The sequence below is a fragment of the Streptomyces sp. NPDC086766 genome (genome assembly GCF_044746005.1).
Classification (GTDB): Bacteria; Actinomycetota; Actinomycetes; order Streptomycetales; family Streptomycetaceae; genus Streptomyces.
This window is the reverse complement of the sequence record NZ_JBIVBI010000004.1, coordinates 38118-150245: the sequence shown is the minus strand read 5'-3', so window position 1 is coordinate 150245 and position 112128 is coordinate 38118. Positions and strand designations below refer to the sequence as shown.

Sequence of the window (112128 nt, the reverse complement as noted above, 5' to 3'; positions counted from 1 at the left end):
CAGATTGTTGATCAGGTTGGCCAGCACGGCGGCCAGCGCGGCGATGCCGAGCAGCGCGGGCAGCCCCGTGCCGTCGGGCAGTACGTGCCCGAGCGCGCCGGCGAGCCCGTTGTCGACCACCGCGCGCACGACGACGCCGAGCGCCAGCACGAACGCCAGGAAGGACGGCGCCGCGGCCCGCACCACCGTCAACGGGGTCGCCTTCCGCCGCAGCAGCGCCCGTACCGCGAGGACGAGCGCCCCTGCCAGCGCCGCCCACGCCGGCTCGACGCCGAACGCGGAGGTCACCACGAACCCCGCGAGCGTGCACGCCACCGTGACGAGCGCGAACAGGGGAAGCTCCGGCCGCCCGGCACTACGGCCCGGGGGCGCCGCGGCCGCCAGGTCGCGGACGAAGAAGCGGCGGAAGACGGCGTACTCGGCACCGATCGCGACCAGCCACGGAAGCGCCATCAGCGCCGCGAACCGGGTGAAGCTCAGTCCGCTCGCGGCGAACGCCAGCAGGTTGGTCAGGTTGGAGACCGGCAGCAGCAGCGATGCCGTGTTCGACAGATGCGTGCAGGCGTACACGTGCGGTTTGGGGCGTACGCCGGTGCGCGCGGCCGTGGCGAACACCACCGGCGTCAGCAGCACGATCGTCGCGTCCAGGCTGAGCACGGCGGTGATCGCCGAGGCCAGTGCGAACGCCGCCGTCAGCAGCCGCACCGGGCGGCCCCCCGCCCAGCGGGCCATCCACGCCCCGCACGCCTGGAACAGCCCCTCCACGTCGCAGAAGTGGGCCAGCACCAGGACGGCGGCCAGGAACCCCACCACGGGCCCCAGCCGCTCGGCCTCCTCGCGGGCGTGGTCCAGGGAGATCGCGCCGGTGGCGACGGCGATGCCGGCGGCCGGGACCGCCATGACCGCCTCGGGCAGGCCGAAGGGGCGGACGACGGCCCAGGCGAGCACGGCGACGAGCAGGACGACGGACAGGCCCTCGGCGAGCGGGGTGTTCAGGACTCGGTCCTCCGGACGCGATCAAGTGGTGCGCGCCCCATCAAAGCAAACGAGCGGGGGAGAGGCGCCCTCAGGCGCCCGTCCCCGGGCCGGGGGATGCGGGGTCAGGCGCCCGTCCCCGGGCCGAGGGGTGCGGGGTCAGGCGCCCGTCCCCGGGCTGAGGACCGTCAGGAACACCGAGGAGGCGTTGCCGCCGACCGGCACCCGGCCTCCCGTCCAGGTGACGGTGAGGTGGTCGCGCTCGTCCGGCGGGGTGACGATCAGCGCGGCGGGCGTCGCCGTCCTCGCCCCGCTGATCTCGGGGTTGGAGAAGCTCAGTCCCGCCCAGGCGCTGCGGCCCGGCTTCAGGGTGACCGTCGTGGGGCTGCCTTCCGAGCGCTTGGGGTCCGGGCCGAGCTGCCCTCCGGCGGCGTCCACGAAGGCGGCCCCGGGGTAGCCGTGCAGGGTGCAGGTCCGGCCGGAGGCGTTGGTGAGGACGATCGGGAAGTTCTCCTGACCGGCGCCCGGGTTGTTGCGGCCCACCGACGCCCGCAGTTCGGAGGTGTGACAGCGGGTGCTCGCGGCGGCGGTGGCCTTGCCGGTGCCGGCGCTCTTCCCCGCGCCCGTCCGGGCGGCGGAAGGGCCGGTGGCCGCGGCGGTGGCCGTCCTGCCCGTGCCGGTGCCGCCGCTGGCCTCGGTGCCGCCGGTGGGTGTCGTGGCGGTCGTCGGGGCGCCGGTCGCGGGCGCGGCGGTGCCCGACACCTTCCGCGGAGAGCCCGTCGCGCCGCCGTCGTTGCCGCAGGCGGTCAACAGGCCCAGCACGGCGGCCGCGCTCGCGAGCAGCACCGCCCGGTGGTGAGTCGGGGACGTGTGCGCCATGTTCCACACTCCTGGAGGTTCGCCGCACGCGTCCGCCGCGTGCGTCCGGCGCCTCGTGCGCCGTCATGAGTGTCCGATGCCGGGACCGCGCGAAAGGTTCGCGGTTCGCCGTGATTTTTCCCGAACATGGCCGGGTTCTCCCGTCCGCGGACGGGTGATCCCGAGGGTGAGTGGGCGCGGTACGGAAAGTGCCGCTGAGACGGATCACGGTCGTGGCACGTCGGCTGGGGCGGCCGCGCGGCAGCCCGCGCAGTTGTGGCGCCGCGCCCATCACCGCCCCCTCCCGCGTCCCGGGCAGCATGCCCCGCCCGGCGAGGTCCGTCGGGGGCTGGACGGTGCGCAGGCCCGCCAGGAGGGCGAGCCCCCCCGGCGGCTGTGGCGGGTCGCCCGGCGTCTGCCCCGCAGCAGCCGGGGGCGGACGGGGCGGCCGGTTCAGCGGGCGCCGGGCCGGTGCTCGGTGATCCAGCGGGCGGCGAGGAGGCCGGAGGCGGCGGTGAGGACGGCGGCGGCGAGGACGGTGGCGTTCAGGCCGAGGGCATCGGCGAGGACGCCGGCGACGAGGGCGCCGGCGGCGTAGCCGATGTCCCGCCAGAACCGGTAGGTCCCGAGCGCGTTGGCGCGCCAGGCGGGGTGAGCGTGGTCGGAGATGGACGCGATGAGCGCCGGGTAGACCATGGCGGTGCCCAGGCCGAGGGCGACAGCGGACAGGACGCCCGCGAGCAGGGGCCGCCCCAGCAGGGCGAGGGCGAGGACGAAGCCGCCGGCTTGGACGAGCATGCCGTAGACGATGAGCGGTTTGCGGCCGATGCGGTCGGCGAGGTGACCGGTGGAGATCTGCCCGAGCCCCCACAGGATGGGGTAGAGGCCCTTGATCAGCCCGACAGCCGCGATCCCGAGCCCGTGGTCGGTGAAGAGCAGGGGGAAGACGCCCCAGGTGAGGCCGTCGTTGAGGTTGTTGATCAGCCCCGCCTGGCTGGCGCCGCGCAGGGAGCGGTTGTGCCAGGAGGTGCGGGTGAACGTGGCCTTCAGACCGGTGTCCTCGTCGGTGGGCAGCGGGGCGGTGTGGTGGGCGAGTTCGAGAGCCACGTGGGCGGCGGTGTCGCGGACGACGAGAGCCAGGGCGAGCCCGGCGGCGACGAAGACGACGCCGATGAGCTCAGGGACCGGGCGCAGGCCGTAGCCGGTGGCGAGATAGCCGGTGAGCAGAGCGGTGACGCCGACCGCGGTGTAGCCGGCGGCTTCGTTCAGGCCGGTGGCCAGCCCGCGGCGCGCCGGACCGACGAGGTCGATCTTCATGTTGACCGTCATCGACCAGGTCAGGCCCTGGTTCAGGCCGAGCAGGACGTTCGCTGCGACGATCCAGCCCCACGAGGGGGCCCAGGCGAGGGCGAAGGGAACGGGGACGCCGATCAGCCAGCCGGCCACCAGCAGCTGCTTGCGACGGAACCGGGCGGTCAGTGCCCCGGCGGCCAGGTTCGTCAGCGCCTTGGTGAGGCCGAAGGCGATGATGAAGGAGAACACCGCCAGATCGCTGGTCAGGCCGAACGTCTCGGAGCCGATGAGCGGCACGGTGGTGCGCTCCAGCCCGACCAGGCCGCCGACGCAGACGTTGACGATGACCAGCAGGGTGAACTGCAGCCAGTTCTCCCGGAGTCCGAGTTGTACAGGACGCTTGGTCGCGTCGGTCGGTGAGGTGGTCGTTCGGGTGGCGTTCACGAGCGGGTGTCCTCCGTGCCCTGGACGAGACGCAGGCCCTCGGCGGCGGCGTAGTCGGCCGGTCCGCCGTCGAGGACGGCGACATCGGTGTGGCCGGCGCGCTCCAGGAGGCTGGCGGCGGTCATGGCGCGTTCGCCGTGACCGCAGGCAACCACGGGGCGGTGCGGGGCGTCGGAGGCGGCGTCGACGAGACCGCCGAGTTCGATGTTGACCGCGCCGGGGACGTGTCCGGCGGTGAACTCCGACTGCTGCCGCACGTCGGCGTAGGGGCGACCGTCCGTCCGGCCGGCGGTGACGAAGGCGGCGGGTGGCCGGCGGGTGGCCGGCGGCGGTCCAGGCGGGCATACCGCCGTCGAGACGGCCGAACAGCCGCTCGTACCCGATTTTGTACGCCTGCCAGACGATCTCGCTCGGGTCCTGGTCCGGGCGCGGCCGTCGCCGAGGTCGAGCAGGTAGGCACTGTTGCCCAGCCCTTCGTCGGCGAGCGGTATGAGGTGATCCTCCGCGAAGCCCACGGCGTCCTCCAAGATCTCGGGAGGAGGGAGTGTGTGGTCACACCCTCCGGGCTCAACTACAATAATCCATGGATTTATGGAGGATGTCATGTCGGAGGACACGAAGAACGGGACGAAGGCGCGGCTGTACGACGCGTTCGCGGCCAGCGGCAAGGCGTTGGCCAGCGGAAAGCGCCTGGAGCTGCTGGACCTGCTGGCCCAGGGCGAGCGCACCGTCGACGCCTTGGCGAAGACGGCCGGGCTGAACCTGACCACCGCGTCGGCGCATCTGCAGTCCCTCAAGCAGGCCGGCTTCGTCGCCACCCGCCGCGAGGGCGTGCGCATCCACTACCGGCTCGCCGGCGACGACGTCGCTCAGCTGTTCGCGCTGCTGCGCAAGGTCGCCGAGAGGCATCAGGCCGCCGTACCCGCGGCCCGTGACGCCTACCTCGGCGAGGACACCGCGGCCGAGGTCAGCCGTGAGGAGCTGCGGGTGAGGATCGCTGCCGGCGACGTCGTCGTACTCGACGTCCGACCGGTCGAGGAGTACCGGGCCGGGCACATCCCCGGGGCGATCTCCATCCCGGTCGAGGAGCTGGCCGGCCGGATCGACGAGCTGCCGGAGGACACCGAGATCGTCGTGTACTGCCGCGGCGAGTACTGCGTCCTGGCCTACGACGCGGTCCGGCTGCTGACCGACCGCGGCCGCCGGGCGATCCGCCTCGACGACGGCATGCTGGAGTGGCGCCTGTCGGCGCTGCCCGTCGACGCCTCGGATCTGACGTGAGGGGCCCGGGCGGCGACCTCCCGCCGCACCCGGGGCCGGCCGGCGGACCGGTCTACCTGGACTACAACGCCACCACCCCCGTCGACCCGCGCGTAGCCGAGGCGATGGCCCCGTACCTGACGGACTTCTTCGGCAACCCCTCCAGCGGCCACCCCTACGGCGAGACGCCTCGACGGGCGCTGGCCGCGGCCCGCACCCGGGTCGCCGGTCTGATCGGCGCGCACGCGGACGAGGTCGTCCTCACGGCCTCCGGCTCCGAGGCGGACCTGCTCGCGCTGCGCGGCGCCGTCCTGGCCTCCGGACGCCCCCGCCCGCATGTGATCACACAGGCCACCGAGCACCCGGCCGTCCTGGAAACCTGCCGCGCGCTGGAGCGCCTGCACGGCGCGCGGGTGACCGTCCTGCCCGTGGACCGCGACGGACTCGTCGACCCCTCCGGCCTGGCCGCGGCCCTCGCCCAGGACACGGTGGTGGTGTCGGTGATGGCCGCGAACAACGAGACCGGCACCCTCCAGCCGGTCGCCGAACTCGCCTCCCTCGCCCACGAGCACGGGGCGCTCTTTCACTGCGACGCCGCCCAGGCGGTGGGGAAGATCCCGCTCGACGTGAAAGCCCTGGGCGTGGACCTGCTCACGGTCGTGGGGCACAAGGTGTACGCGCCGAAGGGCGCCGCCGCCCTCTACGTGCGCGACGGCGTGGAGCTGGAGCCGGTCGTGTACGGCGGCGGCCAGGAGCGCGGGCTGCGGGCCGGCACCGAGAACGTCGCCCTGGCCGTCGCCCTCGGCACCGCGGCCCGGATCGCCGAGGCCGACCTCGCCGACGGCGCCCCGGCCCGCACCGCCGCGCTGCGCGACGACCTCCACCGGCGGCTCACCGACGGGCTGCCCGGCCGCGTCCACCTCAACGGCCCGGAGAACAACCGCCTGCCGAACACGCTGAACATCAGCATCGACGGCGTGCTCGGCCACGACGTCCTCGCCGTCGCCCGCCGGATCGCGGCCTCCACCGGATCGGCCTGCCACAGCGGGACCCACACCCCCTCACCCGTTCTTGCCGCCATGGGCGTCGACCCGGCCCGCGCGCTCGGCGCGCTGCGGCTCTCCCTGGGCCGCTGGACCACGTCGGCGGACATCGAGACGGCGGCGACGGCCCTCATCCAGGCGGCTGCCTCGCGGTGACCGGGCCCAGCCGGTCCGACGCGGAGGAATCCGGCGACGAGCAGGAGGGGCATGACCGACACGACCGGGCCTCCGCCGACGAACGACCCCGGCGCGCACAGGCCCACGGACGCCCTGAGCTGGGCCGGGCCGGTGCGCCACCACGCCCGCGCTCCTGCTCCGGAGGAGAAATGACCAGTACCGCACCCGCCGTCGCCCTCCTGCCCGCCGTCGCCGCCACCCCGTACCGCCGATGAGCACCCCCGTGAACCCCGGAACCCGCGGGACCTTCCAGCTCCCTCCCTGACCCGGGCCACCTCCCGGCAAGACCAATCCCAGCGGAACCTTCGGTACCGCGACTGCTCGCACCCGGATCCCGTGGACGTCAGGTGACTCGGAGGGAGCGGAGTACGCGGTCGGTCGGGTCGGCGCCGTCGTGGCGGCGGATCTGCACGTACACCTGGGGCCGTACCGCCCCGTCGGCCGGGACGAGCGCGCCCTCCGTGATGCCGCCCCCGTCGCCGCAGCGGCTCCACCGGCGGATCCGGCCGTGCCAGTGCCCGCCCGCCCAGGCGCGGTCGCCGTCGTAGTGGCAGCCGCGGTGGGACAGGGCGCCGACCCGGGCCGTGACGTCGCCGCTCCGGCTCAGGCCGACGAACACGCCGTCCACGGGAGACCCGGCGTCCTGCCACCGCGCCAGGTCGTCGGCGACGGCGAGCCCGGGCTCGTGTCCGGCGCGCAGCCCGAGCGCCGCCGGATCCCAGCCGGAGTCCCGCAGTTGGCCCGCCCAGGCGGCCGGCACCTGAACCGTGATCCGGCCGGTGGCGTCCCGCACCCGTACGTCGTGCGGTGCCGCGGGCGGCCGGATCGTCAGGGCGAACATGACCACGGCGGCGGCGACCACGGCAAGCGCGGCGGCCACGGCGGCGAGCGCGATCACCGCCTCCCGGCGCCGGCGGGGACCGGCGGCCGAGGGCGCCGACTCGGCCGTCCCGACCGCCTGACCCGAGTTTTCCGCCTCCTCCGCCCCGGCCGCCTGGTCCGGCTCCTCCGCCTCCTTCACCCCTGCCGGGCGCTCCCTCGGCTCGGGCAGCTCCGCCAGCTCCTCCAGCTTCTGCGCGAACGCCATTGCGGTGGGCCAGCGTCGTTCGCGGTCCGGTTCCAGGGCGCGCAGGACGGCCTGCCCGACAGCGGCGTCCAGGCCCGGCCGCAGCCGCTCCGGTGGCTCGACCCTGCCGGGGGCGCCGGGGACCGCGCCGGTGAGGAGCCGGTAGCCGACCGCGCCCAGGCCGTAGACGTCGGCGCGCGCGTCGATGCCGGCGCCCGGCTCGGCCTGCTCCGGCGGCCGGTACCCGGCCGAACCCGCGGCCTGGGTCAGACCCGACGCCTGCGCCAGGCTCTTGGCCAGCCCGAGGTCGGCGAGCAGCACCCGCCGGCTGCCGTCCGGGGCCGTGCGCAGCAGGATGTTGCTCGGCTTGACGTCCCGGTGCACGATGCCCGCCTCGTGCAGGGCGTGGGCGCAGCGGGCGGCCAGGGCGGTCAGCACCAGCGCCTCGCGGACGGGGAGGGGCCCGGCGGCGGCCCGTTCGGCGAGGGTGCCGGCGTCGGCGTACTCCATGACGAAGTACGGCCTGCCGTCGGGCAGTTCACCGATGTCGTAGACCTGCACCACCCGGTCCGAGCCGGCCCTGCGCAGCAACCGTGCCTCGGCCAGGAACCGTTCGCGGATGTCGAGCCGGTGCGCCCAGTTCTCGGCGAGGACCTTGACGGCCACCGGGGCCTCGAGCGCATCGTCGTGGGCGAGCCACACCGTGCCGAAGGCGCCGGTGCCCAGGCGCCGTTCGAGCCTGTAGCGGCCGATCCGCTCGAGGGACTGCATGGCACTATCATGCCCGCCCGAGATCGACTCCGAGGGAGACCCGTCGTGCTGAACGCGGCGCTGACCGAAGACCTCGCCCGCCGGGCCGCCGCGGGCGACGGGGCCGCGCTGGAGGAGCTGCTGCGGGAGGTGCGCCCCGAAGTGCTGCGGCGCTGCGGGCGCTTCCTGCCCTGCCGCGAGGACGCGGAGGAGGCGGCGCAGGACGTCCTGCTGCAGATCGCGCGGAAGATCACCGGTTTCGAGGGCCGCAGCCGCTTCGGCACCTGGCTCCACACGGTCGTCGCGAACTGCTGCCGGCAGAAGTACCGCGAGCTCAGGCGCCGGGCCGCCGAGCAGCCCGCCGCCGTCGAGCCCGCGCAGCAGGCCGACCCGCGCACCACGAGCGTGATCGCCGGGTCCCGGGTCGACCTGCTGGAGGCGCTGGACCGGCTGGAGCGGGAGCATCCGCATCTGGTGGGGCCGCTGGTGTACCGGGACATCTGCCGGCTGGAGTACGCCGAGGCCGCCGAGCGGATCGGCATTCCGCTCGGCACGTTCAAGTCGCGGCTGCACGAGGCCCGACGCCAGGTCAGGCCCTGGCTGAAGGACGCCTCCTGACCGTGCACGCGCACTCCGCGCGGCTCAGTCCTCGTCGAGGGGGGACAGCTCCGCCCAGATGGTCTTGCCCTCGGCGGTGTGCCTGCTGCCCCAGCGCCGGGTCAGCCGGGCGACCAGGAGCAGACCGCGCCCGCCCTCGTCCCAGGTCTTGGCGCGCCGCAGGTGCGGGGCGGTGTGGCTGGTGTCGGACACCTCGCAGATGATGCGGTCGTCGTCGTGGATCAGCCGCAGCCGGATCGGCGGGGTGCCGTACCGGATGGCGTTGGTGACCAGCTCGCTCACCACCAGCTCGGTGGTGAACACCGCCTCGCTCAGGTCCCATACACCGAGCTGCTCGACGGCCTGCCGGCGGATCGGGGCGACCAGGGCGGGGTCGGCCGGGATCAGCCAGGTCGCCACCTCGGACGGCGCCAGGCCCCTGGTCCGGGCGAGCAGCAGGGCCACGTCGTCCGAGGAGCCGCCCGGCGGCAGCAGCGCGTGCAGCACCCGGTCGCAGGTCTCGTCCAGGGAACCGGACGGCGCGCCCAGCGCCGTGCACAGTGCCCGCCGGCCCGCCTCGGCGTCCCGGCCGCCGCTCTCGACCAGCCCGTCGGTGTAGAAGGAGAGCAGGGTGCCCTCCCGCAGCTCGAACTCCGCCGACTCGAACGGCAGTCCGCCCAGGCCCAGCGCCGGGCCCTCCGGCAGCTCCAGCGGCCGGGGCGGCCCGTCGGGCGGGATCATCACCGGCGACGGGTGTCCCGCGCGGGCGAGCGCACAGCGGCGCGACACCGGGTCGTACACCGCGTACAGGCAGGTGGCGCCGACCTCGCCGGGGCGGTCCTCGTCGCCCGCCTCGGCGGTCGTCCGGCCGACCAGGTCGTCGAGGTGGGTGAGCAGCTCGTCCGGGGCCAGGTCGATGTCGGCGAGCGTGCGTACGGCGGTGCGCAGCCGGCCCATGGTCGCCGACGCCTGCACCCCGTGCCCGATGACGTCCCCGACGACCATGGCGACCCGCATCCCGGACAGCGGGATCACGTCGAACCAGTCGCCGCCGACCCCCGCCCGCGCCGCCGGGAGATAGCGGGACGCCGCGTCGACGGCGGCCGTGCGCGGCAGGGTGCGGGGCAGCAGGCTGCGCTGCAGGGCGAGGGCGGTCTCGCGCTGCCGGCTGTAGCGGCGGGCGTTGTCGACGCAGACGGCCGCGCGGGCCGTCACCTCCTCGGCCAGCAGGACGTCCTCGGGCCGGAACGGGTCCGGACGCCGGAACCGGGTGAACACGGCGACCCCTAGGGTGACACCGCGGGCCTGGATCGGCACCGACATCGTGGAGTGGATGCCGTACTCCTCCACCCGCCGGCTGCGCACCGGGTCCCAGGACAGCCACTTCTCCAGGTCGCCCGCGCCCTTCGACACCACCACCGCGTGGCCGGCCAGCAGGGAGGCGCCCTGGGGCGACATGAGGGGGTAGGTCTCCAGCTGGCCGGGCCGCGCCACGGCCTCCGGGCTGCCCGGAGTCACGGACCGGTGGGCGGCGCGGCGCAGGCCGACCGGCACGGCGAGCGGCCCGGTGGGGATCTCCCCGCCGGACTCCGGAGGGTCCAGCAGGTCGACGCTGACGAAGTCGGCGAGCGCCGGGACGCAGACGTCGGCGAGCTCCTGCGCCGTGCGGGTGACGTCGAGCGTGGTGCCGATACGGACGCTCGCGTGGTTCACCAGTTGCAGCCGTTCCTGCGCCAGGTACTGCTCGGTGAAGTCGTGGACGGCGACGCACACCCCGCGCACCCGCCCGGTCGCGTCGGTGATCGGGGACATCCGGGCGAGCCACGCGTTCGTCGGGCTGTCGCCCCTCATCGGCAGGTACGTCCGTACGTCGTGCCCGCGGCCGGTGGCGAGCACGTGCTGCAGGTTGCGTTCGATGTCCTCGCTCTCCGGCCGGCCCCCGATCTCGGGGGCGCGCAGCCCGCGCAGCCGCTCCCGGGGCAGCCCGATCACCTCGGCCATGGCGGCGTTCATGGAGTGCAGGCGCAGCCGCTCGTCGTAGACGGAGAGGGCGCAGGGGGAGTCCAGGAGTCCGGCCCGGGAGAGCGTGTCGTCCGCGTCCGGCGGTCCGCCGCCCGGCAGAGGTGTGACGAGCAGCCAGTCGCCGCCGTCCTCCGGCGGCCGGTGGTGGGCGAGGACCCAGACGGACACGGGGCGCCCGTCGCCGTGCCGCAGGGTGAGCGTGCCGTTCCAGCGGCGGCCCTCGGGCGGCGCGGCGGGCGGGCCGTCGGCCAGCAGCTTTGCGGCCGGCCTGCCCACGACCTCCTCCGGAGGCCGGCCCAGCAGACGCTGCGCGCCCTCGTTCCACTCGACGACGACGCCGCTCTCGTCGACGACGGCCCGAGCGGTGACGGCCTCGTCGAACGGATGCACCGGGCTCATCGTCGCCACTCCATCGCGCACACTCACGGTAAACAGGCGCGTCCCTTGCGTTCCAGCGTAGTGCTTTCCCGCCCCCGCGCGAGCGGCGATCCACTGCCGTCGCGAGGCTGCCGGGACGCCGGCGTCCGGGCGCGACCGACGTCGGCGTCCTCTGGCGGGAGGCGGCGCGGCCCGGCCCGCGCCGCCTCCCGCCGGGATCGGCCCCGCCCCTCCCGGGCCCGGCCGGAGCAGGTCTCCAGCCAGCCCCCGGTACCATCCCTCCACGGCTGTGACCAGCGGATATTTACGGCCGAACAGCCTCGCGGTACCGTGACGTCATGCCAGCCCTGAATGTGGAGTTCAGCGACCGCGAGCTGGAGGATCTGCGGCAGATCGCCAAGGAACGCGGTACGTCGATGAAGGCGCTCGTACGCGAGGCGGCGGCTGCCGACATAGCCCGGCACCGGGCCCTGCAGGAGGGCGCCGAGGCGTTCCGTAGGTTCTTCGCGGCCCACGCCGAGGAGTTCGCGGCCGCCTTTCCCGAGGACGAGCAGCCCAGCAGCGGCGAGGGGCGGGCCGCCTGACCGATGACTCCCGTCATCCATATCGACGTGCCCTGGCTGCTTCAGCGCCATGAGGAAGTCCTGCCCGACCAGCCCACGGTGAACGACTTCTCGGCACTGGTGGCCGCCGTGGCCCGCCACCGTGTCGACCCGCCCCGCCTCGGCGTGGACTCCGACCCCGCCTGGCGGGCCGCCGCGCTCCTGCACACCCTCGCCCTGCTCAAACCGCTGCCCTCGGCCAACGCCCGCTTCGCCTGCGCGACGGCGGTGGCGTACATGTTCGTCAGCGGAGTGGGCATCGACCCGCCCTACGGCGCCCTCGTCGACCTCGCACGCGACCTGATGTCCGGGAAGTCCGACGTCTATGGCGCCGCCGACCGGTTGCGCTCCTGGCAGATCTGACACGGCGTCCCCCGGGGGCCGCCGACCGAGGGCGGGAGGAACACGGTCGGCGGCCTTCGCGCGCGGGAGAGCCGCCGTTCCGCGCCGGGCCTGATCCGAGGGGCCGGCTCCAGTGGACTCCTCGGACGGGCGGCCCGGGAGCGTGCGTGACGCGCCGGCGCGTGCGCGGGTTTCACACGGGGCGCACTCCCGAGGCGCGAGTCGGCGCCCGGGACAAGGGACGCGCTGTGTCCCGACTTTCCGTCAAAGAGGCGGATGTCGCCCCGGGCGCCTTGTTGGCCGTCGTCCCGGTGTGGAAGGGTGAGCCACCTTGTGGGGGGCAACGGCCTTTTCCGCAGCGACAGTTGGGGCATTCGAGCCGATTCGCCGCCGGGCGGAGCCCTGCCCCTCGCGCCCACACCTCCTGGTTACGCACCAAAGGAATCCGCTCCGTGCCCACCCCCCACCCCCCGCTTCCTCCCTACCCGCCGCCGGGCGGGGTCCCCGAGGAATCCGACGAGTCCCTCGCCGCCCGGCTCAGAGGCAGCACGGACGACGAGGTCGCGCACTGCGTCGCCCTGCTGATCGCCCGCCACTGGCAGCCCGTCCACGACTACGCCGTCATCTGCCTCGCCTCCTCCGCGCCGATCGCCGCCATGGTCACCTCGGCCGCCTTCCACCACGCTCTGGACCGGCTGACGCTGGGCGAACCGGGCACGGCGCTGCGCCCCCGGCTGCTGCTCGGCGTCCGCGACACCGTGCGGCGGTGGGCCGCCGAGGACCGCGTGTCCGAGGTGCTGCCCGCACTGCGCAAACCCGCCGGCGGACGCGGTATGCGCGCGGCCGTGTCCCTGACGCCGGAGAACCGCCGGCTCGCCCAGCGCTCCTTCGAGAACCTCCCCGCGGTCGCCCGCTGCCTGCTGTGGCACACCGAGGTGGAGGCCGAGCCGCTCGCCGCCCCGGCCGCCCTGCTCGGGATGGACGACGACACCGCCTCGTTCGCCCTGGAGCAGGCGCGGGAGCAGTTCCGCGAGGGCTGTGTCCGCGCCCACCGGGAACTCGCGCCGACCGACGACTGCCGCTTCTACAACCGCCTGCTGGACGTGCCGATCCGGCGCGGCGGCGCCCTGCTCCCGGACGTCCAGCGGCACTTGGCCGAGTGCCGCTACTGCCGGGACGGGGCGGAACAGCTCGGCCAGGTGGAGCGCGGGACGGGCGCCCTGCTCGCCGAGGCGGTGCTCGGCTGGGGCGCCCGCCGCTATCTGGACTCCCGCCCCGGCCGGACCCCGCACCGGGCGCGGTCCAGGGGCGCCGCCCGGCACGGCGCCGGCCGGCCGCCCGGCGCCGGCCGCCATCGGGTGCTGTCCCGCTTCCCGGCCGCCGCGCGGTTCCTGCCCCCCGGTCGGCGGTCGTCCCGGGCGCTGCGCACCGGCGTCGGGCTGGCCTCGGCCGGACTGCTGGCCACCGTGCTCGGCGTCAGCCTGTGGTCGCACGACGACGGCGGCACCCCGGCCCCGGGGGTGACCGGCGCACGGCGTACGGCACCCGGCCCCGGCTCCCCGGCGCCGACCGCCGGCTCCCCGGGGCGGCCCGGCACGGCGGGGCTGCCCACCGCCACCCGGCAGACGCGGCTGCGCGACGCCGCCGCCGGCCTGTGCCTCGACATCCGGGGCGAGCCGAAGGCCGGGGCGGACGTCCGACTCGCCCCGTGCTCCCCGGCGTGGACCCAGCTGTGGTCGCTGGAGAACGACGGGCTGCTGCGCAGCTTCGCCGATCCCGGCCTGTGCCTGGACTCGCACGCGGACGCCGGTGTCGTCATCCTCGGCACCTGCGCGGACGCGGACGCGCGGCGCGGCCCCGACGTGCGCTACGACCTCACCGTGCGGGGCGAGTTGCTCGCCCGGTGGGACGAGCGGCTCGCGCTCGCCCCCACCACCCGCACCCCGGGCGCCGACATCGTCGTCAAGGTCCGCGACGGCTCCGACGACCAGCGCTGGCTGACCGACTCGCCGTCGGCGAGCCCCGGTTCGCTGTCGATCGCGGGCACGGGCGCGCCGTCCGCCCACCCGGTGGGACTCTCCCGCACCAACGCGTGAACGGCCGTGGCCGCCTCCCGCATCGGGGGAGGCGGCCACGCGGAACCCGGCCGGCGGTCAGACGGCGTCCTCGACCAGGTCGCCGGGGCCCACCGTGCCCGGTCCCGCGTGCCCCGACAGGGCGAGGGTGAGGTCGAACTCCGCGAGCAGGCAGCGGATCACGTGTTCCACGCCCGCCCGGCCGTCGAGGCCGAGCCCGTACACGTACGGCCGTCCCAGCAGCACGGCGGACGCACCGAGGGCGAGCGCCTTGAAGACGTCGTCCCCGGTGCGGACGCCGCTGTCGAACAGGACGGTCAGCCGGTCGCCGACGGCCCGCGCCACCCGGGGCAGCGCGTCGGCTGCCGCGACCGACCCGGCCACCTGGCGGCCGCCGTGGTTGGAGACGACCACCCCGTCCATCCCGGCGTCGGCGGCGAGCCGGGCGTCGTCCGGGTGCAGAATGCCCTTGAGGACGATCGGGCCGTCCCAGTTCTCCCGCAGGAACGCCAGGTCGGGCCAGGTCTTGCCGGGGTCGGCGAACATGCCGACGAAGTGCATCACCGCCGCGTTCGGGTCCTCGTGCACCGGCTTGGCCAGACCAGCTCGGAAAGCCGGGTCGGAGAAGTAGTTGGCGGTGCCCACGCCGTGCAGGAACGGCAGGTACGCCTGGTCGAGGTCGCGCGGCCGCCATGCCAGCAGCGGCGTGTCCAGTGTGACGACGAGGACCGAGAAGCCCGAGGCCTTCGCCCGGTTCAGGAAACTCCGCGTCACCTCGCGGTCCTTGGCCCAGTAGAGCTGGAACCACCGCTCGGCGTCGCCCATCGCCTCCGCGACCTGTTCCATCGGAGTGCTGGACGCCGAGGACAGGATGTACGGCACGCCCTGCGCGGCGGCGGCCCGCGCGGCCGCCGACTCGGCCTCCGGATGCATGATCGACAGCACTCCGACCGGGGCCAGCGCCAGCGGCGCGGGCAGGTCACGTCCCAGCACCCGCACCGACAGGTCGCGTTCGTGCACGTCCCGCAGCATCCGCGGAACGATCCGGCGCCGGTCCAGGGCCGCCCGGTTGGCGCGCGCCGTGCTGCCGCTGCCCGCGCTGCCCGCGACATAGCCGACCGGGCCGGGGCCGAGCCGCTGCTCGGTCAGCTCCTCCAGCCGGGTGAGATCGGTGGGCAGCCGCGGTACGGCCCCCGTCATCCCGTTGAGATAGATCTCGTACTGGAAGTCCGCCCAGTGCCGCGCCATGCGTCCGTCCCGCCTCTCGTCGCTGAGCCCGCGTGGCCCCCGACGATACTGGCGGGTAGGAGCCGTCCGACGGTCAACCCCCCGCCGCCGCGAGGAGGATCGCGGCCAGCTCGCGCGGCCGGGAGAACATCGGCCAGTGTCCGGTGTCCAGCTTCTCCAGTTCCCACCGCTCGCCGGTGAGCAGCGCGGCCACGGCGGGCGGCGGTTCGGGGCCGTCCAGCAGGCACTTGACGTACGTGGCCGGCAGCTCGGCGAGCGGACGGCTCAGCACGGCGGGCTCGGTGAGGGTGCCGCCCGGGTGGGGCGTGCCCTCGGTGACGATGCGGTCGATCTGCGGGCCGGTCAGTTCCTGTCCCGCGTAGTCCTCCGGGGCGAGGGGCGGCCAGACGCCGTCGTGCTCCGCGAGCGCCTGCCGAATGTGCTCGCTCGGGAAGCTCGCGAGGAACGACGTCCCGTCGACAGGGACGTTGGCGTCGACGAACACCACGCGCCGGAGCCGGTCGCCGATCCGCTCGGCCGCCTGGCCCACCGGGATTCCGGAGTAGCTGTGCCCGACCAGCACGACGTCCCGCAGGTCGAGGCGCTCGACGTGGTCGACGATGTCCCGCACATGCGTCTGCTGTCCGGCCGGCGTGCCCTTTTTCTCGGCCAGGCCGGTGAGGGTGAGGGGATGCGCGCCGTGCCCTGACTTCCGCAAGAGGGGGACGACCTCGTCCCACGCCCACCCGCCGAGCCACGCGCCTGCCACCAGTACGAAGTCCGTCATGGCCCCAACGTAGCGGGCGGGTACGACAACGGGGCCCCGCGGCGGGCCGGTTGTCCGGGGGCGCGTGCTCGGCGGCCGCGCCCCTCGGCCGTGCGGGGCCGGTATACGGCCGACGGCGGTGATCTCCCCGCGCTCCACCGTCACGCCCACATGAACACAAGGGGTCGCGAAGCGGTCCGCCGAGAGCGCAACCGGAATGTTTCAGGACGATTAACGAACGTAAGGAATCAAGCCATCCGACCTGATTCGGCGATCCGCAACCCCACAGATTGGGGGTCGGAACGTTCGGACTCTGTGACTTCACGCCACTGCTTCAACACACAAGGTTACCGAAACCCATGCCTTCGATGTGAGTTTCGGCGGCGGACTCGGCAGACTCCGGGGCGCCGGTCAGGCACCGACCGTGCCGGCTCCGGTATCTCTCATCGAAGAAATCTCGAGCGGAAGGAAGCACACAATGCGGAACACCGCGCGCTGGGCAGCGACTCTCGGCCTGACGGCCACCGCCGTCTGCGGACCCCTCACGGGGGCCGCGCTCGCCACCCCGTCCAGCGCCCCCGCCTCGCTCTACGCCCCCTCGGCCCTGGTGCTCACCGTGGGCCACGGCGAGAACGCGGCGGCCGCGACCCCCGAACGTGCCGTCACCCTGGGCTGCGCCCCCACGTCCTCCGGCACCCATCCGGCGCCGGCGCTGGCGTGCGCGGAACTACGCGCCGCCGGCGGGGACTTCGACGCCCTGACGGTCAAGCGGGACGTGCTGTGCACCAAGGAGTACAACCCGGTGGTCGTCACGGCCGCCGGCGTCTGGCAGGGCAAGCGCGTCTCCTACGAGCGCACCTTCGCCAACACCTGCGTGAAGGACGCCGCCATGTCGAGCGTCTTCGCGTTCTAGGGACCGGGATCGCGCCGTCCCCGTGAAACAACTGAAGGGTCCCGTAGCTGGGGAGTGCGAGCCCCTGTAGCGGGGACCACGGCGATCTCGCACCAGGGGTCGGCCGGGCGGAGTGGGGCCGCCCGCCGACCCCTGGTATCACCTTCGCTCCGTGTTCCGCCGGTCCGCCGGCCGGACGCGGAGCGTTCTCGTTCCCGCGGCCTCAGGCCCGGTCGCGGTGACTGGTGTCGCACCACGGGTAGCGGCGGCTGCGGCGGCAGGTGCACAGGGCCACCCGGAAGCGGTCGGAGGAGACGGTGGTGCCGTCCTCCAGTTCCACCTCCACGGGTCCGTCCACGAGGATCGGCCCGCGCCGCCGCATGGTGACCCGGCGGGGCGGGTCCGGACGGGGGCCTTCAGAGGGTGCGTTCGGCACGGATGACCACCAGCTCTTCCTTCTCGTCGGCCACGGAGAGCAGACCGCGCTCCCGCAGCCAGCTCCGCCGCGCCCGCAGGACGGGCCCGAGTGCGATCCACCGGCGGCGCACCACGGCGGCCTTGAGCCCGGCCGCGCGCAGCCGGTCCACGGTGTGGCCGGGCCCGCTCAGCGCGGAGTGGACGATCAGCAGGACGCCTCCGGGCCGCAGCAGGCCGGGCGCGTCCCGGCAGAGCCGGTCCAGCACGAGCCGCCCGTCGTGCCCCGCGTCCCAGGCGCGCGACCTGCCCCGCGGCTCGCCTCGCGCGCCGGGCGCCGGCACATAGGGCGGGTTGGCGAGGATGAGGTCGAACGATCCACCGCGCACCGGACCGAAGAGGTTGCCGCGCCGGATGTGGACCGGCAGGCGGGCCAGCCACGCGTTGAGCCGCGCCGTCCACACCGCCCGGCGCGAGACGTCGACGGCGGTCACCTGGGCGCCCCGCCGGGCGGCCTCGAGGGCCAGCGCGCCGCTGCCGGTGCCCACGTCGAGCACCCGCGCGCCCGGCGGCAGGGGTTCGGCGGCCAGCGCCTCGGCCAGCAGGGCGGTGTCGTCCTGGGGGGCGTAGACGCCCGGGAGTACCAGTGAATGCACAGGGGCGCGAGTACCCAGACAATCAGGATATATGGGTCATGGGTGCCGGCAGCGGCGTGCGCAGCGAGGACCGGCCCGCCCGCCAGTCGGCGAGCAGACGGGCGGCGAAGCGGCCCTCCAGGTGTTCGGTCGCGTCGATGCCGAAGGCGATGTCGGCCGCCAGATGCGGCTCCTCGGCCAGCAGCCCGCCGATGACGTCGTGGCGCACCACCTGCTCGTGCACCGCGTCCGCCTCGACGTGCTCGTCGTAGAAGAACTCCGCGGCCGGTCCGGCGCCGGTGCGGCGCATCGCCTCGGCCAGCCGCCGCGAGCCGGGGGAGGAGGTGATCTCCACCGCGGCGAAGTGGCCGACCAGGGCGCCCCGCAGCGCCCGGTGCAGGCCGAACAGGGACATCATGTTCACGATGGCCAGCAGTTCCGCCGAGGCCGCGTCCAGGTGGCGGCCGTACGCCGTGTCCAGGTCCAGGTCGGTCATCAGGTCCGCGAACAGGCGGGCGTGCACCCGGTCCGGGCGGCCCCCGCCGAACTCGTCGTACTCCACCGCCGCCATCGCCGCCTTGGCCCGCCCCCACAGCCGCGGCAGCACCCAGGCGTGCGGGTCGGCCTCCTTGAGGTGGTACAGGGAGCGCTGGGCCGCGTACTCGCGCAGCTGCCACAGTTCGCCCTCGTCCCGCAGGTAGTGGGTGACTCCCGTGCCCTCGACCGGTTCGACGAGGAGCGCGGCGAGCGCGTCGTCGAGACCGGCGTGCGCGGGCGTGTCGGCGCGCAGGGCGGACAGGAAGCGCTGTTCCAACGCCGCCCGCACCCGCAGCAGGTCCGGGTCCCATTCGCGCTCCGGGGCGACGCCCGCGAACCCGCGGTAGTGCAGCTCGTAGCAGAGGTACAGGGCGAGCTGCAGGTCGTCACCGTACGGGTCCGCGCCGCCGGACTCCTCGGCGCCGGGCAGCGGCCCGCGACCGAGCAGATACGCGACGACGGCGGCGGAGACCGGGCCCCGCGCGGTAGGCAGCTCGGGTCCTCGGCGATCGTGGTTCATGGGGCTCGGGTACCCGGGAGGGGCGGGCGACACCCGCGGCGGGGTGAGACGGGGTGTGCGGCGGGCCCCGGCACTGGGTCGAGTGCCCCCGGCATGAGGTCGAGTTTTCGGCGTGGGACCGAGTCCGCCCGTGCTCGGCGCCTGGCGCCCGGCATGGGGCCGAGCGCCCGGCAGGGGCGCGTGCCCGGTGGCCGTGCGGGAGGCTGGTGCCGTCGAGGCCGGTGAGGGCCGGTCGAAGCTGGTCGAGGCCCGTCGGATCCGGTCGTGGCCGGTCGAGGCCGCGCGGGGGTTCCCGGCGCGGCCCCTCTCAGTTCGTGGCGGTCGCGACGCGCAGGGGGAGCGGGTCGGGCGGGCCGACCTCCTCGCTGCGGCGGGACATCTCCGCCCACCAGCCCGGCCCGTCCTCGATGTGCCGCAGCAGCACCCCCTCCCGGATGGCCCAGGGGCAGATGGTGACCGCCGAGATGCCGGTCAGCTTCATCGCCGTGTGCGCGACCACCGCTCCGGCCAGGCTCTGCGCGGCGCGCGGCGCGGAGATGCCCGGGAGCGCGGCGCGGGCGGCGGCGGGCAGGGCGGCCAGCCTGTCGATCGCCTCTCTGAGGTCCGCCCGGCGCAACGGCCGCTCCACGAAGGGGCCGTAACGACCGGGTGCGGCACCGCACAGCCGCCCGAGCTGCTGGAAGGTGCGCGAGGTCGCCACCGCGGTGCGCGGCCCCTCCCAGCGGATCCGGGCGGCCGCGTCCCGCAGTTGATGCCGCACCTCGCGCCGCAGAGCCTTCAGCCGCTCCGGGGACGGCGGGTCCTCGGGCGTGAGGAACTGATGGGTCAGCCGCCCCGCGCCCAGCGGCAGCGAGGCCACGAAGTCCGGCAACCGGCCACGCCCGAAGGCGACTTCGAGTGAACCGCCGCCGATGTCCAGCAGGGCGAGCGGCCCCGAGCGCCAGCCCATCCAGCGCCGCGCCCCGAGGAACGTGAGCTCGGCCTCGACCTCTCCGGGCAGCGTGCACAGCGCGACCCCGGTCCGCGTCCGGACCGCCCGCAGCACCTCCAGCCGGTTCGGCGCACCGCGCACCACGGCGGTGGCGAAGGCCAGCGGACCGGACGCGCCCCACCGGGACGCGGTCGCGCTCGCCTCGGCGACCGCCCCGACCAGCCGCTCCACGGCCTCCTCAGGGATGCGGTCCCCGGGCCTGACCTGTTCGGACAGCCGCAGGCGCCACTTCGCGGTGTGGACCGGCAACGGCACCCCGCCCTCCGCGTCCGCCACCATCAGCCGGACGGTGTTCGACCCCACATCCACCACGCTTGTCCGCATGGGCCGGTGGGTACCCAGTCCAGGGGTTTCGTACGCCGATCCGGGGCGGACGAGGCTGTCTTCGCGCCGGCGCCCCGCCCCTGTCGGGCCCCGACGGACGACTCCGGGACGGCTGCGCGCGGGTGCCCGCGGCGCCCTGACGCGCGCCGCGGGTGTCGTAGCTCCGGGTGCCGCCGCCCTACAAACCTGGCGGCAGCGCCGAGTACGGCCTCGGTGGCGCGCTCGTGGGCGGCGGACCCGGCTGGTACGAGGCGAGCGAACGGCCCATCACACCCTCGAGTTCGCGATGTATGTGCAGGGCCGCGTCACGGACTCGGGCCGGCACGTCGCCGCGCTCGGCGACCAGCCGGTGGTAGATGGGGGCGTCTTGGAACACGTTGCCTGGACCTTCCTGTCTGCGTTGTGTCTGCGGTTTCACGCCGTATGGCAGCGGGTGCCCACTGTAAGGGCAGACGCGGACATCGCAGACCGCGAACGGGAGTTGACGGGCCGCCGCCCGCACCCTCCATCACGCTTCCGCCCGGACGGCCGCCGGTGGTGTCCGCCGGGTTCCGTCGCACTGGCGGGACGGGGACGGGCGGAACCGGTTTCCGGCCGTTCGCTCACGCCAGCTGGCGTCGGACCAGTTCGTGGAGGCGTCCGCCGGTGTCGGCGAGCAGTTCGGCCGGCGCCCCCTGCTGGGCCACCTTGCCGTCCTCCATGACGATGACCCGGTCGGCGTCCAGCACCGTCGACAGACGGTGCGCGATGACGATCCGCGTCGCGTTGAGCTTGCGGGTGCTCTCGATCACCGTGCGCTGCGTGTCGTTGTCCAGGGCGCTGGTCGCCTCGTCGAAGAAGAGGATCCGCGGGCGCCGCACCAGGGCCTGGGCGATCATCAGGCGCTGCCGCTGCCCTCCGGAGACCGCCCCGCTGCCCGCGACGATGGTGTGCAGCCCCATCGGCATCCGCTTGATGTCCTCCGCGAGCCCCGCCATCTCGGCCGCCGCCATCGCCTCCTCCGGCGTGCACGGCTCGGTGCCCCGGATGACGTCCAGGATCGAGCCGTTGAACGGCTGGGCGTGCTGGAGGACCACCCCGCACTGCCGCCGCACCGCCGACTGGTCGAGGGCCGCGAGGTCCTGACCGTCGTACAGCACACCTCCGGACAGCGGGCGGTCGAAGCCGATCAGCAGCCGCAGCAGGGTGGACTTGCCGCAGCCGCTCGGGCCGACGATCGCCACGAACTCGCCCGGCCGCACCGCGAACGACACGTCGTCCAGCACCAGCGGCCCGTCGTCGGCGTACCGGAACGACAGCCGGCGCGCCTCGATCGCGCCGGACAGCGGGCCGGGCCGGGTGCTCGCCTCCCGCACCTCCGGCACCGCGTCCAGCACCGGCTTGATCTCCTCGTACAGCGGCAGCGCGGCCACGGCCGAGACGAAGGCTCCGGTCAGCTGGGTGACGGAGGTCAGCAGCATCGTCACCGAGGTGTTGAAGGTGAGGAAGGCCGCCGCCGACATCGACCCGCGCGCCGGGCCCGCGAGCAGCATGAACATCAGCAGGGTGCACACCGGCAGGTAGACCGCGCCCATCACCGTGGTGAGGTTCTTGATGCGGCCCACCTTCTGCTGCAGCTCACGGCTGCGCGCGAACTCCGACGCCCAGGCCGCGTACGCGTAGTTCTCCGCCGCCGCCACCCGGAGCTTCGGCAGCCCGCGCAGCGTCTGGAAGGCCCGGTTGTTCAGCTTGTTTCCGAGCACCACCAGCCGGCGCTGCCAGCGCACCTGCCACAACCCGAGCCCCAGGAACACGGCGGCGATGACGACGAGCATGCCGATGGCCGCCAGCGCCATCGACGCGCTGAACCAGAACAGCAGGGCCAGGTTCATCACGCCCACGGTCACCGACTGGGCGACGACCGGGCCGACGCCCGCCAGCAGACGGCGGATCGCGCTGATGCCCATGGCCGCGCTGGCCAGCTCGCCCGTGGAGCGCTCGGTGAAGAACTTCGTCGGCAGCCGCAGCAGCCGGTCCCAGACGGCCGGTTGCAGGGTGGCCTCGATCCGGCCCTCCAGCCGCAGGATGGTCAGGTTCTCCAGAAGCATGAAGGCCGCCGCCACCACACTGCTGATCATCACCGCCAGGCAGACCTGCACGATGAGCCCCTGCTGGGCCTTCGGCACGTACTGCCCCAGCACCTTCCCGGTGGCGACCGGCACCAGGGCGCCGATGGCGACCGTCACCAGGCCGCTGAGCAGGAGGTTGAGCACGTCGCTTCCGGTGCCGCGCAGGGTGAACCGCAGCAGCCCGGCCGGGGTGAGCCCGCGGTCGGGCAGCGGGCGGTAGAACATCACCGCCCGCGGCTCGAACTCCTCCGCGTTCGCCTTCTCGATCGGGGTCTCCCGGCCGGTGGCCGGATGCACCGCGACGTACCCCCCGCGCCGCCACAGCAGGGCGACCGGCGCGCCCGACAGGGCCCGGTGCCCCACCAGCGGGCCGACGTTCTCCCGCCACCAGCGGCCGTACAGGCGTACGGCACGGGTACGCACCCGGGAGGCCAGGGCGACCCGCTCGACGGGATCGAGACGGTCGCTCTCGGTGCCGCTCTGCGCGGGTTCGGCGAGGGTGATCCCGGCCGCGCGCGCGACCAGCCTGCAGGCGGCGTAGGTGGCGTCGGCGTCGGCGGCCGTGGTCCGCTGCGCCGAGGAGCGGCCGATGGACGCCAGCAGGGTCCGGTCGGCCTGCGCGCGGACCGCCTCACCGGCCTTGATGCCCTCCGCCGTCCGGTTCTCGTGGGTGCGCTCCAGCTGCTCGATCCAGCGGTCCAGAGCGGTCAGCAGCCGGTACTGCTGGTCGACCATGCTCTGCCACAGCGCCGGGTCCATCAGCAGGTCCGCGGCCGCCTCGGCGCCGTACAGCGCCCCGTACTGGACACTGCCCGGCGGCACCTGCATCCAGAAGACGTCGTCGTCGGTGGGCGCGGCCGCCCGCTCCTCGGCCATCGGCGCCTGGAACAGGACGGACAGGCTGCGGCCTACGCCGAGCGCGACGGCGTACTCCAGCGGGCTGGTCTCCGGCGGCACGTACTGCGGATTGCCGTACTCGTCGTACGACCAGGTCTGCGTGTGCGCCGGCTGGTACAGCTCGCGCAGCTCGACGCGGCGCACCACGCAGTCCCGCAGGGGGCGCGCGATCAGCGTGTGCTGCGGGCCGGCGACCGGGCCGAGCAGCAGCGAGCCCGCCTCCAGCCGGCCCAGGTGGTGCCAGTGGCCCTGCTGCACCTCGTCGACCGCGAACAGGTCCACCGCGCCGGCCGCGACCAGCCACAGCACCTGCGGGCCCTCCAGGTCGAGCCGGTTGAACCCGGCGCAGTCGACCGGCGTGCCCAGGGACCCGAGCGCGCCCAGAACCAGGTCGCCCTGGTGGCCCTCGTGAAGGGACGTCATCTCATCGCTCCCTGACCAGCGCGGCGTACGCGCCGCCGCGCGCCACCAGCTCCTCGTGCCGCCCGCGTTCGACCACCGTGCCGTGCTGGAGCACGACGATCTCGTCGCTGTCGCGCACGGTGCTGAGCCGGTGCGCGATCACCACGCAGGCGCAGCCGCGCCGCCGCAGGTTGTCCATCACCAGCTGCTCGGTCTCGGCGTCCAGGGCGCTGGTCACCTCGTCGAGCACGAGGATGCTCGGCCGGCGCACCAGCGCCCGGGCGATCTCCAGGCGCTGGCGCTGCCCGCCGGAGAAGTTGCGGCCGTCCTGCTCGACCCGGCTGTGGATGCCGCCGGGCCGTCGCACGACCACGTCGTACAGTGCCGCGTCCCTGAGCGCCTCCGTCACCGCGTCGTCCGGGATGGAGGGGTCCCACAGGGCGACGTTGTCGCGGACCGTGCCCTCGAACAGGAACACCTCCTGGTCGACGAAGGACACCGACGCCGCGAGCGCGCCGCGCGGGATGTCCTCCAGCCGCTGCCCGTCGATGCGGATCACGCCCTCCCAGGGCGCGTACAGGCCCGAGATGAGGCGGGAGACCGTGGACTTGCCGCTGCCGGAGCCGCCGACCAGGGCCACCTGCTGCCCCGGCCCCACGACCAGGTCGAACCCGGTGAGCAGCGGCTTGTCCAGGGGGCTGTAGCCGAAGGTGATGTTCTCCAGCTCCACATGGCCGTGCAGCCGGCGGGTGGACTCGCCGGTGCCCGCGCGCGCGTACAGCGGGTCCGCCTGGAAGTTCTCCACGTCCTTGAGCCGGGCCACGTCCGCCGCGAAGTCCTGGATGCGCCCGGCGACCCCGTTGAGGCGGGTGAGGGGCGCGGTGAACCGGGTCACCAGCGCCTGGAAGGCGACCAGCAGACCGACCGAGATGTGGCCCTCGACCGCGCGCATCCCGCCGATCCACAGGATCAGCGCGCTGTTGAGCGTCGCCAGGGTCGGCGCGACCACGCCCAGCCAGGCGCTCGGCACGCCGAGGCGCTGCTGCTCCTCCAGGGTGGTGGCGTGCTGCCCCGCCCACTTGCGGAAGTAGCCGTCCTCGCCGCCGGTCGCCTTCATCGTCTCGATCAACTGCAGCCCGGTGTAGGCGGTGTTGGTGAGCCGTGCGGTGTCCGCGCGCAGCTTCGCCGTCCGCGTCGCGCGCAGCCGTACGACGACCCGCATCGCCACGACGTTCAGCAGCGCGACGCCGATGCCGACCAGCGTGAGCTGCGGGTCGTAGGTGTAGAGCAGGATCGCGTACAGCACGACCACGACCGCGTCCACGCCCGCCGCCGCGAGGTCGCGGGCCAGGGTCTCGGCCACCTGGTCGTTGGACTGCAGGCGCTGCACCAGGTCGGCGGGGCTGCGCTGGGCGAAGAACGTCACCGGCAGGCGCAGCAGATGGCGCAGGAAGCGGGCGCTGGAGAGGGTGGAGGAGATGATCCGGCCGTGCAGCAGGTTCGCCTGCTGCAGCCAGGTCAGCACCACGGTGAGCAGCACGCACGCGCCCATCGACGCGAACAGCACGCCCAGCAGCGAGGTCTGGCCGCCGATCAGGAACATGTCGATGTAGGTGCGGCTGAGGGCGGGCACCGCCGCGCCGACCGCCACCAGCAGCAGGCTCGCGAGCACGGCGGCGGGCATCGTGCCCGCGGTGCCGCGCAGCCGGGCCGGCATGGCGCCGAGGACCCCGGGTCTGCGGCCGCCCTTCTCGAAGCCCGCGCCCGGCTCCATGACCAGGACGACGCCGGTGAAGCTGCTGTCGAAGTCCTCCATGGGGACGAAACGGCGGCCCTTGGCGGGGTCGTTGATGTAGACCCCGCGCCGGCCGAGCCGGCGGCCCATGCCGTCGTAGACGACGTAGTGGTTGAACTCCCAGAACAGGACCGCCGGTGCCTTCACCTCGGCGAGGGCGGCGGTGTCCATCTGCATGCCCTTGGCGGTCAGCCCGTAGCTGCGGGCCGCCTTCAGCAGGTTGCTGGCGCGCGAGCCGTCCCGCGAGACGCCGCAGGCGATGCGCAGCTCCTCCAGCGGGACATGGCGGCCGTAGTGGCCGAGCACCATCGCGAGCGAGGCGGCGCCGCACTCCACGGCCTCCATCTGGAGCACGGTGGGGGTGCGGACGGTCTTCCCCCGCCCCTTGGGGACCGGGCGGCGCTTGGGCGGGGCGGCGCGCCGGCGGCCGCGGGTTTCCTGGGCGGTGGTCACGGCAGCAGCCAATCGAGCGGACGCTGGTCGGCCAGGCGGATGGAGGCCGTGGCCAGGGTCATGGAGTCCAGCCGGTACGGGGGGCCGTCCGCGGAGGACCAGCGGTAGCCGCTCTTCGTGGCGGACGACGGGTCGAGCCGGACGAGGACGGCGACCGGACGGCCCGTCCTCGTGAACTGCTCGCCCAGCTGGGCGTCGCCGAGGAACGCGGCGATCCGCTGGGCCGACTCCGCGGTGCGGTCGACCGACTTCACATGGCCGCGCAGCACGCCGTACCGCTGTGCCGGCACCGAGGCGACGGTCAGGTCGACGGAGGCGTGGGCGGGGATGGCGGCGGCGTTCTCCGCGGGGACGTACACGGTCGCGTACAGCGGGTCCGAGGCCTGGGCGACCTTCTCGACGGCGGCGATGTTCGCGCCGGTCTGGACGATCTGGCCGATGGTGGCGGCGAGCGCGGTGACCCGGCCCGCGGCGACCGTGCGGACGACCTGGTCGCCCTGGCCCGTACGGACCTTCACCACGGGCGCGCCCGCGGGCAGCCGACTTCCCTCCTGGGCGAGGACCGCGGTGACCTGGCCGGCGACCGGGCTCTGCAGGAGGTAACTGCCCTGCCCGTGCGTGAGGATGGCCTGCGCGCCGACCGTGGAGGCCACGGATCCCGTCACGGCCCAGACGGAGGCGGCGGCCATGGCGACCAGTGCGACGGACAGCACGAGCCAACCCTGGGGCCGGGCGAGCCGCACCGGAAGGTCGAGTTCCTCCGGGGACTGGAGCTTGGCGAGGGCCTGTTGGCGGAACTGCACGGAACTTCCCTCACCTGTGGGACGTGCGGGACGGATCTTTTACGGCACCAGAGAATCCCGGAACCGGCATACGGCTCCGGGACTCAACGGCAACGAGGCGCGATCAGAGACCGGCGACCAGGTTGGTGACCGGGGCGACGTTGAGGCCGGTGACGCCCTCGACGGTGCCGATGGCCATGTTGGCCGTGCCGGAAACCGGGGCAACGCCGTCCACCAGGCCGGTGGCGGTGCCCACGGCGTTCAGGGCGAGGCCGCCGGAGACGTTGTCGAGCTCGGCGTCGGAGATCTCGACGGTCTCAACCTGGGGGGTGGAGTTCATGATGGAACTTCCCTTCGTATGGATATCTCACAAGGGGGAGCGGCCCCCTCTGGGGACAGAAGGACGGCCGCCTACGCGGGCACCGCGGGCCCGTTCCCCGAGCCCGGTGCGATTCCCGCGATGTGAGGGATCAAAGCACGCGGCGACGCGCCGCTTCCAATCAACCAGCCTTCCCACCTGGGGACTTGTTGCTTCGGCGCGGGCATCCGTGACGGCGTCGGCACGAGTTGTCGGCGACTTCTTCACACGCGGCACCGCATCGACGCGCCCGGATACTTGCGAGTACGACGGCGAATCCGGCACTCCGCGCCAAAGGCCCCGCCGGGGGCGCGCGATTGTGCAGATCCGACGGGTCCGGTGACTTCGTTGAGTATTCAATGTGCAGATTCGCTGAAGCCGGGATTCCGCACGCCGTGAACGACGGAGCGAGATCGGACGGTCACCGAGCGTGTCAGCCGAGCAGGGCGTACACCGTGCTCGCCCGTGCCGCGAGCGCACCGGCGCCCTCGTCGGTGAGCGTGATGTCCGCGAACGCCATCCGGCGGCCCAGCTTGGTCAGGACCGCTTCGATCAGGACGTCGGAGCCGGTCACCGCCCGCTGGAACGACGTCGACTGCTGCACCGTCGTCATCGGCACGTAGCCGCCGCGCGCGGCCGAGACCGCGATCACGGTCGCCGTGTCGGCGGCGGCCATCAGCGCCTGCCCGGACAGCGCCCCGCCCTCACGGGCCAGCCGCTCCGACCAGGGCAGTCGCAGGGTCGCGCGGTCCGGTCCCAACGCCTCCACGGACAGGCCGAGTTCGAGAACCCAGGGGGCGAAGTTGCCGTAGAGGATCTTGCCCGCTTCCGCGGTGGTCATCGTCATAGGGGGATTGTTCCCGGCACCGCCGGGGCCGGACACGGGAGTTGGCCGATTCGGCGTGCCGCGGGGCGGGCCGGCCGGGGGAGTTGAACGCCCCGCGTGCCCCGTGCGTACCAACAGCCATCCAGGCGCCCCGAGTCGCTGCCGAACGGCGGCACAGACCCCGTCCCCCCAGGAGGTCGAGAAGTTGAGTCACAAGCGAATTCCGAAGCGCAAGGCCGCGATAGCGGCAGGCAGCGTGGCGGCGCTCGGAGCGGCGGCCCTGCTGCTCCCGAACGCCAACGCCTCCCAGGACGGCGCGGCGGACAACGCCACCCCCAAGACGCTCAAGGCGACGGACGCCTCGGACCTCGCCGCGAAGCTCTCCCAGGCACTCGGCGGCGCCTTCGCCGGCTCCTACTACGACAGCGCCAAGCAGCAGCTCGTCGTCAACGTGGTGGGCGGCGACAACAACAACCTGGTCGTCCAGGCCAAGAAGGCCGGCGCGGCCGTCCGTCAGGTCGAGAACAGCACGGCCGAACTGAAGTCCGCCGCGCGGACGCTGCGGACGAAGGCCACCATCCCCGGCACGGCCTGGGCCGTCGACCCGCGGACCAACAAGGTCGTGGTCACCGCAGACAGCACCGTCACCGGCGCCAAGTGGGACAGACTCCAGTCCACCGTCCAGGGCCTCGGTTCCGGGACGGCGACCCTGAAGAAGTCCGCCGGGACCTTCAAGACCTTCGTCTCGGGCGGCGACGCCATCTTCGCCCAGACGCAGGGCGGCGGGGTCCGCTGCTCCCTCGGCTTCAACGTCACCGCGAGCGACGGCAGTCCCGCGTTCCTGACGGCCGGTCACTGCGGCGTCGCGGCCAAGCAGTGGTCCGACTCCCAGAACGGTCAGCCGATCGCCACGGTGGACCAGGCCACCTTCCCCGGCAGCGACTTCTCCCTCGTGAAGTACGACGACCCGAACACTCAGGCGCCCAGCGAGGTCAACGCGGGCAACGGCCAGACCGTGCAGATCAAGCAGGCCGCCGACGCCACCGTCGGCGCCACCGTCTTCCGGATGGGCAGCACCACCGGCCTGCACAACGGCACGGTCACCGGTCTCGACGCCACCGTCAACTTCCAGAGCGAGACCAACCCCGGCGGCGTCGACACCGTCAACGGCCTCATCCAGACCAACGTCTGCGCGGAGGCCGGCGACAGCGGCGGCTCCCTGTTCACCCAGGACGGCAGCGCGGTCGGCCTCACCTCGGGCGGCAGCGGCGACTGCACCGCGGGTGGCGAGACCTTCTTCCAGCCGGTCACCGCCGCCCTCCAGGCGACGGGCGCGACGCTCGGCGCGGGCAACGGCGCGGGCGCGGGCGGCCAGGCCGGCGGAGGCCAGCAGGCGGGCGGTGGCCAGCAGGCCGGCGGAGACCAGTCCGGAACGGCCGCCCCGGGCGACCAGTCGGGCACGGCCGCCCCCGGTGACCAGTCGGGGACGGCCGCCCCCGGTGACCAGTCGGGCACGGCGAACCCCGGCGACCAGTCCGGGGCGGCGAACCCCGGTGACCAGTCGGGCGCGGTGAACCCGGGCGACCAGTCCGGCGCCGGCGACGGCTCCGGGATCGCCCAGAGCCAGTGACCGGCCGCCCGGCCCGCTGATCGCCGGGCGGGCCGCCCCGGCGCCACGCACCCCCCACAGGCCACTGACCGGCCTGCCCAGCGGTTCCGGTCGGCCAGTGGACCGGTCCGGCCCTCCGGCGGGAGGGTCGGACCGCTCGCGTGTCACCGCCGTTGCCCGCCGTCCGCCGCTGATCCCCGCCCCAGTGGTCCGCCCCTGCCGCGGCAGCCCCCCGGCGGTCACCCCGCGCGCGCCCGCAGCAGCAGCAGCGCCACGTCGTCGATCCGCTCCCGCTCCGGGGCGCCGTGCGAGACCAGGAGATCGGCCAGCTCGTCCAGTGGCGCGTCCCCGGCCTCGGCGAGCCGCTGCCCCAGTTCCACGAGCGAGTCCTCGATGTCGGTGTCCGGCGACTCGACCAGCCCGTCGGTGTAGAGGGCGAGCACCGAGCCGGGGGCGAAGTCGACCAGCGTCGTCGGATACGTGGCCGACGCGTCGATGCCCAGCAGCGGGCCCACCGCCAGGTCCAGCACGCGCACCCGGCCGTCCGGCCGCCGGATCAGTGGTGGGGGATGCCCCGCGCGGGACATCACGGCGCAGCCGTTCACCGGATCGAGCCGCAGGTACAGGCAGCTGGCGAACAGTTCCACGCCGAGGTCGATCAGCAGCCGGTTGGTGCTGCGCATGACCTCCTGCGGTTCCTGCCCCACCGTCGTGTACGCCCGCACCGCGGTGCGGATCTGTCCCATCAGCCCGGCCGCGGTCACGTTGTGCCCCTGGACGTCCCCGATCACGGCGGCCGCCAGCGGCTGCCTCGGCACCAGGTCGTAGAAGTCGCCGCCGATGTCCATGCCTTGCGTCGCGGGCAGATAGCGCGCGGCCGCCTCGATGCCCGGCAGCCGCGGCAGCGAGTGGGGCAGCAGCGCCTGCTGCAGACCGTGCGCCAGCCGGTGCTTGGCGTCGTACAGCCGGGCCCGCTCCAGCGCCTGCGCGATCAGCCCGCCCAGGCTCGTCAGCACGGCCCGCTCGTCCGCCGGGAACGGATGCGGCTCGGCGTACGCGAGCACACAGGTGCCCACCGGGCGGCCCGAGGCGATGAGCGGCAGGTAGGCCCAGGCCTCGAAGCCGTCCGGCGTCGCGTGCCGTGCCGGATACAGCCGCTCCAGCTGCTGCAGGGAGTCGAAGAAAGCGGGCACCCCGGTACTCAGCACGTGCGCGCCCGGTGTCGGCGCGGTCAGCGGCATGCCGTGGAACCGTTCCACGGTGTGCGGATCCTCGTACCCGCGGTGCCCCAGCACGTGCAGCCGCCCGGACTGCGAACCGAGGACCACCAGGGCCTGGCTGCCGACCGCCGGGGCGATCTCGTCCGCGACGAGCTGGACCACGTCCTGCACCCCGACCGCCTCGGTCAGCGCCCCCGCCAGGCTCAGCACGTGCGAGATGGTCACCAGGGTGGAGGGCCCGTCGCCGGGCTCGGGCGCGGACCGGCCCATCTCCGCCACCGCCCGGGCCCGGCTGATCCGCACGCTCAGGCCCGTGGTGCTCGGATACAGCCGGAACGACAGCCAGTCGCCGGGCGGGCGCAGCGCCACGAAGGAGGTGACGTGCTGGCTGATCAGGGCGGCCCGGTAACGGTCCTCGTACATCGGGTCGTTCAGCCACGGCACCGACGTCCACAGCCGGGTGCCGAGCAGTTCCCGGGTGGGCAGGCCGAGCAGGTCGGCGGCCGCCGCGTTCACGTAGGAGATCCGGCCGTGCAGATCGAGCGAGGCGAGACCGTAGGGCAGCCGCGCCACCATGCGCGCCGCCTCCATCGTGCCGAGCGTCCCGGCCGCCCCGCCCGCCGGGGGCGCGGCGAGCAGATCGGGCTCCGGGCCCACCGGGCGCCGCTCCGTGGCGGCCCGCTCCAGCCGCAGCGCCAGCCGGTCGCAGGCGGCGGTCAGATGCTCGCGCTCCCAGTCGGACAGCACGGGAGGGTGCGATGCCGGCCAGGTCACGTAGGCGGCGCCGTACACGGTGGTCCGCGTGGCCACCGGCAGGGCGGCGAGCGCGAACGGGTAGGGCAGGACCACCGCGATCCGCGGATAGCGCCGGGCCATCTCCTCCTCGCCGCCGACCCAGACCAGCCGCCGCTCGCGCACCGCCTGGGCGACCGGGATCGGGGCGCTCAGCCCCACCCGCTCCCAGGGCGCGGCGAACGCCCGCGGCATTCCCCCCGCCACCGCCATCTCCAGCACCGGCTGGTCCGGCGACAGCAGGTACACGGCGCCGGAGTGCGCGTGGACCTCGTCCAGCATGGAGGCCAGGGCCAGGGAGAGCAGTGGCCGGTCGGCTCCGCGGCCACCGGCCGCCGGTCCCTGTCCGGGCGTCCGGCCGTGGGACACGCCGACCACCTCCTCGCACGGCCGCGCGACGGATCCCCGGATCAAGGCTGCCCCGGTGCGGTGTCCGGCGCACGGCGAGCGGTCCCGCACCGGTTGCGTACCGGACGGAATGGTTCCGGCGTGGCGCGCAGAAGTATCCGCGGCACGGTCAGGGCGCCCGGGTACCCCCGCGCCCCCGCCTCATGCCCCCATGGCGTTACCGAGGAAACCGTGCACGGCGAGCTGAAAGGGGCGGCAGTGATCCGGGTACTTCTGGTGCACGACGCGTGTCTGGTCAGATCGGTGCTGGCGGAGTGGCTCCGAAGAGAGCCCGGCCCCGGGGTGTACGACACCCCGTGGCGGACCGCGCCGGGGCGGGTGCGCACCGTGCGGCCGGACGTCTGCGCGGTCGACCTCGACTGCTCCGACACCTACGGGCTGCCCCCGCTGGGCGAGCTGTGCCCGCGCGGACCGGGCGCGCCGCCGCGATTACTCGTGCTGGCCACGGCCGACCGCCCCGGTCTGCTGAAGCGCGCCATCGAGGCGGGAACCCTCGGCTACGTCGACGAGGCGAGTTCGCCGGACCGGCTGGTGCGCGGCATACGGCACGTTGCCGCGGGGGAACGTTTCGTCGACGACTCCCTGGGCTTCGGCTTCCTCAAGGTCGCCGAGATGCCCCTCACCAGACGCGAGCTGAGCGTGCTGTCACTGGCCGCCGAGGGCGCCTCCGTCGCGGAGATCGCGGGCAGCCTGCACCTGTCCCACGGGACCGTGCGCAACTACGTCCGTCGGCGCCGAGCGACGTCAGATTCAGCCAGTCGCCGATCCGTGCCGCCTCCCACCCCTCGGGCACCGCGCGCCGGGCCGCGGCGTACTGCGGTGCCGCCTCCGGCGCTCCCGCCGACAGCCGGTCGGGCGCGTCGTAGAAGTGCCGGTCGGCGAGCGCGTACACCTCGTAGCGCTGGTCCATGACGGTCCCCCTCCCTGATCGGCACCGAGCCTTCCAGCCGGGCCGGCCGGGCCGACAGTCACGCCTGTCACGAGACCACCGTGCGGAACGCACGGGTCAAGAAATGTTCGGCCGGTTTCGAGCGGCGTCTCCTCGGCATGTCCACAGAACCGTCACAGGGGCTGCGCGGGCCGCCGATACGCGCTGTAATGGCCAACGTGGTCAGTGAGGGCGCTACGACACGCAGAACGCGAAGTCCGCGGGTCGAACTTGCGCTTAAAACGATCACAGCCGATCCCGCCTCCCGCGACCGGCTGCGCCGTGTCCTGGAGCAGGCCCTGGTCTTCACCGGCTCCGCGTTCGCTGCCGTCTACGCCTTCGGCGGCGACGAGGGCGAGCTGCTGTGCCTGACCGAGTCCGCCGGCGTGCCGCGGAGCCTGTACGGGCTGCGCGACTCCTACCCCCTGGAGGGCCGGTCCCCGGCGGCCGAGGCCCGCCGGACCGGGCGGCCCGTGTGGCTCGGCCCCGAGGAACTCGCCGAGTGCGCCGACGCGCGGCGGATGCCGGCCGGGGACGTCTTCCTGGCGGTGCTGCCCCTGCGCGAGCAGGGCAGCGGCATCCTGCTGGCCGTCACCGAGAGCCCCGGCGGCTTCGACTCCGAGGACCGCGCGTGCCTGGAGCTGATCGCCGAGGCCGTCGCCTGCCCGTCCCCCGTCGAGGCCGCCCGCGCCGGGGAGCTCCCGGCCGGCGCGTTCAGCCTGGCGATGGACTCCGGCCGGGTCGAGGTCGGCGACGACATCCTCGCCCTGTTCGGGATCGGCCGCACCGACTTCGACGGCAAGGTCGAGACACTGCTGGCGCTCACCGTGCCCGAGGACCTGCCCTCCCTGATGTCCGTCGTCGAGGCGGACCACATGTCGATCGGCGAGCGGGAGCTGGAGTTCCGCATCCTGCAGCCCACCGGCCCGCCGAAGTGGCTGCGGCTGCGCGGCCGGCTGCTGGCCGGGGGAGAGGGCCGCCCGGCCCGCCTGGTGGGCACCGTCGCCGACGCCTCCACCCTGCGCCCCGGGGTCACCGACGTGGCCCGTGTCCAGCGGCTCGCCGCCGCCCTGGCCACCGCCGGCACGGTGAAGGACGTCAGCCAGGCCGTGGTCTCCGCGCTGCGCAAGCCGCTGCAGGCCGACCGGATCGCCCTGGCCGAGCTGGAGAACGACCGGCTCGTCGTCACCGTCCTCGACCCGCCCGAACCGGAGTCCTGGCCGGAGCTGTGGCGCCTGGAGTGGCGCACCGAGTGGCCCGACGCGCCGGTGCGCGCCATGCCCACCCTCGCCTCCGCCCTGCGGGAGGGCCGCGCACAGATCTGGCCCGCCGGCACCGAACTGGAGCCCGCCCTCGCCGACGTCGGCCCCGGCGGCCTGGCCGTGCTGCCGCTGCCCGGCGGCAGCCGGATGGTCGGCGCCTGCCTGATCGGCTGGGACGCCCCGCACGAGTTCGGCCCCGACGAGCGGGCCCTGCTGACCGCCTCGGCGACCCTGGCCGGCCAGGCCCTGATGCGGGCCCACGCCTTCGACGCCGAGCACGAACTGGTCGGCATGCTGCAGCGCACCCTGCTGCCGCGCCGGCTGCCCAGGCTGCCCGGCGCGGAGGCGGTGGCCCGCTATCTGCCCGCCACGGCCGGCCTGGAGGTCGGCGGCGACTGGTACGACGTCATCCCGCTGGCCGACAACCACGTCGCCCTCGTCATCGGCGACGTGCAAGGCCACAGCACCGGAGCCGCCACGCTGATGGGCCAGATGCGCACCGCGCTGCGCGCCTACGCCGCCGAGGGCCATCCCCCGGACGTGGTGGTCTCGCACGCCAACCGCCTCCTGCTGGAGATGGAGACGGACCTGTTCGCCACCTGCGCCTACGTCGACGTCGACATGGAGGCGGGCTCCGCCTGGTGCGTCCGCGCCGGCCATCTGCCCCCCGTGCTGCGCCACCCCGACGGCGGCGTGGAGGTCCTGGAGTCGGAGGGCGGCCCCCCGCTCGGGGTCGTGACGCAGGCCGACTTCCCGATGACCCCGCTGCGGCTCCAGCCCGGCACCGTGCTCGCGCTGACCACGGACGGCCTGGTGGAGGCCGCCGGTACCGACATCGACGACGGCGTGGACCGCCTCGCCCACGGCCTCGCCGCCTCCGACCCCGCCCACCTCGGCCTGATGGCCGACGCCCTGCTCTGGAACGCCGGCCGCAACGACGACATCGCGCTCCTGCTCATGCGCTACGACGGCCTGGCCGTGCGCCCGCTGCGGGAGAGCTGGACGGTGTGGCGGGTGCCCGAGGCGGTCCGCCACGCCCGCCGCTTCACCCGGCGCACCCTGCGCGCCTGGGGGGTCACCGAGGAGATCGACTCCGTGCTCCTCGTCGTCTCCGAACTCGTCACCAACGCCCTCGTGCACACCGACGGCCAGGTCCGCATGGACCTCAGCCTGGTCAACCACCGGCTGCGCATCGCCGTCGCCGACGGTTCGCCCCGCTCCCCGGTCAAGCCGACCAGCATCGGTTGGGAGGCCACCGGCGGCCGCGGCATCCTCCTCGTCGAGGCCGTGTCCGCGGCCTGGGGGACGCTGCCGGCCAGCGGGGGCAAACAGGTGTGGAGCGAACTCGTGCTGGGGGAGTGAGACGTCCCCCGGGCCGGGAGGAGAGAGGGCCGGTGGCGCCCCGCGTCCCGCCACACGGGTGCGCCGACCACCGGCCCCGGCAGGTCGCGGCCGCCCCCCGCCCCCGGGGTGCTTAGGGTCCTGGGCTGTGTCACACACCTTCGAAGAGCTCGTGGAGAAGCAGCGCGCGGCCGGCCAGGCGCATGCCAGGGTCGTCGAGCTGCGGGAGAACTACGGGCCGCCCGCGCACGCGCGATGGACCGGGACGCAGACCGAGACCTACGAGACCGCGTGGCGGGCCTGGCGCGACCTGGCCCGCGACCTGCAGGCCGCGGTGAACGAGTACGCGAGCGTCGAGGGAAGGCCGCGGACCGAGGTCGAGGCGGACGTCGAACGGGCCGCCGGAACCGGCGGCGCCGGACTGGAGCACCCGCCGGACGGCGCGTGACCCGCCCGCGGGCGGGCGCACGGGCGCCGGCCACGGGGGTGCCCGGCGGCCGTGCCCGGTTTCGTCGCGCTCGCCCGGGTTTGACATGCCCGATTCCGGTTACGCGGAGAGCTCAGGGGTACGGCGGTTCGACGCGGAACCACCGGACAGTACCGGACACAGGCAGAAGGAAGATGAGGCGTCGTGACCGCGCGCACCAGTGACAAGCCCGTCATACCGGACTCCGAGACGGGATGGGCGACCGCCCGTCGGCTGCGCAAGAGGAGCGTGCGCACCTGCCTGCCGGCGGTCGAGGACCGCGCCCGGCAGGAGGATCGCAACCGCCCGGAGTGGAACATCGTCCGCGGCGAGGACTGACGCCCGGGGGCGCCGGCCGCGAGGTGCGCGGCAGTACCCGAACATCGGTCCATGAACATCCTCGTCACCGGCGGCGCCGGCTTCATCGGCTCCGCGTACGTCCGTACGCTGCTGGACACCCCCGAGCCCGACGCGCCGCACGTCACCGTGCTGGACAGGCTCACCTACGCCGGGACACCGGCCAACCTCGAACTCGGCCACCCGCGGCTGGAGTTCGTCCACGGCGACATCTGCGACGCCGCTCTCGTCGACAAGCTGACGGCCGCGGCGGACCAGGTGGTGCACTTCGCGGCGGAGTCCCACGTGGACCGCTCCATCGCCGGCGCCGCCGAGTTCGTCCGCACCAACGTGCTGGGCACCGAGACCCTGCTGGACGCGGCCGTGCGCCACGGCGTCGGCCCGTTCGTGCACATCTCCACCGACGAGGTCTACGGCTCCCTCGCGTCCGGCTCCTGGGGGGAGGACAGCCCGCTCGCGCCCAGCTCCCCCTACTCCGCGTCCAAGGCGTCCGCCGACCTGCTCGCCCTGGCCCACCACCGCACCCACGGCCTGGACGTCCGTATCACCCGCTGCTCCAACAACTACGGGCCGCGCCAGTTCCCCGAGAAGATCGTCCCGCTCTTCGTGACCAGCCTCCTCGACGGCGGGACGGTCCCGCTGTACGGCGACGGGCGCAACGTCCGCGACTGGCTGCACGTCGACGACCACTGCCACGGCGTCGAACTCGTCCGCACCCACGGCCGGCCAGGCCGGGTGTACAACATCGGCGGCGGCACGGAACTGAGCAACCGCGAACTCACCGGCCTGCTCCTCGACGCCTGCGGCGCCGGCTGGGACCGGGTCGAGTACGTCGAGGACCGCAAGGGCCACGACCTGCGCTACAGCGTCGACTGGAGCAGGGCCCGCGACGAACTGGGCTACCGTCCGCGCCGCGACTTCACCGCGGGCCTCGCCGAGACCGTCGCCTGGTACCGCGACAACCGGGACTGGTGGGAGCCGCTGAAGCGGCGCGCCGGACTGCACGTGCCGGGCACGGTATGAGGCGTTCGGCCGCCCCCTTCACACCCCGTCAGCCGTGGGTCTTCTCCAGGAGTGCGAGGATTTCCGCTGTCGTGCCCGTCTCGCCCAGCCGCGGGAAGATCCGCTCCACGGTGCCGCGGTGCGCCTCGGCGTCGAGGTCGGTCATGGCGTCGGTGGCCAGGGTGACGTGGTAGCCGTGCTCGTAGGCGGCGCGCGCGGTGGACTCCACGCCGATGCTGGTGGCGATGCCGGTCAGAACGATCTGCGTCACCCCGCGACGGCGGAGCTGCACGTCGAGGTCGGTGCCGTGGAACGCGCCCCAGTTGTGCTTGGTGACGGTGATGTCGCCCGCGTGGCCCGCCAGTTCGGGGACGAGCACGTCCCAGCCGGCCGGACGGGAGCCGCCGCGGGGCGTCTCGGTGCGGCCCGGCGGGACGTCGCCGAAGTCCGCGGCGAAGGAGACCCGGACCAGGACGACGGGCAGGTCGCGGGCACGGAAGGCGTCGGCGAGCTCCACCGTGCGGGCGACCACCTCGGCGCCCGGCAGGGGAGCGGTGGGCGCGCCGACGATGCCGGCCTGGAGGTCGATCACCACGAGGGCGGTACGCGGGTCGAGGGCGGTCAGCGCCATGGGTCAGGCCTTTCGGGGGGTGAGGGTGCGAAGGGAACGGTCGGGCAGGACGCTCACCAGGAGCAGCACCGACCCGGCGAGCATGAACAGCGCCAGACCGTGCAGCCCGGCCGTGTCGGCGCGGTGCGGGAAGAACGCCGCGGCGGCGGCCGAGGCCCCCAGTGCGCCGAGGTACATGAAGGTGCGCAGCAGCCCCGCGGCCGAGGCGATGCGCGCCGGATCCGCCTGCCGGTACAGCGCGTTCTGGTTCGCCAGGCCGATCAGCCCCTGCGGGACGCCCATCACGGCCCCGGCGGCGAGCAGCACCGGGACCGGACTGCGGGCACCGACCAGCAGCAGGGCGAGGCAGGCGGCGATCTGCACGGCCGCGCCGGCGAGCAGCTTGGCCCGCACCGCCTCGCGGCGCCCGGTGAGGACGGAGACGGTGAGCGCGCTCGCCGACAGCGGCAGCAGCACCAGCCCGGCGGTGGACGCGCTCAGCCCGCGCCCCTGCTCCAGCCACTGCGTGTAGCCGTACATGAAGGCGTACGAGGTGGTGTAGCCGAGCAGTTGGCGCACATAGGTGGCCAGCAGCGGCGCCCTGCCGCCCAGCACGCGCAGATCGACGAACGGCTCCGTCGTGCGCAGCTCCCGCGCGGCGAAGGCCCAGGCGGCGACCGCGCAGAGCAGGGGCAGGTACCAGTGCGCCGGCCGCGGCTCCATCAGGAACAGCATCAGCGACACCAGCAGCACCGCGAACAGGGCCATGCCCGGCAGGTCCACCGGACGGCGCGGGCCCGCCGTGCTCCTCTCCCGCGGCAGCCGCAACGCGCCGAGGACCAGACAGGCCGCCGACAGGGGCAGGTTCACGGTGAAGACGGCGCGCCAGCCGGCGGCGCCGATCAGCAGCCCGCCGAGCGCCGGGCCCACCACGGCCACCGTCTGGTTGGCGACGGCGAGCGCGGTCAGCACCCCGGCCGGGCGGTCCCGCCCGGTCCGCTCGGCCTCGCGCCGGGTGAGCTGCATGGACGCCGGAAACGCCGCCGAGGTCCCGAACCCCAGCAGCACCCGCGCGCCGATCAGCGCGCCCAGCGACGGCGCGAGCGCGCCCAGCAGCCCCGCCACCCCGACCAGCGCCGTACCGGCGAGGTAGAGCCGGCGGGGGCCGTACATGTCCACCAGCCGCCCGGCCACCGGCTGGCCCACGGCGGTGGCCAGGTAGAGCGCCGTCACCAGCCAGACGGTCGTGGCCGGGGGAGCGCCGAAGGCGACGCCGATCGGCACGAGCGCCACGGCGATCATCGAGGAGTTGACCGGGTTCAGGACCGAACCCAGGACCATCGGGGCGATCAGCCGGCGGTCGAACCCGGCCGGCGGGGCGGCCCGCCCGGTGCGCCGGCCGCCGGGCACGGTGCCGGTGCGCCTCGGTATCACTGCCGGGTCAGCCGTTCCAGCAGGGCGAACGCCTCGATGAGCGTCCGCCGCTCGTCCTCGGTGTACCGGTCCGCCAGGGCCCGGGCCAGCCACTCCTCGCGCACCTGCCGGTCGTCCTCGATGCGCTCGCGGCCGGACTCGGTCAGGGCGACGAGCTGGCGCCGCCCGTCGGCGGGGTCGGGACTGCGCCGGATGAGCCCGTGCTGTTCGAGCGCCGCGAGGATGGCGGCCATCGACTGCGGACGCACGCCCTCGGCGGAGGCCAGGGCGCTGGCCGTGGCGGCGCCGTGCTTGCCGACCAGGGTCAGCGCCGACACCTGCGACGGGGTGAGGTCCTCGTCCCGCGCCACCTCACGGATCCGGCGCCGCAGCCGGCTGAACACCACCCGCAGATCGCGCGCGGCCCGGGCGGCGGAGGCGGAGATGCCGTCGGGCGCCTCGGCGGGAGCGGGGTCGGGAGCGCGATCCATGCCGCCACGGTAGAACCGTCAGTCGAAACTGTCCAGTTTCAACTGAACAGTTCGGACTGACCATCGCGCCGCTGATCGCTGATCGCTGATCGCTGATCGCTGATCCGCCGCATGCCCGGCAGTACGCTGCCCCCGTGCGACTGCTCCTGATGTCCGACACCCATCTGCCCCGGCGCGCCCGGGAGCTGCCCGCGCCCCTCCTCGCCGAACTGCCCCGCGCCGACGTCGTGTTCCACGCCGGGGACTGGGTCGACGCCGCCACCCTCGACCTGCTGGAGAGCCGCAGCCGCCGGCTGGTCGGCGTGTACGGCAACAACGACGGCCCCGAGCTGCGCGCCCGCCTCCCCGAGGTGGCGTACGCCGAACTGGGCGGTGTGCGGTTCGGCGTGGTCCACGAGACCGGCCCCGCTCAGGGCCGCGAGGCCCGCTGTGCCGCCCGCTTCCCGGACCTCGACGTACTGGTCTTCGGCCACAGCCACATCCCGTGGGACACCACCGCCCCCTCAGGACTGCGCCTGCTCAACCCGGGCTCCCCGACGGACCGCCGCCGCCAGCCGTACTGCACCTACCTGACGGCCACCGTCGCCGACGGCGCCCTGACCGACCTGGAGCTGCACCGGCTGCCGCCGCGCCGGGGCGGGTCCTGATTCCGTTTCGGCACTCCGTGCCCCGGGCACCCGGAACGATCGAACAGCCACGATGCCCGCGGCGCCCATGACGGCCTTCCCGCCCGCCGGGCCGCCGGCATCGAAGCCGAGGAAACCGCTAGGTGGGTGTGAGCCATGCAGCACGACGTATTCATCGGCCAGGTGCAGGCCCGGGCCCGGCTCGACAGCCGAGGCGCGGCCGAACGGGTCACCCGGGCCAGTCTGGAAACCCTGGGGGAGCGGGTGCCGTCCCCCGTCGCCGAGAAGGCCGCGGCCCAGCTCCCGCACGAGATCGGCGAGCATCTGCGCCGGGTGGCCCACGCGCCCGACCACCGGCCCGGCGGCGAGCACATGACCCAGCACGACTTCTTCGCCCGCGTCGCCGAACGCGCCGGCGCCAAGTACCCCAAGGCCATCTTCGAGGCCCGCTGCGTGATCGAGATCGCCAACGAGGCCACGCACGGCGCCTTCGCCCACGACATCCGCCCCTCGCTCGACAGCGACCTCGAACGCATCCTGTTCGAGATCGGCGACCAGCGGAGCTGACGCTCGCGGGCCCGGGAGCGGAACTTCCGGGGCACCCACAGAGAAGGGCGGCCCGTTTCGAGGGGCCGCCCCGGGGTCACTCTTCCCTTTCTCGATCTCTCGAGGAGAGCCGAGCCGCTCCGTGCGTGGAAGCGGCCCGGACGTTGCGAGTGTGCGCTGTCACGGACCTCCTTCCGGGGGAGATGAGCTGCACATGTGCTGCGGAGGCCATGCATGCCTCATCCGTTGCTGCCGCGCGTACCCGTCTCCGCGCACTCCACACCCTCCCTTTCGGTAAACCCCTGGCAAAGTCCGCGCGGGGCGGTTCAGCGGCGCCGGAGCCGCCGTACGCCCGTGATCGCCAGGACCACCAAGGCCACCGCACCGGCCACCACGGCGGCGCGCTTGGCGACGGGCACCCCGGCCGTGCGCAGCAGGTCGAGCGGTTCCGCCTCCGGCGCCGGCTCCGCCGTCCTGCGCCCCGGCTCCGCCGGACCCGGTGCGCCCTCCCCGGCGGCCTCCGCACCGGGCTCCTCCGGCGTCGTCTCGGTGAGCCTGCGCGACAGGCACTGCGCGAACTGGCCCACCAGCCGGTCACCGACCTCCGCCAGCACTCCTCGCCCGAACTGCGCCGGACGGCCGGTCACCGTCAGATCGGTCCGCACCGACACCTTCGTACCGCCGTCCCTCTCCTCCAGCGTGCTCGTCACCGTGGCCCGGGCGGTGCCCGGCCCACGGGTCTCCCGCCCGTTCGCCAGCAGCACGATGCGGCGGCCCGCCTCGTCCTGTTCCTCGAACACGGCGGTCCCCTTGTACGCCACCGTCACCGGGCCGACCTTGACCTTCACCGAGCCGTTCACGGTCTTGCCGTCGTACGACTCCACGGTGGCGCCCGGCAGGCACGGGGCGATGCCTTCGATGTCGAGGAGCGCCCGCCAGGCGTCGTCGACCGGCACGGGGACGGTGAACTCGTGGTGCAGCTCCATGTCTTCCTCCTCGCTCAGGCGGAACCGGCCGCGTGGATGGCTCCGGAGGTCGCGGTCAGCGGCACCCCGCTGCCGCCCCAGCGCAGCGCAACGATCTCGGCCGCGACGGACACGGCCACCTCCTCCGGGGTGCGCGCCCCGAGGTCGAGGCCGAGCGGGGAACGCAGCCGGGCCAGTTCCCGCTCGTCGAGACCTGCCTCGACCAGCCGTTTCCTGCGGTCGTCGTGGGTACGGCGGCTGCCCATCGCCCCGATGTACGCGGCCGGCCGGCGCAGCGCCTCCTCCAGCAGCGGCACGTCGAACTTGGGATCGTGGGTGAGGACGCAGATCACCGTCCGCTCGTCGGTCTCCGTGCCCCGCAGGTACCGGTGCGGCCACTCCGCGACCACCTCGACGCCCTCCGGGAACCGCTTCGGCGTGGCGAACACCGGGCGGGCGTCGCAGACCGTGACCCGGTAGCCGAGGAAGGCGCCGATCCGGGCCACCGCGGCCGCGTAGTCGATCGCGCCGAACACCAGCATCCGCGGCGGCGGGGCGAACGAGTGCAGGAACACGCTGACGGAGTCCTCCCGCCGCTCCCCGTGCGGCCCGTAGTGCCGCAGTCCGGTGGCGCCGAGCGCGAGTTCGCCGCGCGCGTCGGCGGTGACCGCCACGTCCAGTCCGGGGTCGCCGAGCGAGCCCGCCACCGCCTCCGGCCACACGGCGAGGGTCGCCCCGCGCCGCGCGGGCCCGTCGACGACCGTGGCCACGGTCACCGGCTCGCCCGAGCCGACCGAGGCCGCGACCGCGCCGAACGCGGGGTCCGTCTCGGGCGTCACGGGCCGGACCAGCACGGTGATCTCACCGCCGCAGGTGAGCCCGACCGCGAACGCGTCCTCGTCGCTGTAGCCGAAGGTCGCGAGGCGGGCCTCCGACTCGGCCACGACCTCCTGGGCGAGGTCGAAGACCGCCCCCTCCACGCAGCCGCCGGACACACTGCCGACGACCTCGTCGTCCGGTCCCACGGCCATGGCCGCCCCCGGTCCGCGCGGCGCGCTGCGGCTCACCGACACGACGGTGGCCAGACCGAACGGCACACGCGCCGCATACCAGCGCTCCAGCACCGGAAGAAGATCACGCACGCTCCGCTCCTCTCCTCTCCCACGGCACGCGGTGCCCGGCCGCCCCTTCGCTGCGGGCGGTCCCCGCCTGGCTCCCTGCTCCGGCGTTCGTCGCCTGGTTCCCGGCGCCTCTGCCGGGCGGGGCTTCGCTGCGGATGGTCCCCGCCTGGCTTCCGGCTCCCCTGCCTAGGGAGGCCTCGCTGCCCGCGGTCCCCGCTCCTGCGGTCCCCGCCTCGCCCTCCGCTCCGGTGACCGTGACCGGGGCGTCGCCGCGCACCAGCGCCGCCAGGTGCTCCAGCGCGGCCAGACTGTGTCCCTCCACGAAGGCGTCCACGCTCGGCAGGGCCGCCGCCATCCCGGCGGCGAGCGGTGCGTAACCGGGCCGGGCCTTGCGGGGGTTGGCCCAGATCACCCGGTGTGCCAGCCGGTGCAGCCGCCGCATCTGGGCGGCGAGCAGCTCGGGGTCGCCGCGCTCCCAGCCGTCGGACAGCAGCACCACGACCGCGCCGCGCGCCATGCCCCGCTGTCCCCAGCGGTCGAGGAACTCCCGTAGCAGCTCCCCGAGTCGGGTGCCCCCGCGCCAGTCCGGCACCGCCTCGGCGACCGCGGCCATCGCCAGGTCCGGGTCACGGTGCGAGAGCTCCCGCGTCACCCGGGTCAGCCGCGTGCCGATGGTGAACACCTCCGCCCGGCCGCCCCGGGCGGCCGCGTGCGCGAACCGCAGCAACGCGTCCGCGTACGGTGCCATGGAGCCGCTGATGTCGACGAGCAGCACCACCCGGCGCGGCCGTTCGGCCCGTGCCCGCCGCCGCAGCCGCGCCGGCTCACCGCCGCGCCGCAGCAACTCCCGCACGGTGCGATGCGGGTCGACGCCGCCGCGCCGGGCCGGGCGCCGCCGCGCGGTGCGCCGCGGCCGCCCGCGCAGCGCGAAAGCGGCGAGCAGCCGCCGCACCTGTGCGCGCTCGGCCTCGTCGAGGCCGGCCACGTCCCGGTGCCGCAGCACCTCCGCGGTGCCGGCCAGCGTCGCGGTGGGCGGGCCCTGCCGGGTTCCGTCGGGCGGTCCGGTACGGGCTCCGGCGGGAGCGTCCCGCAGCACCGGCCGCAGCCGGGGCGGGGGAGCGGAGCGCGGGGCCCGGGCCGTGGCCTCGCCGGGGCCGAAGTACGCGGCGAACACCCGCTCGTACCGCTCCAGGTCGTCCCGGTCGCCGCAGAGCGTCAGCCGGCCCGCCCAGTACACGTCCGCCCGTGCCCCGGGCCCCAGGACGTCCACCGCCCGCAGGAAGGCGTGCACCCGCTCGGCGCTCGCCGCCACACCGGCCGCCCGCAGCGCCCGCGCGAACCCGAGCAGCGCGGCGTCCGCTCCGGGCGGCCCCGCCGTCCCGCCGTCCGGCCGGAAGCCCCCGTACCCCCGGCCGCCGGGCGTGGGCCCCGCCGGTACGGCGCGTTCGCGGTCGGCGGCCGGCACGGTCGTCACGCTCCCCGGGCCGCGAGGACCGCGGTGAAGTCCAGGGTGCGCGCCCGTTCCGCGTCCTCGCGGTACTTCAGGACCGAGCCCAGGGTGGCGACCGCCAGTTCCGCGTCCACCTCGTCCGCGCCGAGCGCGTCCAGGGCGCGGGCCCAGTCGATCGTCTCGGCCACGCCCGGTGGCTTGACCAGGTCCTCGGCGCGCAGAGCCTGCACCAGCGCCGTCACCTGTTCCGCCAGCCGCGCGGACACCTCCGGCAACCGCCGCCGTACGATGGCGAGTTCGCGGGCGAAGCCGGGGTGGTCGAACCAGTGGTAGAGGCAGCGCCGCTTCAGCGCGTCGTGCACCTCACGGGTCCGGTTCGACGTCAGGACGACCACCGGCGGCACCTCGGCCCGCAGCGTGCCCAGCTCCGGAATGGTCACCTGGAACTCCGAGAGCACCTCCAGCAGGAACGCCTCGAACTCGTCGTCCGCGCGGTCGATCTCGTCGACGAGCAGCACCGACGGCTGCGTCTGCAACGCCCGCAGCAGCGGCCGCGCCACCAGGAACCGCCGGTCGTACAGCTCCCGTTCGAGGCGGTCGGCGTCCTTGACCCCGGCCGCCTCGGCGGCCCGCAGATGCAGCAGCTGACGGGGGAAGTCCCAGTCGTACAGCGCCTGCGAGGCGTCGATGCCCTCGTGGCACTGGAGCCGGATCAGCGGGGCGTGCAGGGCCTCGGCGAGGGCGGACGCGAGCGCGGTCTTGCCGACGCCCGCGTCGCCCTCGCAGAAGATCGGCCGGTGCAGCCGCAACGCCAGGAAGCAGGCGATCGCCAGCCCCTCGTCGACGAGGTACCCCGTCTCCTCCAGGCGGGCCCGCACCTGCTCCGGGCTGTCCATGGGCACGATCGGCGCTCACCCCATTCCGGCTGCGGCCAGCACGGCCCGCCTGGTCAGCACCCGCGCGAGATGCGCCCGGTACTCCGGCGAGGCCGAGGCGTCCCGCGACGGCCGGGTGCCCTCGGCCGCGGACTCCGCCGCCCGCGCCACGGCCCCGGGATCGCCGGCACCGGCCAGCGCGTCCTCGGCCGCGGCGGCCCGCAGCGGGGTCGCCCCCATGTTGGTCAGCCCCAGGCGCGCCTCCGCGACGCGCCCGTTCTCGCGCCGCACCAGCGCGGCCACGCCGACGATCGCCCAGGACTGGGCCACCCGGTGGAACTTCTCGTAGTGGAAGCCCCAGCCGTCCGTCTTCGGCACCCGCACCTCCACGAGGAGTTCGTCCGGCGCCAGCGCGGACTGGAGGTAGTCGACGAAGAACTCGCGCGCCGGGATCGTGCGCCGTCCGCCCGGCCCGACGGCGACCAGTTCGCCGTCCAGGGCCAGCAGCACCGCGGGCAGGTCCCCGGCGGGATCGGCGTGCGCGAGGGAGCCGCCGAGGGTTCCCCGGTGCCGTACGGCCGGATCGGCCACCGTCCCGGTCGCCGACGCCAGCAGCCCCGCGTACCGCCGCACCAGCGGGTCGCGCACCACGTCGTGGTGGGTGGTCAGCGCCCCGACGACGAGCGTGCCGCCCTCTTCGCGGACACCGCGCAGCTCCGGGATCCGCCCCACGTCGACGACGAGTTCCGGGAAGGCCAGCCGCAGCCTGAGCAGCGGCAGCAGGCTCTGCCCGCCGGCCAGCACCTTCGCCTCCTCGCCCGCGCCGGCGAGCGCGCGCACCGCCTCGTCGACGGTCGCCGGCCGGGTGTAGTCGAATGCCGGAGGAATCATGCCGAGGTCTCCTTCCGCGCCGAGCGCACCGCCTCCCACACCCGTTCGGGCGTGCAGGGCATCCGGACGTCGCGGACCCCCAGCGGACGCAGCGCGTCCACGACCGCGTTGACCACGGCCGGCGTCGAGGCGATCGTGCCCGCCTCGCCGACCCCCTTGGCCCCCAGCGGGTTGGAGACGGCGGGCGTCTCCGTCCGGTCCGTCACGAAGTCGGGCAGGTCCGGCGCCGCCGGCACGAGGTAGTCGGCCATCGAACCGGACACCAGGTTGCCCTCGTCGTCGTACACGGCCTCCTCGTACAGCGCCTGCGCGATGCCCTGGGCGAGCCCGCCGTGCACCTGGCCCTCCACGATCAGCGGGTTGATCACCCGGCCGACGTCGTCGACGCAGACGTAGGACCGGATCCGGGTGAAGCCGGTCTCGGTGTCCACCTCGACCGCGCACAGGTGGGTGCCGTGCGGATAGGAGAAGTTCTCCGGGTCGAGCAGGTACTCCGCGTTGATGGTGGGCTCCATGCCCTCGGGCACGTCGTGCGAGAGGAAGGTCTCGAAGGCGACCTCCTGGATGGTCTTGCGCGCCTCGGGCGATCCCTTGACGGAGAACACGCCGTGCGCGAAGTCCAGGTCGTCCTCGCTCGCCTCGAGCAGGTGCGCGGCGACCCGGCGCGCCTTCTCCACCACCTTCTCCGCCGCCCGGTGCACGGCCGCCCCGCCGACGACCAGCGACCGCGAGCCGTAGGTGTCCATGCCCTGCGGCGCGGTCAGCGTGTCGCCGTGCACCACCTCGACGTCGTCGAACGGCACGCCGAGCACGTCGGACGCGATCTGGCTCCAGCAGGTCACATGGCCCTGGCCGTGCGGGCTGGTGCCGGTGACCACCTCGACCTTGCCGGTCGGCAGCATCCGGATGCTCGCCGCCTCCCAACCGCCCGCCGCGTACCTGAGGTCCCGCAGCACCCGGCTCGGCGCCAGGCCGCACATCTCCGTGAACGTCGACACGCCGATGCCGAGCCGGACCCGGTCGCCCCGTTCGTTCCGCTTGCGCTGTTCGGCGCGGAGGTCGTCGTAGCCGAACAGGGCGAGGGCCTTGTCGGTCGCCGCCGCGTAGTCGCCGCTGTCGTAGGTGAGGCCCGCGACCGTGGTGTACGGGAACTCCTCGTGCCCGATCCAGTTCCGGCGGCGCAGCTCCACGGGGTCCAGGCCGAGCTCGGCCGCCAGCTCGTCCATGATCCGTTCGATCGCGAACGTCGCCTCCGGGCGTCCGGCGCCGCGGTAGGCGTCGGTGGGGGTCCGGGTGGTGAACACGCCGGTGCAGGTGAAGTCGTAGGCGTCCATCTTGTAGATGCCCGGGTACATGAACGCGCCCAGGATCGGGATGCCGGGGGTGACCAGCATCAGGTAGGCGCCCATGTCGGCCAGCAGGTCCACCTTGAGGCCGAGGAGCCGGCCGTCCCGGGTGGCGGCCACCTCGACGTCCTGGATCATGCCGCGGCCGTGATGGGTCGCCAGGTAGCCCTCGGAGCGGGACTCGGTCCACTTCACCGGCCGGCCCAGCCGCCGCGCGACGGCGACGGCGATCGCCTCCTCGCCGTACACCTGGAGCTTGGAGCCGAATCCGCCGCCCACGTCCGGGGCGACCACGCGGAGCTTGTGCTCGGGGACGCCGGTGACGGCGGAGAGCATGATCCGCAGGATGTGCGGGATCTGGGTCGCCGAGTACACCGTGTACTCGCCCGAGGCGGAGAGCGGGGTGACGACGACGGCGCGGGGCTCCATCGCGTTGGGGATCAGGCGCTGCTGGTGGAAGCGGCGCCGGACGACGACGTCGGCGCGCTCCCTCACCGCCGCGTAGTCCTCGCCCGTCTTCAGCGGCCACACGTAGCAGCGGTTGGTGCCCTGGTCGGCGTGGACCAGGGGGGCGTCGTCGGCGAGCGCTGCCTCCAGGTCCAGGACCGGGGGCAGCGGCTCGTAGTCGACCTCGATCGCCTCCAGCGCGTCGGCCGCCGCGTACCGGTCGCGGGCCACCACGACCGCGACCGGGTCACCGGCGTGGCGCACCTCGTCGAGTGCGATCGGCGGGTGGTCCGGCAGCACGATGTCCTCGGTGACGGGCCAGCCGCAGGGCAGTGAGGCGAGGCCGTCGGCGAGGTCGCGTCCGCTGAAGGCGGCCACCACGCCGGGGCGTTCGAGCGCGGGGGAGACGTCGACGCGCTCGATACGGGCGTGCGCCATGGGGCTGCGGAGGACGGCGAGGTGCAGCAGCCCGGTGACGGTGATGTTGTCGGTCCAGTTGGTCTGCCCGGTGATGAGACGGGCGTCCTCCTTGCGGAGCCGGGACCGGCCCACCTCGCGTCCGACGGCCTGGTCGGTCATGCCGTGACCTCCTCGGACGGCGCGGCGGCGGCCTTCGGGGCGGCGCCGTTCTCCTCGGCGGCGGCGAGCACCGCGCGGACGATGTTCTGGTAGCCGGTGCAGCGGCACAGATTGCCCTCGAGCGCCTGGCGCACCTCGTCCGAGGTGGGGTGGGGGTTCTCGCGCAGCAGATCGCGCGCGGCCATGATCATCCCGGGGGTGCAGTACCCGCACTGCAGGGCGTGCCGCTCGTGGAAGGCTCGCTGCAACGGCGTCCACTCGCCGTCCCGGGCCAGCCCCTGGACGGTGGTCACCTCGCCGCCGTCCGCCTGTACGGCCAGCACCGAGCAGCTCTTGACGGTCGCGCCGTCCAGCTCGACGGTGCACGTCCCGCAGCTGGAGGTGTCGCAGCCGATCGGCGTGCCGGTCAGGCCGAGGCGGTCGCGCAGGTAGTGGACCAGGAGGAGGCGGGGTTCCACGTCGTCCTCGTAGGCCGTGCCGTCCACCTTCACCGAGATACGGGTCATGTGCCCTCCCTGAGACCGTGCGGGCAGAAGTGAGGGATATCAGCTACGTTGCGTGATGCAAGTCACTCTATGGCCGCTCCCGAGGGGCGGCGAGTGCTGTGACCCGCTTTTGTTGAGCGTTGATCCATCGCCGTCGGCGCCCGGCTCGCCCCGCCTCTGCGCCCCGCCGCGCTCCCCGTGACCGGGTTTCCCCGGCGGTCGTCCCGCCGTCGGCCCTCCGGGTGCCGCCGGCCGCCCGGGCACGGTCCCCGAGCGGCCGAGCGCCGATCTCAGCCGGAGGACGGGCCCGTCCAGTCCGACCGCACATGCCCCAGCCGCACGCGTTGCGGATGGTCGCCGACCGCCACGGACGTGACCTTCCGCCCGGTCGCGAAGTCCACGGCCGTGACCCGGTCGGCGCCGCTCTCGGAGACGACGCAGTCCCTGCCGTCGCCGCTGACCGTGGCCCAGTAGGGCTTGGACGCGGGGACGAGCGGGCCCTCCTGGAGGGTGGCCCGGTCGACCACCGTGGCGTAGTCGTCCATGGTGCCCGCGACACACAGCTTCGTGCCCGCGGGGTTCATCGAGAGGCCGTGGTGGCGCGAGTCGTTGACCCAGGTGGTGCGGTCCTCGCCGGTCGCCGGGTTCTTCGGCAGGGTCTTCAGCCGCGTGATCCGGTCGCCGGCGACGTCGTACTCCAGGAAGCCGTTGAAGAACGAGACCTGGAAGTAGAGCTTGGACTCGTCGGGGGAGAAGACCGCGGGGCGCACCGCGTCGGAGAAGTCCCCGAGGCCGAAGGCGTCCAGCCGTTCCCGCATGTCGATGGTCCTGACCCGCTGGTACGTCGTCGCGTCCACGACCGTGATGTGCCGGTCGCCCTTGGTCCAGTCCCAGGCCGGGTCGTCGAGGGCGGTGTCGACGTCCCCGATGGACATGTTCCAGATGTACTTGCCGTCCCTGGTGAAGATGTTCTCGTGCGGCTTGTCGCCGGTCGCGAACGAGCCGAGCCGCCTGCCGGTGTCGATGTCCAGCACGTGCACGGTGTTCGCGGTGGAGGCGGAGACCGCGACGCGGGTGCCGTCGGGGGAGACGGCCATGTGGTCCGCGCGGTAACCGGACACCGCGAAACGCCAGTTGATCCGTCCCGTGGCCAGGTCGATCGAGACCACGTCGGCGAAGCTCGGCCGGGAGACCACCACGGACGTCCCGTCCGGAGTGGAGTACATGTCGTCCACGAACTGGTCGTGTCCCTCGCCGACGCTGTTGCGGATGCCCAGGAAGTAGATCCACTTGATCGGGTCGGCGTGGATCTCCGCCATGCGCGCGTCCTTGTCGGGGACGACGTCGATCCGGCCGACCTTCGCGAAGTCGCCGGTGGACCTGATGACGTCCGCCGTGCCGTCCCAGTTGTTGCCGACGAACAGCACCTCGCGCAGGGCGGCGGAGCCGCTCGCGGTATCGGCGGCGGGAGTGGCCGTGGTGGTCGTGGCGATGGCGGCGGTCGCGGGGGCGGCGACGGTCAGGGCGAGGGCGGCGGCCACGGAGCAAAGGTGCCTGGGTCTGAAGGCAGGCATGACTGCTCTCTCCTCTGTGAGGGGGGTCCCCGCGCGGGCGTCGTGCGGACAGGCCCGCGCGAGCCGGGAAGTCTGAACACGCGTGCTTTCACAGTGAACTTACTGCAAAGTAAGGAAGGGGCCGCCTTCTCCACAAGACTGCGTACACGACAAAATTGGCCCTCGGGTGGCGGAAGGAGGGGACGTGACGGGCAGACTGAGGGCGCCGACCGGCCGCTACGGCGGCAAGTCCGCCGCCGAGCGACAGGCCGAGCGACGGCAGCGCTTCCTCGCCGCCGCGCTGCGGCTGTTCGGGGACGCCCCCGGCTTCCGCTCCACCACCGTCGCGGCCCTCAGCGAGGCCGCCGGGCTGTCCACCCGTCAGTTCTACGAGGAGTTCCGCACCCTGGAGGACGTCCTCGCCGCCCTCCACCTCCAGGTCAACGACTGGGCCGAGCAGGCCGTCCTGGACGCGCTCGCCGGCGCCGGGGACCTGTCGCTGCCCGAACGGGTCGCCGTCCTCTTCCACGCCTACGCCGCGAGCGTCACCGCCGACCCGCGCCGGATCCGCATCACCTTCGTCGAGATCATCGGCGTCAGCCCGCGCCTGGAGGAACAGCGCCTGGCCCGCCGGTCCCGCTGGGTGGACCTCATCTGCGCCGAGGCGCGGGCCGCCGCCGCCCGGGGGGACGCCGCGCCGCGTGACTACCGCCTCGCCGCCACGGCCTTCATCGGCAGCGTCAACGGCCTGCTCCACGACTGGAGCGCCGGGTGGGTGGACGCGACCCTGGACGAGGTCGTCGACGAGCTCGTCCGGCAACTGCTGGGCATCCTGAGACCGGCGGACCGGGGCGTGCCCGGGGCGTAGCGGGAGGCCGCCGCCCGCCCGGCCCGGACGGGTCCTGGCCCGCGAGCCGCTCGAGCGCCGTCACGACCGGGGGTGACGCCGTCGACCGCGTGAATGAGGGCGCCCAGGGAGCCGGCCCGCTCGCGGTGGACGGGGTCGTGGGTGGTCCGGGCGAGAGCCTCGGCCCGCATCCCGGCGGTCAGGCCGCCCGGCGGGACCGCACACGGTGCCGCGCCTAGGCCGACGGGTCGGTCCGGCCAGAACCTCTCGTCGATCCGGACCGGCACCGGCACGGCGGCCACCCCGGAGCGACCCGGCCGGGCCGGCGGCCTCCACCCGCGCCGCGAGAGCGGCCGGTGTCATCCCGGCCCGCCGGGCCGGACGCGCCTGCGGACCGGGCTCGTCCGAGGCGCGGACTCGCCCACGGACCGGGCGCGCCCGGGGCCGGGACGCCGGTGGTGCGGCTCACCTGCGCCGGGTGTGCCGCGCCGGCAGGGGCCGTGGGACGTGTCGTCGCCCAAGGCGCGGGCGCGGCCGTGCCCCGCGGAGCGCGGAGCGCAGCACGGTGGCGGAGACCAGTCGCCGGGCCGCCGAGGCCCGGCGCGGCCGCCGGAGCGCCCGGCGCGGCCGGCCCAGCGCCGCCCGGGCCGAGAAGGTCAGGGTCAGCCGGGAACCGACCTGGAACCTCGCCGCTCTGCCCCCTATTCGTCCCACGCCTGGATCATGATCTGCTCGGCGATCTTGCCGTCGCGCAGCGAGATCATGGACTCGGCGAGGACACGGACCCCGTCCGCGTACTCGCAGGACTCGACGTACGCGGCCCGGTCGCCCTGGACGACGCACTGTTCGAGCCTGTGCGTCATGTCGCGGCCGTAGACGTCGTCGAGCATCGCCCCGATCTCCTCGCGGCCGTGCAGGATCTTGGGGTGACTGGGCTGGGCGCCGTGGTCCACGATGCGCATCTCCGCGTCGTCCGCGTAGAGCGACAGCAGCGTGGACGCCGTCTGTCCTTCGATGCCCCGGCGCAGTGTCTCGGTGTCGAAGGCGGGGTTTGCCGTTGCCATGCTGACCTCCTACGAGGGCGCGGCCCGGCGGGCGGCGGGCCGCGGCGCGCCTCACCTTCGAGGCTCCTCCGCCCCGGCGGGCCCGGCAAGCGCAACCGGGCCGCTCGGCCCGACGGGTGGGCGGGTGCGCGTGCCCGCGTCCGGACGGGTCCTCGCCGTCGTCGTCGGCTGCGGCCCTACGTCGCGGGGCAGGACCAGGTCCCCACGGTGCTGGAGCAGTTGTCCGCTCGCCCCCCGTCCGTGCCCGTCCCGCCCCGCGGCCGTTCCCCCCGGCCCTCCCACCGCGCCCGTTCCGCCCGCCCCGCGCCACACCCCCGGCCCCCGAGGTCTTCCACCCCGTTATGGATCAGTTACGCGTAGGGTCGGAGGGACGGACACCGGTCGACGGAAGGACCACCACCATGGCGCAGGAAGTGCGCGGCGTGATCGCACCCGGGAAGAACGAGCCCGTGCGGGTCGAGACGATCGTCGTGCCGGACCCGGGACCCGGCGAGGCCGTGGTCCGTGTCCAGGCCTGCGGCGTCTGCCACACCGACCTGCACTACAAGCAGGGGGGCATCAACGACGAGTTCCCCTTCCTGCTCGGCCACGAGGCCGCCGGCGTGGTCGAGTCGGTGGGCGAGGGCGTCGACGAGGTCGCACCCGGTGACTTCGTGATCCTCAACTGGCGTGCCGTGTGCGGGAAGTGCCGCGCCTGTCTGCGCGGGCGGCCCTGGTACTGCTTCGACACCCACAACGCCCGGCAGAAGATGACCCTGACCGACGGCACCGAACTCTCCCCGGCCCTCGGCATCGGCGCCTTCGCGGAGAAGACGCTCGTCGCGGCCGGCCAGTGCACCAAGGTCGACCCGGCGGTCTCCCCGGCCGTGGCCGGGCTGCTCGGCTGCGGTGTCATGGCCGGCATCGGCGCCGCGATCAACACCGGGAACGTGGGCCGCGGCGACTCGGTCGCCGTCATCGGCTGCGGCGGCGTCGGCGACGCGGCCGTCGCGGGGGCCCACCTGGCCGGTGCCGCGAAGGTCATCGCGGTCGACATCGACGACCGCAAGCTGCAGACCGCCCGCACGATGGGCGCCACCCACACCGTCAACTCCCGCGAGAACGACCCGGTCGAGGCGATCCGCGAGCTGACCGGCGGCTTCGGCGCCGACGTCGTCATCGACGCCGTCGGCCGCCCGGAGACGTACCAGCAGGCGTTCTACGCCCGCGACCTGGCCGGCACCGTCGTCCTGGTCGGCGTGCCCACCCCGGAGATGAAGCTGGAGATGCCCCTGCTGGACTTCTTCGGCCGGGGTGGCGCGCTGAAGTCCTCCTGGTACGGCGACTGCCTGCCCTCCCGGGACTTCCCGATGCTGGTCGACCTGCACCTGCAAGGGCGCCTGCCGCTGGACAAGTTCGTCAGCGAGACCATCCAGCTCGACGAGGTGGAGAAGGCCTTCGAGCGGATGCACCACGGCGACGTGCTGCGCTCGGTGGTGGTGTTCTGATGACCACCCGCATCGAACGCCTCGTCACCTCCGGCCAGTTCACCCTGGACGGCGGCACCTGGGACGTGGACAACAACGTCTGGATCGTCGGCGACGACCACGAGGCGGTCGTCATCGACGCCGCCCACGACGCCGAGGCCATCGCGGCGGCCGTCGGCGACCGGCGGCTGACCGCCATCGTGTGCACCCACGCCCACAACGACCACGTCAACGCCGCGCCCGCGCTCGCCGACCTGACCGGCGCGACGATCTGGCTGCACCCCGACGACCTGGGCCTGTGGAAGATGACCCACCCCGACCGGGACCCCGACGAGCATCTGGCCGACGGCCAGGTGATCGAGGCGGCGGGCGCCGACCTGACCGTCATCCACACCCCCGGCCACGCGCCGGGCGCGGTCTGCCTGTACGACCCTGGGCTCGCCACCGTCTTCACCGGCGACACCCTCTTCCAGGGCGGCCCGGGCGCCACCGGACGCTCCTACTCCCACTTCCCGACGATCATCGACTCGATCCGCGACCGCCTCCTGACGCTGCCGCCCGAGACGAAGGTCCTCACCGGCCACGGCGACTCGACCACGATCGGCGCGGAGGCCCCGCACCTGGAGGAGTGGATCGCCCGCGGACACTGACTCCCGGCTGACGCGGCCGACCCGGCGCCGGAAAGGGCGACGGCGGATGTCCGGCTTCCACGGCACCCTCGATGACGACGTCGACGCGATGACGCCGTCGACGGGAGAGCGGGGGAGGCCGGACATGCCGGCACCGCTGGAAGCCAAGGTCGCGCCGGTCGGGACGCGACACGAGGCGCGGGGCGGGGGATCGCCGTGGAACGGACTGGCCCGTGCGTACCGCTTCGCCGCCCCGGACGGCAGCGGGTCCGACGCCGGCGCCGCCTCGCCGAGGTGCGGGACGAGGACGGGCCGGCCGGCACGACCGGCCACCGGTGACCCTCATGCCGGCGGCGGGTACGGCAGCGGCCACCGCGCCGAGTGGCCCGGCGGCAGCGCCAGATCGGTGCGTACGGCCGTGTAGTAGCCCTCGCGGGCGGCGCGCTGCCGCTCCAGCAGCGTCCGCCAGGCCTCCGGGTCCCGCCGTCCCTCGCGCAGGAACCGCTCCATATCCATGACCGCGACGACCCACTCCCGGGCCTTCTCCACCACCTCCGTACTGCCCAGCATGATCAGGGCCTCCCCGGACGGATCCCGGGCGACGGCCGCCTCGGCCAGCGACGGCTCCGCCTCCGCGAGGGACAGCGGATGCGGATTCGGGTCGTTGCCCAGGTGGGCGGCGACCCGGTAGGTCAGCGTGACCGACTTCTTCAGCGAGCGCGCGTAGTCGGCGTACACCGCGAGCCGCCGCTCGTCCCAGCGCGCCGCCTGCTCCCGCCGGAACCGGGCCCGGTCGCCGCGCACGACCGCGAGATACGAACCGAGTGCGCCGATCACGACGCCTATGAGCGCGGGGAGTTGCTGGAGGAATGCGGACATGGGCGCACGCTATCCGCCCGTCCGGTCGTTCCGTCACCGGGTTTCGGCGGACGGCTCACAGCAGACGTCCGCACCGGCCAGGACCTGAGGGCACCTTCACACGCCCGCCGCCGCGTGCCACCGTACGTGTCACCGTTTCGTCTCAGGGCGGCCGGCCCTACAACCACCGCCGCCCGGCGGTTGTCCAGTAATCGGAGAGCAGTGGGCCGCACGAAGGGGGATCCGGAACATGAGGGGCATATCCAGGCGGGGAGTCGTCGCGCTCGGCGTCACGGGGCTCGTCGCGCCGCTCGGTCTCGCGCTCGGCGCCGCGCCGGCGCAGGCCGCGAGCTGCACGACGCGGACCGGGCCGTACCAGAAGCAGGTGGAGAAGTTCCTCGGCCGGCCGGTCGACGGCCGCCAGTCGGCCGCGGACTGCAAGGCCATCCAGGCGTTCCAGACCAAGCACGGCATCACGCCGAACATCGGCTACGCCGGGCCCGTCACCTGGGGCGTGATGGACCTGATGAACAAGCAGAAGGCGGTCGGCGGCAACCCGAACAGGGACGGCAAGTGCCCGGTCGACAAGGGCCGTATCGCCTGCGTCAACCTCACCCTCCAGCTCAGCTGGATCCAGGACGGCAGCCGGCTCGTGTACGGTCCCGTCCCGGTGCGCACCGGCCGTGACGGGTACGAGACCCGCACCGGCCTGAAGAAGATCTACTGGCGGGACATCGACCACGTGTCGACGATCTACCACGTGCCGATGCCCTACAGCCAGTTCTTCGACGGCGGTCAGGCCTTCCACTCGGTCGGCCTGAGCATGTGGAACCCGCCGGGCTCGCACGGCTGCGTCAACATGACGACGACGGACGCCAAGAAGTACTGGTCGCTGCTGAAGCAGGGCGACGACGTCTTCGTCTACGGCCGCAAGCCGGGCACCTGACGGGACGCCGGACGTGAGTGTTCCTCTCACGCGTCGGGAGGCGAACTCCCGTTTTCCTCCCGGCGGATGGACGTGATGAGGGACACTGTCCGAAATGTCCGCATAGCTAGCACTTACTCACAGCGCCTTCACGTCGATCGGCATATGCTTCACAACATGTCCACCACTGTTGAACCCGTCTCCGAGCGATCGGCCGCGGAGGTCAACGAGGAGATCCGGGCCCTGTGGCTCCGGTCGGGCGGGACACTGACCACCGAGCAGCGCGAGGAGTACCAGCGGCTCGTGCTGGAGTGGGCTGCGGCCGCTCCAGACCCGGTCAGGGCGGCCTGAGCGCCACCGCCGGCAGCGGACCACCACCCTCCGGGGCACCCGTGAGCGCACGGGTGCCCGTGCCACACCCTCCTCGGCCGCCCGTCCCGCGACTATCCTTCCCGCGGCCCTCGGTCATCCGTCCCGCGGCCCGGCGGTACGCCCCGGTCAGCCCCAGGTCGCCGAGTAGTACCGCTGGTAGGCCTTGCGGTCCTGTTCCGCGCGGATGTAGCGCGTGGCGACCAGCGCGATCAGACTGCCCGCGATGACCAGCAGCCCCGGGCCCACGTTGCGCGGGTCGGTGAGCCGGGACACCAGCGTGGAGCCGTTCGCGCCGCCCGCCACCGGCGCCGAGGACCCCGGCGAGACGGCACCGGGCGCGATGGCGCTGTGGGTCGCCGACGCGGACGGAGCGGCCGACGGCGCCGCGCCCCCGCCCTGGGGCGCCGACACGATCAGCCGCACACCGAGCGCGGACAGCGCCTTGGTCACCGGCTGGAAGAACGTCGTACCGCCCGTCTTGCAGTCGCCGCTGCCGCCCGAGGTCACCCCCAGCGCGACCCCCTCGGAGAACAGCGGTCCGCCGCTGTCGCCCGGCTCGGCGCACACCGTGGTCTGGATCAGCCCGGTGACCGTGCCCTCCGGATAGTTCACCGTCGCGTTCAGTCCCGTCACCTGGCCGTCGCGCAGCCCGCTCGTGCTGCCGCTGCGGAACACCCGCTGCCCCACGGACGGATCGGCCGCGCCCGTGATCCGCACGCCCTTGCCGCCGCCGATCGCCACGACGTCGGCGCCGTCGCCGGCGCGGCCGGAGGCGTACTGCACCAGGGAGAAGTCGCTGCCGGGGAAGGAACCGGCGACCGTCCGGCCCAGCTGCTGGTTGCCCTGGTTGTCGGCGAACCAGGTCGACCCGGTGGGACCGCAGTGCCCGGCCGTCAGGATGAAGTCGCCTCGTCCGTCGGTGACGTTGAATCCCGCCGAGCAGCGTCCGCCGGTCGACAGAATGGGCTGCGCCCCGTTGAGCCGGGTGGTGAACCTGCCCTGGGCGCGCTCCATGTGCACGAACGTGCCGAGGCGGTCGGCGACGCGGGTGAGCCGGGCCCAGTCGCCGGCGGAGACGGAGCTGTCGCCCTGGACGACGACCCGGTTGGTCCGGTAGTCCAGCGCCCACGCCGTGCCGGCCACCCGGGGCGCGGCCCGCAGGCCGGCCGCGGCCGCCTTCAGCTCGTTCATGCTGTGCCGGACGACCTTCGGCTCGGCCCCCGCCCGCCGCACCTCGGCGGCGGCACCCTCGTCGGTGACGGCGACGACCGGCCGTCCGTCGGCGCCGATCCAGCTGCCCGCCGTACGCGCGGTGCCGAGCCGTGACGCCAGGTCCGCGCCCATGCCGGCGGCCGACGGCGTGGCGGCCCGGAGCGGCACGGCGGACGTGCCGGGAGCCTCGCTGGCCATCGCCGCCTGCGTGACCATCGCTCCTCCCAGGAGCAGTCCCGCGACGGCCGTCAGCCGTGTCACTCGCCGGACGACCCGTCGTCGTGCGTGCCTCATGCGTGGCTCCCGAACCCCGAACACACGGTTGCAACACCGTCGGGACGCTCCGTTCGTTGAGCGCCCTGCTCTCCATACGCGGCGCGGGACACGGGCGTTCAGCACCCCGGTGAGATCCGGAAGCCAGGCCCTAGACTGCGCGTATGAACGACACCGTGGTGGAGCGGCTCGGGGCCGGCAAGTACGTGCTGATCACCAGCTACCGCAAGAACGGCACCCCGGTCGCCACCCCGGTGTGGGTGGTCAGGGACGGCGACGCGCTCGGCGTGTGGACGGCCGCCGACTCCTGGAAGGTCAAGCGGATCCGCAACCGGCCCGACGTGCTGGTCGGTCCCTGCGACGTGCGCGGCAACCCGACCGGCGACCAGCTCCCGGCGACCGCGGAGATCTGCGACGCGGCCACCAGTGCCCGCTACCGCGGCCTGGTCGCCCGCAAGTACGGCCTGCTCGGCCGGCTCACCCTGCTCGGCAGCCGGCTGCGCCGGGGCGAGCAGGGCTCGGTCGGCATCCGGGTGATCCCGAGGACCACGACCTGACGGCACGTCAAGAGTGCTCGGACCCGGGCAAGTCGGCCGCGCGGCCCCGGGAGGGAGCCGCGCGGCCTGCCGGTCCGCGACCGCCACGGCCGCGCGGACCGGCTACGACGCGTCGAGCACCGTGCCGGTCAGCTCCGGCCCGCCGTCCTGCGGCCGGCCCTCGTCGTCGGTCAGCCGGAAGCGGACCGATTCGGCGGGCTCCACGCCCCGGTCCCTCACCGTCGGCACCGTGACCTCCGCACTCAGCCGGCCCGCCGGGACGGACACCCACAAGGACAGGCCCTTCACCCGGGACAGGGGCCGCTCCGGGTCGGGTGACGCGCCGGTGCTCTCCCGGAGCCACCGCGGATCGACGTCCTTGGTGGACAACTCCGGTCCGCGCACCACCGGTTGTACGGCGAACAGCGCGGACATCTCCTGGTCGGCGGCCGCGGACAGGGTCAGCCGCCACTTCAGCGGCTGTCCCTCGGTGACCCGGCCGGCGAGCGGGGTGACCGTGAACGTGGGCCTCGGGTCGTCGTTCCCGACCGTCACCCCGCCCCGGTAGGAGCCGATCACGGCGGTGTGCACCGCCTTCACCAGCACGTCGTGGGACACGTCCTGACCGAACCGCGTGTTGCCCTCCACCTTCACCGGTACGTCGATGTCGTGGCCGCCCGGCCGCACGGTCACCAGCCGGTCCGTGGCCCCGCCGGTCGCCGGGTCCACGACGTACAGGCGCACCTGCCCGCTGCCGTGCCCGGAGACCCGCACCGGCACCCGGTAGGTGCGCACGCCCGAGTCGCCCTCCTCGACGGTCAGCCGCCCGATGTCGATCCGGGGCAGCGCGGCCGCACGAACCGCGGGGGTGCCGGGGCGCCGGCCCCAGGCGTCGATCAGCCAGGCGCGGCCGGAGCGGGTGCGCGGGGTCAGTTCCAGAGCCGTGACCCGGCGCAGGTCGACACCGGCGCGGACGGCGGGGGCGAGCGGGACGCGCAGTTCGCGCGCCCAGTAGGACGCGGTCCGCTCGCTGCCGGGCAGCCCGTCGACCCGGACCCGGCCGAGCGTCGCACGGCGCCCGGAGGCGTCGGCGACGGACACGTCCAGCAGGGTTCCGGAGGTGTCCGGCGGCACGATCACGCGCAGCGCCAGGCCGTCGGCGCCGCCGAAGGAGACCGGGGCGGCGGGCCGCACCCGTACCGGGCTCCCGGCTGCGGACCAGCGCAGCGCCACCGCGCGGCGGCCGGTCTCCCGGGCGGTCTCCCACGGTGCGAAGTGCGGGGACACCCCCCTCGCGCCGGGGCCGAGGCAGGCGACGGAAGGGCTGGGGTCGACCGCCGAGCACAGCCGGCCGCCGGTCACCGACACCGGGCCGTCCGGCAGGAAGGCGCCGGTACGGCCGGCGCCGACGGCGTGGGTGAGCACCCGGGCCGGGTCCGCCGACGGCGCCCGCACGCCCGAGCCGTCGAGCAGCGGGCGCACCCGGTCGTCACCGGCGACGAACAGCCGGGCCGCGGCGGCGATGTAGGTGGCGCCGGCCCGGTGCTGCCGGTCCGCGGTCAGCCGGGTGCGGGTGCCCGGTGAGCACACCGGGTCGTGGTGGCCGGGGTCGTTCCAGAAGTCGTCCTCGGCGGGCGCCTGCGCCCTGCCCGGCGTCCACTCGGTGTTGAAGAAGTTGTGGTTGGCGCCGACGACGTACACGGCGCTGTGCAGCGCGGCGCCCCGGCTGACACCTCGGGTCCCGTCGACGTAGAGCTCGCCCTGCAGGTCGGAGACGTCTCCGTCGCAGCCCGGCAGAATCGTGGCCGACGGCACGTCGGCGACGGGGTTCTGGCCGAAGGCCGTCGGTCCGATGAGGACCGTGCCGCGGATGTGCCAGCGGACCGGGCCGTGGTAGCCGTCCTGGCCGGCGGGCGGCGGGTAGAGGCTGTCCATGGCGGCGCGGTTGACGCCCTCGCCGCCGCGGGAGTGCCCGACCAGCAGCACCCGGGAGAGGTCGGCCCGGGGCGCCTCGCGTACGACGTCCGGCGCCGAGGCCGGACGGGCGGCCCAGCCCGCCCAGCGGGCCAGGTGCAGGCGCACCAGCGAGGAGCGGGCCTGCGCACCGCCGTCCTCCGCCGTCCAGTCCTGGCCGTTGATGCCGTCGGCCGCGATCGACACCGTCACATAGCCCTGCGAGGCCAGCAGCCTCTGGTCCCGCAGATAGCCCATGTGGCTGGGGATCGGCCTGGTTCCGGAGGGGCAGGGCCAGTCGCCGGTGACGGCGCCGTGCGGCTTGTAGCAGGTGGCGTGGCGGCCGTGCAGGAACAGAGCCAGCGGCCGGCGGCCGGTGGCGCCCCGGGGAGCGACCACCACGGCCCGCATCTCGACCGGCGCCGGAAGGCCGGGCAGCCGGACGGAGTCGAGGTGGTACTCGCCTGTGGCGGTGCGGTAGGGGCCGGGCCTGCCGGGGTCGACACCGTTCGCCGGGAGCCGGGCGGGCGGGGCGGCCGCGGCCACGGAGTTCCGGCCCGGTGCGGGGTCCGTGGCGCCGGGCCCGTCCAACCGCCTGCCGGACGCGCGTACTTGCAGTCCGCCCAGGCTGTCGGCGCGCGCCCGGTCCAGGGCGAGCCGGAACGTGTGCCCGTCCCGGCCGGGCTGCGGGCGGCCGAGCAGCCGGCCGCCCGCGTAGAACTCGACACGCGCGTCGCCCATGGGCACCGGGGCGCCCGACCGCCACACCAACTGCCGGGCGGCTCCCTCGCCGGTGACGCGCCAGCCCGGCGGAAGCCCGCCGTCGCTGCCGCCGTCGGCCGCGGCCGACGAGGCCCGGGGACCGGAGGGCGGCGGGGCGGCCTGCGCCGACACGGGCGCGGCCGAGAGCAGGGCGAGCACCGCCACGGCGGTCACCCCTGTGCGCCGGACACGGATCAATGGTTCCTCCTGGCAACCGATGCGCGGGCGCCCCGTCGGTCCCGGGGGCCTCTCGCGCCCCGGAGGACGGGAGGCGAGGGCCGCGGGTTGCCTGCGCGGAGCGGAGGAACGAAGCCCAACAGCACTATCCAGCCGACGAGTTGGTGTCACTCCGGCCCGAGTGCGGCCTCGGCGCAGCGGACCCGTTCCGGGGCCCCGCCCGGCCTGGCTCCTGGGCGGCGGACGTGCGGAAGGCGCGTCGAACGGTCGTCGCCCGCGTGGCAGTGATCGGGCGCCGTGCGCGCTGGACTAGGCTGCGGTCCCCGTGGACATGACGGGACTGGTGCGGGTGAGAAGGATCGGGGCCAAGCGCCGGAGGATCGGCGAGTGGCTCACCGGACATGCCGGCTGGTGCCTGGCCGTCTCCCTGACGGCGCACGTCCTGGCGGTCGTCTCGCATCCGACCGAGCCGCTGGACCTGCGCGTCTACCACGGGGCCGCGCCGCACGTGCTCTCCGGCGGCCTGTACGACTTCGCCGTGCACACCGGGCCGCCCATCCCGCTGCTGCCGTTCACCTACCCGCCGTTCGCGGCGCTGGTGTTCCTCCCGCTGTCCCGCCTCCCCTGGACGGCGACGGTCGTGCTCTGGCAGGTGCTCTCGGTCGCCGCTCTGCTGGTGATCGTGGCGTGCGCCTTCCGGCTGCTCCCCGCGCGCCCCGACGGCCGGGGCAGGGCCCGTGTCCTGCTGTGGACCGCCGTGGGGCTGTGGCTGGAACCGGTGCGCCACACCCTCGACCAGGGCCAGGTCAACCTGCTGCTGGGCGCCGTGGTGCTGGCCGGTCTGGCGGCCCCCTGGGGAGCGGGGCGCCGGGGAGCGGCACCCGGTTCGGAAGAGGCCGGGGGAGGAGCCTTTGGGGCAGGAGCGTTCGGGGCGGAGGAGTCCACGCGGGGAGCGCTGTGGCGGGGCGCGGCCGTGGGTCTGGCGGCGGCGGTGAAACTGACCCCGGCCGTGGGCGGGTTGTACCTGCTGGCGACCCGGCAGTGGCGGGCGGCGCTGTGGGCCGTCGTCGCCGGCGGCACGGCCACGGCGGTGGCCTGGGGCGTGGCTCCGGAGGAGTCGGCGCGTTACTGGACGGTGCTCGTGACGCGGACCCAGCGCGTCGGCCCGCTCTGGTCGGTGCGCAACCAGTCCCTGCGCGGGGCGGTCGCCCGGCTGGTCGGCCAGGACGGGGGCGCCGTCGCCCCGGTCTGGTGGACGGCGCTCGTCCTGGTGACCGGGGCGGCCGCCTGGGCGCTGTGGGCGGCGGTGCGGCGCGGCGACCGGCTCGGCGCCCTGGTCGCCGTGGAGCTGTACGGGCTGCTGGTGTGCCCCGTCTCCTGGAGCCACCACTGGATCTGGTGCCTGCCCGCCATGATCTGGCTGGCCCACGGTCCGCTCCGGCGGCGCCCGTTCGCCCGGCTCGCGCTCGCCGTCTGGGCTCTCGCGGCCGGGGCCCGTGTCGTCCCGCTGCTCATCCGGGCGGAGGACCACCTGGCGCACCCCAGCCCCTACCCGGCACTGCTCGCCTGGCCCGGATGCGTCTACGCCGTGTGCGCCCTGCTGACCTTCCTGGCCCTCGCCGTCGGTCCCCCTGAGAGCCAGGCGCGCGCCGGCACGTCCGGGGCGGGGCGGCCGGGGGAGCGAACGGGGCGGTCGGCGGAGGAAGTTTGGGGGGCGTCGTCCTCCCGGCCGATGAGGTGACGGACCGCGGCAGTCCGTCAGGTCTCCATCCGTGAGACCCGTCCCTCAGGTCTCCGTCCGTCAGGTCCAGGCGCGGTACTCGTCCAGCAGCTGGAAGACCGGCTCGCCGCGCACGGGGTCCTTCGCGGTGGACAGCCGGACCCGGTCGCCGCTGTGGATGCCGATGGGCGGCCCCATCACGCGCCCCCGGACGACGAAGCCCTCGGCCATCTCGATCAGCGACACATTGCGCGCCGCCGGGGTGTTGCGGTGCACCACCGTCGAGTGGCGGACGGTGCCGCTGCCCTCGCTGCGCTCCGTGAGCAGTTCGCTGCCCCGGCAGACCGGACACAGCAGCCGGTGGTACATGGCGCTGCCGCACCAGGCGCAGCGCTGGAAGTAGAGGGCCTCCGGCTCGCGGGCCCCGGGTTCGAGGAGGCCCGTGGCGGAGCCGATTGCCACATGAGCGACGTTTCCTGAGTGGTGGTACACGCTGGTCAGCTCCCTGCGCTCGGCCGGAATGCCGCGTGCCGGGTAGCCCGCGCACGCCCGTGCGCGGCCGCCCGTGCCACCGTGCACGGAGCACAGCGTATGGCACTCAGTGCCACTCGTAAAGGCACTGCGTACCCTCAATATTCGGAACCGGGGCTCAGCTCCGGCCGAGTGCCGACTCGATCTCCTGCACGACCCGCCACAGCGGTGCCCCCCGCCGCGAGACGACCACGACCACGTCCTCCCCCTCCTCCTCGGCACGGTGGCCGCCCGCGGGGGCGCCGAGTGCTTCGCCGAAGGCGGACTGCACGTATCCGAGCGCGTGGTCCACGGCGTCGCCCGCGTCGCCCTGCCCCTCGGAACGCAGCCAGGAGCGCAGGGCGTTGTTGTGCGCGGCGACCACGGCGGCCGCGATCACGTCGGCCCGCAGGGTCCCGTCGCGCCGCCCGGCGAACCGGGTGCGCAGATAGTCGGCGAGCGCGCGCTCGTAGCGCCACACCACCGACAGCTCGTACGCCCGCAGCCCGGGCACCTGCTTGGTGAGCCGGTAGCGCTGCACGGAGAACGTCGGGTTCTCGGCGTACATCCGCAGAACCAGCCGGGCCGCGTCGCAGACCCGCTGCACCGGCTCGTCCTCGTCGACGCCGGCGGCCAGGAACGCCGTCATGTCGGCCAGGCACCGCTCGTGGTCGGGGAAGACCACGTCCTCCTTCGAGGGGAAGTAGCGGAAGAAGGACCGCCGTCCGACCCCGGCGAGCGCCACGATGTCGTCGATGGTGGTCTGCTCGTACCCCCGCTCCAGGAACAGCCGGAAGGCCGCCGCCACCAGGGCGTCCCGCATGGGAGGCTTCGCGGCGGCCGCCTCCGTCTTCTCGCCGCGACGGGCGGTCGCGCTGCTGGAGCTCATGAACGGGAACGTAGCATCCGGACGGACCAGAATGGCACTCAGTGCACTCCACGGAGGGAACTGAGTGCTCACACGGGGGTGCCGAGCAGGGGAAGTAACCTTTCTCCGCCCGTCTCCGCCCTCCGCGGGGCCCGCCCCGGACCCCGCCCGAGCGCAGGCTCGTATCCCCGCCCCAGGAGCCCGTATGCCGTCCGCCCGACCCCGCCTCCTCTACGTCACCGACCTGGCGTACCCGGCCCGGGGGCGCCGCTACTGCGACGAGGACATCCACCTGACCTCGCGTCTGCGTGATGACTTCGACCTGGCCCTGTGCCATCCGCGGGAGGCGGCCGCGCTGATGGACGCCTTCGACGCCGTCGTGGTCCGCAACAGCGGACCCGTCCTGGAGTACCCGGCGGCCTACGAGGACTTCCGGGCGCGGGCGCTCGCCCGCGGGACCCGGGTCTACAACCCGCTCACCGGAAAGGCGGACATGGCGGGCAAGCAGTACCTGCTCGACCTCACCGCCGCGGGATTCCCGGTCATTCCCACCGTCGACCGCCTCGACGACCTGCACCGGCTGCCCACCGCGGACCGCTACGTGGTGAAGCCGAGGCTGGGCGCCGACTCCATAGGGCTCAGGACCGTCCCCGCCGACGGGCTGCCCGGCCTGGTCGACGGCGGCGTCCTCGTCCAGCCGCACATCGACTTCGTGTACGAGGTCTCGTTCTACTTCGTCGACGCCGACCTGCTGTACGCCCTGTACGCGCCGGACCCCGAGCGGCGCTGGGACCTGCGGCCGTACCGGCCCACCCGCGAGGACGTGGAGTTCGCCCGGCGCTTCGTCGACTGGAACGCGCTCGGCCACGGCATTCAGCGGGTGGACGCCTGCCGCGCGCCGGGCGGCGGACTGCTCCTGGTGGAGCTGGAGGACCTCAACCCGTACCTGTCCCTCGACGCCCTCGACGACCCGGGCAGGGACGCGTTCGTCACCGCGATGAAGACCTCCCTGCACCGCTTTCTCGCCGCCGCCGGCTGAACCGGCCGGCCGTGTGAACCCGCGGGGCGGCGGCCACGTATCACTCCTCGGGATGGGGTCCGTGCGCAGGGACGGAAGGAGTGCAGTGTGTCGACACCGCGCGGAGGCGGGCAGCCGCACGGCGGGCCGCCCCTCGAACCGGTCCGCGTCATACGGCCCCGGCGGACGGACGCCCTCGCGGAGCTGATGCGGGAGTTCCAGGAACGCCGCACGGGGACCCTCGCCGGCGGGGACGTCCGGCCCGGGGACGACGGAGCGGAGCACGGCCGGAGCGGGGACGGGAGAGCCGAGGACGCCGCCGTCGTCGAGGACGCCACGGAGGAGCTGCCGCCGGTGCCGAGCGGACCCGCGCCCCACGGTGCGCCGCGCACCCGCCCGGCCGCCGGGGAGACCGGCCGGTCCACCCGTGCCACAGGCCCGAACGCCCGTGACAAAGGCGCAGCCGCCCGTGGCACGGGTCCAGCCGCCCGTGGCACAGGCCCGAGCGCGCGTGGCTCCGGACCGGTCGAGCGGGACTCCGGCCCGGGCGCACGGGGCATCAGCCCGGTCACGCCGAAGAAGGCGGCCTCCGTCGGGCGGGACGCGGGCCCCGGTGCGCCGGGGCGTGGACTGCGCCGGGCGGCCGTCGTGCTCGCCGTCGCCGCGGCCGCTCTGACCGGCTTCGGGTGCGCCCTGCTGCTGCCCGGCGGGGGCGAGGCCGCCGGTGCCGGAGCGGCACCGGCCCCGAGCCCGTCCGCGAGCGTCTCCACCGCCCCCGCTCCCGCCCCCACGGCGTCGCCCGGCCGGAACGGCGGGACCGACCCCGACGGGCCCGGGACGCTGCGCGAGGGCGACAGCGGCCCGGAGGTCGCCGAGCTGCAGGAGCGCCTGCTGCGCGTCCCGGACGTGTACCGCGACGGCTCCACCAAAGGCACCTACGACGCCGTGCTCAGGGCGGCCGTGGCCCGCTTCCAGCTCTGGTACGGCATCAGCGGCGACGAGACCGGCGTCTACGGCGACGACACCCGCCGGTCGCTGGAGTCCCGCACGGCGCTTGACGGCGGGTGAGGAGGGCACCCGCCGACGTGAAGAGGTGAGCCGGCGCGCGGGCGTACGGACGTACCGGCGTACGGACGTACGCATACGCGGCGGCGCACGGAGGTACGGAGTGGCAGGAGCGCGGCTGACATGGCGGGCATGGACACCTTCACCCAGCGGCTGGACCCCGACATGTACGTGGTCACGGCCGCGGCGGACGGGGAGCGGGCCGGCTGCCTGGTCGGCTTCGCCGCCCAGTGCTCCATCCGGCCCACGCGGTTCATGGTCTGGCTCTCCAAGGCCAACCGGACCTTCCGGGTGGCCGAGCGGGCCGACCGCCTCGGCGTGCACCTGCTGACCCGGGACCAGCACGCGCTGGCCGCCCTGTTCGGCGGCCGCACCGGCGACGACGGGGTGGACAAGTTCGCCGAGGCCCACTGGACGCGGGCGGGGAGCGGTGCCCTCGTCCTGCCGGACACGCCGGCGTGGTTCGTCGGCCGGGTGGTGCGCCGCCTCGACGCGGGGGACCACGTCGGGTTCGAGCTCGACCCGGTGGAGTCGGGCGGCCGGGAGGACCTCGGCGGGCCGTCGCTGCGGCTCTCGGACTGCCTCGACATCACCCCGGGCCACCCGGCGGACTGACCCCCGCCGGGGCCGATCGGCCTGCTCGACGGGCCTGACCGAGCGAGCCGACTCGGCCGACTCGCCGACTTGACGGACTAGGCCGGTTCCGTCGGCACCCGCACGTCCACCACGCAGACGTCGTCGCGGCGCTCGCCCGCCAGCATCGAGCCCAGCAGCGGACCGAGGGAGCCGAACCCGTCCGCGCGGTGCGCGGCGGCCGCCCGGGCGAGCCGGTCCAGACCCAGTTCGATGCCCTCGCCGGGTCGTTCGACCAGGCCGTCGGTGTAGAACAGCAGCCGGTCGCCGGGCTCCAGGAGGTACTCCGCCTCCTCGTAGACGGGAGACCGGGCGGCTCCCAGCAGCATCCCGTGCGGGCGCTCCAGGAAGCGGGGCTCGCCCCCGCGCAGCAGCAGCGGCGGCGGATGACCCGCCTGAGCCCACTTCAGACGCCGCTCGCGCGGGTCGTAGCGGGCCAGCACCATCGTGGCGGTGCCGTGCTGGTCGCGGGAGTGCAGCAGCAGGGTGTTGAGCCGGGTGAGCGCTCCGGTCAGCGAGGAACCCGTGATGATCATGCCCTTGGCGGTGAAGCGCAGCTGGGCCATGGTGGCCACCGCGTCGAGACCGTGCCCGGCGACGTCGCCGACCACGAACAGGGCGTCCTCGTTGGGCAGTTCGATCGCGCTGAACCAGTCGCCGCCGACGTGGAGCCCGGACTGGGCGGGCAGGTAGGCGACGTCCACCAGCAGCCCCGCCAGTTGCACCGGCCGTCGCGGCAGGGGCAGCAGCGCGTGCTGGAGCCGGCCCGCCAGGGTCCGCTCGGCGCGCAGCACCCCGTGCTGGGCCAGTATCGCCCGCTCGCTCTCGACCAGGGCCAGCTCCGCGCTCCGCTGTGCGGTGAGGTCCTGCACGAAGCCGTGGACCTGGACCGGCGTACCCGCCGCGTCCGGCACCGCCTCGGCGACGGCCCGCAGATGGCGCATCCCGCTCGCCGTCCCGATCCGGAACGAGACGTCGAACGGCTTGCCCTCGGTGGTGAGCTCGCGCACGGCGCGGGCGAGCACGGGGCCGTCCTCGGGCAGCGCGAGGTCCGGCAGTTCGCCCAGCCGGACCGGTCCGCGCGCGGGGTCGCGGTCGAGGAGGGCGAAGACCTGGGACGACCAGGCCGCCTCCTGGGTGACCAGGTTCCAGGTGGCCCAGCCGAGTCGGCCGAGCCGCTGCAGGTCGGCCAGGCGCAGTTCCTGCCGGTCCGAGGAGTCGTGCCGCAGCCAGGTGACCATCAGGCCGTTTCCCAGGCGGGCGGCGCGCACCGAGTACGTGGACAGCTCCTGGCGGCCCGCCACGAGTTCCTGCTGCGCGAACGGCTCGCCCACGTACGGCTCCCCGGTGGCGAGCGTGCTCTGCCAGCCCTGCCACAGCGGCTCCTCGGCCACGGTCGGCCAGCACTCCAGGACCCGCAGGCCGACCAGTTCGCGTCCGCCGCGGCCGATCACGTCGACGGTGCGGGAGGTGGCCGCGGTGATGCGGTAGTCCTCGACGTCCCCCGAGGCCGACCGCAACGGGGTCAGCAGTACGGTCATGCCGGGCAGGGCGTCGAACAGGGGCTGCACGGCGTCCTCGGGGCCTTCCGCGGCGTGCTCCGGGCGGCCGTCGAAGGCGCGCAGCCGGCCCGCGCACAGCCGGACGACGCCGCGCAGCAGTTCCCGGGTGCGTGGGGCGAACGGTCCCTCGCGGTCGCGCAGCACACCGATGACCACATCGGCCGCGCCGCCGGTCACCAGCGGCAGCCAGGCGCGCGAGCGCCACCGGTCCGGGGCGTCATCCACCAGGGAGTACCGCTTGCTGTCCTCGGCGACGTCCTCCAGCCAACACGCCTCGCGGGCGGTGAGGGCGTCCAGCGCGGCGATCCCGCTCAGCGGGGGAACGTGGCGCCACTGCCCGGCCATCGTGTCGCCGATGCCGGCGTGGCCGATCAGCTCCAGCCCGCCACCGGTCAGCCGCCGGTAGATCATCACCGCGTCGGCGCCCACGGGCGCGGCGAGCCGCTCCTGCAGGTTTCGGGCCAGGTCCTGAGGGGTCTTGACCCGGACCAGGTCCCGGCCGAGACCGGCGAGAACGGCGGCGTCGTCGGCCCGTTCCGCGGCGCTCGTCCGGGCGCGTCCGGGAAGCGGCCCGGTGGACGGCTCCGCGCCGGCGGCAGCGGAGTCGGCGGAGTCGGGAACCGCGGACGCGGCGGCGGAGGGGAGAGGGGCGGTCTCGTCGGAGAGGTGGGCCGAGGGCGGCACCAGGGCGCCCAGCGTGATCCAGCACTCTTCCATCAGCGTGCGGTCCGCCGCCTGGGCCCGCTGGAGCAGCTCCTCGTGCGCGGACTCCGGGGAACAGCCGGTCAGCGCCATCAGCACGCCCTTGGCCCGTTCCACGACGGCCGAGGTGGCCGCCAGGTTCTGCAGCCGGTCCATCTCGGCCCGTTGCAGGGCCACGACCTTGGCCAACGCCGCCATGTCGGGTACGGCGCTGGACTCCCCGGGGACGGCGGGCTCGCTGCTCACGCGATGAGCATCGCACATGCCGCCCGGTCCGATCACAGGGTTGTACGTCCGGATCCGCGCCGGGCCCTCCGTTTCCGCGAGCGGGCCGCCGCGGACGGGCGGCGGCTTGTCCGGCCGGGTGCCGCGGGTGTCTCGCGGCCGGTGGCCCGGCGATGTCCCGGCGGAGTCCCGGTCTCAGCGGTGTCTCAGCGGTGCCGGCGGTGTCTCAGCGGGTGGTTCCGCGCTCCACCAGCGCCTCGCTCACGGCCCGCACGCTGCGCGCGATGTGCTGCAACTGCATGACCTCCGCCGCGTACAGCTTGATCGTGTGCTCGATGACCGACTCGGGCATCCCCAGCCGGGGCAGGTCGGCGCGCGCGGTCTGCAGGGCGGTCCGGGCCACCCGTATCTCCTGCTGGACCTGGAGGTGGGCGTGACGGGCGAGCAGCACGGGGTGGCGGATCAGCGCGGGGTAGCTGGCGTAGCGGGCGGGCACCAGTTCGCGCAGCCACTTGGCCGCCGAGCGCTCCCAGTCGTAGGTACCGGGCGTCTTGACCTGGCAGGGCCAGTCCGTGCTGATGCGCGAGGTCGTCAGGGGCATGATCTTCGCTTCCGGGTGTGCGGCGTCGTGAAGGGTGGTCCGACGAGGGTGAGGCGGCCCCGGCCTAGGGGATGACCGGGGCCGCCGCGATGGGCGCTCGCGCAGGCGAGGCCCGATCGAACATCCCGTGCGCCGACGCGGGTAGGAGACGGCGGCGCGGGATGCCCGTGCGGGAGCCCGGGAGGCGGACGGTGCCCGTGCGGGGGATGGTGCGGGGTGCGCATGGGTGGTCCGTCGGCTTTCTCGGGCGTGCGGTGGTGAGCTCTGGGGTGCGGAACGTGCCTGGAGTGGGCCGGGCGGGCGATCCGTGAGCAGTATTTATATATGCCGTTCGCTTTGCAAGACGTATGAAAACATTCATGCCTGCTTTGAATGTATGACTCCCGTCCCCGCACTACGGGAGATACGGACCGGGGGAGCGGCCGCGTTCAGTCCTTGAGGAAGAACTGGTGCTGGTCGGCGATCTGCTCGTAGTCCTCCAGGCGGCCCTGGGTCCGCTCGGGGTCGGCGTCGGTCATCGCCTGCAGCAGCGCCGCGCACATCACGTTGGAGGCCGCGTAGGAGTCGAACACCAGGCGGGAGCCGGTGCCGGTGGCGAAGGTGACGTCGGCCTCGTCGGCCACCGGGCCGAGCGCCAGATCGGTGATCAGGGCGACCTTCAGTCCGGCGCTGCGCGCCACCCGGACCGCCGTGAGCGTCTCGTGGGCGTGCCGGGGCATGGAGAACGCCAGCACCCAGGTGCCCCCGGCCTCCCGGGACTGCAGCAGCGCGTCGTAGGCGACGCTGCCGCCGAGCGTCACCAGCCGTACGTCCGGGTGGATGCGCCGGGCGGCGTACGCGAAGTACTCGGCGAGCGACACCGAGATGCGCAGCCCCAGCACCGTCAGCGGGGTGGAGGCGGACAGCTTGCGGCCGATGTCGATCACGCGGTCGGGGTCGGCGAAGTCGCGGCGAAGGTTCTCCAGGTTGGCGATCTCGGCGTCGACGGCGGCCTGGAGCTCGTTGCTCCGGTCCTCCTCCGCCGCGCCCGGACCGCCCGCGAGGGTGCGCAGCGCGATGGACTGGAGCTTCTCGCGCAGCGCCGGATAGCCGGTGAAGCCCATCGCGGCGGCGAAGCGCGTCACCGACGGCTGGCTGACGCCGACCCGCTCCGCGAGGTCCGTGATGGACAGGAACGCCGCCTCGGCGATGTTCTCGATGAGGTACTGGGCGATGCGGCGCTGGCCGGGAGACAGGTGCGGTCCGTCGAAGAGTGCCCTGAGCTGGGACGTCGGCGCGGCCTCCGCCTCGGGATCCGTCTTGCCCGAAGTGATCGCGGATGCCTGTGCACGGGCCTGCTGCGGCGATGACACCGAAGCGCCTCCTTTGTCTCCCACAGGGGTTCAACATAGCTCACTCACCGTTGTGACCAGGGCTTGTAGGGGGCATCGGGCCGGTGGCCGGGGGCACCGCCGGGCGTGCGGAGGCGCGCCGCCGGGCGACCGGAGGGATAGGCGCGTGCGGTGCGGGCACCCGCCCCGTCCGACCCCGACGACTTTCGGCAGGTGGACATCCTCATGAGCACCCTGAGCGCGCTGGAACAGGCCCTGGAGAACCGGTGGGGGGCACTCTGGGCGCGGATCGCCGGCAAGGAGCCGGTGGAGCTCCTCGACGCGCTGCGCCGCGAGTGCGACGCACACGCCGTCGTGTGCAGCGACCAACTGGTCATGGTGCCCAACGCCTTCGACGTCGAGCTCGCCGACACGGTGCACGACGAACTGACCCGCCGCGGCAGCCGCGTCGGACAGCTGCTCACCGACAGTCTCGCCCGGCACGCCGAACGGCGCGGCTACGCGTGGGCCGGCCCGCTGACGGTCCACGTCGTCCGCTCCGACCAGGTGCCCAACGGCCGCTACCGGGTGGCCAGCCGGGTCATGCAGCACGTCAGCGCCGCGGGCTTCCAGCAGCAGCCGAACCCGGCCTGAGCGGCGCCCGGCCCACGCGGCGCCCGACCCGCGCGGCGCCGTTCCCCGGGCCCGGGCCGGCGGGTCAGCGCCGGTACAGGGTGATCGAGTGGCCCACCTCGTCGACCGGCCGGCTGCTGTCGATCAGCGCGGCCAGCCGTCCCGTCGCCTTGGCCGCCGCCGAGTCGGACACCACCAGCAGGCCGCGCACCCGCCGCGGGGGCACCTCGCGCGGGTCGGCCGCGTGGATGCCGTAGTACGAGGGGACGCCGCTGCCCTTGTAGACCAGCCAGATCCGCTCGCGCGGATACCGGGCGCGCAGCCGGTCGGCCAGCCGGCCCAGGTCCTGACCCCAGTCGACATTGGCGTCGTGCAGCAGCTCGTGGGTCCGGGCCGGACCGCCGAACGCCTCGTTGGCGTACGGCAGGTAGTACGGGTACGTCCGCAGGGAACTGACCGCGGCGAACGCCACCAGCGCCCCGGCCGCGCCCCGTGCCCACCCGCGCCGCACCACGGCCGCGCAGGCCGCGGCCACCGCCAGGAACATCGGCAGGAACAGGGCGTACCGGGTGCCGAAGTCCCGGGAGGAGTGCATCGCCGCGGCGAGCAGCACCGCCGGGGGCACCAGCACGTACGGCGCCGCCGGCCGCAGCCGCCGTACCGCGACCAGCACCGCGGCCCCGGCCGCCCACAGGGCGATCATGCCGAGCGGGGTCTTCACCGCCAGCGCGACCGGCAGGTAGTACCAGCGCGCGCCCGTGTACACGTGCCCGAACAGGAAGCCCTGCCACGGACGGCCCTCCAGCCCGAACTGGATCCGCATGCCGTCGCGGTACGCCTCCGGCAGGGGCAGCAGCCCGGTCAGCGTCCCGCGCAGCCCGTGCACGGCGGGCACCGGATCCCCGGACGTCCAACGCAGCCGCGGGTCCACCACCAGGTACGCGGCCCAGACGACGGCGATCGCGGCCGTGGCCGTGACGGCGGCCCAGCCGGTGCCCAGCGCGAGCGCCCTGGCCCGCGCGGCGCGGCCGGACGGTCGGTGGGCCGCCCACACCGACAGCACGGCGAGCGTCCCCACCACCGGCGCCGCGGGCAGCGTGCTCATCTTGGTGGCCAGCGCCGCGCCGAGCGCCGCACCCGCGGGCGGCAGATACAGCCGGGGCCGCCGGCGGGCCCGCCACAGCAGCCACACCGAGGTGAGCACGAAACCGGCCGCGGGCACGTCCAGCGTGGCCAGGGAGCCGTGCGCGATCAGGTCGGGCGAGAAGGCGTACAGGGCCAGGGCCGCGAGGCCGCCCGCGGTGCCCGCGAGGTCCCGGGCGAACGCGAACGCCACCAGCCCGAAGAGCAGCGTCAGCACGATGACCGGCAACCGGGCCCACCGCATCAGCCGCCAGGGGTCGTTGCCGGACTCGTACAGCAGGTGCCGCCCGAGCCGCCCCTGGTCGCCGGTGAACGACGGATCGACGTGCGGATCGGCGACGGCGACCCCGGCGGCGATCAGCAGCTTGCCCAGCGGCGGGTGTTCGGGGTTGTAGGCCAGGCTGTGCTCGCGCAGGTAGACGGCCGCCGTTCCCACGTACACGGGCTCGTCGATGGTCGGTGTCTGCTCGGCCGCGGCGGTGACCATGGCGGCGGTCATCTGGGCGAGCAGCAGCGCCACGACGAGCGGCACCAGCCACCGCCGGTGCCGCCGCAGCCGGCCGCCCCACGGTCCCGCCGCGTCGTGCCCGTCGCGCGGCCCCCCGGCCCGCGACTCGTCCCTCCCCGGCCTCACGGGCGCCGGCTCCCTGGCTCCCGGCCCCCTGGCTCCCGGCTCCCTGGCTCCCGGCTCCCCGGGCACGGTGCCGGGGCCGGGGGCCGGGACCGTGTGCTGTTCGCGCGTCATCGTCCGCCCCGCGGCGCCGTCCCGCGGGGACGGGGCGGCAGCGAGCGGCAGCGGCGTCGTGCCCGCCGCGCCGTCGTTCCGGCTCCCCCGCGCGGGCGGCACCGCCGCACGAGTCGTACCGGCGGACCCTCCGCCGTGCCCAGGGGTACGGTTCGCGGGCGCGGGGAGTTCAGTGACGGCCTGGCGCGGGGGGCGAGTTCGGCGCCGGGACCGGCACGGCGGTTCCGGGCACGACCAGGTCCGCCCGGTCCCGGGTGGCGGCGATCAGGTCGGCGTTGCGCTGGTCGGTGCCCAGCACCCAGGCGACCGCCTCCTCGTGGCCCTTGCCGAACTCCTCGTGGCGGGCGACGAGACGGCGGATCCGCTCCGACTCGTCCAGTTCGCAGAACCACACCTCGTCCAGCCGGGCCCGGACCCGCGGCCAGGGGCCGGTGCCGAGCAGCAGGTAGTTGCCCTCGGTCACCACCAGACGGGCCGACGGCGGCACGGGGATCGCGCCCGCCAGCGGCTGCTCCAGGATCCGTTCGAAGCCGGGGGCGTACACCGTCTCGCCGTCGTGCTCCTCCCGCAGACGCCCGAGCAGCGCCGCGTAACCGGCCGCGTCGAAGGTGTCCGGCGCCCCCTTGCGGTCCCGGCGGCCGAGCCGGTCCAGCTCGGCGTCGGCGAGGTGGAAGCCGTCCATCGGGACGTGCGCCGCCCACGGCTGCCCGGATCCGTTCAGCGCCCGCACCAGCTGCGCGGCCAGGGTCGACTTGCCCGCGCCGGGACTGCCCGCGATGCCGAGCAGCGCGCGGTGCCCGCCCCCCGCCAGACGGCGGGCGCGGGCGAGGAGTTCGTCGAAGGTCGGCGGCACACCGGACAGTGTGTCACCCGGGCGGTGGCATCGAATGCTCCCATGTGGCACTCGACACTCTCTCGACGCCGACGCACGGGGAAAGGTGCCTGTATGACAGAGCTCGGTCTGCCCGAAGAAATCGTGGCCTGCCTCTTCGACCTCGACGGGGTCGTCACCAAGACGGCCGTGGTGCACGCGGCCGCCTGGAAGGAGACGTTCGACGCGTTCCTGCGCGAGCGGGACGGCGCGCAGTTCACGCCGTTCGACCCGGTCGCCGACTACGACGAGTACGTCGACGGACGGCCGCGCGCCGACGGGGTGCGCACCTTCCTCGCCTCCCGCGGCATCGAACTGCCCGAGGGGTCCCCGGACGACCCGCCGGACGCGGCGACCGTCAACGGAGTCGGCAACCGCAAGAACGAACTGCTGCTGCGCAGGATCCGCACCGAGGGCGTGGAGGCGTACGACGGCACGCTGCGCTACATCGACGCGGTCCGCGCCAGGGGACTGCGCACGGCGATCGTCTCCTCCAGCGCCAACACCCTCGACGTGCTGCGCTCGATCGACGCCGAGCACCTCTTCGACGTCCGCATCGACGGCGTGGTGGCCCGCGAGCGGAAGCTGCCGGGCAAGCCCCGCCCCGACACCTTCGAGGCCGCCGCCCGGGACCTCGGCGTCGGCGTCGGGCAGGCCGCCGTCTTCGAGGACGCGCTGGCCGGCATGGAGGCGGGCCGCGCGGGCCGCTTCGGATACGTCGTCGGTGTCGACCGCGTCGGCCAGCGCGACGCCCTCTACGCGCACGGGGCGAGCGTCGTCGTGAAGGACCTCGCCGACCTCCTCGACGGCCGGGGAGGCGCCGCGTGATCACCCACCGCTCGTACGCCGTCGAACCCTGGACCGTGCGCGAGACCGAACTCAGCCTGGACGTCCTGGCCCAGAGCGAGTCCGTCTTCGCCCTGTCCAACGGCCATGTCGGCTGGCGCGGCAACCTCGACGAGGGCGAACCGCACGGTCTGCCCGGCTCCTACCTCAACGGCGTGCACGAGGTGCACCCGCTGCCGTACGCGGAGGCCGGTTACGGCTACCCGGAGTCGGGCCAGACCGTCATCAACGTCACCAACGGCAAGATCCTTCGGCTGCTGGTCGACGACGAGCCGTTCGACCTGCGCTACGGCCGTCTCGTCTCCCACGAGCGCACCCTCGACCTGCGCACCGGCCTTCTGGAGCGCGTCTGCGAGTGGGTCTCCCCGGCCGGCTCCACGGTCCGGGTGCGCTCCACCCGGCTGGTCTCGCTCACCCAGCGGGCCGTGGCCGCGGTGGCGTACGAGGTGGAGGCCGTGGGCAGCCAGGCCCGCGTGGTGATCCAGTCGGAGCTCGTCGCCAACGAGCAGCTCCCGGAGGCGGACGGCGACCCGCGGGCGGCGATGGCGCTGCAGGGGTGCCTGGAGCCGGAGGAGGACTTCTCCTGCGGCAACCGGCTGCGCCTGGTCCACCGCACCCGGAACAGCGGTCTGCGGGTCGCGGTCGCCGCCGACCACGTCGTCACCGGCCCCGAGCGCACGACGACGGGCAGCGAGAGCCATCCGGACATCGCCCGGATGACGGTCACCTCGGTCCTGGAGCCGGGGCAGCGGCTGCGGGTGGAGAAGTTCGTCGCGCACGGCTGGTCCGGCGTCCGCTCCCTGCCCGCGATGAGCGACCAGGTCGACGCGGCGCTCGCGGCCGCCGCGCACAGCGGCTGGACGGGCCTGGTGGACGCGCAGCGGGCGTACCTCGACGACTTCTGGGCGCGCGCCGACGTCGAGGTGGACGGCGACGAGGAGATCCAGCAGGCCGTCCGGTTCGCCCTCTTCCACGTGCTGCAGGGCGGCGCCCGGGCCGAGCAGCGGGCGATCCCCGCCAAGGGGCTGACCGGGTCCGGCTACGACGGGCACGCGTTCTGGGACACCGAGATGTTCGTGCTGCCCGTGCTCACCTACACCTCGCCGGACGCCGTGGCCGAGGCGCTGCGCTGGCGGCAGAGCACCCTGCCGGCCGCCCGGGAGCGCGCGGCCCAGCTCGGGCTGCGCGGCGCCTCGTTCCCCTGGCGGACCATCGAGGGCCAGGAGGGTTCCGCCTACTGGCCCGCCGGCACGGCCGCCTTCCATGTGAACGCCGACATCGCGCACGCGGTGGTGCGGTACGTGGCGGCCACCGGCGACGAGGACTTCGAGCGGGACACGGGGCTGGAGCTGCTGGTGGAGACGGCCCGCCTGTGGCGGTCGCTCGGCCACCACGACCACCACGGCGCCTTCCACATCGACGGCGTCACCGGCCCCGACGAGTACAGCGCCGTCGCCGACGACAACACGTACACCAACCTCATGGCCCGGGCGAACCTGCTGGCCGCCGCCGACGTCGTGGAACGCCACCCGAAGCACGCCGACCGGCTCGGCGCCGACGACGAGGAGGCCGCCGCCTGGCGGGACGCCGCCGAGGCCATACACCTGCCGTACAACGACGAGCTGCGGGTGCACGAGCAGCACGCGGGCTTCACCCGCTACCAGCGCTGGGACTTCGCCGGGACCCGGCCCGACCAGTACCCGCTGCTGCTGCACTTCCCCTACTTCGACCTCTACCGCAAGCAGGTCGTCAAGCAGGCGGACCTGGTGCTGGCGATGTACACCTGCGGGGACGAGTTCGACGAGGAGCACATCGCCCGCAACTTCGCCTACTACGAGCCGCTGACCGTACGGGACTCCTCGCTGTCGGCCTGCGTCCAGGCGGTCATCGCCGCCCAGGCGGGCCATCTGCGCCTCGCCTACGACTACGCGGCCGAGGCGGCGCTGATGGACCTGGAGGACCTGGAGCACAACACGCGCGACGGGCTGCACATCGCCTCGCTGGCCGGTACGTGGATGGCGCTCGTGGCGGGCTTCGGCGGCACCCGCCGGGCGGGCGACGCGCTGGAGTTCGCGCCCCGGCTGCCGGAGAAGTTCAGCCGGCTGGCCTTCTCGCTGCTCTTCCGCGGCCGGCGGCTGCGCGTGGAGATCGGCCAGGAGAGCGCGACGTACCGCCTGCTGGCGGGACCGCCGCTGACCATCCGGCACCACGGCACCCCGGTCACGGTGCGCCCGGACGCCCCCACGGCCTGCCCTCTGCCGCCGCCGCGCCACCTCCCGGCGCCCGAGCAGCCCCCGAACCGCCGCCCGAACGTGCGCTGAGCAGCGCCGCGCCCGCCCCGGCCCCCGCGGTGGGGGCGGGCACCGCGGGCGAAGGGTGGGCCAAGGCCTTCGGTGTGCCGACACCGCGAGGATCGCAAGATCGGCAGCCGTCCCGGAGCAGCACCGGCAGAGCGGCTTGAGACACTCTGACATTCCATGCAATTATTGTCAGCATGTTGGAGGACGAGCGGCTCAAGCTGATCCTGGACGCGGCCTACACCTGCTTCACCCGGCACGGGGTCAGGCGCACGACCATGGACGACATCGCGCGCGAGGCGGGGATGTCCCGCCCCGGGGTCTACCAGTACGTGCGCAACAAGGAGGACGCGTTCCGCCGCCTGGCGGCGCGTCTGCTCGCCGGCGCTCTGGCCGGGGCTCATGGTGCGATCGAAGCCCAGGGGGACCTGCGCACCCGCCTGACCGGGGCGCTGGAGGCGAAACTGGGGCTGGCGGTGCGGCTGTGGCGCGACAGTCCCGCCCACGCGGCCGAGCTGCTGGGCGTCGACACCCGCATCTCGGCCGAGCAGGTCGAGGCGTACAACACCGCCATGCGTGATCTGGTCGCCGCCGCCGTCGCCGCGGACCACCCGGACGCGGACGCCACCGAAGTGGCCGAACTCCTGCTGGCCTTCACCCGAGGCCTGGAGGCCGACCTCTCCGACACCGACGCTCCGGCCCGGCGCCTGCGCCACGGAGTGGCACTGATCGTGGCAGGCCTCGACCGCACGAAGAACCACCCTCACCCACCCCGCAAGGAGCCGTCATGAGCACCTCCGTACTGATCACCGGAACCTCCTCGGGCATCGGCCGTGCCACCGCCCTGCGTCTGGCACGCCGCCCGGAGCTGACCGTCTACGCCACCGCCCGCCGCCCGGAGACCCTGGCCGATCTGGCCGCCGCGGGTGCCCGTGTTCTCGAACTGGACGTGACCGATGAGGCGTCCATGACCCGGGCCGTGGCGGCAGTGGAGGCCGAGCACGGATCCGTGGGCGTCCTCGTCAACAACGCGGGCTACGGCGAGTACGGCACCATCGAGGAGACCGGCCTGGACGGCGTGCGCCGGCAGTTCGAGACCAACGTCTTCGGACTCGCCCGGATGACGCAGCTCGTCCTGCCGGGCATGCGCCGGGCGTCCCGGGGACGGATCGTCAACGTCGGGTCGATGGGCGGGCGCATCGTCTTCCCGGTCGGGGGCTACTACCACGCCAGCAAGTACGCGGTGGAGGCCCTCACCGATGCCCTGCGCTTCGAAGCCGCACCCTTCGGCGTCAAGGTGAGCCTGATCGAGCCCGGTCTGATCCGCACCTCCTTCGGTGACACAGCGGCCCACACCCTGGCTGGCTCCGCCGCCCCCGCCGGCCCCTACGCCGCGCTGAACACCGCGGCCGATCAGCAGATGGCGCAGTCCTACGGCTCGACGATCCTCACCGCCCCGCCCGAGACCGTCGCCAAGGCCATCGAGCACGCCACGACCGCTGCCCGGCCGAAGACCCGCTACGTGGTCACGCCCGCGGCGAAGGCGCTCATCCACACCCGGCGCCTGCTGGGCGCTCGCGTCTTCGACGCCTTTCTGCGGACGCAGTTCAGGGGCGCCGCATGAACATCGACCGCCCTGCTCAACCCGGCGCCTCCGTCCTTCCCGGCTCCTGAGTCCGCCGCGGTCACCCGCCCCGGGCGGAAGACAGGCGACCGGCGTACGCGCCTCGGGGCGCCCAGCGGCGACGGAACACGGCGAACGGAAGGCATCGCAGGGCCGGCGCCGAGAGGGGCCGCCGGCCGACGGGGGAGGCCCTAGACGAGGACGTTCGTCAGCAGGCGCAGCAGGTCGTCCGTGGCGTCGGCGGCGCCGAGGGCCGGGAGGAGGCCGAGGGCGAGGACGGCCGCCGCGACGGACCACAGGTGCGGGGGCGGGGCGGACTGGAGGGCCGCGATACGGCGGGTGACGGCCCGGTCGGTGAAGCCCAGCGCGCACGACGGCTTCGCATGCCCGGCGGTGAGCGCCGCCCGGGCCAGCGCACGGGCGGTGGCGGTGCGGTCGCCCACCGCGTCCGCGGCCCGCTCGTCCGCCCAGCGCTCGACGAGGAACGCGACCGTGGTGCGTACCGGCGTGAGCAGCGGGTTGGCGCGGGCGGCCAGGGTCGCGGCGGTCATCAGCAGCGCGTGGCGGTGGCTCAGGTGGGCGCGCTCGTGGGCGAGCAGCACCCGCCGCTCGACCGGGTCGAGCGCGCCGAGCATCGCGGAGGTGACCAGGATCCGGCCCGGGCTGCCGGGGACGGCGAACGCCTGCGGCACGGGCGAGGCGACGACGATCAGTTCGGTGTCCCCGGGCTGCGCGGCGCACAGCTGGCGCAGGGCCCGGCGGGTGCCGTACTCGGCGCGGACCGCGCGCCACAGCCGGTGGGCCACCACGGCCAGAGCCAGGCAGGCGGCGAGGCCGACGGCCTCCGGCACCGGCGCGGCGAGGCGCTGCCCGTGCGCCCGGGCGTGCGCGACCACGGGCGGCGCGTCGTCGAGCAGGGTGGCCGCGAGCAGGACGAGGGACCAGACGGTCGCCGCGGCCGTCACCGCCGAGGCGGCGGTCAGCACCCGCGCGGCGAGCGCGGGCGCCACCCGCCGTCCGACCACGGGGCTGATCGCGGCGAGCAGCAGGGACAGCAGCAGCGGGATGTAGACGTCGAGCCTCACGCCGCGCCTCCGTTGAGCAGTTCGCGCAGCGCCCGCTCCTCCTCCGGGCTCAGCCCGGTGACGAACTGCTGGAGGGCGGCGATCGGATCGGGGCCGCGGTCCAGGGCCTCGTGCATCGCCTGGGCGGTCAGCTCCGCCGCGTTCTTCGCCGGCCGGTACGCGCCGCGCCGCCCGTCGACCTCGCGCAGCACCAGGCCCTTGTCGTAGAGCCGCTTCAGGATGGTGTGCACGGTGTTGTAGGCCAGGTTTCCGCCGATCTCCGACTGGATCTCGACCGGCGTCAGCGGCCGGTCGGTGGCCCACAGTGCCGCGAGGACCTCGCTCTCCAGCTCTCCCGAGCTGCGTCGTTCCGTCCTGCCGTGAGGCACCGTGCCAGCCATGCCCTCAACCTTACAGCGCGTAGGGGTGTCAGACGGGTGGCGGTATAGCGCCTGCGTGCCCGACCGACGCGGGTTACTTTGTCCGTGATCTTTCCGGAAATCCCGCCCGACTCCCGCTCACGGTCCGGCAGACTGTGGCGTCGATGGAACCCTACATCGTGTAGGGGTGAGAGAGGGAGATGACCGACATCAGTCACGCCATACTCACCGGGGCCCGCCGCTCCGGACCCGGAGGCGCGTCGCGCCGGGTCCCGCGACTGCGCGGCGACGGCCTTCTCGCGACGGTCGCGGCGGCCTTCACTCTCGCCCAACTCCTCCTCGTCCGGCCCCCCATGGGCCTCGGCTGGGACGAGACCGTCTACGTCAGCCAGGTCAGCCCGCACGCCCCGGCGGCCTTCTTCAGCGCCCCGCGCGCCCGCGGCGTCCCCCTCCTCGTGGCGCCCGTCGCCGCGTGGTCCACCTCCACCCCGCTGCTGCGCGTCTACCTCGCCCTGCTGTCCGGCCTCGCCCTGTACCTGGCCCTGCGGGTGTGGCGGGACCTGTTCCCCTCGCGCGTCCTCGCCCTCGCCGGGGCCCTGTTCGCCTCCCTGTGGGTGACGCTCTTCTACGGCCCGCAGGCCATGCCCAACTACTGGGTCGCCGTCGGCGCCCTCGTCTGTGCGGGCTGCTTCCTGCGCGCCCGGGCACGCCCCGGCGACCGCGCCGCGCTGTGGGGTCTGGTCGCGGGGGCGGCGCTCATGGCGTGGATGCGCCCCATGGACGCGGTGTGGGTGATCCTTCCGCTGCTCGTCCTCGCCGCGGTGCGACGGCACGGACGGCCCCTCCTCGCGCTGCTCGCCGGACTGGCCGCCGGGTCCGCGGAGTGGGTGGTCGAGGCCTACGTCTCCTACGGCGGCCTGCTCCAGCGGCTGTCCGACGGCTCGGCCATCCAGGGCGGTCTGGGCTGGCACCTCGCCGTGGCCGACCAGTTACGCAGCCTGGACGGGCGGACCCTGTGCCGCCCGTGCACCGGCCCCCTGCCCGAACCGGTGCTCGTCGGCTGGTGGTTCGCCCTGCCGCTGCTCGCCCTGCTGGGCCTCGTGGCCGCCCGGCGCGCCCGGCGGACCGTCCCCACGCTCGTCGCGCTGGCCTGCGCCGCCACGGCCGCCTTCCCGTACCTGTTCATGATCGGCTACGCGGCCCCCCGCTTCCTGCTGCCCGCCTACGCCCTGCTGGCGATACCGGTCGCCGACGCACTGGTCCACCTCGTCACGGCGCCGGGCCGGGCGTGGCGCCCGGTGGCCGTGACCCTGGTCGCCCTCGCGCTCGCCGTGCATCTGGCCGTCCAGTACGCCGTCCTCGCCCACACCGTCGAGCGCACGACCGCCGACCGCCGCGCCTGGGACCGCACCGTCGCCGAACTGCACCGCCTCGGGGTGCGTCCGCCCTGCGCGCTCACCGGCGAGGAGGCCGTGCCCCTCGCCTTCTACGCCGGCTGCTCCTCCGTGGACACCGGGGGCCACAACGCCAACATCACCCCGGACGGCCTCGTACGCACCGCACGGCGGATCCCCGTCGCCGTGCTCACGCTCCCGGGCGACCGGCCGCCGGCCTATGCCCGCTCCTGGCCCGTGCACCGGTCCGGCGCCCTCAGCCTGTACGTCGCACCGAGTGCGCACCGGGCCGCGGGCTCCTGAGACACCGGGCCCCGGCCGCCGTCACCGGGCCCGGACGGCTCCCGCCGGCCCGGCGGCGGCGCGGTGCGTCAGGTCCGGGGTGCGCGGCCCGGGCCGTCGCCGGGGTCCGGCGGCGTTCCCTTCTCCACCGGCGCCCCGGACGCCGGCCCCAGGCCGGCCACGAGGCGGGAGGGCAGCCATCGGGCCGCCGCGCCCAGGCACGCGCCGAGCCAGCCGAGGGCGAACAGCCAGCCGCCGGCCACGTCGGTGAACCAGTGCACGCCGAGATACACCCGGGTCAGCCCCACCAGCACGGCCCAGCCCCCCGCGACCAGGCAGAACGCCGTACGCCCCCTGGGCGCGCGCAGGCAGACCGCCGCGATCACCAGCCCGGCGGCCAGCGCCGACGTGGTGGTGTGCCCGGACGGGAACGCCCAGCCCGACGCGTGCGTGGCCCAGTCCTGCCGCGGCGGCCGGGGGCGGCCGGCCAGCTCCATCACGCCGTACCGCAGGGCCTGGCCCGCGGCGAGGCAGGCGGCGCCCAGGCCCGCGGCGAGCACCCGCTGCCGGGGCGTGCGGCCGAGGAGGAGCCCGGCCAGCGCCACGAGCGCGTAGGGCACGACCCCGGTCCCGGTGGCGGTCAGCCCCCGGGCCGCGGCCACCGCCACCACCGGGCGGTGGGCCACGGACCAGGACAGCAGCCCGGAGTCCACGGCCGGCGGAGCGCCGGAACCGGCGACGAACAGCCCGAGCACGGCGAACGCCGCCCACGCGCCGAGCCCGACGCTGCCCGCGAGGTCGGCGGTCTCCCTGCGCCTCATCCGGTCACCCTGCGCCCCGGACGGCGGCCTTCCCGGCGACGGGCGCGCCCAGCAGCGGCCGCAGCGGGGTCGCGGCGACCCACTGGGCCGGCACGTCCGGCCGGCGCTGCAGCGCCCCCATCGCGGCGAAAGCCGCGACGGAGCCGAGAAGCAGTCCGGCCAGCACGTCGTGCGGATAGTGCGCGCCGACCCAGACCCGGGAGACGGCCATCGCGACGGCCGCCACGGCCGCCACGGCGCCCAGCCGGCGGGAGACGAAGAAGAGGGCCACCGCGGCCGCCGCGGCGATCGCCGCGTGGTTGCTCGGGAAGGACCAGTCCGTGCGGGCCGGGCAGGCCTCCAGCGTCACCAGGCGCAGGGTGCGGCAGGGGCGCACCTCCCGCACCCCGAGCTTCACCAGCGAGTTCACCGCGTAGGCCGCGACCACCACGACCGGCACCGCCAGCGCCGTCACCGCGGCCTCGGGGCCCACCTGGCGCGCCCGCCACCAGCCCACGAGCATCAGCACGGCGAACACGGCCAGCCCGTACGCCGACCACGCCGAGACCGTGTCGTCGAACCAGACGGGGGAGTGGCGGGCCAGGTCCACCACGTCGGTGTAGGCGGGCCCGTCGAGCGAGGCGCCCGTGAATGCCGGCCTCATCCGCGCGCCTCCCCGGTCTTCGCGGCCCGGCGGGAGCGGAGCACCTCCACGGCCAGCGGGATCAGCGACACGACCACGATCAGCGCGATCACGGGGAGCAGGTACTTGTCGACGTTCGGGATCGACGAGCCCAGCGCGTACCCCGCGAGGACGAGGCCGACGGACCAGACGAGACCGCCCACGACCTGCCACAGGGTGAAGGTGCGGGCGGGCACCCCGAGGGCGCCGGCCATCGGGTTGAGCACCGTGCGCACCACCGGCACGAAGCGGGCCAGCACGATCGCCTTGGCGTGCCCGTAGCGGTCCAGGAGCTCCTCGGCGCGCCGCGCGCCGTCGTGCAGGCGCCGCGAGCGGCTGCGGGCGAGCAGCGCGCCGCCCGCCCGGCGGCCCAGCAGATAGCCGCACTGCGAGCCGGCCAGCGCGCCCACCACCGCCGCGACCAGCAGCGGAGCCAACGTCAAGCGCACTCCCCGGTCGGCCCCGCCGGTGCACAGCAGCCCCGCCGTGAACAGCAGCGAGTCCCCCGGCAGGAAGAAGCCGATCAGCAGCCCGGTCTCGGCGAACATCACCACGCCGACGCCGAGCACGCCGAAGGCGGCCAGCAGCGACTGGGCGTCCAGCACATTGACGGCGAGCTGCGACGACAGGTGCGGGGGTGGGATCATCGGCGCGCGCCCTTTCGCTGCGGATGTCTACACTTCTGTAGACCGTCTACTGAACTGTAGACGATAGCGGGTCCCGAATCGTTCCCGTGACCGGCGCGGCCGTGCGCGGGGCGTTCGCCCCCGCGTCGGCGGAGCGCGCGGACCGGCGCGGACACGGCCCGCGGGTAAGGGCCCGACCGCGTCCGCGTCCCCGCCGCGCCCGGCGCCCCCGCGCCGGCCGCCCGTCACGGCCCGAGCCCCGCCTCCCTGCGCACCCGCTCCAGCTGCTTGACCGGATCGCCGGTGTACGACCAGGGGGTGCGGCTGGCCCGGCGGCCGAGCAGCCGCAGCACCCCGGCGGCGACCTCGTCGACGCCCGCGTGACAGGCGGCGTGCGCCAGGTGGTTGAGGTCGCGCAGTTCGACGGGGGTCACCGCGGAGTCCGCCCGGTGCAGCACCCAGCGCTCCCAGGTGCGCCGTACGTCGCTGACGGCCCCGTCGTGGTCCCAGTGCTGCCCGGAGCCCACGGCGGAGCGTCGGCCCTTCGCGCAGTCCAGCACGTACCGGAACTCCTCGACCCTGGCGTACTGCACCAGCACCGGCAGCGCGCAGCCGGGCGGCGCCGCTCCGGCGGCCTCGCGGGCGAAGTCGTACATCATCCCGTGCGTGCCGTGCCAGCGCGCGGAGTAGTAGTGGAGCACCTGCAGGTGGCCCTCGACGCTGAAGGGGTCGCGCCGGTGCACCTCGTCCCACCAGCGCGCCAGATCCCCCCGCCGGACACCGGCCGGGTGCAGCCGGGCGACGGAGATCAGCGAGATCCACGGCGTGGGGTCCGCCGGGTACGCCTCGGCGGCCCGCAGACAGGCCAGCACCGCGGCGTCGATGCGGCCCCGCTCGATGGGCACGCCCCGGCCCGCCGCGATGGCCAGGTGGAAGGCCCGTGCCGTCTCCGTCGCCGCCCGCAGCACCAGCGCGTCGGCGCCGCGCGGCTCGGCGGCCAGCCAGGACTCCACGGTCGAACTGCTCGCGCACGCCTGCGCCAGCAGCCGGATCCGGTGGCCCCGCAGGGCCCAGTCGGCGCCCGTGTCCCGCAGCAGGTCCCGCACCCCCTGCCAGCGCCCGATGACGATGTCGTGGCGGGCGGAGGTGAGGGGCGCGTCCCCGCAGTCGGGGTCGAAGTCGGGGGCGAGGCGGTCTCGCGCCATCGGGATCTCCCTCAGAAGTCGGTGGGGAGGCCCTCGTACAGCCGGACCCGCTCGGCCGGATGCCCGCGGTCGGGGACGTAGTCGAACGGGACGGCGCGGGCGGCGTCCAGCTTGGCCGGGCGGTAGTAGTCGCTGCCCTGCCGCCAGTACCACAGCATCGGCACCAGCCCGGCGGCGAGCCCGCCGAGCCCGATCGCCACGGCGGCCGGGCTCAGCTCGTCCAGCGACTCGACGAAGACCCAGAACATGAACAGGGCGCCGAGCAGCGGCCACAGCCCGCCGAGGACGAAGTGGGCCGCCGACTTGAGCAGCATCCTGCGGTAGGCGACGACGACCGCGAGACCCGCCAGTCCGTAGTACACGGCGATCTGCAGGCCGATGGCCGAGATGGCGGCGGAGAGGATGTCGCCCACCGTGCCCAGCGCGTTGGACGCGATGAACATCGCCAGCGCCACCGCGCCGACCACGGCGATGGCCACCCACGGGGTGTTCCAGGTGCGGTGCACCCGGCCCAGCGCGGACGGCATGGTCCGGTCCCGGCCCATCGCGAACAGCGAGCGCGTGACCTGGATGAGGGTCGTCTCCAGGGTGGCGATGGTGGACAGCATCACGGAGACGGTGAGCAGCTTGCCGCCCCAGCCCGGCCAGACCTCCTCGCCGAGCACGGCCAGCACGTTGGCGTCGTTGCCCTGGATCTGCCGCGACGTCAGGATGACGTTCACCGCGATGGTGAACACCTCGAAGAGCAGGAACACGATGCCCACGCCGATCAGTCCGGCGAGCCCGGTCGTACGGCGGCTGTTGCGGGTCTCCTCGCTGAGGTTGCTGGTGACGTCCCAGCCCCAGTAGTAGAACGCGGCGATCAGCGCGCCCGCGGCGAACCCGGACACCCCGTCGAAATGGCTGAAGCCCAGCCAGGACCAGTCGAAGGCACGGGCGTTGTCGGTGTGGAAGAGGGCGAGGACGGCGAACAGCGCGAGGAGGGCCAGCTCCACGCCGGACATCAGCAGCTGCGCCCGCACGGTGAGCCGGGCGCCGCCGAGCACCACGAGCAGCATCACCAGGAACCAGGCCGCTCCGACGACGGTCGACAGGGCCGTGTCGTCGGCGAGTCCGGGAGCGAGGAGGGCCAGGGTCATCGACCCGGCCGGCAGCGACCCGGCCACCATGAAGATGGTCGCGGAGATCACCAGCGCCCAGCCGCTGACGAAGCCGAGGAAGGGGTGCAGGGTCCGCCCCACCCAGGAGTAACTGGCGCCCGCGTTGACGTCGATGCGGCTGAGGTAGCTGAAGGCCAGGGCGATGCCCAGCATGGGTATCGCGCAGTACAGCAGTGCCGCCGGGCTGGCCAGTCCCACCGCACCGACCAGGACCGCGCTGGTCGCCGCCAGCGAGTACGCCGGGGCACTGCCCGCCACGGCCATCACCACGGTGTCGAACGTGCCGAGGGCGTCGGCCTGCAACCCTCTTCCGCTGCTCTTGCTCATGGATGCGCTGCTTTCCGTCGTGCACGACGCCAGGGGGTGTGGGGCCCGGGCGGCGTAAAGGGCGTGGGGGGTGGCCGGCGCGGGTCCGCCCGGAGGGTGGCCCCGGGCCGGGCAGCCGGAGAAACAAGGGGGATGCCCCGTTCGGCCGCTGCGTCGCCGGACGGTCACACCGTGTGTGGCAGTGATGATAGCCGTGCTGGTTGCCCGTTCAAGATTGACCGGAGGGTAATTCTCCGCTCGCTGTACGAAGTTCAACCAGTGTCGCTGCCACGTACTTTGATTGGGACCGGCCCACCGGGAAACGCGGACCACGACGTCCCGCGGGAGCCGCTCGAGCGGAGCCGCGGGGCGGGACACGGAGAAGCCGAGGAGAAGGAGAGGCCCGTGAGCACGGATCCGATGGCCGACGACGCCTACCAGCCCACCGGGAGCAACGAGGAGCAGCAGGACGCCGCGCCGCTGGATCTGGAGGACGCGCTCGACGAGCGGTCCTACGACGACCTCCTCGACGAGGGCTACTCCCCGCCCGAGAAGCCGCTCGGCGTCACCAAGTACGGCACGACGGCCGCCGAGCAGCACGCGGGCGAGACGCTCGACCAGCGCCTGGCACAGGAGGTGCCCGACGCCGGGGAGCCGGAGGGCGACGGCGTGGGCGACCTGCCCGGCGGCGAGGGCGAGCCGGTCGACCCGGAGGTGGGGGAGGAGCGATCCGGCCGCCTGGTGGCCCCGGACGAGGGCGCGCACGCCGACACCGAGAAGGAGGAGATCGCCGCCGACGTGGGCATCGACGCGGGCGCGGCCGGGGCCGAGGAGGCCGCCGTCCACATCGTCCGTGACGACATGCTGCCGCTGGACGAGGACCCCCTGCCGCCGGACGCCACCCGGCCGTGAGCCGGGCGGAGCCCGGCCGCCTCAGCCGTCCAGCCGGTCGATCTGGCGGAGCCGGTTCGTGGCGTCCAGGGCGGCGACCTTGTAGGACTCGGCGAGGGTCGGATAGTTGAACACCGCGTTGACCAGGTAGTCGACGGTGCCGCCGCAGCCCATCACGGTCTGCCCGATGTGGATCAGCTCGGTCGCGCCGGTGCCGAAGCAGTGCACGCCCAGCAGGGTCCGGTCCTCTGGCGAGACCAGCAGCTTCAGCATGCCGTGCGAGTCGCCGATGATCTGCCCGCGGGCCAGTTCGCGGTAGCGGGAGATCCCCACCTCGAACGGAACGCGGTCCTCGGTGAGTTGGTCCTCCGTCCGGCCGACGAAGCTGATCTCCGGAATGGTGTAGATGCCGATCGGCTGGAGCCGGTGCATCCGTCCGACGGGCTCCCCGCAGGCGTGGTACGCCGCCGCGCGTCCCTGCTCCATCGAGGTCGCCGCCAGCGCGGGGAAGCCGATGACGTCGCCGACCGCGTAGATGTGCGGCACCTCGGTGCGGTAGTGCTCGTCCACCGCGATACGGCCGCGTGCGTCGGCGGTCAACCCGGCTTTGTGCAGCTCCAGTTCGGCGGTGAGCCCCTGCCGGCCCGCCGAGTACATCACGGTGTCGGCGGGTATCTTCTTGCCGCTCTCCAGCACGGTCAGCGTGCCGCCCGGATGGCGCTCGACCGCGGCGACGGTCTCTCCGAACCGGAACGTCACGGCGAGATCCCGCAGGTGGTAGCGGAGCGACTCCACGACCTCGGCGTCGCACATGTCGAGCATCCCCGCGCGCTTCTCGACCACCGTCACCCTGCTGCCGAGGGCGGCGAACATGGAGGCGTACTCCATGCCGATCACCCCGGCGCCGACGATGACCATCGACCGGGGGACCCCTTCGAGGGTGAGCACGTTGTCGGAGTCCATGATGGTCCGCCCGTCGAACTCCACGCTGTCCGGCCGCGCCGGGCGCGTGCCGGTGGCGACGACGATGTGCTCGGCGCTCAACCGCCGCTCGTCGCCGTTCACTTCACGCAGGGCGATGGTGTGGTCGTCGACGAAGCGGCCGGTCCCGGCGAACAGGGACACATGGTTGCGGGAGAGCTGGCTGCGGATGACGTCGACCTCGCGGCCGACCACGTGCCGGGTGCGCGCGGTCAGGTCGGCGACGGTGATGTCCTCCTTGAGCCGGTAGCTCTGCCCGTACAGGTCGCGCTGGGTGAGCCCGGTGAGGTACAGCACCGCCTCGCGCAGCGTCTTGGACGGAATGGTGCCGGTGTGGATGGAGACCCCGCCGACCATGTCGGGGCGGTCGACGACGGCGACCCGGCGGCCCAGCTTGGCCGCGGCGATGGCGGCCTTCTGGCCGCCCGGTCCGGATCCGATCACGAGCATGTCGAAGTCGGGCACCCTTGGGAGTCTGACACCTCCGGGGCACCTACGGGAAGGGACCGGAGCGGGACTCCGGCCCAGATCCGGGCCGGAGCGGGACTCCGGCCCCGACCCGCCCCCGCCCCGGCGGGCGGGGGTACCGCCCCGGTTCCTAAGGCAGCAGCTTGTCGAGGGCCGCCGGTCCTTCCGCCTCCAGCTTGCGCTTGGCCCACTCGATGTTCTTGGGAGTGATGTCCCGGCCGGTCGCCAGCACCAGGTCCTCCGGTGAGACCTCGGTGCCGGTTCGGGCGTGGAGCAGGTTGTCCGGGGTGGCACGGTCCCCGGACCGGCGGGATGCATCGGGCTGTGACGTCGACATGTCTCTCCTCCTCGGGCCCGGGTCCTGTCGGGGCCGGACTGCCGCCGTGGCGCCGTGCCGCGGGACCGGGGCTTTCTCCACCATTGCCCGCCCGGCCGCGCCCTGCATCCGGAAGCGGCACGGCGGGCCGCCGCGGTGACCCACCGCACGCGACCGGCTCCACTGCGCGGATCCCGGCCGGGCCTGAGGCAGGAGTACCTCCGCTCCGGCCCCGGAAACCCCCGGACGCCGCCGCCCCACCTAAGCTGGAAGCAGCCCGCGGGCGCCAGGCAGCCCGCGCGTTCCCGGACAGGGAGGCCGTCGCCATGGCCGAGACCCCGGGCCGTCAGGCCTCCATGGACACCCCCAGCTATGTGCCGATCGCCGAACACGGTCTGATCGGCGACCTGCGCAGCGTCGCCCTCGTCGGCAGCAACGGCACGATCGACTGGTACTGCTGCCCCTCCTTCGACGACCCCAGCGTCTTCGCCGCGATCCTGGACGCCGAGCGGGGCGGCCGCTTCGAACTCGGCGCCGCCGAGGGGGCGCGGACCAAGCAGTTCTACTTCCCCGACACCAACGTGCTGATCACCCGCTTCTTCACCGAGGACGGCGTCGGCGAGGTGCAGGACTTCATGCCGGTCGCCGGGGACCCGGCCGGCTCCGCCGAGTCCGACCGGCACCGGCTCATCCGGCGCGTGCTGTGCGTGCGCGGCACCCTGCCGTTCCGGGCCCGGGTGGCCCCCCGCTTCAACTACGGCCTCGACCCGCACACCGTCCGCATGGTCGGCGGCACCGCCCTGTTCGAGTCCGCGGACCGGGCCCTCGCCCTGACCGCCACCGTCCCCGTGGAGGTCCACGGCCCCGACGTACTGGCCGACTTCAAGCTCGCCGAGGGCGAGACCGCCGTCTTCGCCCTCGACCAGGTCGGCGGTGAGATCACACCGCGCCGGTGCGCCTGCGCCGAGGCCGAGGAGCAGTTCGCGGCCACGGTCTCCTACTGGCGGCACTGGCTGTCCGCCTCCCGCTACCGCGGCCGCTGGCGGGAGATGGTCCACCGCTCCGCCCTCACCCTGAAGCTGCTCACCTACGCGCCGACCGGCGCCATCGTCGCCGCGCCCACCACCAGCCTGCCCGAACAGATCGGCGGCGAGCGGAACTGGGACTACCGCTACGTCTGGGTCCGGGACGCCGCCTTCTGCGTCTACGCGCTGCTGCGACTCGGCTTCTCGGGCGAGGCCGAGGCGTTCATGCGCTTCCTCACCCGGCACATCAGCCCGGGCGACGGCCGGGCGGCGGGACCGCTGCAGGTCATGTACGGCATCGACGGCCGCACCGAGCTCCCCGAGCGCGAACTGGGCCATCTGGAGGGGCATCAGGGTTCCGCCCCGGTCCGGGTCGGCAACGCCGCCGCCGACCAGCTCCAGCTCGACATCTACGGCGCCCTGGTCGACTCGGTCTACCTCTACGACAAGTGGGCGCAGCCCATCTCCAGCGACCAGTGGGACGACGTGAGCGCGCTGGTGGACTGGGTCTGCGACCACTGGGACCAGCCCGACGAGGGCGTGTGGGAGACCCGCGGCGGCCGCCGCAACTTCCTGTACTCGCGCCTGATGTGCTGGGTGGCCATCGAACGCGCCATCCGGCTGGCCAACCGCCGCGGGCTCCCCGCCGACCTGTCCCGCTGGCGGCGGTGCCGCGACACCATCTACCGCCGCATCATGGACCGCGGCTGGTCCGCGGAGCGGCGCGCCTTCGTCCAGTACGAGGACGGCGACGTGCTGGACGCGGCCGTGCTGATGATGCCGCTGGCGAAGTTCATCGCCCCCACGGACCCGAAGTGGCTGTCCACCCTCGACGCGCTGACCGAGGACCTGGTCTCCGACTCCCTCGTCCACCGCTACGACACGCGGGCCGGCTCCGACGGGCTGCGCGGCGACGAGGGAACCTTCTCCATCTGCTCCTTCTGGTACGTCGAGGCCCTCGCCCGGGCCGGCCGGCTGGACGAGGCCCGGCTTGCCTTCGAGAAGATGCTCACCTACGCCAACCATCTCGGCCTCTACGCCGAGGAGATCGGCCGCACCGGTGAGCAACAGGGCAACTTCCCGCAGGCCTTCACCCACCTGTCCCTGATCAGCGCCGCCTACAACCTCGACCGCGCCCTCGGCTGAGCGTGCGGCGGGTCGGTCCGTGTCTCAGGGCAGGGGCTGCTCGGACCAGATGACCTTGCCGCTCGCGGTGTAGCGGGTCCCCCAGCGCTCGGAGAGCTGCGCGACGAGGAACAGCCCGCGCCCGCCTTCGTCCGTGGTGGCCGCGTAGCGCAGGTGCGGCGAGGTGTCGCTGGAGTCGAAGACCTCGCAGATCAGGGACCGGTCCCGCAGCACGCGGACGCGGACGGGCCCACTGCCGTAGCGGATCGCGTTGGTGACGAGCTCGCTGAGTATCAGCTCGGTGGCGAACGTGAGCTCGTCCAGGCCCCACTCCGCCAGTCGGCGCGTCACCGCCGCGCGGATCTCGCCGACGGCCGCCGGGTCCGCCCGGACGGGCCATTCGGCCACCCGCTCGGCACCCAGGGCCCGGGTGCGCGCCACTATCAGCGCGATGTCGTCGCCCGCCCGGGACGGCAGCCGGCCGTCGAGCACCGCCCGGCACGTCTCCTCCGGTGACGCGCCCGCTGTCTCCAGGGCCGCCCGCAGCTCCTCCAGCCCGGTGTCGACGTCCCGCTCCCGGTCCTCGATCAGCCCGTCCGTGTAGAGCACCAGCCGGCTGCCCTCGTCCAGCACCAGCTCCGCCGTCTCGAACGGCAGACCGCCCAGGCCCAGCGGGGGACCGGCGGGCACCTCGGGGAAGCCGACGCTGCCGTCCGGCCGGATCACGGCCGGCGGCGGATGCCCGGCCCGGGCCAGCAGGCACGTCCGGGAGACCGGATCGTAGACCGCGTACAGACAGGTCGCGCCGGTGACCGGGGCGGTCCCGCCGGCCTCGGTCTCGTCCTGGTCGATCCGTGCCACCAGCTCGTCCAGCAGCCCCAGCAGCTCGTCGGGCGGCAGGTCCAGCGCGGAGAAGTTGTGCACCGCCGTCCGCAGCCGCCCCATGGTCGCCGCGGCGTGCAGCCCGTGGCCCACCACGTCCCCCACGACGAGCGCGACCCGGGCCCCCGAGAGAGGCAGCACGTCGAACCAGTCCCCGCCCACCCCGGCCTGCGCGGGCAGGTACCGGGAGGCGAGGTCGAGGGCGCTCTGCTCGGGCAGGCTGCGCGGCAGCAGACTGCGCTGCAGGGTCACGGCCATGCCGTGCTCGCGCGTGTAGCGGCGGGCGTTGTCGATGGAGACGGCGGCGCGGGCGACGAGTTCCTCCGCGAGGGCCAGTTCCTCGGTGTCGAACGGCTCGGCCTTCTCGGAGCGCCAGAAGTCGACCACCCCCAGCACCTGGGCGCCGGCCCGGACGGGCACGGTGATCAGTGAGTGGATGCCGTACGCCACCACCCGCTCGGCCCGCTCCAGGTCCTGGGTCCGCCAGCCCGGGGCGGCCTCCAGCCGGGGCTCCAGGACCGGGCGGCCGGTGCGCAGGCTGTGCGCCTGCGGCGACGAGGCGACGAAGCGGATCTTCTCACCCCGCGGGTACAGGGGAGCGTCCTCGCGGATCCCGCCGGCGGCGGTGCGGCGCAGCGCGGAGGCCGGATCGGGGTCCTCGCCGTCCAGGACCGGTTCGTACAGGTCCACGGTGGTGTAGTCGGCGAACCGCGGCACGGAAACCTCCGCCAGCTCCTCGGCGGTCCGGACCACATCCAGCGTGGTGCCGACGCCCATCCCGGCGTCGTAGAGCAGGGTGAGGCGCTCCCGGGCCTCCTCCGCCCGCCCGGACAGGGCGCGCAGCTCGGTGGAGTCGCGCAGGGTGGCCACGGTGCCCGACGGGCCGCCCTCCAGGTCCGTGGACCGCTGGTTGATCGCCAGCAGCCGGCCGCCGACCAGGTGCACCTCGTCGGTGGCGACCCGCCCGGAGGCCAGAAGTTCGGCGGTCTCCGGGTCGAGACCGAGATCCAGGACGTGCCGCCGCTCGGCGTCCCGGGGCAGGCCGAGCAGGCGGTGCGCCTCGTCGTTGGCGAGCAGCAGGTCGCCCTCGTCGCTGACGATGATCACCCCCTCCCGGACCGAGTGCAGCACCGCGTCGTGGTGGTCGTACATCCGGGTCATCTCGCGCGGTCCGAGCCCGTGGGTCTGGCGCAGCAGCCGCCTGCTCACCAGCGCGGTGCCCGCCGTGGCCAGCGCGAGACCGGCGGCCGCGGCGCCGAGGACGACCGGCAGCTGCCGGTTCGCCACACCGCCGACGTTCGAGGTGGTGATCCCCGCCGACACCAGGCCCACCACCCTGCGGTCGGGCTCCTTGACCGGTACGACGGCCTGCACCAGCCGTCCGATGGTCCCGTCGACCTCCTCGACCACGACGCCGCCGTTCAGCGCGGGCCGGATGGTGCCGACGAACTTCTTGCCGATCCGGTCCGGCTCGGGGTGCGTGTAGCGGATCCCGTCGGTGTTCATCACGACGACGAAGTCGACTCCGGTCGCCTGGCGGGCGGCCTCGGCCCGCGGTTGCAGGACGGCCGTCGGGTCCGGCGCGGTGAGGGCCGCCCGGGTGCCCGGGGCGTTGGCGAACGCCTGCGCGACGGCGAGGGACCGGTTGCGGGCCTCCTGGGCGCTGTCGTGCCGCACCTGGAGCACCAGCGCGACCACCGCCGCCACGACCAGCAGCAGCACGACGACGACCTGGAGCACGAACACCTGGCCGGCGACGCTCCGCCCGCCGAGCGCGGCCCTCAGCCCGGTGGGCGGGGCCTTGGGCGGCCCGCCCCCCTCCGGGCGCTCCGGCGCTCGCCGAGCGGGGCCGGGCGCCGCACGGGCGCGCCGACCGCCGTGAGGAGGGGCCGACCGCGTGCCGGTGCGACCCGGGAGCCGGACCATGTGCCATGTCTACACTGCCGGGCCGCGCCGGGCGAGGGCCGGGTACAGGGTGGAAAGGGACGGGGGCACGTGCGGGAGCATGAGGGGGAGCACGTGCGGGGGCACGAGTGGGGCGGGCGCCGGCGGCGCGTCCGGGGCAGGCGCCGAGGGCGCGTCCGGGGCGCCGGGGGGCGCTCAGTTCGCCGGGCGGGGCGCGGGGCGGCGCATCGCCAGCAGGAGCGCGATGTCGTCGGGCCGGTCGGCGGTGTGCCGGGCCGTCGCGGTGAGCCGGTCGGCCACGCTCGTCAGGGACTGCCCGCCCACCCGGGCGGCCATCGCCCCGGCCTCCGCCAGCGCCACGCGCAGCGCCTCGACCCCGAGGTCGATGTCGAGGCCGAGCCGCTCGACGAGCCCGTCGGTGTACAGGGCCAGGACGGCGCCGCGCTCCATGCGGAGTTCCGTCACGGGGTAGTGGGCGAGCCGGTCCACCCCGAGGAGGACACCGCCCGCCACGTCGCAGACCTCCGTACGCCCGTCGCGATGGCGCAGCAGCGGCAGGGGGTGCCCCGCCCGGGCCACCCGGACCACCCCCGTGGCGGGATCCAGCCGCAGGTAGCAGCAGCTCGCGAACTGGCCCGGGTCGAGATCGATCAGCAGCCGGTTGGTGCCGCTCATCACCTCGTCCGGCGGGTGGTCCCCGAGCGCGAACGCCCTCACCGCGCTGCGCAGCTGGCCCATGGTGGCCGCCGCCTGGACCCCGTGGCCCTGGACGTCCCCGATGACCAGCGCCAGATCGTCCCCGGCCGCCAGGACGTCGTACCAGTCCCCGCCCACCTCCATGCCCTGCGTGCCCGGCAGATAGCATCCGGCCGTCTCCACCTCCGGGTGCTCCGGCAGGAGCCGGGGCAGCAGCGCCTGCTGGAGTCCGCGGGCCAGGGCGGACTCGGTGTCGTAGCGCTGGGCCTTCTCCATGGCGTGCGCGATCAGACCGGCGAGCGCGGTGAGGACCGTGCGCTCGTCGCCGCTGAACCGGTGCGGACGGTCGAAGCCGAGGATGCAGGAGCCCACCGGACGGCCCGAGGCGATCAGCGGCAGGAACGCCCGGGAACCCTCCGCCGCGTCCAGCGGTATGCCGGGGTAGGTGGCCGCGAGCTGCGCCATGGAGTCGAAGAAGAGGGGGCGCCCGCTGGTGAGCGTCTCCACCCCGGGCAGGTGCACGTCGAGGCCGACGCCCTCGAACGGGGCCAGGAAGCCCTTCGGGAAGCCGGTTTCCCAGGCCAGATAGAGGTGCCTTTCCTGCAGCAGGTAGATGGCGAGCCGGTTCCCGCCGAACGCGGGCAGCAGCTCCTGCATGACCACGGCCGACACCTGGCGGGCGGTGACCGCCTCGGACAGCGCGATGGCCAGCACGATCGGGCGGTACAGGTGGGCCGCCGAGTCGGCGCCGGGTGCCGGTGCGCCGGCCGCGGTGGCCGCGCGGGCTGCCGGGGCGACGGCGGTGGTCTCCGCGATGCGGGGTGGGGTGGGCACGGCGTCGAGCTCGGAGGACGTGCCCGCCACGTGGTCGGCGGGGCGGACGGTGCAGGTGAGCAGGTCCGCGCCCGGGTGCACGGACAGCGCCAGCCAGTGGCCCTCGCGGCGCTCCGGGGACGGCGACCGGCTGTCGGCGGGGGGCCGGCGGACGTGGAAGTGCACCGGGTCCGGCGCCAGCAGCGCCGCGCGCAGATGGTCCTCGCAGGTCGGCTGGTCCAGCCAGGGCACGGCCTCCCACAGCGACCGGCCGACGAGGGCGCGGCGCGAGGTACCCAGAAGTCGCGCGGCGCACGGATTGGCGTAGACGACGATGCCCAGCCGGTCCAGGCAGAAGACCCCGTCCGGCAGCAGGTCGGCCGCCGCGTCTCCCAGGGGGCCGGGCCCCGGGTCCCGTACGGTGCCGCTGACCTGCCGGACGCCGGGCGGGGCGGCCGCGGGGGAGGACCAGAGCTCGATCAGCCGCAGCGCGCCGTCGCCGGTCCGCACGGGCAGCGGCAGCGCGGGCGGGCGGCCCGCCGCCGTGTCCCGCAGCGCGGTCAGCACATGGTGGCCCTCGTCCGCGGCCACGGCGTCCGCGAGGGCGAGACCGGTGGCGGGGCACGTGGCGCCGGACGTGCCCAGCAGCGCGCCGCAGCGGTCGTCGTACGTGACGGCGTCGGTCGCCGGATCCCAGGAGAAGCGCGCGACCCGCCCTTCGAACGCGCGCGTCGCCGGGGGGCGCAGGCACAGCGGCTCGGCGTCCCAGGCGATTTCCGCCCCCCCTCGCTCGCGTGCCGCCAGCGCGGCGCCCAGGTCGCCGGCCAGTCGCCCGAGCCGGTCCGCGGCGGCCTCCACCGCGGAGGCGTCCGGGGTGGAGGGGCGCAGGACGGTGAGGACGCCGTAGGTCGTCGAGGCGCCGATGATCGGGACGTACAGGGAGCCGAACTCGAACGGCAGTCCGGCGGCGAACTGCGGGTAGCGGCGCATGGTCTCGGTGGCGTTCGGGAGGACCACCGGCACACCGAGGCGGTAGGCGTCGGTGACCGGGGAGCGCGCGTCCACGTGCAGCCGCCACCAGGGTTGGAAGAGGCGGCCCGGCAGCCCCGCGAGCGTGGCCAGCCCCAGCATGCCGGGCGTGGCGGACCGCAGGTGGACGCCGCCCGCGTGGCCGCCCGCCGCGCCGATCGCCTCCGTCGAGACGTCGGCCAGCAGCGCGGCCAGCCGTGCGGCCGACCGGTCCGCTTCCTCGGCTCTGCCCGTCATCGGTCCTACCCCTGCTCCGCCACGAGGACGACACAGCAAGAATGCGTCAGGAGGCACCCGGAGCGCACCCGGCGTCGATCCGGAGCGCGTCCCGAAACGCACCCGGAACACGTCCCGAAACGCACCCGGAACACGTCCGAAGCAAGCCCGTGTCACGTCCTGGGCGCGCGCCGAATCGCGCCCGTGTCACGTCCTGAGCGCGGCCCGACGCGCGCCCGCGTCACGTCCCTGGCACGCCCGAGGGGCCGCGCGGCGGCGGCGACGGCCCGGGCCCCCCCCGCGCTCGTCAGTTCTTCTTCGGGGCGTCGCCGCGGATGTTCTGGGCGACGTCGCGCAGCTTGATGTTGTGGTGCTGCGAGATACGGCGCAGCACGGCGAAGGCGTCGTCCTCGCTGAGCCGGTGGCGCTCCCGCAGGATGCCCATGGCCTCGCCGATGGCGTGGCGGGTCTCCAGCGCGTGCTCCAGCTGGTCCACGGTCCGGGCGCCGGCCAGCGCCACGGCGGCGTGCGAGGCGAGCAGCCAGCCGGCCGTCTCGCTGTCCGGGGTGAACACGCCGGGCCGCCGGGAGTAGAGGTCCAGCGCGCCGAAGTCCTCGTCGCGGGTGTACAGCAGGAAGCCCATCATGCTGCCGATGCCCAGGCTCCGGGCGGCGGGCGCGTACCGGGGCCAGCCCGGTGCGTCACGCAGGTCGGCGATACGGAAGGAACGTTCACCGTTGGCGGTGGAGGCCGCGTCGAAACAGGGCCCCTCGCGCAGTTCTCCCTGGAGCCGGTCGGACTCCTCGACCATGTCCCCGTGCGCGGCGAGCGTCACGGCGCGCCCCTTGCGCAGGGCCAGGACGCCCGCGGCGTCGCACCCGTCGATCAGCTCCACCGCCGCCGAGACGATCTCGTCCAGGGTCGCCTGCGCCGATTCCTGGGCGAGCAGGCGCCGGGACAGCTCGGCCATCTGCTCGGCGAACCCACGCCAGTCCATCCGCACCACCCTTTCTCCCAGCCGGGCGGGCCCACACGGGAGTGCCGTCGCCCGAAGATCGCCCGCATGCGCAGCCTACATACGGCGGGCGCGGGACCGGACATGCCGACGCCCCGGCCGCGGGAGCCGGGGCGTCGGGAGACCCGCAGGGCCTGCGGGACCGGGGGACCGTGGGATCAGGCGCCCCACGTGCCCTGGTTGACCGCGCAGTTCCAGCCGGAGCCGTGCAGGGTGAACTTCAGCTTGTAGCTGTGGGTGTTGAGCAGGTGCGTACGGACCTTGAAGCCGAGGCTCGACTTGCCCTTGAACGTCGAGGTGTAGACCGAGACGGTCTGCGACGTGCGGTGGGTGATCTTGCCGCCCTTGGGCGTCGCCGTGCCGAAGCGCAGGTTCTTCACGTTGGTGACCGTGAAGGTGACCTTCTTGAAGCTCTTGCTGGTCTTGCTCTTGATGCCGAAGTACAGGCCCCCGTTGGTCACCCAGCCGTTGTGGTCGACGTAGAACCGGGACGGGTAGACGATGTTGATCGGGCAGCCGGAGCTCTGCGGCGCGGCGGTCGCCGCGGAGGCGGCCCCGGCCAGACCGAGCTGGGCGGCGGTGACGATGCCGGCCGCGGCCAGGGCCGCGACGGTCGTGCGTGTGCGGTTCACTGCGGTGATACCTCTTCCCCCTGTGGCCCGTTGGGGCCGGAACGACATGACACGCGGCGCCCCGAGGGAACGTCGCACGTCTGTGACGTCGTATTTCTTAGCACGCGGACCGACATGGACGGACAACGGCAGGGACGTCCGGGTGACTTGGTGACAGAACCGGGACATCCCGCGGGCAACCTGCGTACTCTCACGCCCCGTTCCGTCACGCCCCTTTCTCCCACGACCCGTTCGCGTGGGGCGCGCACGCGCGGCCGGGCGGTGGGCGCGGTACGTTGCCGTCATGTACGCCACGACCGTCGCACGGCGCGTGCAGGCGCCGCCCGCCGCCGTGTACCGGGCGCTCCTCGACCCGGACGCGGTGGCCGCCTGGCGCGTCCCCGCCGGCATGACCGCCCGGGTGCACGAGTTCGACCCGCGCGAGGGCGGCGGATTCCGGGTGTCCCTCACCTACGACGATCCCGGGCACCCCGGGAAGTCGGGTGCCCGCACGGACACCTACCGGGGGCACTTCGCGCGGCTCGTCCCGGACGAACTCGTCGTCGAGGTGATCGAGTTCGAGACCGGGGACGAGGCGCTGGGCGGCGCGATGACGATGACGACGTCCCTCACCGCGGTGGACGGCGGGACGGGCGGCGGGCCAGAGGCCGGGACGGACGGCGGGTCGAAGGCCGGGACGGGCGGCTGGACGGACGTCGTGATCCGGCACGAGGGCGTCCCCGACGCCGTGCCGCGCGAGGACAACGCACGGGGCACGCGCATGGCCCTCGACAACCTGGCCCGGCTGGTGGAGGGCACCGCCTAGTGGAGGGCACCGCCTAGCGGGGACGGCTCGGGCGACGGCACGGAGGCGCGACACGACGTACGGCACCGGCGCGCGACGGCCGTAGGACACCGGACGTACGGCACCGGCGGGCGGGCCCGGCGAGCGGGACGGCGGCCGCGCCGGCGGGCGACCGGGCGCCCGCGGCCGGGACGGGCGCGGGGATCAGGAGGCGGCGCTCCGGGCCGCCGCCACCGCCTGGTCGGCGTAGCCGCGTCCGAACAGCACCGTGTGGACCAGCAGCGGGAAGAGCTGGTGCAGCCCGATCCGGCCCCGCCAGCCGTCGGCGAGCGGCGCCGCGTCCTGGTAGCCGTCCAGCACCCGGTCCAGATGGGGACAGCCGAACAGGTGGAGCATCGCCAGGTCGGTCTCCCGGTGCCCGCCGTGCGCGGCCGGGTCGATCAGCCAGGCCTCTCCGTCGGCGCCCCACAGCACATTGCCGTTCCACAGGTCGCCGTGCAGTCGCGCCGGTGGCTCGGCGGGGCCGGCCAGACCGGGCAGGCGCTCCAGCGCTCGCTCGATCACCGCGGCCTCGGCGGGACGCAGGGTGCCGTCGTCCACGGCCCGGCGCAGATAGGGCAGCACCCGGTGCTCGGCGTACCAGCCCGGCCAGTCGTCACCGGGGGCGTTGCGCAGCGGGGCCAGGCCGATGTACGCCTCCTCGGGGCCGCCGGGCGGCGGCGCCCCGAACGCCGGTGCCCCCGCGGCGTGCAGGGCGGCCAGGTCGCGGCCGAAACGGGTCGCGGCGCCCGCGCTCGGCCGGCCGGTCGGGACCAGGTCGGTCACCAGCCGGAGCCGGTCGTGTCCGTGCACGGCGGGGATCCGGACCGCGCCCGCCTCGGCGAGCCAGCGCAGTCCCGCGGCCTCGGCCCGTACGGCGCCCGGTGCGGGACCGCGTTTGACCATCACCACCCGGCCGTCGTCCAGCGTCACCTCGGTGAGCGTCGCGGACAGCCGCCGCTCACCGGTCACGGGGCGTCCGGTGAGGCGGGCGGCCGTCGGCCCCGGTCCCTCGTCGGCGGCGGCCGGGCGGGCGGTCATGCCGCGAGCCGCCCGCGCACCCAGGTGAGCAGGCCGGGCACCGCGGCCTCGATCATGGCCAGCACCTCCTCGAACCCCTCCGGGCCGCCGTAGTACGGGTCCGGCACGTCGAGGTCGCCGGTCGCGTCCGGATCGAAGGAGCGCAGCAGACGCACCCGGGACGGGTCGTCCACCAAGCGGCGCAGCGCCTTGTCGTGGCCCCGGTCCAGGGCCAGGAACAGGTCGGCGTCCAGGTGCTCGGAGCCGACCTGCGCGGCGACGTGCTCGACCCTATAGCCGTGCCGGAGCAGCGCCTCACCGGCCCGCTCGTCGATGGCCTCCCCGGCATGCCAGGGCCCGATCCCGGCGCTGGTGACCCGCACCACCTCGTCCAGGCCGGTACGGCGCAGATGCTCCGCGAACACCAGCGCGGCGGACGGGGACCGGCAGATGTTGCCGCTGCAGACGAAACAGATGTGCACGGGCCCAGGGTACGAGCCCCGCCGGGGCGCCGCGGTGGTCCGCACCCGCTCGTGCCCGCGTCCGACCCCACCCAGGGGTGGAGAAACCGGGCCCGTGAAATCCACCCGGTTCTCCGCTCAGGGGTTGATCACCGCGGCGGCCGCCGTCCCTAGCCTCGCACCATGAACACGATTCGGACGATCGCCTCGCCCCGCACCACGAGCCCCGCTGCGAACCCCGTCCCGGGCGTCCGCCCCGGACTCCGCCGATCCGGCCGCACCCGCCCCGGCCGTCTGGGCCTCCTGCTGGACCTCGGCCTGTCACCCGGCGTCTTCTACGGGGCGCAGGCACTCGGGACAGGTCTCACCGCCTCGCTCCTCGCCGCCACCGTGGCCGCGGGCGCCCGGCTCGCGTCAACCACGGCCCGTACCCGGCGGGTCGACGGCCTGAACGCGTTCATGCTCGGCACCTACGCCCTCATGCTGCTCATCGCCCTCGTCGCCCGGGACGAGCGGATTCTGCTCGCCCGCGACCCGGCCACCAGCGCTCTGGCCGGCCTGCTCTTCCTGGCCAGTTGCGCGACCCCGACCCCCGCCCTCGCCCATCTCGCCCGACGGTTCCGTCCGCGCGCCGGAACCGACTGCCGCCACGCTCATGCCGTATTACGCCGGCAGACCGCTGTCTGGGGCACAGCCCTCACCACGGAGGCGGCCGCCCGGTTCGTCCTGCTCTTCACCCTCCCGACCGAGGTGGTGCCGGGACTGTCGACGGGCCTCGAACTCGCCGTGCTGGCACCCCTCTTCCTCTGGACGATGTGGGATCGCCGTCTCCTCCGCCCGGCGGCGGCCGCGCCCACGGGGGACGCCGACGAGCCGCCGTCCGGCGCTCGGCGTCCGGTGAGACGGGGAGACGACGGTGAGACCAGTGAGGCCAGAGGTCGGTGAGACCGGTGAGGTCCATCCGGCCGAAGTGGCCCGCGTGTCCGGCGCTTCCCGGGCCGGGCCGGCGAACCCCCACGCGGGCTTGTCCGTGGGCGCGCTGCCGGTCACGCCGACGTGCGCAGGGTCCGCTTGGCGAGTTCGTAGGCGGGCAGCATCTGCTCGTGCTCCTCGGTGTCCAGGCCCCCGAGGTGCAGGACGACCGGCCCCTCGGCGGTGGTCACGGCGAGAGCGCGCTCCTTCTTCGTCTCGTCCAGCAGCCGGCTGGTGAAGACGTACTCGACCTCGACGCCGCTCACCCGGGCCGTACGGAACGGGCGGTACCGCTCCCGGCTCGTGTCGCCCTCGGCCGTCACGAAGGCCTCGAGGACCGCGCGGGCGTCCGTGTCGGCCGGCTCGCCGGCCCAGACGCGGAGGAAGCCGATGTTCCCGGCCGGCTTGGCGTCGATCTCGCACACGGCGGTCACCGGCCCCTGGCGGAGCAGCGTGTCGGCGACCTCCTCGGAGATCGAGGGGTCGTTCGGGCCGCCGTCGGCCGCGCCTCCCGCCGCGCCGGAGCCCACTGCCTCGGCCTTCCAGTCCTCGGCGACCTCGAAGGTGACCGGAAGCTCGCAGGCCGAGCCCGGCGCGCCGATGGCGCCGCCGGACGCGGCGGTGGCCTTGCCGTGCGCGCCCGGTGCCGCGGTCGCCGACGCGCGTGCCGCCGGCCCTGTGCCTTCCTCCTCCGCACCGGAGCAGCCCGTCAGGGCCCCGCCCAGCACCAGGGCGGGGAGCAAACCCCGCCACACCGTTCCCGTCCCCACCCGCACCGCGTCTCTCCCCTCGCCGCAGGCGGATCACTGTAATGGAGGCCCTTGCCCATGCCGTCGCCCGTGCCGTGCCCGTGCTGTGGCCGAGGCCACGTGCCGGAAGAGACATGGGCCATGCCGCCGCCCTCGGCGGGCGGGCTACCTTTCCAGGCAGCCCCCTTTCCCTGCGACAGTGCGATCGGTCCGGCACGTGCCCGAAGAACTCTCCCCCCTCATCGCGGCGACCGCCCAGTGGCTGACCGGCGCCTACCCGGCGTCCGGCGGAGCCCTGGCCAACGTCCTGTGCGAAATGCAGGCGCGTCAGGCGGTCACGGTCGCGGCGTGGCTGCGCTACCCGACGCCGATGGACGCCGCGCTGGTCGGCATGGCCGGTCCCGGTGGCTCGGCCCGTCTGGACTGGATCACGGGCGCGGACGGCGTCCAGGGCGGCGACCCGGACTCCTCCGCGTGGCGCTCCTGGGTGGACGAGGTCGTGGCCAGTTGGGCCGCCTGCCTGCTCACCGACCCGGAGCTGGCCGGCCGGGCGGTGGCCGCCGTGGTCGCGGGCGAGCACGCGACGGGCGCGCCGCCGGCCGAGTTCCGGCGTCTGGTCACGCCGGACGAGAACGACCGCCGGGCGGCCGCGCTGCTGCGCCACCCCGACCTCGTGGGCCCGGTGGCCGCCCTGCACCACGCCCAGCTCCGGGACCGCCTGGAGCAGGGCCCGGCCCGGGCCGCCTGACACTCCACCCGCCCGGGGACCGCGACGGCCCCGTCCGCCTCCGGCGAACGACGGACTCCGCGTACTCGCCGGTCCCGTCACACGGCCAACTCGCCCATGGCCTCCCGCGCCGCCTTCAGAGCCATGGCCCGGTCGTCCGGGACGAGGCCGATGCGGGTGCGGCGGTCGAGGAGGTCGGCCTCGTCGAGGGCGCCCTCGTGGCGTACGGCCCACACGAGTTCCGCGCGGGTGACGGGGTGACCTTCCAGGACCTGTTCGCGCAGGTCCGGGTTCTCGGCGCCGAGGGCGTGGACGGCGGGGGCCTCACTGCCGTAGCGCCGGATCAGGTGCCGGGGGGCGGGGAGCGCGGTGAGGCGGTGCGGGGGCGCGGCGCCGACCAGGGGGACGGAGGCGGTGGGGGAGGGGCCCGCCCCGAGGCGATGGGTGGCGACGGCGGAGTCGACGGCGTCCTCGGCCATCCGCCGGTAGGTGGTCAGCTTGCCGCCGACGACGGTCGTCACGCCCTCCGGCGAGGTGAGCACCGCGTGCCTGCGGGAGATGTCGGCGGTCCTGGGCGCGGCGCCGGATCCCGTCTCCGGCGTGGTGTCCAGCAGCGGACGGAGTCCGGCGAAGGCCCCGACCACGTCGTCGCGGTGGACCGGTACGTCCAGGGCGGTGCCCAGTACGTCGAGCAGGAAGCCGATGTCGGTCTCGGGGACCTCCGGGACGTCGGGGACGTCGCCGTCGACGGGTTCGTCGGTGAGTCCGACGTAGACCCGGCCGTCGCCCTGCGGCAGGACGAGGACGAAGCGGTTCGTCTCCCCGGGGACCGGGACATGCAGTCCGGCGGGCAGCGGGCCGAGGCGCTCGGAGCGCAGGACCAGGTGGGTGCCGCGGGAGGGCCGGATCCGGATGCCGTCCACCAGGCCGCCCGCCCACACCCCGCAGGCGTTGATCACGGCACGGGCGCGGATCTCGCCCTCCTCGCCGGTGAGTTCGTCGCGTATCCGGGCGCCGGAGCCGGTGAGTTCCAGGGCCCGCACCCGGGTCAGGATGCGTGCGCCGCGCGCCGCGGCGGTCCGGGCGACGGCGGTGACCAGACGGGCGTCGTCGGTGAGGCGTCCGTCCCAGGACAGCAGGCCCCCGCGGAGCCCGGTCGGCCGCAGCGCGGGAGCCAGGTGGCGGGTCTCCACGGCCGACAGCCTGCGCGGCGCCGGCAGGGTGGCGCGGGCCGTGCGTGCCGCCAGGCGCAGCCCGTCCCCGGCGCGGAATCCGGCCCAGGCCAGGGCGCCCTGACCGCGGGAGACCAGCGGCGTCAGCGGCAGGACGAACGGCTGGGCGCGGACCAGGTGCGGCGCCGTGCGCTCCATCAGCACCCCGCGCTCGACCGCGCTCTCGTGGGCGACGTCGAGCTGCGCCGAGGCGAGGTAGCGCAGCCCGCCGTGGATGAGCTTGGAGCTCCAGCGGGAGGTGCCGAAGGCCAGGTCGTGCGAGTCGACGGCGGCGACGGTCAGTCCGCGGGCCGCCGCGTCGAGGGCGACTCCGGCGCCCGTCGCGCCGAGGCCGACGACCAGGACGTCCACGGGCGGGCCGCCGACGGTGCGGGCCAGGTCCCGGGCGCGCCGGGCCGCGGTCAGGGAGGAACCGGGGGCCGGGTGCGCCGCGCCGACCGGGCTGGTGGGGGAGGTCATGGCGTGAGGGTCCTCTCCAGGATGGTCCGCAGTTCCCCGAGGAAGGCCTCGGAGGTCAGGTCGGGGTCGTCCGACTCCGTCATGGTGCGCAGCGACAGGGTGAAGGACTGGACGACCAGAAGCAGGGCGCGGGCCTGCCGCTCGGCCGGGCCCGGACGGACCGAGCCGTCGGCGTGGCCCTCGCGCAGGGCGTCGGCGAGCAGGCCGAGAAGGGCCTCCTGGCTGGCGCCGCGCCGGTCCAGCACATACGGGAGGAGCAGTTCGGGGTCCACGTCGACGATCTTGCGGAAGAGCGGATGGGCGCGGAACGCCTCCACTCCCGCCACGAGGCCGTCGACGATCAGCGTGCGGGTGTCCGTCCCCGGCCGGCGCTCCGGCATGGACCGTGTCGCCACATCGACCCACTCGCGGGTCATCAGGTCCCCGACCAGGGACCGCACGTCGGGCCAGCGCCGGTAGAGCGTCATCCGGGAGACGCCCGCGCGGCGGGCCACGTCGGTCAGTGTGGTACGGCGGACCCCGACGGCCAGGACACAGTCGCGCACGGCGTCGAGTACGGGATCGCTGTCCGAACCGTTGTGACGAATAGGCGTCATGTGTCACAGTGTAACGCGCCCCGGGCGCCGCAGGGCAAGGCACGACGCGGCACGCCGGGGCGGAGCACGGCACGACTCGACACGACCGGTGAGGAACAACCCCATGGACATGCTGTGGAGCGGCTGGGGCGACCCGGCCAAGGCCGCACCGCTGCCCGACACGGTGATCGGGCTGCTGCGCGACCTGCTCGGGGTCAAGCCCGGCGACGCCGCGCCGGCCGGCCTGGACGAGATCGCCGTACCCGAGTCGCCGCTCGGACCCGCCGCGCGCCGGGCTCTGCTCGACGCCGTCGGAGGCGAGGCGCACGTCCGTACCGACGCGGAGTCCCGGATCCGGCACACCCGCGGCAAGTCCACCCCCGACCTGCTGCGCATCCGCCGCGGCGACGTCGACGACGTCCCGGCCGCCGTGGTGCTCCCCGCGGGCCACGACGACGTGGTCGCCGTCCTGAAGGCGTGCGCCGAACACGGTCTGGCCCTTGTCCCGTTCGGCGGCGGCACCTCCGTGGTCGGCGGCCTCGCCCCCGAACGGCGGCGCCCGTACGTCGCCCTGGACCTGCGCCGGATGGACGGACTGCTCGCGCTCGACCCCGTCTCCCGCACCGCCACCCTGCAACCGGGGCTGCGCGCCCCGCAGGCCGAGGCGCTGCTGGCCGAACACGGCTTCACCCTGGGCCACTTCCCGCAGTCGTACGAGTGGGCGACCATCGGCGGGTTCGCCGCCGCCCGCTCCAGCGGACAGGCGTCCGCCGGATACGGCCGCTTCGACGAGATGGTGCTCGGCCTCACCCTCGCCACCCCCGAGGGCACGCTCGACGTCGGCCGCGCCCCCCGCTCGGCGGCCGGCCCCGACCTGCGCCAGCTCGTCCTGGGCTCCGAGGGGGCGTTCGGCGTCATCACCTCGGTGACCGTGCGCCTGCGCCCGCTGCCGCACACCCGCGTCTACGAGGGCTGGCACTTCGCCTCGTTCGAGGAGGGGGCCGCCGCCCTGCGCCGCCTCGCCCAGGACGGGCCGCGGCCGACCGTGCTGCGCCTGTCCGACGAGACCGAGACGCTGATCGGCCTCGCCCAGCCCGACGCCATCGGCTCGGCGGACACGCAGCAGACCGCCGGATGCATGGCGATCGCCGGTTACGAGGGCACCGTGGAGGACACCACCCACCGCAGGGAGCACGCCGCGGCCGTCCTGCGCGAGTGCGGCGGCCGGTACGTCGGCGAGGAGCCCGGCGAGCGCTGGGCGCACGGCCGCTACTCGGCGCCGTATCTGCGCGACTCGCTCCTCGACGCGGGCGCGTTCGCCGAGACGCTGGAGACCGCGGCCTTCTGGTCCCGGATCCCCGAGCTGTACGCCGCCGTCCGCACCGCGCTCACCGCGGCCCTCACCGAGGCCGGCACCCCGCCCCTGGTGATGTGCCACATCTCCCACGTCTACGAGAACGGCGCCTCGCTGTACTTCACCGTCGTCTCGGCCCAGGGCGACGACCCCGTGGCCCACTGGACGCCCGCCAAGCACGCCGCGAACGAGGCGATCCTCGCGGCGGGCGGCACCATCAGCCACCACCACGGCGTGGGCACCGACCACCGCGACTGGTACGTCCGGGAGGCCGGACCGCTCGGCGTCGAGGCCCTGCGGGCCGTCAAGCGACGTCTGGATCCCGAGGGCCTGCTCAGCCCCGGGGTCCTGCTGCCTCTCGACTGACACGCGCCTGTCACACTGGCGCACCATCCGACCGTTTCACGGTTCAACCGCTCGAGCGGATCGCTCAGGCACTCGACCGCTCGAACGCCCGGCCACTCCGTCGCTTCATTGCTTCATCGACAAAGCGTCACACCCCCCAGCCCGCCGTCCCCGGCTCCCGCCACCGACCCGCACCGCCCCGGAGGCCCACCGATGCGACAGTTCACCGCCATCGTCAATCCCACCGCGGGCGGATCCAGTGGAGCCGCGGCGCTGTTGCGGGTGGGGCGGCTGCTCCGGGAGGCGGGGGCGGAGCTGGAGACCGAGTACAGCCGCAGCCTCGCCCACGCGCAGGAGCTCGCCCGGGAGGCCGGAGCGCGGGAACGCGTCGTCCTCGCCGTGGGCGGCGACGGCATCGCCGGCGGCATCGGCGGGGCGCTCAGCGGCACCGGCGCGCTCCTCGGCCTGGTCCCGGCCGGCCGCGGCAACGACTTCGCCCGCGCCCTCGAACTCCCCGCCGACCCGGCCGCGCTGGCCCGGATCCTGCTCGACGGGTCCCCGCGTATGGTCGACACCATCGAGGTGGAGTCGGCGGTCCACCCGCGCACCGTCGTGCTCGGCAGCGTCTACGCGGGCGTCGACGCGCTCGCCAACCTGCACGCGAACCGGGCCCGGCTGCTGCGCGGCGCCGCCTCCTACTACGCGGGCGGGCTGCGGGCCGTCGCGAGCTGGCGGGCGGCGGACTACCGCGTCACCGTCGACGGGGTGGAGCACGACCACCGCGGGTACACCGCGGTGATCGCCAACTCCCCCTACTACGGCTCCGGCCGCATGATCGCCCCGGGCGCGCGGGTCGACGACGGCGTGCTCGACGTGGTCCTCATCCGCGAGGCGCCGCGCCTTCTGTTCTTCGCCCTGATGAACGAACTCAAGACGGGCGCGCACGTCGAGCGGCCGGAGGTGCGGATCCTGCGCGGCAAGGAGATCAGCGTCACGGCCGACCGCGCGGTGCCCTACGGGGCGGACGGCGAGGTCGACGCCGCCCTGCCCGTGACGGCCCGGGTGCTCCCCGGCGCGCTCGCCGTCCTGTGCTGAGCGGGAGCCGCTAGCGCCCGGCCCAGGAGCAGCCCCAGGCCGACATGCCCTGGATACGGGCCAGCCGTCTGGCGACGTGGATCTGGTCGCGGCGCGTGGCCAGGTCGGCCCGGCGGGCGAACCGCAGGCCGCCGGCCGCCACCCAGCTGGACTGGCGGAACTGCAGCCCGCCGAAGTACCCGTTGCCGGTGTTGGCCCTCCAGTTGCCCCCGGACTCGCACGCCGCGATGGCGTCCCAGTCGGCACGGAGGGCGGCGGCGGAGGGGCGGGCGGTCGCGGCCGGACCGGTGGCCAGGGCCGCGGCGGTGGTCAGGGAGAGCAGCGCCGCGCGCAGTCCGCGACCCGGTGCAAGCAGGCGCGCGGTCCCGTCGATGTTCTGCTGACTGATCATGTGCAGACTGTTACATCAGATAAACAGAAAGTATCTGATCGACGCGCCGTCAGTACCCCACGCCCCAGGGGGACCTGGCGTTTCGGATGCGGCAAGCCCGGCCGGAAGAAGTCCGGATGGAGGAAGTGGCGCGGCGTGGGCGGGCGAAACGCCGTCGCGGTCCTTCCCGGTGCCGGACGAACCGGCGAACATGCCGCGTCATGGACATCCTGCTCGTCGCCAGCGCGTTCAACAGCCTGTCCCAGCGCCTGTACGCCGAACTGTCGGACCACGGCCACCGGGTGGACGTCGTGCTCGCCTCGCACGGCGCGGACGCCGTGCGTGCCGCCGTCCGCGAGACGCGCCCGGAGCTCGTCGTCGCGCCGATGCTGAGGACGGCGCTGCCCGAGGACGTGTGGCGGCAGCACACCTGCCTCATCGTGCACCCGGGACCGCCGGGCGACCGCGGCCCGTCCTCGCTGGACTGGGCGATCGCCGAGGAGGCGCCGCGCTGGGGTGTGACGGTCCTGCAGGCCGAGGCGGGCCTGGACGCGGGCGACATCTGGGCGGCGCTGCCCTTCGACATGGCCCCGGCCGGGAAGAGCGACCTGTACCGCAACGAGGTGTCCGACGCCGCCGTCGGCGCCGTACTGCTGGCCGTACGGAGGTACGCCGAGGGCTCCTTCAAGCCGCAGCCGCAGAGCGATCCCGCGATCCACGTGGTGTGGCGCGACGCGCTGCGCCAGGAGCGGCGGCGCATCGACTGGGACGACGACACCACCGCCACCGTGCTGCGCAAGCTCCGCGGGGCCGACTCCCGGCCCGGGGTCCTCGACGAACTCCTCGGCCCCGAGGTGTTCCTGCACGGCGGCCACCCCGAGGACCGGCTGCGCGGACGGCCCGGCGAAGTGCTCGCCACCCGGGCGGGAGCGGTGTGCCGGGCCACGCGCGACGGCGCCGTGTGGATCCCCGAACTCCGGCCCCGCAAGGACTCCGGCGACCCCGCGCCCTTCAAGCGCCCGGCGGTCTCCGTCCTCGGCCCGCTCTCCGTCCCGGAGGCGCCCGTCCCGTTCGAACTGCCCCCCGGGCGGCGCACCTGGACCGATGTCCGCTACCGGCAGTGCGGAGACGCCGGCTTCGTCACCTTCACCTTCCCCGGCGGGGCGATGAGCACGGACCAGTGCCGGCGGCTGCTCGCCGCCTACCGCCACGCCCTCGCCCGCCCCACCAGGGTGCTGGTGCTCGGCGGCACCCGCGACTTCTTCTCCAACGGCATCCACCTGAACGTCATCGAGGCCGCCGCCGACCCGGCCGCGGAGTCGTGGGCCAACCTGAACGCGATGAACGACCTGGTCGAGGCCGTGCTGCGGACCACCGACCGGCTGGTGGTCGCGGCGCTCGGCGGCAACGCGGCCGCGGGCGGCGTCATGCTCGCCCTCGCCGCCGACGAGGTGTGGTGCCGCACGGGCACCGTCCTGAACCCGCACTACCGCAGAATGGGCCTGTACGGCTCGGAGTTCTGGACCTACAGCCTGCCCCGCCGGGCCGGCGCCGGGACGGCCGCCCGGCTGACGGCCGAGGCCCTGCCGGTGAGTGCCGCGGCCGCGGCCCGGCTGGGACTGGTGGACCGTCAGGTGCCCGCCCCGGCGGCCGGGTTCGCCGCCGAGATCGACCGCATGGCCTCCCGGCTCGCCCGGTCCCCGGACCTGGACCGGCGGATCGCGGCCAAGGCGGCGGCACGCGACCGCGACGAGGCGCACCGCCCGCTCGCGGAGTACCGCCGCGCCGAACTCGCCCGTATGCGCGAGATCTTCTTCGACCCGGACGCCCCTTATCACGCGCTGCGCTCGGCCTTCGTCCGCAGGGCGCCGGGCGGCTCGGCCCGTCCGCTGTCCCCGGCCGGCGCCGCGCCCACCGGCATCCCGCCCACCGGCATCCCGCCCACCGGCATCCCGCCCACCGGCATCCCGCCCACCGGCATCCCGCCCACCGGCATCCCGCCCACCGGCATCCC

General features: G+C 74.4%; 98 protein-coding genes and 2 pseudogenes (1 of these 100 cut by a window edge). 40 read left to right on the top strand and 60 right to left on the bottom strand.

Features of this window, described 5'->3' with window-relative positions:
• The 4 genes from ACIPM1_RS09140 to ACIPM1_RS09125 all read right to left on the bottom strand — a co-directional run.
• Positions 1–996, bottom strand: the 5' portion of a protein-coding gene (locus ACIPM1_RS09140) for an arsenic transporter (RefSeq protein ID WP_402431841.1). The gene continues 255 nt to the left of window position 1, outside the view; the window shows 996 of its 1251 coding nt (coding positions 1–996); it begins with the start codon at positions 994–996; the stop codon falls past the left edge of the window.
• A gap of 138 nt (positions 997–1134) precedes the next feature.
• Positions 1135–1854 carry a DUF4232 domain-containing protein gene (locus ACIPM1_RS09135; protein ID WP_402431064.1) on the bottom strand — a complete coding sequence of 240 codons (720 nt, stop codon included), beginning with the start codon at positions 1852–1854 and terminating at the stop codon, positions 1135–1137.
• Positions 1855–2286: 432 nt separating this feature from the next.
• On the bottom strand, positions 2287–3570 hold the full coding sequence (locus ACIPM1_RS09130) for an MFS transporter (protein ID WP_402431061.1): 1284 nt from the start codon (positions 3568–3570) through the stop codon (positions 2287–2289).
• The gene (locus tag ACIPM1_RS09125; protein WP_402431058.1) at positions 3567–3827 is read right to left on the bottom strand and encodes a rhodanese-like domain-containing protein; all 261 of its coding nucleotides are present in this window, start codon (positions 3825–3827) and stop codon (positions 3567–3569) included. The genes ACIPM1_RS09130 and ACIPM1_RS09125 overlap by 4 nt, the downstream gene beginning before the upstream one ends.
• Before the next feature lie 346 nt (positions 3828–4173).
• Here ACIPM1_RS09125 and ACIPM1_RS09120 point away from each other — a divergent pair, with 346 nt between their 5' ends.
• From ACIPM1_RS09120 to ACIPM1_RS09110, 3 genes are read left to right on the top strand one after another with little or no spacing between them, the layout of a single operon-like run.
• Entirely contained in the window at positions 4174–4851 is a 678-nt protein-coding gene (locus ACIPM1_RS09120) for an ArsR/SmtB family transcription factor (protein WP_402431055.1), read from the top strand.
• The gene (locus ACIPM1_RS09115; RefSeq protein ID WP_402431052.1) at positions 4848–6029 is read left to right on the top strand and encodes a cysteine desulfurase family protein; all 1182 of its coding nucleotides are present in this window, start codon (positions 4848–4850) and stop codon (positions 6027–6029) included. Before ACIPM1_RS09120 ends, ACIPM1_RS09115 begins: the two co-directional genes overlap by 4 nt.
• Positions 6030–6080: 51 nt before the next feature.
• Positions 6081–6203: a hypothetical protein gene (locus ACIPM1_RS09110; RefSeq protein WP_402431049.1), complete on the top strand. Its 123-nt coding sequence runs from the start codon at positions 6081–6083 to the stop codon at positions 6201–6203.
• Between the two features lie 190 nt (positions 6204–6393).
• Here the strand turns inward: ACIPM1_RS09110 and ACIPM1_RS09105 are convergent, their stop codons facing one another.
• Positions 6394–7887, bottom strand: coding sequence for a serine/threonine-protein kinase (locus tag ACIPM1_RS09105; RefSeq protein WP_402431046.1), 1494 nt, complete (start codon positions 7885–7887; stop codon positions 6394–6396).
• A gap of 9 nt (positions 7888–7896) precedes the next feature.
• Here ACIPM1_RS09105 and ACIPM1_RS09100 point away from each other — a divergent pair, with 9 nt between their 5' ends.
• Positions 7897–8484 carry an RNA polymerase sigma factor gene (locus ACIPM1_RS09100; protein WP_402431043.1) on the top strand — a complete coding sequence of 196 codons (588 nt, stop codon included), beginning with the start codon at positions 7897–7899 and terminating at the stop codon, positions 8482–8484.
• Between the two features lie 24 nt (positions 8485–8508).
• Here ACIPM1_RS09100 and ACIPM1_RS09095 read toward each other — a convergent pair whose 3' ends face one another.
• Positions 8509–10884 (bottom strand): SpoIIE family protein phosphatase, encoded by a 2376-nt coding sequence (locus ACIPM1_RS09095; protein ID WP_402431040.1) that lies wholly within the window; start codon positions 10882–10884, stop codon positions 8509–8511.
• A 317-nt stretch (positions 10885–11201) separates the two neighbouring features.
• On the opposite strand from ACIPM1_RS09095, the gene ACIPM1_RS09090 reads away from it, so the two are divergent.
• From ACIPM1_RS09090 to ACIPM1_RS09080, 3 genes are all read left to right on the top strand, one after another.
• A complete protein-coding gene (locus ACIPM1_RS09090; protein WP_402431037.1) occupies positions 11202–11447 on the top strand; it encodes a hypothetical protein in 246 nt (81 codons plus the stop codon).
• Positions 11448–11450: 3 nt separating this feature from the next.
• A complete protein-coding gene (locus ACIPM1_RS09085; protein ID WP_402431034.1) occupies positions 11451–11828 on the top strand; it encodes a toxin Doc in 378 nt (125 codons plus the stop codon).
• Between the two features lie 431 nt (positions 11829–12259).
• Positions 12260–13903: an RICIN domain-containing protein gene (locus ACIPM1_RS09080; protein WP_402431031.1), complete on the top strand. Its 1644-nt coding sequence runs from the start codon at positions 12260–12262 to the stop codon at positions 13901–13903.
• Between the two features lie 57 nt (positions 13904–13960).
• On the opposite strand, the gene ACIPM1_RS09075 is transcribed toward ACIPM1_RS09080, so the two are convergent.
• Both ACIPM1_RS09075 and ACIPM1_RS09070 read right to left on the bottom strand, forming a co-directional pair.
• Positions 13961–15130, bottom strand: a complete 1170-nt coding sequence (locus ACIPM1_RS09075; RefSeq protein WP_402431028.1) for a lactate 2-monooxygenase — start codon at positions 15128–15130, stop codon at positions 13961–13963.
• A gap of 73 nt (positions 15131–15203) precedes the next feature.
• Positions 15204–15896 carry an alpha/beta fold hydrolase gene (locus tag ACIPM1_RS09070; protein ID WP_402431025.1) on the bottom strand — a complete coding sequence of 231 codons (693 nt, stop codon included), beginning with the start codon at positions 15894–15896 and terminating at the stop codon, positions 15204–15206.
• 457 nt (positions 15897–16353) lie between these two features.
• Between ACIPM1_RS09070 and ACIPM1_RS09065 the strand changes: the two genes are divergently transcribed.
• Positions 16354–16788 (top strand): protease inhibitor, encoded by a 435-nt coding sequence (locus ACIPM1_RS09065; protein WP_356182127.1) that lies wholly within the window; start codon positions 16354–16356, stop codon positions 16786–16788.
• 202 nt (positions 16789–16990) lie between these two features.
• On the opposite strand, the gene ACIPM1_RS09060 is transcribed toward ACIPM1_RS09065, so the two are convergent.
• From ACIPM1_RS09060 to ACIPM1_RS09020, 9 genes are all read right to left on the bottom strand, one after another.
• Entirely contained in the window at positions 16991–17203 is a 213-nt protein-coding gene (locus tag ACIPM1_RS09060) for a CDGSH iron-sulfur domain-containing protein (RefSeq protein WP_402431021.1), read from the bottom strand.
• Positions 17184–17837 (bottom strand): HemK2/MTQ2 family protein methyltransferase, encoded by a 654-nt coding sequence (locus tag ACIPM1_RS09055; RefSeq protein WP_402431018.1) that lies wholly within the window; start codon positions 17835–17837, stop codon positions 17184–17186. Before ACIPM1_RS09055 ends, ACIPM1_RS09060 begins: the two co-directional genes overlap by 20 nt.
• A gap of 22 nt (positions 17838–17859) precedes the next feature.
• Positions 17860–18873 (bottom strand): iron-containing redox enzyme family protein, encoded by a 1014-nt coding sequence (locus ACIPM1_RS09050; protein ID WP_402431015.1) that lies wholly within the window; start codon positions 18871–18873, stop codon positions 17860–17862.
• Positions 18874–19180: 307 nt separating this feature from the next.
• On the bottom strand, positions 19181–20188 hold the full coding sequence (locus ACIPM1_RS09045) for a Ppx/GppA family phosphatase (protein WP_402431012.1): 1008 nt from the start codon (positions 20186–20188) through the stop codon (positions 19181–19183).
• 602 nt (positions 20189–20790) lie between these two features.
• Entirely contained in the window at positions 20791–23616 is a 2826-nt protein-coding gene (locus ACIPM1_RS09040; RefSeq protein WP_402431009.1) for an NHLP bacteriocin export ABC transporter permease/ATPase subunit, read from the bottom strand.
• 1 nt (position 23617) lies between these two features.
• Positions 23618–25843 carry an NHLP family bacteriocin export ABC transporter peptidase/permease/ATPase subunit gene (locus ACIPM1_RS09035; RefSeq protein WP_402431006.1) on the bottom strand — a complete coding sequence of 742 codons (2226 nt, stop codon included), beginning with the start codon at positions 25841–25843 and terminating at the stop codon, positions 23618–23620.
• Positions 25840–26646 (bottom strand): HlyD family efflux transporter periplasmic adaptor subunit, encoded by an 807-nt coding sequence (locus ACIPM1_RS09030; protein ID WP_402431003.1) that lies wholly within the window; start codon positions 26644–26646, stop codon positions 25840–25842. The genes ACIPM1_RS09035 and ACIPM1_RS09030 overlap by 4 nt, the downstream gene beginning before the upstream one ends.
• 103 nt (positions 26647–26749) lie before the next feature.
• Complete coding sequence (locus ACIPM1_RS09025; protein ID WP_356182152.1) at positions 26750–26965, bottom strand: type A2 lantipeptide; 216 nt, start codon at positions 26963–26965, stop codon at positions 26750–26752.
• Between the two features lie 451 nt (positions 26966–27416).
• Entirely contained in the window at positions 27417–27830 is a 414-nt protein-coding gene (locus ACIPM1_RS09020; protein WP_402431000.1) for a PaaI family thioesterase, read from the bottom strand.
• A 184-nt stretch (positions 27831–28014) separates the two neighbouring features.
• Between ACIPM1_RS09020 and ACIPM1_RS09015 the strand changes: the two genes are divergently transcribed.
• Positions 28015–29439 carry a S1 family peptidase gene (locus ACIPM1_RS09015; RefSeq protein ID WP_402430997.1) on the top strand — a complete coding sequence of 475 codons (1425 nt, stop codon included), beginning with the start codon at positions 28015–28017 and terminating at the stop codon, positions 29437–29439.
• A gap of 218 nt (positions 29440–29657) precedes the next feature.
• Here the strand turns inward: ACIPM1_RS09015 and ACIPM1_RS09010 are convergent, their stop codons facing one another.
• Positions 29658–31808, bottom strand: coding sequence for a SpoIIE family protein phosphatase (locus ACIPM1_RS09010; RefSeq protein WP_402431838.1), 2151 nt, complete (start codon positions 31806–31808; stop codon positions 29658–29660).
• Positions 31809–32036: 228 nt separating this feature from the next.
• Between ACIPM1_RS09010 and ACIPM1_RS09005 the strand changes: the two are divergent.
• A pseudogene (locus ACIPM1_RS09005) lies at positions 32037–32564 on the top strand (LuxR C-terminal-related transcriptional regulator); the annotation flags it as partial.
• Here ACIPM1_RS09005 and ACIPM1_RS09000 read toward each other — a convergent pair.
• Positions 32560–32748: pseudogene (locus tag ACIPM1_RS09000) on the bottom strand (hypothetical protein); the annotation flags it as partial. The pseudogenes ACIPM1_RS09005 and ACIPM1_RS09000 sit on opposite strands and share 5 nt — an antisense overlap.
• 188 nt (positions 32749–32936) lie before the next feature.
• Between ACIPM1_RS09000 and ACIPM1_RS08995 the strand changes: the two are divergent.
• The 4 genes from ACIPM1_RS08995 (at position 32937) to rfbB (ending at position 37215) form a co-directional block, all read left to right on the top strand.
• The gene (locus ACIPM1_RS08995; protein WP_402430994.1) at positions 32937–35390 is read left to right on the top strand and encodes a SpoIIE family protein phosphatase; all 2454 of its coding nucleotides are present in this window, start codon (positions 32937–32939) and stop codon (positions 35388–35390) included.
• Positions 35391–35517: 127 nt separating this feature from the next.
• The gene (locus tag ACIPM1_RS08990; RefSeq protein ID WP_356182176.1) at positions 35518–35817 is read left to right on the top strand and encodes a hypothetical protein; all 300 of its coding nucleotides are present in this window, start codon (positions 35518–35520) and stop codon (positions 35815–35817) included.
• A 183-nt stretch (positions 35818–36000) separates the two neighbouring features.
• Positions 36001–36174 (top strand): hypothetical protein, encoded by a 174-nt coding sequence (locus ACIPM1_RS08985; protein WP_402430990.1) that lies wholly within the window; start codon positions 36001–36003, stop codon positions 36172–36174.
• Between the two features lie 51 nt (positions 36175–36225).
• On the top strand, positions 36226–37215 hold the full coding sequence (rfbB, locus tag ACIPM1_RS08980) for a dTDP-glucose 4,6-dehydratase (protein WP_402430987.1): 990 nt from the start codon (positions 36226–36228) through the stop codon (positions 37213–37215).
• 28 nt (positions 37216–37243) lie between these two features.
• On the opposite strand, the gene ACIPM1_RS08975 is transcribed toward rfbB, so the two are convergent.
• Genes ACIPM1_RS08975 through ACIPM1_RS08965 form a run of 3 tightly spaced genes read right to left on the bottom strand, consistent with a single transcriptional unit; the run spans position 37244 to position 39708 of the window.
• Complete coding sequence (locus ACIPM1_RS08975; protein WP_402430984.1) at positions 37244–37825, bottom strand: isochorismatase family protein; 582 nt, start codon at positions 37823–37825, stop codon at positions 37244–37246.
• Between the two features lie 3 nt (positions 37826–37828).
• A complete protein-coding gene (locus ACIPM1_RS08970; RefSeq protein WP_402430981.1) occupies positions 37829–39238 on the bottom strand; it encodes an MFS transporter in 1410 nt (469 codons plus the stop codon).
• Positions 39235–39708 carry a MarR family winged helix-turn-helix transcriptional regulator gene (locus ACIPM1_RS08965; RefSeq protein WP_402430978.1) on the bottom strand — a complete coding sequence of 158 codons (474 nt, stop codon included), beginning with the start codon at positions 39706–39708 and terminating at the stop codon, positions 39235–39237. The genes ACIPM1_RS08970 and ACIPM1_RS08965 overlap by 4 nt, the downstream gene beginning before the upstream one ends.
• A gap of 134 nt (positions 39709–39842) precedes the next feature.
• Here ACIPM1_RS08965 and ACIPM1_RS08960 point away from each other — a divergent pair, with 134 nt between their 5' ends.
• Positions 39843–40355 carry a metallophosphoesterase family protein gene (locus ACIPM1_RS08960; RefSeq protein ID WP_402430975.1) on the top strand — a complete coding sequence of 171 codons (513 nt, stop codon included), beginning with the start codon at positions 39843–39845 and terminating at the stop codon, positions 40353–40355.
• Between the two features lie 135 nt (positions 40356–40490).
• The gene (locus ACIPM1_RS08955; protein WP_356182194.1) at positions 40491–40901 is read left to right on the top strand and encodes a DUF2267 domain-containing protein; all 411 of its coding nucleotides are present in this window, start codon (positions 40491–40493) and stop codon (positions 40899–40901) included.
• Between the two features lie 305 nt (positions 40902–41206).
• Here the strand turns inward: ACIPM1_RS08955 and ACIPM1_RS08950 are convergent, their stop codons facing one another.
• From ACIPM1_RS08950 to ACIPM1_RS08915, 8 genes are all read right to left on the bottom strand, one after another.
• Positions 41207–41866 (bottom strand): SRPBCC family protein, encoded by a 660-nt coding sequence (locus ACIPM1_RS08950; protein ID WP_402430972.1) that lies wholly within the window; start codon positions 41864–41866, stop codon positions 41207–41209.
• Positions 41867–41880: 14 nt separating this feature from the next.
• Positions 41881–42987: an XdhC family protein gene (locus ACIPM1_RS08945; RefSeq protein WP_402430969.1), complete on the bottom strand. Its 1107-nt coding sequence runs from the start codon at positions 42985–42987 to the stop codon at positions 41881–41883.
• Positions 42980–44440, bottom strand: coding sequence for a VWA domain-containing protein (locus ACIPM1_RS08940; RefSeq protein ID WP_402430966.1), 1461 nt, complete (start codon positions 44438–44440; stop codon positions 42980–42982). Before ACIPM1_RS08940 ends, ACIPM1_RS08945 begins: the two co-directional genes overlap by 8 nt.
• The gene (locus ACIPM1_RS08935; RefSeq protein WP_356195592.1) at positions 44437–45312 is read right to left on the bottom strand and encodes a MoxR family ATPase; all 876 of its coding nucleotides are present in this window, start codon (positions 45310–45312) and stop codon (positions 44437–44439) included. Before ACIPM1_RS08935 ends, ACIPM1_RS08940 begins: the two co-directional genes overlap by 4 nt.
• Positions 45313–45327: 15 nt before the next feature.
• Positions 45328–46182, bottom strand: coding sequence for a xanthine dehydrogenase family protein subunit M (locus ACIPM1_RS08930; RefSeq protein WP_356195594.1), 855 nt, complete (start codon positions 46180–46182; stop codon positions 45328–45330).
• Positions 46179–48554 (bottom strand): xanthine dehydrogenase family protein molybdopterin-binding subunit, encoded by a 2376-nt coding sequence (locus tag ACIPM1_RS08925; RefSeq protein ID WP_402430963.1) that lies wholly within the window; start codon positions 48552–48554, stop codon positions 46179–46181. The genes ACIPM1_RS08930 and ACIPM1_RS08925 overlap by 4 nt, the downstream gene beginning before the upstream one ends.
• Entirely contained in the window at positions 48551–49060 is a 510-nt protein-coding gene (locus ACIPM1_RS08920) for a (2Fe-2S)-binding protein (protein WP_356195596.1), read from the bottom strand. Before ACIPM1_RS08920 ends, ACIPM1_RS08925 begins: the two co-directional genes overlap by 4 nt.
• A gap of 269 nt (positions 49061–49329) precedes the next feature.
• The gene (locus tag ACIPM1_RS08915; protein ID WP_402430960.1) at positions 49330–50613 is read right to left on the bottom strand and encodes a YncE family protein; all 1284 of its coding nucleotides are present in this window, start codon (positions 50611–50613) and stop codon (positions 49330–49332) included.
• 184 nt (positions 50614–50797) lie between these two features.
• Here ACIPM1_RS08915 and ACIPM1_RS08910 point away from each other — a divergent pair, with 184 nt between their 5' ends.
• The gene (locus ACIPM1_RS08910) at positions 50798–51460 is read left to right on the top strand and encodes a TetR/AcrR family transcriptional regulator (protein WP_402430957.1); all 663 of its coding nucleotides are present in this window, start codon (positions 50798–50800) and stop codon (positions 51458–51460) included.
• Positions 51461–52140: 680 nt separating this feature from the next.
• Here the strand turns inward: ACIPM1_RS08910 and ACIPM1_RS08905 are convergent.
• Positions 52141–52503 carry a nuclear transport factor 2 family protein gene (locus ACIPM1_RS08905; RefSeq protein WP_402430954.1) on the bottom strand — a complete coding sequence of 121 codons (363 nt, stop codon included), beginning with the start codon at positions 52501–52503 and terminating at the stop codon, positions 52141–52143.
• A 401-nt stretch (positions 52504–52904) separates the two neighbouring features.
• On the opposite strand from ACIPM1_RS08905, the gene ACIPM1_RS08900 reads away from it, so the two are divergent.
• Positions 52905–53990 (top strand): S-(hydroxymethyl)mycothiol dehydrogenase, encoded by a 1086-nt coding sequence (locus ACIPM1_RS08900; RefSeq protein WP_402430951.1) that lies wholly within the window; start codon positions 52905–52907, stop codon positions 53988–53990.
• Positions 53990–54619, top strand: coding sequence for an MBL fold metallo-hydrolase (locus tag ACIPM1_RS08895; protein ID WP_402430948.1), 630 nt, complete (start codon positions 53990–53992; stop codon positions 54617–54619). Before ACIPM1_RS08900 ends, ACIPM1_RS08895 begins: the two co-directional genes overlap by 1 nt.
• A 321-nt stretch (positions 54620–54940) precedes the next feature.
• Here ACIPM1_RS08895 and ACIPM1_RS08890 read toward each other — a convergent pair whose 3' ends face one another.
• Positions 54941–55477 (bottom strand): hypothetical protein, encoded by a 537-nt coding sequence (locus ACIPM1_RS08890; protein ID WP_402430945.1) that lies wholly within the window; start codon positions 55475–55477, stop codon positions 54941–54943.
• A 229-nt stretch (positions 55478–55706) separates the two neighbouring features.
• Here ACIPM1_RS08890 and ACIPM1_RS08885 point away from each other — a divergent pair, with 229 nt between their 5' ends.
• Together ACIPM1_RS08885 and ACIPM1_RS08880 are read left to right on the top strand one after the other, a co-directional pair.
• Positions 55707–56402: a L,D-transpeptidase family protein gene (locus ACIPM1_RS08885; protein WP_402430942.1), complete on the top strand. Its 696-nt coding sequence runs from the start codon at positions 55707–55709 to the stop codon at positions 56400–56402.
• Positions 56403–56546: 144 nt separating this feature from the next.
• Positions 56547–56732: a hypothetical protein gene (locus ACIPM1_RS08880; protein ID WP_392191798.1), complete on the top strand. Its 186-nt coding sequence runs from the start codon at positions 56547–56549 to the stop codon at positions 56730–56732.
• Between the two features lie 147 nt (positions 56733–56879).
• Here the strand turns inward: ACIPM1_RS08880 and ACIPM1_RS08875 are convergent, their stop codons facing one another.
• Positions 56880–58259 carry a S1 family peptidase gene (locus ACIPM1_RS08875; RefSeq protein ID WP_402430939.1) on the bottom strand — a complete coding sequence of 460 codons (1380 nt, stop codon included), beginning with the start codon at positions 58257–58259 and terminating at the stop codon, positions 56880–56882.
• Between the two features lie 143 nt (positions 58260–58402).
• Here ACIPM1_RS08875 and ACIPM1_RS08870 point away from each other — a divergent pair, with 143 nt between their 5' ends.
• A complete protein-coding gene (locus tag ACIPM1_RS08870) occupies positions 58403–58795 on the top strand; it encodes a PPOX class F420-dependent oxidoreductase (RefSeq protein WP_402430936.1) in 393 nt (130 codons plus the stop codon).
• A 102-nt stretch (positions 58796–58897) separates the two neighbouring features.
• On the opposite strand, the gene ACIPM1_RS08865 is transcribed toward ACIPM1_RS08870, so the two are convergent.
• Entirely contained in the window at positions 58898–61687 is a 2790-nt protein-coding gene (locus ACIPM1_RS08865; RefSeq protein ID WP_402430933.1) for a hypothetical protein, read from the bottom strand.
• A 310-nt stretch (positions 61688–61997) separates the two neighbouring features.
• Here ACIPM1_RS08865 and ACIPM1_RS08860 point away from each other — a divergent pair, with 310 nt between their 5' ends.
• The gene (locus ACIPM1_RS08860; protein ID WP_402431835.1) at positions 61998–63407 is read left to right on the top strand and encodes a glycosyltransferase 87 family protein; all 1410 of its coding nucleotides are present in this window, start codon (positions 61998–62000) and stop codon (positions 63405–63407) included.
• A 60-nt stretch (positions 63408–63467) separates the two neighbouring features.
• Here the strand turns inward: ACIPM1_RS08860 and ACIPM1_RS08855 are convergent, their stop codons facing one another.
• Positions 63468–63878, bottom strand: a complete 411-nt coding sequence (locus ACIPM1_RS08855) for a Zn-ribbon domain-containing OB-fold protein (RefSeq protein WP_402431831.1) — start codon at positions 63876–63878, stop codon at positions 63468–63470.
• A 157-nt stretch (positions 63879–64035) separates the two neighbouring features.
• Positions 64036–64785: a TetR family transcriptional regulator gene (locus tag ACIPM1_RS08850; RefSeq protein ID WP_402430930.1), complete on the bottom strand. Its 750-nt coding sequence runs from the start codon at positions 64783–64785 to the stop codon at positions 64036–64038.
• 184 nt (positions 64786–64969) lie between these two features.
• Between ACIPM1_RS08850 and ACIPM1_RS08845 the strand changes: the two genes are divergently transcribed.
• The 3 genes from ACIPM1_RS08845 to ACIPM1_RS08835 all read left to right on the top strand — a co-directional run bounded on the left by ACIPM1_RS08845 (position 64970) and on the right by ACIPM1_RS08835 (position 67462).
• Entirely contained in the window at positions 64970–65803 is an 834-nt protein-coding gene (locus ACIPM1_RS08845) for a hypothetical protein (RefSeq protein WP_402430927.1), read from the top strand.
• A gap of 87 nt (positions 65804–65890) precedes the next feature.
• The gene (locus ACIPM1_RS08840) at positions 65891–66850 is read left to right on the top strand and encodes a peptidoglycan-binding protein (RefSeq protein WP_402430924.1); all 960 of its coding nucleotides are present in this window, start codon (positions 65891–65893) and stop codon (positions 66848–66850) included.
• A gap of 120 nt (positions 66851–66970) precedes the next feature.
• The gene (locus tag ACIPM1_RS08835) at positions 66971–67462 is read left to right on the top strand and encodes a flavin reductase family protein (protein ID WP_402430921.1); all 492 of its coding nucleotides are present in this window, start codon (positions 66971–66973) and stop codon (positions 67460–67462) included.
• A 77-nt stretch (positions 67463–67539) separates the two neighbouring features.
• Here the strand turns inward: ACIPM1_RS08835 and ACIPM1_RS08830 are convergent, their stop codons facing one another.
• The 3 genes from ACIPM1_RS08830 to ACIPM1_RS08820 form a co-directional block, all read right to left on the bottom strand.
• The gene (locus ACIPM1_RS08830) at positions 67540–69942 is read right to left on the bottom strand and encodes a SpoIIE family protein phosphatase (RefSeq protein ID WP_402431828.1); all 2403 of its coding nucleotides are present in this window, start codon (positions 69940–69942) and stop codon (positions 67540–67542) included.
• A gap of 253 nt (positions 69943–70195) precedes the next feature.
• Entirely contained in the window at positions 70196–70570 is a 375-nt protein-coding gene (locus ACIPM1_RS08825) for a hypothetical protein (protein ID WP_402430918.1), read from the bottom strand.
• Between the two features lie 428 nt (positions 70571–70998).
• Entirely contained in the window at positions 70999–71922 is a 924-nt protein-coding gene (locus ACIPM1_RS08820; RefSeq protein WP_356190959.1) for a MurR/RpiR family transcriptional regulator, read from the bottom strand.
• A 204-nt stretch (positions 71923–72126) separates the two neighbouring features.
• On the opposite strand from ACIPM1_RS08820, the gene ACIPM1_RS08815 reads away from it, so the two are divergent.
• Positions 72127–72534: a DUF3662 domain-containing protein gene (locus ACIPM1_RS08815; RefSeq protein WP_402430915.1), complete on the top strand. Its 408-nt coding sequence runs from the start codon at positions 72127–72129 to the stop codon at positions 72532–72534.
• A gap of 64 nt (positions 72535–72598) precedes the next feature.
• Here the strand turns inward: ACIPM1_RS08815 and ACIPM1_RS08810 are convergent, their stop codons facing one another.
• Both ACIPM1_RS08810 and ACIPM1_RS08805 read right to left on the bottom strand, forming a co-directional pair.
• On the bottom strand, positions 72599–74155 hold the full coding sequence (locus ACIPM1_RS08810; protein ID WP_402431825.1) for a phospholipid carrier-dependent glycosyltransferase: 1557 nt from the start codon (positions 74153–74155) through the stop codon (positions 72599–72601).
• A gap of 415 nt (positions 74156–74570) precedes the next feature.
• Positions 74571–75254 carry a nucleoside/nucleotide kinase family protein gene (locus ACIPM1_RS08805; protein ID WP_402430912.1) on the bottom strand — a complete coding sequence of 228 codons (684 nt, stop codon included), beginning with the start codon at positions 75252–75254 and terminating at the stop codon, positions 74571–74573.
• Between the two features lie 93 nt (positions 75255–75347).
• Between ACIPM1_RS08805 and ACIPM1_RS08800 the strand changes: the two genes are divergently transcribed.
• The 4 genes from ACIPM1_RS08800 (at position 75348) to ACIPM1_RS08785 (ending at position 80039) form a co-directional block, all read left to right on the top strand.
• The gene (locus ACIPM1_RS08800) at positions 75348–76100 is read left to right on the top strand and encodes an HAD-IA family hydrolase (RefSeq protein WP_356190952.1); all 753 of its coding nucleotides are present in this window, start codon (positions 75348–75350) and stop codon (positions 76098–76100) included.
• Entirely contained in the window at positions 76097–78439 is a 2343-nt protein-coding gene (locus ACIPM1_RS08795; protein WP_402430909.1) for a glycoside hydrolase family 65 protein, read from the top strand. Before ACIPM1_RS08800 ends, ACIPM1_RS08795 begins: the two co-directional genes overlap by 4 nt.
• Positions 78440–78612: 173 nt before the next feature.
• Positions 78613–79206 (top strand): helix-turn-helix domain-containing protein, encoded by a 594-nt coding sequence (locus tag ACIPM1_RS08790; RefSeq protein WP_402430906.1) that lies wholly within the window; start codon positions 78613–78615, stop codon positions 79204–79206.
• Positions 79203–80039: an oxidoreductase gene (locus ACIPM1_RS08785; protein WP_402430903.1), complete on the top strand. Its 837-nt coding sequence runs from the start codon at positions 79203–79205 to the stop codon at positions 80037–80039. The genes ACIPM1_RS08790 and ACIPM1_RS08785 overlap by 4 nt, the downstream gene beginning before the upstream one ends.
• Positions 80040–80230: 191 nt before the next feature.
• Here ACIPM1_RS08785 and ACIPM1_RS08780 read toward each other — a convergent pair whose 3' ends face one another.
• Together ACIPM1_RS08780 and ACIPM1_RS08775 are read right to left on the bottom strand one after the other, a co-directional pair.
• Positions 80231–81124 carry a M56 family metallopeptidase gene (locus ACIPM1_RS08780; RefSeq protein WP_402430901.1) on the bottom strand — a complete coding sequence of 298 codons (894 nt, stop codon included), beginning with the start codon at positions 81122–81124 and terminating at the stop codon, positions 80231–80233.
• Positions 81121–81504, bottom strand: a complete 384-nt coding sequence (locus ACIPM1_RS08775) for a BlaI/MecI/CopY family transcriptional regulator (RefSeq protein ID WP_402430898.1) — start codon at positions 81502–81504, stop codon at positions 81121–81123. The genes ACIPM1_RS08780 and ACIPM1_RS08775 overlap by 4 nt, the downstream gene beginning before the upstream one ends.
• A gap of 179 nt (positions 81505–81683) precedes the next feature.
• Between ACIPM1_RS08775 and ACIPM1_RS08770 the strand changes: the two genes are divergently transcribed.
• Complete coding sequence (locus tag ACIPM1_RS08770) at positions 81684–83180, top strand: hypothetical protein (RefSeq protein ID WP_402430895.1); 1497 nt, start codon at positions 81684–81686, stop codon at positions 83178–83180.
• Between the two features lie 68 nt (positions 83181–83248).
• Here ACIPM1_RS08770 and ACIPM1_RS08765 read toward each other — a convergent pair whose 3' ends face one another.
• The 5 genes from ACIPM1_RS08765 to ACIPM1_RS08745 form a co-directional block, all read right to left on the bottom strand.
• Positions 83249–83980, bottom strand: coding sequence for a phosphatase PAP2 family protein (locus ACIPM1_RS08765; RefSeq protein ID WP_402430892.1), 732 nt, complete (start codon positions 83978–83980; stop codon positions 83249–83251).
• A 4-nt stretch (positions 83981–83984) separates the two neighbouring features.
• On the bottom strand, positions 83985–84623 hold the full coding sequence (locus ACIPM1_RS08760) for a phosphatase PAP2 family protein (RefSeq protein ID WP_402430889.1): 639 nt from the start codon (positions 84621–84623) through the stop codon (positions 83985–83987).
• Positions 84620–85288, bottom strand: coding sequence for a DedA family protein (locus ACIPM1_RS08755; RefSeq protein ID WP_402430886.1), 669 nt, complete (start codon positions 85286–85288; stop codon positions 84620–84622). The genes ACIPM1_RS08760 and ACIPM1_RS08755 overlap by 4 nt, the downstream gene beginning before the upstream one ends.
• Positions 85289–85512: 224 nt before the next feature.
• A complete protein-coding gene (locus ACIPM1_RS08750; RefSeq protein ID WP_402430883.1) occupies positions 85513–86472 on the bottom strand; it encodes a hypothetical protein in 960 nt (319 codons plus the stop codon).
• Positions 86473–86483: 11 nt separating this feature from the next.
• A complete protein-coding gene (locus ACIPM1_RS08745) occupies positions 86484–87959 on the bottom strand; it encodes an APC family permease (RefSeq protein ID WP_402430880.1) in 1476 nt (491 codons plus the stop codon).
• A gap of 384 nt (positions 87960–88343) precedes the next feature.
• Between ACIPM1_RS08745 and ACIPM1_RS08740 the strand changes: the two genes are divergently transcribed.
• On the top strand, positions 88344–88850 hold the full coding sequence (locus ACIPM1_RS08740; protein ID WP_402430877.1) for a DUF5709 domain-containing protein: 507 nt from the start codon (positions 88344–88346) through the stop codon (positions 88848–88850).
• Positions 88851–88871: 21 nt separating this feature from the next.
• Here ACIPM1_RS08740 and sthA read toward each other — a convergent pair whose 3' ends face one another.
• Positions 88872–90275 carry a Si-specific NAD(P)(+) transhydrogenase gene (gene sthA, locus ACIPM1_RS08735; RefSeq protein WP_402430874.1) on the bottom strand — a complete coding sequence of 468 codons (1404 nt, stop codon included), beginning with the start codon at positions 90273–90275 and terminating at the stop codon, positions 88872–88874.
• Positions 90276–90408: 133 nt separating this feature from the next.
• Complete coding sequence (locus ACIPM1_RS08730) at positions 90409–90615, bottom strand: hypothetical protein (protein ID WP_356190919.1); 207 nt, start codon at positions 90613–90615, stop codon at positions 90409–90411.
• A 305-nt stretch (positions 90616–90920) separates the two neighbouring features.
• Between ACIPM1_RS08730 and ACIPM1_RS08725 the strand changes: the two genes are divergently transcribed.
• A complete protein-coding gene (locus ACIPM1_RS08725) occupies positions 90921–92765 on the top strand; it encodes a glycoside hydrolase family 15 protein (protein ID WP_402430871.1) in 1845 nt (614 codons plus the stop codon).
• A gap of 24 nt (positions 92766–92789) precedes the next feature.
• Here the strand turns inward: ACIPM1_RS08725 and ACIPM1_RS08720 are convergent, their stop codons facing one another.
• The 4 genes from ACIPM1_RS08720 to ACIPM1_RS08705 form a co-directional block, all read right to left on the bottom strand.
• Complete coding sequence (locus tag ACIPM1_RS08720) at positions 92790–95552, bottom strand: SpoIIE family protein phosphatase (protein WP_402430868.1); 2763 nt, start codon at positions 95550–95552, stop codon at positions 92790–92792.
• Positions 95553–95726: 174 nt separating this feature from the next.
• Complete coding sequence (locus tag ACIPM1_RS08715; RefSeq protein ID WP_402430865.1) at positions 95727–98306, bottom strand: SpoIIE family protein phosphatase; 2580 nt, start codon at positions 98304–98306, stop codon at positions 95727–95729.
• 286 nt (positions 98307–98592) lie between these two features.
• Positions 98593–99282, bottom strand: coding sequence for a GAF and ANTAR domain-containing protein (locus ACIPM1_RS08710; protein ID WP_402430862.1), 690 nt, complete (start codon positions 99280–99282; stop codon positions 98593–98595).
• 176 nt (positions 99283–99458) lie between these two features.
• Positions 99459–99932, bottom strand: a complete 474-nt coding sequence (locus ACIPM1_RS08705; RefSeq protein WP_402430859.1) for a hypothetical protein — start codon at positions 99930–99932, stop codon at positions 99459–99461.
• A 283-nt stretch (positions 99933–100215) separates the two neighbouring features.
• Between ACIPM1_RS08705 and ACIPM1_RS08700 the strand changes: the two genes are divergently transcribed.
• On the top strand, positions 100216–100737 hold the full coding sequence (locus ACIPM1_RS08700) for an SRPBCC domain-containing protein (protein ID WP_402430856.1): 522 nt from the start codon (positions 100216–100218) through the stop codon (positions 100735–100737).
• 183 nt (positions 100738–100920) lie between these two features.
• On the opposite strand, the gene ACIPM1_RS08695 is transcribed toward ACIPM1_RS08700, so the two are convergent.
• Entirely contained in the window at positions 100921–101796 is an 876-nt protein-coding gene (locus tag ACIPM1_RS08695; RefSeq protein ID WP_402430853.1) for a fructosamine kinase family protein, read from the bottom strand.
• Positions 101793–102257, bottom strand: coding sequence for a low molecular weight protein-tyrosine-phosphatase (locus ACIPM1_RS08690; protein WP_402430850.1), 465 nt, complete (start codon positions 102255–102257; stop codon positions 101793–101795). The genes ACIPM1_RS08695 and ACIPM1_RS08690 overlap by 4 nt, the downstream gene beginning before the upstream one ends.
• 162 nt (positions 102258–102419) lie before the next feature.
• Between ACIPM1_RS08690 and ACIPM1_RS08685 the strand changes: the two genes are divergently transcribed.
• On the top strand, positions 102420–103181 hold the full coding sequence (locus tag ACIPM1_RS08685) for a VC0807 family protein (RefSeq protein WP_402430847.1): 762 nt from the start codon (positions 102420–102422) through the stop codon (positions 103179–103181).
• Between the two features lie 101 nt (positions 103182–103282).
• On the opposite strand, the gene ACIPM1_RS08680 is transcribed toward ACIPM1_RS08685, so the two are convergent.
• Positions 103283–103984 carry a lipoprotein gene (locus ACIPM1_RS08680; protein WP_402430845.1) on the bottom strand — a complete coding sequence of 234 codons (702 nt, stop codon included), beginning with the start codon at positions 103982–103984 and terminating at the stop codon, positions 103283–103285.
• A 190-nt stretch (positions 103985–104174) separates the two neighbouring features.
• Between ACIPM1_RS08680 and ACIPM1_RS08675 the strand changes: the two genes are divergently transcribed.
• Positions 104175–104705, top strand: coding sequence for a hypothetical protein (locus tag ACIPM1_RS08675; RefSeq protein WP_402430842.1), 531 nt, complete (start codon positions 104175–104177; stop codon positions 104703–104705).
• Between the two features lie 77 nt (positions 104706–104782).
• Here ACIPM1_RS08675 and ACIPM1_RS08670 read toward each other — a convergent pair whose 3' ends face one another.
• Positions 104783–106375 (bottom strand): glycerol-3-phosphate dehydrogenase/oxidase, encoded by a 1593-nt coding sequence (locus ACIPM1_RS08670; protein ID WP_402430839.1) that lies wholly within the window; start codon positions 106373–106375, stop codon positions 104783–104785.
• Positions 106372–106971 (bottom strand): TetR/AcrR family transcriptional regulator, encoded by a 600-nt coding sequence (locus ACIPM1_RS08665; protein ID WP_356190891.1) that lies wholly within the window; start codon positions 106969–106971, stop codon positions 106372–106374. The genes ACIPM1_RS08670 and ACIPM1_RS08665 overlap by 4 nt, the downstream gene beginning before the upstream one ends.
• 103 nt (positions 106972–107074) lie before the next feature.
• Between ACIPM1_RS08665 and ACIPM1_RS08660 the strand changes: the two genes are divergently transcribed.
• Positions 107075–108670 (top strand): FAD-binding oxidoreductase, encoded by a 1596-nt coding sequence (locus ACIPM1_RS08660; RefSeq protein ID WP_402430836.1) that lies wholly within the window; start codon positions 107075–107077, stop codon positions 108668–108670.
• A 192-nt stretch (positions 108671–108862) separates the two neighbouring features.
• Entirely contained in the window at positions 108863–109744 is an 882-nt protein-coding gene (locus ACIPM1_RS08655) for a YegS/Rv2252/BmrU family lipid kinase (RefSeq protein ID WP_402430833.1), read from the top strand.
• A 10-nt stretch (positions 109745–109754) separates the two neighbouring features.
• On the opposite strand, the gene ACIPM1_RS08650 is transcribed toward ACIPM1_RS08655, so the two are convergent.
• Positions 109755–110135: a transglycosylase family protein gene (locus tag ACIPM1_RS08650; RefSeq protein ID WP_402430830.1), complete on the bottom strand. Its 381-nt coding sequence runs from the start codon at positions 110133–110135 to the stop codon at positions 109755–109757.
• A gap of 200 nt (positions 110136–110335) precedes the next feature.
• Here ACIPM1_RS08650 and ACIPM1_RS08645 point away from each other — a divergent pair.
• Positions 110336–112128 (top strand): hydrogenase maturation protein (locus ACIPM1_RS08645; protein WP_402430827.1); only part of this gene is annotated, 1793 nt, incomplete at its 3' end.

Bases quoted from the DNA above. Each gene is read 5' to 3' on its own strand.
- ACIPM1_RS09135 (WP_402431064.1), bottom strand. From the start codon at position 1,854: ATGGCGCACACGTCCCCGACTCACCACCGGGCGGTGCTGCTCGCGAGC.
- ACIPM1_RS09120 (WP_402431055.1), top strand. From the start codon at position 4,174: ATGTCGGAGGACACGAAGAACGGGACGAAGGCGCGGCTGTACGACGCG.
- ACIPM1_RS09110 (WP_402431049.1), top strand. From the start codon at position 6,081: ATGACCGACACGACCGGGCCTCCGCCGACGAACGACCCCGGCGCGCAC.
- ACIPM1_RS09105 (WP_402431046.1), bottom strand. From the start codon at position 7,887: ATGCAGTCCCTCGAGCGGATCGGCCGCTACAGGCTCGAACGGCGCCTG.
- ACIPM1_RS09100 (WP_402431043.1), top strand. From the start codon at position 7,897: ATGCCCGCCCGAGATCGACTCCGAGGGAGACCCGTCGTGCTGAACGCG.
- ACIPM1_RS09095 (WP_402431040.1), bottom strand. From the start codon at position 10,884: ATGAGCCCGGTGCATCCGTTCGACGAGGCCGTCACCGCTCGGGCCGTC.
- ACIPM1_RS09090 (WP_402431037.1), top strand. From the start codon at position 11,202: ATGCCAGCCCTGAATGTGGAGTTCAGCGACCGCGAGCTGGAGGATCTG.
- ACIPM1_RS09085 (WP_402431034.1), top strand. From the start codon at position 11,451: ATGACTCCCGTCATCCATATCGACGTGCCCTGGCTGCTTCAGCGCCAT.
- ACIPM1_RS09075 (WP_402431028.1), bottom strand. From the start codon at position 15,130: ATGGCGCGGCACTGGGCGGACTTCCAGTACGAGATCTATCTCAACGGG.
- ACIPM1_RS09070 (WP_402431025.1), bottom strand. From the start codon at position 15,896: ATGACGGACTTCGTACTGGTGGCAGGCGCGTGGCTCGGCGGGTGGGCG.
- ACIPM1_RS09065 (WP_356182127.1), top strand. From the start codon at position 16,354: ATGCGGAACACCGCGCGCTGGGCAGCGACTCTCGGCCTGACGGCCACC.
- ACIPM1_RS09050 (WP_402431015.1), bottom strand. From the start codon at position 18,873: ATGAACCACGATCGCCGAGGACCCGAGCTGCCTACCGCGCGGGGCCCG.
- ACIPM1_RS09045 (WP_402431012.1), bottom strand. From the start codon at position 20,188: ATGCGGACAAGCGTGGTGGATGTGGGGTCGAACACCGTCCGGCTGATG.
- ACIPM1_RS09040 (WP_402431009.1), bottom strand. From the start codon at position 23,616: ATGACGTCCCTTCACGAGGGCCACCAGGGCGACCTGGTTCTGGGCGCG.
- ACIPM1_RS09025 (WP_356182152.1), bottom strand. From the start codon at position 26,965: ATGAACTCCACCCCCCAGGTTGAGACCGTCGAGATCTCCGACGCCGAG.
- ACIPM1_RS09020 (WP_402431000.1), bottom strand. From the start codon at position 27,830: ATGACGATGACCACCGCGGAAGCGGGCAAGATCCTCTACGGCAACTTC.
- ACIPM1_RS08995 (WP_402430994.1), top strand. From the start codon at position 32,937: ATGGCCAACGTGGTCAGTGAGGGCGCTACGACACGCAGAACGCGAAGT.
- rfbB (WP_402430987.1), top strand. From the start codon at position 36,226: ATGAACATCCTCGTCACCGGCGGCGCCGGCTTCATCGGCTCCGCGTAC.
- ACIPM1_RS08975 (WP_402430984.1), bottom strand. From the start codon at position 37,825: ATGGCGCTGACCGCCCTCGACCCGCGTACCGCCCTCGTGGTGATCGAC.
- ACIPM1_RS08965 (WP_402430978.1), bottom strand. From the start codon at position 39,708: ATGGATCGCGCTCCCGACCCCGCTCCCGCCGAGGCGCCCGACGGCATC.
- ACIPM1_RS08955 (WP_356182194.1), top strand. From the start codon at position 40,491: ATGCAGCACGACGTATTCATCGGCCAGGTGCAGGCCCGGGCCCGGCTC.
- ACIPM1_RS08950 (WP_402430972.1), bottom strand. From the start codon at position 41,866: ATGGAGCTGCACCACGAGTTCACCGTCCCCGTGCCGGTCGACGACGCC.
- ACIPM1_RS08935 (WP_356195592.1), bottom strand. From the start codon at position 45,312: ATGGACAGCCCGGAGCAGGTGCGGGCCCGCCTGGAGGAGACGGGGTAC.
- ACIPM1_RS08930 (WP_356195594.1), bottom strand. From the start codon at position 46,182: ATGATTCCTCCGGCATTCGACTACACCCGGCCGGCGACCGTCGACGAG.
- ACIPM1_RS08925 (WP_402430963.1), bottom strand. From the start codon at position 48,554: ATGACCGACCAGGCCGTCGGACGCGAGGTGGGCCGGTCCCGGCTCCGC.
- ACIPM1_RS08920 (WP_356195596.1), bottom strand. From the start codon at position 49,060: ATGACCCGTATCTCGGTGAAGGTGGACGGCACGGCCTACGAGGACGAC.
- ACIPM1_RS08915 (WP_402430960.1), bottom strand. From the start codon at position 50,613: ATGCCTGCCTTCAGACCCAGGCACCTTTGCTCCGTGGCCGCCGCCCTC.
- ACIPM1_RS08905 (WP_402430954.1), bottom strand. From the start codon at position 52,503: ATGGCAACGGCAAACCCCGCCTTCGACACCGAGACACTGCGCCGGGGC.
- ACIPM1_RS08900 (WP_402430951.1), top strand. From the start codon at position 52,905: ATGGCGCAGGAAGTGCGCGGCGTGATCGCACCCGGGAAGAACGAGCCC.
- ACIPM1_RS08895 (WP_402430948.1), top strand. From the start codon at position 53,990: ATGACCACCCGCATCGAACGCCTCGTCACCTCCGGCCAGTTCACCCTG.
- ACIPM1_RS08890 (WP_402430945.1), bottom strand. From the start codon at position 55,477: ATGTCCGCATTCCTCCAGCAACTCCCCGCGCTCATAGGCGTCGTGATC.
- ACIPM1_RS08885 (WP_402430942.1), top strand. From the start codon at position 55,707: ATGAGGGGCATATCCAGGCGGGGAGTCGTCGCGCTCGGCGTCACGGGG.
- ACIPM1_RS08880 (WP_392191798.1), top strand. From the start codon at position 56,547: ATGCTTCACAACATGTCCACCACTGTTGAACCCGTCTCCGAGCGATCG.
- ACIPM1_RS08875 (WP_402430939.1), bottom strand. From the start codon at position 58,259: ATGAGGCACGCACGACGACGGGTCGTCCGGCGAGTGACACGGCTGACG.
- ACIPM1_RS08870 (WP_402430936.1), top strand. From the start codon at position 58,403: ATGAACGACACCGTGGTGGAGCGGCTCGGGGCCGGCAAGTACGTGCTG.
- ACIPM1_RS08860 (WP_402431835.1), top strand. From the start codon at position 61,998: ATGACGGGACTGGTGCGGGTGAGAAGGATCGGGGCCAAGCGCCGGAGG.
- ACIPM1_RS08850 (WP_402430930.1), bottom strand. From the start codon at position 64,785: ATGAGCTCCAGCAGCGCGACCGCCCGTCGCGGCGAGAAGACGGAGGCG.
- ACIPM1_RS08845 (WP_402430927.1), top strand. From the start codon at position 64,970: ATGCCGTCCGCCCGACCCCGCCTCCTCTACGTCACCGACCTGGCGTAC.
- ACIPM1_RS08835 (WP_402430921.1), top strand. From the start codon at position 66,971: ATGGCGGGCATGGACACCTTCACCCAGCGGCTGGACCCCGACATGTAC.
- ACIPM1_RS08830 (WP_402431828.1), bottom strand. From the start codon at position 69,942: ATGGCGGCGTTGGCCAAGGTCGTGGCCCTGCAACGGGCCGAGATGGAC.
- ACIPM1_RS08825 (WP_402430918.1), bottom strand. From the start codon at position 70,570: ATGCCCCTGACGACCTCGCGCATCAGCACGGACTGGCCCTGCCAGGTC.
- ACIPM1_RS08815 (WP_402430915.1), top strand. From the start codon at position 72,127: ATGAGCACCCTGAGCGCGCTGGAACAGGCCCTGGAGAACCGGTGGGGG.
- ACIPM1_RS08810 (WP_402431825.1), bottom strand. From the start codon at position 74,155: ATGACCGCCGCCATGGTCACCGCCGCGGCCGAGCAGACACCGACCATC.
- ACIPM1_RS08800 (WP_356190952.1), top strand. From the start codon at position 75,348: ATGACAGAGCTCGGTCTGCCCGAAGAAATCGTGGCCTGCCTCTTCGAC.
- ACIPM1_RS08790 (WP_402430906.1), top strand. From the start codon at position 78,613: ATGTTGGAGGACGAGCGGCTCAAGCTGATCCTGGACGCGGCCTACACC.
- ACIPM1_RS08785 (WP_402430903.1), top strand. From the start codon at position 79,203: ATGAGCACCTCCGTACTGATCACCGGAACCTCCTCGGGCATCGGCCGT.
- ACIPM1_RS08775 (WP_402430898.1), bottom strand. From the start codon at position 81,504: ATGGCTGGCACGGTGCCTCACGGCAGGACGGAACGACGCAGCTCGGGA.
- ACIPM1_RS08770 (WP_402430895.1), top strand. From the start codon at position 81,684: ATGACCGACATCAGTCACGCCATACTCACCGGGGCCCGCCGCTCCGGA.
- ACIPM1_RS08765 (WP_402430892.1), bottom strand. From the start codon at position 83,980: ATGAGGCGCAGGGAGACCGCCGACCTCGCGGGCAGCGTCGGGCTCGGC.
- ACIPM1_RS08760 (WP_402430889.1), bottom strand. From the start codon at position 84,623: ATGAGGCCGGCATTCACGGGCGCCTCGCTCGACGGGCCCGCCTACACC.
- ACIPM1_RS08755 (WP_402430886.1), bottom strand. From the start codon at position 85,288: ATGATCCCACCCCCGCACCTGTCGTCGCAGCTCGCCGTCAATGTGCTG.
- ACIPM1_RS08750 (WP_402430883.1), bottom strand. From the start codon at position 86,472: ATGGCGCGAGACCGCCTCGCCCCCGACTTCGACCCCGACTGCGGGGAC.
- ACIPM1_RS08745 (WP_402430880.1), bottom strand. From the start codon at position 87,959: ATGAGCAAGAGCAGCGGAAGAGGGTTGCAGGCCGACGCCCTCGGCACG.
- ACIPM1_RS08730 (WP_356190919.1), bottom strand. From the start codon at position 90,615: ATGTCGACGTCACAGCCCGATGCATCCCGCCGGTCCGGGGACCGTGCC.
- ACIPM1_RS08725 (WP_402430871.1), top strand. From the start codon at position 90,921: ATGGCCGAGACCCCGGGCCGTCAGGCCTCCATGGACACCCCCAGCTAT.
- ACIPM1_RS08720 (WP_402430868.1), bottom strand. From the start codon at position 95,552: ATGGTCCGGCTCCCGGGTCGCACCGGCACGCGGTCGGCCCCTCCTCAC.
- ACIPM1_RS08715 (WP_402430865.1), bottom strand. From the start codon at position 98,306: ATGACGGGCAGAGCCGAGGAAGCGGACCGGTCGGCCGCACGGCTGGCC.
- ACIPM1_RS08710 (WP_402430862.1), bottom strand. From the start codon at position 99,282: ATGGACTGGCGTGGGTTCGCCGAGCAGATGGCCGAGCTGTCCCGGCGC.
- ACIPM1_RS08700 (WP_402430856.1), top strand. From the start codon at position 100,216: ATGTACGCCACGACCGTCGCACGGCGCGTGCAGGCGCCGCCCGCCGCC.
- ACIPM1_RS08695 (WP_402430853.1), bottom strand. From the start codon at position 101,796: ATGACCGCCCGCCCGGCCGCCGCCGACGAGGGACCGGGGCCGACGGCC.
- ACIPM1_RS08685 (WP_402430847.1), top strand. From the start codon at position 102,420: ATGAACACGATTCGGACGATCGCCTCGCCCCGCACCACGAGCCCCGCT.
- ACIPM1_RS08670 (WP_402430839.1), bottom strand. From the start codon at position 106,375: ATGACCTCCCCCACCAGCCCGGTCGGCGCGGCGCACCCGGCCCCCGGT.
- ACIPM1_RS08665 (WP_356190891.1), bottom strand. From the start codon at position 106,971: ATGACGCCTATTCGTCACAACGGTTCGGACAGCGATCCCGTACTCGAC.
- ACIPM1_RS08660 (WP_402430836.1), top strand. From the start codon at position 107,075: ATGGACATGCTGTGGAGCGGCTGGGGCGACCCGGCCAAGGCCGCACCG.
- ACIPM1_RS08655 (WP_402430833.1), top strand. From the start codon at position 108,863: ATGCGACAGTTCACCGCCATCGTCAATCCCACCGCGGGCGGATCCAGT.
- ACIPM1_RS08650 (WP_402430830.1), bottom strand. From the start codon at position 110,135: ATGATCAGTCAGCAGAACATCGACGGGACCGCGCGCCTGCTTGCACCG.